The following is a 115,343-nucleotide window of genomic DNA, read 5'->3' on the forward strand; positions in this document are numbered from 1 at the left end:
AAAGTTAGAGAGCAAGCTCTCTAACTTTCGCTCGACTTGCATGTATTAGGCATGCCGCCAGCGTTCGTCCTGAGCCAGGATCAAACTCTCCATAATAGAAGAAAATGAATAGCTCATTTCTTGCTGACTTAAGGAGGAATTAATTCCTCCTCTGAATCCGAAGATTCTTGTGTGTGTTTCTTTTCGTTCGACCGAAATCGACTTACTTCGAAACGTTTTGCTCAAGTGCGTTCACACTCTCGCGATATCTCATTGATGTTTTGCTGTTCAGTTTTCAAGGTTCATTTGGTTCGGAATCATTTACGATTCTCTTTTTTTAAGTTCGCTACTGTTCTTACAGCAACTTTCTTAGTATAGCATTCGCTATTTAGGAAGTCAACAACTATTTCATTTTAACTTTCAAGCGATATTCACAAATTTGTTTCTAATAAGTAATATGGAGCGGGTGAAGGGAATCGAACCCTCATCATCAGCTTGGAAGGCTGAGGTTTTACCACTAAACTACACCCGCGTATATAATATTGGCGCATCCGACATAAGTTGGATGATAACCATTTTCCTTTTGATAAAACGAACTGTTCATGAGGTAGAGAACTTTTTAACTACGAAAGTGATTTGGTGCGGTAAAGAGGACTTGAACCTCCACGGGGTTAACCCCCACTAGGCCCTCAACCTAGCGCGTCTGCCATTCCGCCACTACCGCGTTGTTTTAGCGACAAACCTTATTATATAGCATACAATTCATTTGTCAACATTTTTTTAAATGGTGAGCCATGCAGGATTCGAACCTGCGACCCTCTGATTAAAAGTCAGATGCTCTACCAACTGAGCTAATGGCTCTTTATTATATAGAAGAGATATTCTTCTTGCGCTTCACGCAGGTAAAACATTGGCTGGGGTAGCTGGATTCGAACCAACGAGTAACGGAGTCAAAGTCCGTTGCCTTACCGCTTGGCTATACCCCAATGATACCTAATTCAGCAATATAGTTTCACACTGTACAAAACTTATTCATTTCGTTACTTCGTATTCAACCTTATGGATGATTCTTTTCGATACTTCAAATCGAAGTTCTTATGGATAACTCTTTTCAATACTTCGTATTGAAAAAGTTTTGGTGACCCCTACGGGATTCGAACCCGTGATACCGCCGTGAAAGGGCGGTGTCTTAACCGCTTGACCAAGGGGCCATGTTGAATGCTTATATCTTCATGGAGGAAGAATCGTTCTCCATAATGTCTCGGTGTCTTTCCCAACCGACTTTTCCTATTATAAAGAGAGTCATCCATTTCGTCAACACTTATTTATAGATTTGTTTTATGAAATATCAAAAACACGATCAGACCGCAGTTTGCGATGACTGATCGTGTTCTTTTTATACTAAACAGGTTGTATTTCTTCAATTCGCCCTGCACATTTTCCGCATCTGTATTTGGTAACGTCCATTCTCCTTTTACGGTTGTAGAGTAACTTACAAGATACACACTTATAGACACGGAGCGAAACTACCTTACGATTCCGTTCAGTAAGTGGTCGGCAAAACCTCGGGGATGATGTGCTTTTCAGCAAATTCCTGAAGTCCACATCACGGTGCCGATAACCTCTTCCTTCTATATGAAGGTGGTAGTGACAAAGCTCATGTTTAATTACACCCACCAGTTCATCTATTCCGTGCTTAACTAGAACTAATGGGTTAATTTCTATGGAATGGTCTGAAAGCATATAACGACCACCTGTTGTTCTTAGCCTTTTGTTAAACCGGGCACTATGAATAAACGGCTTGCCGAACGCTTCATCCGAGACTTTCTCTATATATCTCTGCAGTTCTTCATCCGTCATAGTTACCACCTCCAGTTCCACTATCATTTAGTTGACGGTGGCAACATCGTCAATGAAATACGTCCTTTCCCTTTATCGACGCCTTCTACCCAGACAGTGACGATGTCACCAGAGGCCACAACGTCAAGAGGATGTTTTACAAAGCCTTTTTTTAATTTGGATATATGAACAAGACCGTCTTCCTTAACGCCTATATCAACAAAAGCACCAAAATCAACTACATTACGGACTGTTCCTTGCATTTCAAGACCTTCGTAAAGATCCTTCATATCGAGGACATCTGCTTTTAAAAGCGGTTGCGGATAATCATCACGTGGATCCCGATTCGGTCTTTGAAGTGTTTCAATAATGTCTTTGAGCGTCACTTCTCCAACATTCAACTTAATCGCTAGGGCTTTACTATCGAGAGCCGACAGCGCATCAGAGGTTTCTTGCTTTCCTAGCAACTTCTTACTTGCTCCTGATTCTTCTAATATTTGTTCGGCTAACTGGTAGCTCTCAGGGTGAATACCAGTCGAATCAAACGGATCCTTTGCATCAGGCACTCGCAGGAAACCAATCGCCTGTTCATAAGTCTTCGCGCCAAGGCGTGGTACTTTCTTTAATTGATTGCGTTTCGTAAAGAGACCATTTTCTTCACGTGACTTCACAATATTTTCTGCAACCGTTTTGGATAATCCCGCGACATATTGAAGCAGCGACGAGGAAGCAGTGTTGACATCAACCCCTACCCGGTTCACTGCCGTTTCGACGACAAATGATAATGATTCGGATAGGCGTTTTTTTGCAACGTCATGCTGGTATTGCCCGACACCAACAGAACCCGGATCAATTTTCACTAGTTCCGATAATGGATCCTGTAAGCGTCTCGCTATAGATACCGCACTCCGTTGTTCAACTTGAAGTTCAGGGAATTCGTCCCGTGCTTGAGGTGAAGCTGAATAAACACTTGCGCCTGCTTCATTTACAATTACATACGAAACACCCGCTTGTGCCTCTTTTATACAATCTACTATGAACAGTTCAGACTCACGTGAGGCTGTCCCATTTCCGATTGCAATAATAGTAATCGGATACTTTTTCAATAAATCCAAAATCGTCCGTTTCGATTTTTCTTTTTCCATTTGTGGCTGATGCGGATAAATTACTGATATTTCAAGCAATTTACCTGATTCATCGACAACCGCAAGTTTGCATCCTGTACGGAAAGCCGGGTCAAGGCCCAGTACAACTTTCCCTTTCAACGGGGGTTGCAGAAGTAGACTTTTTAGGTTTTCTGAAAATACATGAATTGCCTGTTCTTCAGCCTTTTCTGTCAGTGCCGCCCTGATTTCCCGTTCAATTGAAGGCGCTATCAAACGCTTAAACGCATCCTCTGTCGCTTCTTTTACGTATGGTGCAGATGGCGAATGCGGTTTGCGAATTAGCTCACGTTCAAGTCCTCCAGAAATTCTATCGACTGGGAAAGAAATCCCAACGCGTAGCACATCCTCTTTTTCACCGCGGTTTAAAGCCAAAACGCGATGAGGTACAATTTTCTTCAAAGGTTCTTCATATTCATAGTAATTTTCAAAAACATTTCGCTTGTCCTCTGCACCTTTACGTATCGCTGAGACAATCATCCCATCTGACCATGCTAATTTCCGTATGTTTTCGCGTATTCCAGCGTCGTCAGCAAATTGTTCAGCCATAATATCTCGAGCACCAGCAAGCGCATCTTCAACGCTATTGATACCGCTTTCTTCATTGACAAAAGGATTGGCTAGCTGTTCTGGTGATTCTCCTGAAAACTCCATTAGACTTTTCGCTAATGGCTCAAGGCCGCTTTCAATTGCAATCATCGCACGAGTACGTCTTTTTATTTTGTAAGGTCTGTAAAGATCTTCAATTCGCTGTAAGACAGTTGCACCTTCAATCGATTTTCTTAATTCCTCGTCCAACTTACCTTGTTCATCGATCAGGCGAATAACTTCTTCTTTTCGTTGTTCAAGCCCTTTAACATAATTGTAAGCATCCTCAACCGCTTTAATCTGTACTTCATCCAGCGAACCGGTTTCTTCTTTCCGGTACCTTGCAATGAAGGGGACAGTGTTTCCTTGGTCAAGTAATGCGATAACCTTTTCAGTTTGATGTATACTGACGGCCGCTTTACCAGCTGTAGCCTCAACAATATGCCTCATCAATAAATTCACCCTTTCTTTACTTTCTTAATTTTACCAGAACTGCATCATGAGTGCCTAATTAAAGAAAAGCACGCACAAAAAAACCTACTTCCGTTTTATAGAAGTAGGCTGCCCGCTATAAATGTGGCGTCGTCGCCGTGTTCAATCGATTGGAGCACGTTTTGGTATAATTCATAAGGTCCAGAACTTTCCTTTAATGTTGCTTTCGGACTTCTCAGTATGACACCGTCCGAATGGAGAAAGAATAAATCACCTTTGGAATAGTCATATTGTTGTGTCTTTAACTTTTGTGGTCTACCCGATAAATAACCCATTACAGGCAAAGGATAAATCATCTTATCACAATCATGCAGCATATAAAAACGTACATTTCCTACACAGCTATACTGAATCGTTTTTTGTTTATAATCCACTTTGACAATAGCTACAGCTGCTCCACGTTTTTGCACCATATGCTCATTGCAACGGCTAAGTAATTCATCAATTGACTCGTGATGATACTCTTTCAATACTTTAGGTATGATTTGAGATGATTGACGCGCAATTGGTCCATTACCAAGTCCATCAGCAATTGCACAGATGAAATAACCTTCCTCTTCATGGATGAAATACGTGTCCCCACATTCTCGATTCCCAAACTTCGCCTCTTGGTAAACATATGCTTCGACATGATTCGTTAAGATTGAATCCACTACGATACACCGCCAGCCGCCAATATTGCTTCCTGCAACTTTTTAATCGCTTTTCGTTGTAATCTTGAAACGTGCATTTGAGAGATTCCGAGTAGCTCTCCCGCTTCTTTTTGGCTTAGTTGGTCAATATATGTATACTGAATAATTTGCTTTTCACGTTCCGACAACACATTTAGAGCATTAGCAACAACCATGCGTTGATCTGTTTTCTCAAAACCGTCATCATTTTCCCCGATAATATCAAATAGAGTAACCGTGCCACCTTCAGAATCTGCTTCTAGGGTATGGTCCATAGAGAGAGCTTGATAACTTCTTCCCATTTCCATTGCTTCAAGAACCAGTTCTTCATCCACATCTAGGTAATCCGCAATTTCACTGACCAGGGGCGAACGTTGCATTTCTATTGTTAACGTCTCAACTGCTGCTTTAATTTTCGGTCCGAGTTCTTTTATACGTCTTGGGACATGTATTGCCCATGTTTTATCACGTAAGAAACGTTTAATTTCACCGATAATTGTCGGCACTGCGAATGCTTCGAAACTTCTTCCAAATTCAGGATTATAGCGGCGTATCGCTCCAAGAAGACCTAGCATACCTACTTGTGCTATATCTTCATGAAAAGGCTTTCCATTCGAATACTTTCGTGCTAATGATTGGACAAGCCGTTCATAGTGTACTACTAGTTTCGTCTGTGCTTCATCGTCATTCGTCTCCTGGTATTGCTTTATCCATTGAAGGACTTCCGCCTTTGTTCCAGTTTCACGAGGAGAAGGGTCTTCTATAATAGGTTCGACGGTGGGTTTTTCATTCCCTTCAGACTCATGAGGTGATTGTTCGTTCGACATCCTCATCGCCCCGCTCTCCACCTAGGTATTTGGTCATAAAGACCGTTACACCCTCTTCATGATGTACTTTTACATCATCCATAAGTGTTTCCATAAGGTAAAGGCCCAATCCTCCTTCCCGAAGAAACTGTACCTCCTCCTTTTCATTATACGGTCCTACACTCTTTTTCGTATCCTCGAAATTAAAGCTTTTTCCGTGATCCGCTACCATAATTTCTAATTTATCCGCGAAAAGGGCACAACCAACCACCACTTCGCCTTCATCGTCTTCTTTATATGCATGTTGGACAGCATTTGTAATCGCTTCACTCGACGCTATTTTTAAGTCTTCGATTTCATCATATGTAAAACCAAGTCGACTAGCGAGACCTGAAATCGCGAGACGTGCTACACCAACATATTGAGCTTTTGCGGGAACTCGAATTTCAATGTAATCATACGGTTGCATCTACGTCCCCACTTTCTTCCATTTCAATATCCATAACTTCTCCCAAGCCAGTTATATCAAAAAGTTTTTTCAAACGTGTGTTAACGCCAACAATTTTCACATGTCCTCCATTGGCCTTGACAGCTTTATAAAAACCAACAAAAACTCCCAATCCTGTACTATCCATATAATTAACTTCAGACAAATCCAATTCTGCTTGCATATCAGTTATTTTTTCAACAGTTGCAAGACGTTCTCTTAACATTGGTGCTGTGAAGGCGTCAATCTCCCCAACAATTTTGAAACGCTGAACACTATTCTCTTCTAACAACTCAACTTGCAAATCCATATTTCCACCCCGAATTTCTCTGTTTTTATGATAACGCATACTATAAATTAGGATACCCTTTATTGCAAAACTTAAACCTTTTCAATCTCTTTCTTAAAAATGACGAGAGTAAAATCATCACGTAAATGAAAGTCTTGAAGATAGGCCAGTTTTTGGTATACCGTATCGGCTATTTTTTGCGCGGATTCATCTTTCACTTCCAGCATAATATTTTTAATCACTTCATCATCAATGAAACCTGTTTCCGTTCGGACCTCAGTCACACCATCCGTCATCATCGCGATAAAGTCGCCCTCTTCCAAGATAACGGAATGCTCTTCATAAACAACATTCGGATGAACACCAAGCAGTAGTCCTTTTGCGTTTAGCTCCGTAAATGTACCAGTGGATGCTCTATACATAATGGCGGGTTCGTGTCCCGCAGAACCGTATGAGAAACTTGAATCTCTCGCATCGTACTTTCCGTAAAACATGGAAATAAACATCGAATCATCGACACTTTTTTCAACGATTCTATTTACGATATCAAGGACATGGCGCGGACTTGTGTTTTCGTTTTGCAAACTGTCCATTCCAAATTTAATCATCGACATACAAAGTGCTGCCGGAATCCCTTTACCTATAACATCAGCCACAGCTACGCTTGCTTCAAAACTAGTGTCATTGAGAAAATAAATATAATCGCCACTCATTTGTTTTGCGGATTCTGTTACAAGCCCGATATCAAGTTCTTTGAAGTCTGGTTTTCTGGTTTTCAGCAACGTATCTTGCACTCTAACCGCTAGGTTCATTTCCATTTGGAGTTCTTCCTGCTTTCGAATAAGGCTCTGATGTTCTTGTAAAGCAAGCCCATAGTGAATCATCATTTCTATCAGAAAGTCAAACGAATAATTCAGCTCATCCGACATAGTAGGAAGGACTTCTGTCAGTGCCGTTTTATGAATACTAATCACTTCTTCAGGCGAAATTTCTTTCTCGATGAATTGCCTACTAAACTGCTGTCCTATATAAAGTTCCTCTTCGTTTTGTCCATCTAAGTATTTCCGCAATATTTGTTTGTACTGCTTTGAAACTTCCTTAGGCATCCATCATCATCTCCTTAGCGAAGCCATTTTGTGGCGGTGATTATTGTACCCACACCCAGTTCCGTTTCGACTTTGAATTCATCCATGAGCCTTCTCACACCTGGCATTCCGGCACCAAGTCCTCCGGATGTTGAAAAACCATCTTCCATCACTTTACGCATATCCGGAATCCCCGGACCGTCATCAGATGCAATAATTGTAATCCCGTAGATGTCATTCTCAGAAAGTCTTTTAATTTCAATTTTACCTTTTCCAGCATATAAATAGATATTACGCGCCAATTCGCTAATAGCCGTAGTAATTCTCGCCTGATCGACCGTTCCAAAACCAGACTTCTTCGCTTCATTCCGGCCCAGCTGTCGGGCGGCAACAATGTCCCACTCCGTGTATATGTCTACAGAAGACCAGTACTCCATGGTTAGGCCTCCAATTCTTTATGAAGTTTATCCAATCCGTTTTCGAGATCGAGTGCCGTCATAACGTTTTCCAGACGGATGCCTAATTCTATAAGCGTAATCGCTACTGCTGGTTGGATTCCTGTGATCACAACTTTAGCCCCCATCAACCCTGACATGCTGATGACGTCACCCAATACTTTTGCAATAAATGAATCTATGAAGTCTATTGGTGTCAAATCGATAACAACACCTCTAGCTGTCGTTTCATGCATTTTTTTCAAAAGGTCTTCTTGGAACTGAAGTGCGGTATGATCGTCAAGCTCCCATTGAACAGAAACAATTAAAGTGTCACCCAGTTTTAAAATCGGGATTCGCATATTCATGAATTATCAACCTCCACGATCGTTCGGTTTGTAAGTCCAAGAGCCTTCTGCATCCCACGTTGCAATGTGCTAGTCGTCGTAAAGTCGTTGAGATTTATGCCAAGTGTAACGATAGTTTGAGCGATTTCCGGACGAATTCCTACCAGCATACATTTCGCTCCGACAAGTCGTACTGCATCTGCTGCTTGAATGATGTGATGGGCTACCATCGTATCTACAACGGGGACGCCAGTAATATCCAGAAGAACGACTTCAGCTCGTTGTTTCACTACACCTTCAAGTAGATTTTCCATGATTAGTTTGGCACGCTCTGTATCGATTGTTCCGACAAGCGGCATGACAGAAATTTTGTCGAAAACCGGTATCAAGGATGCAGATAGTTCCTGCAATGCGATTTTTTGCAAACTGACTGTCCGTTCCCATTCTGCCGAATAGGCTTCAATGATACTTTCACGGAGAGGCATAATCCAGTTATCAAAGATTGTCATAAAAGCTCTGAGATTACCAGCATCAATAACCCCTTTTTCTTCCAATAGTTTAAATACAACCTGCGAGAAATTATCAATCGCTTTATTAACGAATTTGATAGACCATCCGAAACGAACGACCTTTTCTGTAAATTCGTTCAACTTTTCTGAATGAATAACATTCGCTTCATAAATATTCGATGTCATTAATGCAGCAAATTCACTACTCGTCTTCTCTACAAGCTTCGTAGGCATGAAATGGAAGAACTTCTCTCCCTTTTCGTCCTTCATAAGTTCTTTCCATCTTTCAATTATCTCTATGATATTCTGATCAATGCTTTCTACCATCTTAATATTCATAAGTGTTTCGATAAGCCTCCTTTTGAATTGAAAACCATTGTCTCTTCATTGTATCGAAAAAGAGGACGCAATACACTTTTTTTGTCGACAGACATGCTGTTAATATGAATTAATCGAAAAAGACATCATGGAAATATCTCCATGATGTCCCTTATATGTATGCTCAGAATTTGATTAGACCGAAACTAACTTCTAGCGCTTCATCGACCTGTTCCATCAAAAATTCATCTAGATGTGTAATCTTATCGGTAAGCCTCGACTTGTCGATTGTGCGGACTTGTTCGAGCAGAATAACCGAATCCCGCTCGAAACCATATCGTACCGCATCGATTTCAACATGTGTAGGCAATTTCGCTTTTTGAATTTGCGCAGTGATAGCCGCAATAATGACTGTCGGGCTAAACCGGTTACCTATGTCATTCTGAATGACAAGAACCGGTCTCGTTCCTCCCTGTTCAGAACCGACGACAGGCGACAGATCTGCAAAAAAGACGTCTCCACGTTTTATTGCCAACTTTTCATCCTCCGCTTACGAGACGTTCCACCGTATGCTGGGCTTCGTATTCCACATGCAAGCATTCCGTGGCGATTTTAAGGTTGATTTGCGACATTTCGAGATAACCGTTCATCATCTCTTCTCTGATCGTATCCGATTCATAGTCGGTTACATATCGCTTTGTCGAAATATAAACTGAATCTCCACGGTCCAGCTCTTGATGGACGACCGTATGTTCATTTTCGTTCAGCATCCGTTTCGGAATTTTAACAATAACTTCTTTTATGTTTTTATTTGCACCCAACTTCAGCACCTCCGACAAAACCGTTCCTAATCTCAATACTAGTCCATCTTACCATTGAATACCGACAATGAGAAGACATAGAAGGAACTTTATTGACAGGATTCTGCAAAAGTGCTAGTTTATTTTGTCGAAAGTACGGATATTATACATACTGCCCATCTTTTCCTGTATATATTCTCGGTACTCGTTTGGCGATGGTTACTGCAATTTCGTACGGAATCGTTCCAAGTCGTTCCGCCCACTCTTCCATCGTAATTTCTTCTTCCCCTTGACGACCAATCAGCACTACTTTTTCCCCAATTGGTAATTCTCGTGAAAGTTTTACCATGCATTGGTCCATACAGATCGTTCCAACAATCGGCATTCGCTCACCACCAATAAGAACTTCCTGTCCACGTAGCCCACGCTTTAAACCGTCTGCATAACCGATAGGAATTGTGCCAATCCATTCATCTCCAGAAGTTTCATATGTCCCGCCGTAACTGATTCGATTGCCAGCCTCCAACAACTTTACATAGGCAAGTTCACTTTCAAGTTGGAATGCTTTTTTGAGTTGAAACGGCAATTTCCCTCCTACGTATTCTGAAGGTGCAATTCCGTATAGTCCGATTCCGAAACGGACTGCGTCAAGAGCATATTCAGGATAGAGAAGGGTTGCCGCGCTGTTTGATGCGTGAATGAGCCGAGGTTTTTTCGGCAATGTATTAACAAGCTGCATGAATGTCGCAAACTGCTCTTGTGTGTGGTCTGGATCTTGTTCATCTGCACAAGCAAAATGAGTAAAGATGCCATCCATAAGCACAAATTCAGATTTATCGACGATATTAACAAGGGATTGGAGCTCACCTGCATCTCTCAATCCTATTCTTCCCATTCCGCTATCAATTTTTACATGAATTTTCAACGGTTGCACAAATGTTGCACTACCCCCTATTGCCGCTTGTAACCATTCAGCACTATATACTGTAATTACAATTCCTAGCTTAGCTGCTTTTTCAGCAAACGCAAGCGGAGACGGCCCCATGACGAGGATGTCCCCGCTAATTCCCGCCAATCGGAGTCGTACCGCCTCGTCCGGTGTTGCAACCGAAACCATTTGTGCACCTGCTTCAAAAGCCGCTTTTGCAACTTCCACTTCCCCGTGGCCGTATCCGTCCGCTTTCACAACCGCAATTATTGCAGTCTTATTCCCCAAGAAGTTCTTTAAATTTCTGACGTTATCCCGAATAGCTTCAAGATTGACGAGCGCTTGCGTCGGACGATAGTGAACAGAGTTTTCCAAGCCAATCCCTCTTTTATATTGTAATACTCTCTATTATCAATCCTCTGCACATTCTACGTCAACTAAAGTTATTTTTCACCATCCGCCATCATCGATCCGGCCACTTCAATCATTTCTTCTGGCGTTAATGTTTCGGATGCGATAAAGAATGAAACTCCTTCACTTTCCCAGCGAATTGATTTGTCTGCTAGAGCTGCAACTGTGAATCCAAGATCTACAGGATCACCTTCAATAGATACTGGCATTTTCGTGTCTGGTCGAACTGCCGGCTCTTGAATAATGATGAATTCTTTATCTCCACCATAGGTCATGAATGAACGTGTGCCACTTTCTGTTTCCACACTTTTTTCATCGACAAGATTGCCTTCCGCCCAAGTGACTGATGGATAGTACGTGGCGAGTCCAGTTTTTTCATCTTCTGTAGGCTCAGTCTCTTTACCAGTATTCGTGTCATCCATATCTACTGCATAATCTGCAGCTTTCCGTTCTACACCAAGAGTAATCTTTTTAAATGAAATGCGAATTTTCTCAACCTTATTTTCATCCAGTACGGAAACATACGTTGGTAGCAATGTCTTTTTGTCAATATGAATCTGTTGAGTCGGCAAAACCTTCTTATGATTGTTTCTTGTGGCAGTTTCAAAGACATATGTTTTGTCTTTTTCCGTCATCGTTGCATTTTTATCCGCTTTAATATCATCTGACAGAGCGCCAATCAAGTATGCCTGGCTATTTTGCGCTGGCCAATCACTTTGAAACTTATACGTCTTACCAAGCGATGGCGTAACAACATAAACGCCTTCTTTATTGCGCACAATCATCTGAGAGTCCTTGCTTCCAGCCTGTGTTACGTTAACACGATAAAAGGCAGGTTTTGTATGCCAGACAGCAACATCGTATAAACGCGGTTCTGCTCCAGTCTTAATCTCCATTGTTGCTTGCAAATCATACCCTTTCGTATCATTCCACTTCCCACTGAGCTTCTTCATGACATCCTCTTTTGACGGCGCCCCACATGCCGCGAGGATTACCATGACCGCAACTAACAAAAAAACAAATATCCGGCTACGCATACAGTTCATCCTTTCTCATTTCAATCGGGTAGGTCATCTTATGAGGAAGGACGAACAATTATGCAAGAAGGATTACTTGAGCTGCAGCAACAGTTCTTGTGTGAGTGATGGATATTAAGCCATTTACTGCGATTCCTTTAAAAAATAAATTCGGTTTCCCACTTTGTTCAGGCAATATACTAATGTCCGTGAAATTGCACTGCGTACCAATTCCTGTCCCCTTCGCTTTAGCAAATGCTTCTTTTCCTGCAAATCGTCCCGCTAAGAATTCCGTCCTGCGGTGGCTTGTGTGTTTTTCGTAAATGACTAACTCTTCCTTCGTTAAGATGCGCATACGGAACTTCGATGATTTATTATCTAATACGGAAATTCTTTCTAACTCAACAATATCAAGCCCAATTCCTTCAATCAATCGAACTCCTCCTTTCCAACCTGACAAGAAAATATGTATAATGAAATTATAGACTGAGGTGAATAGATGTTTAGCCGTACAGAAAGCTTTTCGCAATATATCCGCCTATATCCGGTGGTGACGTTTTTCCTTGCTGTCAATATCCTAATTTACGTAGTGACAATGCTACCATTCATCGGGGATCCTGTTTTTGAAGCGGGCGTGGGCGTCAACTATCTTATCTCCGACGGGGAATGGTGGAGACTTGTTACTCCGATGTTCCTTCACGGTGGTATTATGCACGTGCTGTTCAATATGTTCTCTCTCTTCATCTTCGGACCCGAACTTGAGAAGATTGCAGGCAAGGCACGTTTCTTAACAATTTATCTGCTCTCGGGCATGTTCGCAAACATAGCAACATTTTTCCTGCAGCCCCCCGAATATGCAAGCGTAGGAGCCAGTGGAGCGATTTTCGGGATTCTAGGAGCGTTTGGTGCACTTGTTTATTACACAAAGCGCATCCTTCCACAATTAAGACAGATCATCCTGCCGATTATCGTAGTCAGTATAGTAATGACTTTCATCCAATCCAACATTAACACAACCGCACATATAGCAGGCTTAGCAGTCGGTTTTTTAATTGGTCTTAGTTACTTCCACCCAAAACGTATTGGTAGTTGGAATAAGAGAAAGAGAACAAGATAAGAGAGCAGATTACTTCTGCTCTCTTTTCTCATACCATAACAGGATTTCCTCCGCTTCAGACTCATCCATATGATGCACTTGTGCACTAAAGATACTCATACCAGATTTTACGTTTGCAACTAAAGTTGCCACACCCTTGCGCTTATGAAAGTAGTTTTGTTTCATTTCCATTGATTGAATTCTTTTTCTCACCAAGTAAGCGGTTTGTAAACTGAAGTTCCTAAATCGCATTGTTAGCTGATTATCCGTTATTTCAAAAGCAGCTGAACGGTGCTGCCATAATCCAAAGAGAATAATAACTGGAACGATGAGAAGTGATAGTAGGCCATACGGATAGAAAAAGTATATAACTGTCCCAATCGTAGGGATCATCCAAATGAAATCAATCCGATAGAAAAACCGTTTTCCACGCGCTGGCAATTTCTTCTTCGGCTCTTCTAGTACAAGGTCCGGGAAGATTTCTTTTAACGGCCCATAGATATCCGTTTTTTTCACAAGTGGAAACAAATTGATTTTCGCCCCTTCTGCCCCTCCTCCACCCGCACTATCTATAGCAACCGATGCATAACCGAATATTTGGCGAAACGGATTTTCAATGATACGTACACTTTGAACTCTTTTCAGTGGCACAGTCATACGTTTCTTCTCAAGAAGGCCCCTCGTAATTACTATGTCCTCCGATTCAAGCGTTACGGCAAAACCGTAATACGCCAGGAATGTCATAGCGACAGATAATCCCCAAACTAAAACAAAACCTAGTAGCACCGCTATCCCAACGATGAGCAGACCGAATTTGATGAAGCCTGAAATCTCTTCAAACATCCAGTCATAAGGAATCATTTCTCCAAACTGCGATAAAAATACGCCTACACCTGAAAAAATGATACCTATCCCGCCAGATGTTGTCGCGAGAATAAGCAGATCTTTTGGTTTCATCACAAAAACTGATTTTGACTGTGATTGTCCCACCGCTTCTACATCCACCAAATCCCCTTCACCTAGGGATGAGATCGTTTTCCTACCTGCTTTCGCTTTTGCCATTTCAGCTTCAATGCGATTTGCCGCTTCCTTTGAAACAGCAGTAAGTTCAACTTCCGCCGTTTTAGGAGAAGAGCTGCCCGCCGTTTCCACTTTCACTTTAACTAGTTTGAAAGGTCGATGCAGAATGCCTTCGTTGTAATCAAGGCTTTGAATACGATCGAAAGGTATGTATCGTTTCTTTTTTACAAATAGACCATATTCAATACGAAGCTCATTGTCTTCAAACCAATATTCGAAACGCTTCCACTTAATAATGCCCGCGACGAAAAATGAGATCATAAGTACACCAAAGATAATGAAAGATAAATAATCTAGATACCACTTTCCCGAACCAACATCATTCAATCCATTCGCGAAAACAATGATAATAATAGGTAGAATTGCTTCTTTCGCTGTTTTTAACACTTCTATAATAGCTGTTATCCAATGCAATTTATAACGCGTTTCAGACATCGTCTTCCGCCACCCTCGCAAGCACGGATATTCTGCTACGTAGCTCATCCGCTTCTTCCATGACAAGAGCTGGAATGGTGTGATTTGTAGCAGCTGTTGAAATCGTAATCTCCGCTAAGTTATATTTCCGAAGGATTGGACCTTGCGCTGTGTCTACATGTTGCACGCGGACCATTGGAATCAATGTCCGTTTAACGATGAAGATACCACGTTGCAACTCGATTTCCGATTCCCGCACTTCATAACGCCAACGCATCCATCGCACTTTCGGAAATAAGTAGATAAATAAATAAGCAAATAGAACAATCACAATGGCTGCAATTGCATAAATCCACCATGGCCCTTCAAATATGTAAGCCAATACCCCTGCGCCAATACCCAACAGTAATAGAATTCCCGTTTGCATAATGCCATATAATCTCCATACCTTCAATCCTTTTTCCGAAATTCGGTTCACTGGTTGTGCCCTCACATCAAACACCTCTTTCCCTCTACTTATTCTATACGATTGGAAACCTTAAATGTTTCATTTCATTGAGTAATTCAATAATTGAGCAATAAAAAACCGGGTATGCGCTAATTGCGCTACCCGGATTTTGTAACAGTTACGTATTAACGTTCTGATTTCGTGTTGCGTGAACGACTGCTGTCTCTTCTAGCTCCGTCACGACTTCCACTAGGTGCGTTTCCGCCACTTCCACCGCTACGACGAGCTCCGCCGCCACCGTATCCACGACCGCCACCACTAGTTGAACGACCACCGCTACGATTTCCTTTGTAGCCGCCGCCACCGCCACGAGAATTTCCACGTGAAGGTAATGGACGCTCTTCAGAGATTGATACAGGTGTATCATTCGGTTCGCGTGTTAATGAACGAAGTGCTGCTGCAACTAGATCTTTAGCTTCGAATTTCTCAAGCAAGTCTGCTGCAAGATGCGTATAATCGCTCAATTCGTTTTTAGTAACAATTTCAGTAAGTTGTTCCACAGCCACACGTTGCTGACCAAGAATTGCTTCGTCAGAAGATGGTGGATTCAATGGAGTCATTTGTTTTTTAGTTGTTTCTTCTACAATTCGAAGGTAACCCATTTCACGTGGTGTTACAAATGTAATTGCCACTCCACTTTTACCTGCGCGTCCTGTACGACCGATACGGTGAACATAGCTTTCAGGATCTTGTGGAATATCGAAGTTATAAACGTGTGTTACGCCTGAAATATCAAGTCCACGCGCCGCAACGTCAGTTGCAACTAGAATATCAACTTTACCTTCTTTGAATTGCTTAAGGACTGACATCCGTTTTGCTTGAGTCAAGTCGCCATGAATTCCTTCAGCAATGTATCCACGGATACTAAGTGCTTGTGATAGTTCGTCAACGCGACGTTTTGTACGACCAAAGATGATTGCAAGTTCAGGTTGTTGAACGTTAAGCAAACGAGATAGAATATCGAATTTTTCACGTTCCTGTGATTTCACGAAGAACTGTTCGATATTTTCAACTGTCATTTCTTTAGACTTGATTTTAACCATTTCCGGGTTTTTCATGAACGTTTCTGCAATTTTGCGGATTGGTCCAGGCATAGTAGCCGAGAATAAAAGTGTTTGACGCTCAGATGGCACGCTAGCAAGAATCGTGTTGATATCTTCGATGAAGCCCATGTTCAACATTTCGTCCGCTTCGTCAAGTACAAGTGTTTGTACACCGTCAAGTTTCAAAGTTTTACGTTTAATATGGTCAAGAATACGTCCTGGCGTACCAACAATGATTTGTGGATTATTACGCAATGCGCGGATTTGACGTCCGATTTCTTGTCCACCGTAAACGGAAAGAATTCGTACACGTTTGTCAGCACCAATTCTTGCGATCTCTTCAGAAACCTGAATAGCTAATTCGCGAGTTGGAGCAATTACAAGTGCTTGTACTGCTGAGTTTTTAGTATCTACTTTTTCAATGATCGGAATACCGAATGCAGCTGTTTTACCAGTACCAGTTTGTGCTTGACCGATAACGTCGCGGCCTTCCATACCAAAACGGACAGTACCTTCTTGGATTGGAGTCGCTTCTTCAAACCCCATTTTAGATAGTGCGCGTTGTGTTGATTCACTGATGTTTAATTCTGAAAAATTAGTCAAACTTATCAATCTCCTTTGTTTTTTCATTTGACAATTGGTTACATTTGCAAATGAAGGCACGGCAAATTCGAGCCTGTTAAAAGGGAACGTTTCCGATATTTTGCATTCTCTAATGTATAAGTAGAGGTTATGGTTGAAAAGGAAAGCCCGGTCTTTGCCGAGCGGTTCGATCAACGGACAAATCATCCGATTTATATGAGCAAACCGTTAAATTCAAAAAAAAGTACTCTTCACTTACTGAAGAGTGCTACGTAAATGTATCCAATGTTCATCACATTGTACCACGGGTAAGCGTCATTCGCAATCAAAGTGCTTAATATAGTAATAATCAGTTTACTACCTGAAAAGCGGAGGCGCCTGAATAAAGGAACGCAGCCTAAGTTCGCCGCGTCCTGCGGCAATAAGGAAGGATGCAGTTCAATCCTTCCCCGCTGCATGACCTGCATCTTGCAGGCCCGCGACAGGCATAAGGCGGATTGGCGACGCATTGCTTTCCCGCACAGCCCATTTCTCCTAAGGAACGCAACCTAAGTGCGCCGCGTCCTGCGGCAACAAGGAAGGATGCAGTTCAATCCTTCCCCGTTGCGTAACTCACATCCTGTGAGCCTCCGAGCCCCTAGGCGCTGAAGCCAGACACGAAAAGCGTAAGCGGCCGTTTTAAGGAACGCAGCCTAAGTTCGCCACTTCCTGTGGCAATAAAGAGGGATGAAATTCAATACCTCCCCGCTGGAAGACTTGAAGTGAACGCCACTTCTTGCCATTCATTCCCAAACCGAAGCGCACCAAGTATCTGGCCGCCAAAACTAGCCATCATCACGCATAAACCGAAGCACTTCATTGAACCAATTGTCACAGTCATCGCTGTAACAGATATGATGCTTCCCGAGAGGTGATTTTATGTATTCCTTTTTTTTGGAGCCCAGTTTTTTTAGCAAATGCTCGGCAGTTCCAGCGGGAACAATCCCGTCTCTGCCACCTTGAACGATACAAACAGGTATTTTTATCAAATGGTAATAGGGCTTAACAATTTTCACCACTCGCAAAAATTCGAATGTCGCCCGCAGTGGCGTATGTGCCAATTTGTATTCATAAATATGATAAAACGTATTCGGCGGAAATCTTTTTATTAACGGTTTCGCTAACATGATTCCCAAATCTTTTATTAAGATACGCGGACTTATATACTTTGCAGCCGCACTTAACAAGACAAGTTTGTCAATTTTATAGCGAAGTGCCAAATACATGGCGATAAGTCCACCCATAGAAAAGCCGACCACAATCACACGGTCGACTTCTTTTTGCAGCTTTTTAAATGCTATTTCTGCTTCCATCAACCAGGAATCAGCAGATGAATTTCTGAGATTCAGCATAATTCCGTGGCCTGGAAGTGTCGGCACAGACATTTCCCAGTCCGTTTTCCTTTTTAGAAAACGTACAAACGGCCGAACTTCAAAAGGACCGCCTGTGAATCCATGAATGAATAACACACCTGTCTTTAATTTCTGATTCATTTGCTATTCAGCCCTTTAAGAATATGCTCTAGAGCCATTCCTCTTGAACCTTTTAATAACACGATTGAATTTTCACCTGTCTGTTTCTCGAGTATATCTACGAGTGGAACATAATCCTTTTCTGACCATACTAGAAGTGTTTCGCTATCTCGTTTTTTCAAGACGTCGTACAACCACTCCATCCGTGGACCATAGAGCAGGATACCCTCTAAATCCATAGCCATCATTTCATCGGCAAGATTCTCATGATATTCCCTTTCATTGTCACCAAGTTCCAACATGTCGGCTAGTACAACCCACTTTTCTTTCCGTAATCCTGTTTCTTTCATGAATGCCAAGGCCGCGCGCATAGAAGTCGGCGCTGCATTATAAGCATCATTGATGAACAGTGCACCACTTTCCATCAGCACTGGTTGCATACGCATATCTGTCAAAGTCGCTTGAATTAAAGCAGCACGGATATCATTGACACTGATAGCCATTGCATCGGCGATTAGAATTGCTGCAAGTGCATTTTTCACTTGATGGGCGCCATAAACAGGAATAGTGAATTCCCCTTCGAGTAAGCCCGTTACTGTGAAACGGCTTCCCGTATCTCCTGATTCAATGTTTTCAAGCGCCAACGCTGCGTTCTTGCCATAACCAAATGATACGCTCTCTACAACAGTCTGTAGTTCAACTAGTTCTCTCAGAAGCGGTTCATCTCCATCGTAAAAGAACTTTCCACCTTCTTGTAAGCCGTCAATAATTTCAAATTTCGCTTTGGCGATTCCTGCACGCGAACCAAGATCCTGCATATGCGCTTCCCCGATATTCGTAATTACAGCAAAGTGTGGTTTTGCAAGTTTCGATAAAAAGGATATTTCCCCAAACCCGCTCATGCCCATTTCAAGAACCGCGATTTCCGTATCTACTTCAAGCGATAATATCGTCAGTGGTAATCCAAGTTCATTATTATAGTTACCTTCTGTTTTTCGAACGTTGAAATAAGGCGCTAGAACACTTGCAATTAAGTCCTTTGTTGACGTTTTCCCGTTTGAGCCTGTAATACCAATAACTTTACATTGAAGCATCCCACGGTAGATACGTGCCATTTCCTGGAGTGCTCTCTCTGGATCATCGACAAAAATTAGTGCTATGTCTTCTGGTGGATTCGGCTCGTCTTTCATCCATAACGCCGCTACTGCACCTTGTTTAATTGCCTGTTGTACATAGTTGTGGCCATTCACATGTTCTCCGCGGAAAGGGATAAATAGATCTCCCTTGCTAGCAGTCCGTGAATCGATGGACACACCACTCACTACCTTGTCGCCCATATTTTGTCCTGACTCTTGTATCCATTCAGCGATTTCGGTTAACATCCGTTTCACTTCTAATCACACTCAATCCATCGTATATTGTAATTTTTGTTTTTCAGTGTGCCTTTCAAGCGCAAGTTCAATAAGCTTATCGATTAATTCCGGATATGTGACACCTGTTTTCTGCCACAAAAGCGGGAACATACTCGTCGGCGTGAAACCTGGCATCGTATTGACTTCATTGATCAATACTTCGTTGTCTGCCGTGACAAAGAAGTCAGCGCGTACAAGCCCCGAACAGTCGAGCACTTTAAATGCACGAATCGCCATGTCTTCCATTGTCTTTATTACGTCCTCGGTTACTTCTGCAGGTATGGCAAGTGTTGTATTACCATCTGTATATTTCGCTTCATAATCGTAAAATGCAGCGACAGGTTTGATTTCTCCGGATACCGAACATTGCGGTTCATCGTTACCCATGACACTCATTTCAATTTCACGTGCTGTTGCAGCTTGTTCAACGATAACTTTACGATCAAATTTCAAAGCAAGGTCCACCGCTGTTATTAAACTCTCCCGATCCGTTGCCATGCTGATACCGACACTAGAACCCAGATTTGCAGGTTTTACAAACATTGGCCAGCCGAGCTCCGCTTCCATTCTATCTACTAGTTGTTGTTGTTCTTTCACCCATCCAGTACGGATAAAATGCACATAAGCCACTTGCTTCAATCCCGCTTGTGCGAATAATTGTTTCATAACAACTTTATCCATTCCTGCGGACGATGCAAGGACACCGTTACCTACGTAAGGAACGTTCATCACTTCAAAAAGCCCTTGAACCGTTCCATCTTCACCGTTCGTTCCATGAAGAAGTGGGAAGATGACATCTGGCGCACCCGTTCCACCGTTAAGGAAGTCATGGATACTATCCGGTTTACTGCCGTCATCCCCTTTTAGCCGTAGCTCTTCAATCGACCCTACAGGACTTTCCAGTGATTCACCTTTTCTCCATTCGCCGTCGTACGTAATATAAATCGGTACCACTTCGTACTTTCCAAAATCAACTGCCTGCGTCACTGCACGGGCAGTTGACAAAGACACCTCGTGTTCAGCCGACTTCCCTCCATAAACCAAACCTAACTTCTTCTTCATGGTTTCCCCTCGCATTCTAGTAGTTTTCGTTATTTTAGTTTACCACGAACGGCTCCCTGTCATAATTAATATATGTAAGTTATTCAGCTAAACGACTTAAGTCCTGCAACACCTATGATGATAAAGGACAAAAATAGGAACTTTAATGCGCTTCGCTTTTCCCGAAAGAAAACCATGCCCATCAATACACTCCCCGCCGCACCAATACCTGCCCAAACTGCGTACCCTGTTCCAACCGGCAATTCTTTCAAGGCAACTGATAATAAAAAGAAACTGACGGCAGCTGATAAAACTGTAAGGATACTATACTTCTTATTGCGAAATCCTTCCGATAATTTCATCGTAATCACGAACGCAACTTCGAAGAGTCCCGCTATAATGAGGATGAACCAAGACATTATTGCGTCTCCTCCTGACCATCTGCCAATTTGAGACCAACGATACCAACAAGCAGAAGCACTAGAAAAAATAATTTTCCGACGCCTGCTCCTTCATTAAATACAATAATCCCTACGATTGCTGTTCCGATTGCCCCTATTCCTGTGAATATAGCATATGCAGTTCCAATCGGAATTGTTTCCATCGCTTTTGCAAAGAGAAAAAAGCTAACTACTATGAAGATTAGTGTAACTACCGAAGGCAAAAGGACGGTGAACCCACGTGCCTCTTTTAAACCAATCGCCCAAACAACTTCGGTCATACCCGCAATCAGTAAATAAATCCACGCCATATTTATGATCCCTTTCTATGCGAAGGGCAGAATAACCCTTAAATTTCCCACAAGTCTAACATGCATGCCTTAACTGGGGCAACTTCGCGGACACAAATGCGTCCAATATGAGGATATGCATCTGTACTCATATTACGTTATACTAAAGGTGCTATTATTTTATAGAAGTTTAGGTGAATAGATTTAACATTATTAAACAGTCCAATAAACTCTTTTTAATGAGGATTGAATGACTATCATACTAACCTGCCTCTATTTTCGTTTTATTTTTCTTCAAGAATGCAACTCCATTTTAGTGAAACCAAGGTGACTATAGATGAAAATGAACAACAAACCCGCAGATCGTTTTGACTGGACTCTCGCATTTATCCTTTTGCTATTTTTCCTCGTCAGCCTATTCGCGATAGCTTCAGCACAAACAACAGGCCAATATAAGGACATGAACTCTATGCCCATTAGCTTCGTAGCTTCACAAATTCAATGGTACGTTATCGGTTGTATCATTATTGCAATCACAATGTTTTTGGAACCAGACCAATATAAAAAAGCTGCCTGGATTATTTATGGGGGCGGTGTATTTTTATTAGCTATGCTCTTTATCCTTCCTGATGGCATGAAATTGGTCGAACCAAGGAATGGAGCCAAAAGTTGGTTCCACATTCCTGGAGTCGGGAGTATTCAGCCCGCTGAGTTCATGAAAACATTCTTCATCATTGGGATGGCACACATGATTACAAAACATCATGAAAAATTTATGAACAAGACTTTAAAAACCGATTTTTATTTACTAGGTAAAATAATTGCCGTATTAATCTTACCTTTGCTTTTCATCATGATGCAGACTGATCTTGGAACAGGACTTGTCTTTATCGCAATAACAGCAGTGTTCGTCATCGTTTCCGGCATTTCATGGCGAATTATTTTACCTGTTTTTGCAGGGACTGCAACAATAGGTGCAACATTGCTTTGGATGGCTCTTTACGCTCAGGACTTCCTTCAAAACAAACTAGGTTTTTCCTCTTACCAGTTTGAACGAATTTATTCTTGGATCGATCCCTATTCGTATTCATCTAATGAAGGACGGCATTTAATTACGTCACTCAATGCAATTGGCTCAGGTGAAATTTTTGGGAAAGGCTATAAAGGTCGTGAAGTATATGTCGCGGAAAGCCATACCGATTTCATCTTTACAACGATTAGTGAAGATTGGGGATTTGTTGGTGCGAGTCTCGTCATTTGTCTGTATTTCTTCTTGATTTATCATTTGACTAAAATTACGCTTGAATTAAAAGATCCCTTCAGTACCTATATATGTGCAGGTATCATTGCGATGATTACTTTCCACGTCTTTGAAAATATTGGAATGACGATACAACTTCTTCCGATTACAGGCATTCCACTTCCCTTTATCAGTTACGGTGGTAGTTCACTTATGGGTAATATGCTCGCAATTGGATTGGTATTCAGTATGAAGTTCCACCACAGGACGTATATGTTTAGTTCAGACGACGATGAATAAGAAAAACTCCACTGAAATTCCGGTGGAGTTTTTCTTATAAAACGGATACTATCATTTCCATTATTGCGACTGAACTTGCGGGCCTTGTGCAGGTGGCGCGAGGGCCTTCAGCATTTCCAGACGAGATTTCGTCATCGTTGCCGAAACACCCAACTTCGCCAAGTTGGAGATAATTGATTTCAAATCAACTTCTTTAGCCATCTTTTCCACCCCGACCTTTCTATTAGTAATAGACGAAAACGCATGAAGAAAGTTTCTTTTCATCGTTACAAGTTGTTCTATTTCGCTCATACTACAATCATACCACCATTGTCCACTTTTTAATCTTTCATTTCTGTTACAGTGTGGATTTATTGTAAATAATTCATACAGAAAATAAAAAGGGGTTTTTATTGACATACCCCCTAAGGGTACATTATGCTTAAATAAACAATAAGGGGGCGATAAAATGACAATAGACGTAATTCTGGATGAATTCTCAGAAGAGTCCGCGATACAATCTTGCAGGAAAAGCCACCATCCTGAAAGCGTGAAAACAAATATGGTTCATCGACTGAATCGGATCGAGGGACAAATTAGAGGCATTAAAGGCATGATTGAAAAAGATGTGTACTGCGATGACATCATTACACAACTATCCGCAACCCAGTCCGCTCTTAATAGCGTGGCTAAAGTACTGCTCGATGGTCATCTAAAAGGCTGTGTTAAAGACCGGCTCACTGAAGGCGACGATGAAGTTCTTGATGAATTGTTAGTTACAATGATGAAATTAATAAAAAAATGAGGAGGCATTAATTATGACGACAACAACATTAAACGTTACAGGAATGACTTGCGGCCATTGCGTAAAAGCGGTAGAAGATAGCGTTAGCAAACTTTCCGGTGTAGAAAAAGTGAAAGTGAATCTCGAATCAGGCAGTGTCGAAATTGCTTTCCAAGACGACATGGTCAATGTAAAAGAAATTACCAACACGATAGAGGACCAAGGTTACGACGTCGAGCAATAAGAAAACAAACTGCGGCCTACCGCAGTTCTTTTATAACTGAATTATACCCCCCCGAGGGTAAGTGAGGAGGTTTTATTCTAATGACTGAAAAGAAAACCGACATCGCAATTACAGGGATGACCTGTGTCGCCTGCTCCAACCGGGTAGAAAAAGGATTGCAACGGCTGGATGGTGTAACCTATGCCACCGTTAACTTCGCGACAGAAAAAGCAGCCGTGTCTTTCGATGACGATATAGTCGACATGCATTCCATTCAAGAAAAAATTCGTTCACTCGGTTATGACGTCGTTAAAGAAGAGGTCGATTTCCAAATTTCCGGAATGACGTGTGCCGCTTGTTCCACTCGAATTGAAAAAGGATTGGCGCGCATGGATGGTGTTTTCTCAGCAAACGTCAATCTCGCACTTGAAACTGGGAAAGTAAAATACGACCCATCCTATTTAAATTCTGAAGACATTATTAACAAAATAAAGAACATGGGTTACAGTGCAGAACGAAAAGGCGACATTCCGGAAGGTCAAGAAGATCACCGTCATGTGGAAATTCGTGAGAAGACACGATTATTTTACATCGCGGCTGCACTCTCCTTCCCCCTTCTATGGACAATGTTCTCTCACTTTACCTTTACGTCTTGGATGTATGTACCCGCATTTTTAATGAACCCTTATGTACAATGGGCGCTTGCTACACCAGTACAGTTTTGGATTGGCTGGACCTTTTACAGGGGTGCATACTTCTCACTGCGCAATAAAAGTGCCAATATGGATGTGCTTGTTGCACTTGGAACGTCCGCAGCATACTTCTATTCAGTCTATCTGGTTCTGAGCGGTTTCCCACATGGCCTTTATTTTGAAACAAGTGCTGTGTTAATAACATTAATTCTTCTCGGAAAAGTATTCGAAGCTCGCGCGAAGGGGCATTCGTCTGATGCGATTAAGAAATTAATGGGCTTACAACCGACGATGGCAATTGTGGAACGTGAAGGTGTAACTGAAGAAATACCCATTTCCGCAGTCAATGTAGGTGATATTCTTGTCATCCGTCCAGGTGCTTCAATCCCGGTCGATGCAGTAGTCATTTCCGGTTTGTCAGCCGTGGATGAATCAATGCTTACGGGTGAAAGTTTACCTGTCGATAAAATAGAGGGCGACACAACCTATGCTGCCACCGTAAATGCGAATGGCGTTTTGCGTGTTCGCGCGAAAAGTATTGGCAAAGATACGGTCCTTTCAAACATCATTCGTGTTGTAGAGGAAGCACAAGGTTCTAAAGCGCCTATTCAGCGGCTAGCCGATCAGATTTCAGGTGTGTTCGTACCTGTTGTCGTCGGAATTGCCGTCTTAACGTTTCTCGTCTGGTATTTCGCAGTCGCTCCAGGTAACTTTGCACAAGCTCTTGTCAGCATGATTGCTGTTCTCGTTATTGCTTGTCCATGTGCACTTGGACTCGCAACACCGACGTCGATTATGGCTGGCTCGGGTCGCGCCGCGGAACAAGGGGTTTTATTCAAAACGGCAGAAGCAATGGAAAACACGAAAACGATTGACACCATCGTTTTGGATAAAACCGGTACAATTACAAAAGGCGCACCTGAAGTGACTGATTTCATTGTTGCAGATGAAATGAATCGAAATCGTCTCATTGCAATAGCGGCAGCAGCAGAAAGTGATTCCGAACACCCAGTTGCGAAAGCTATTACAGTTTTCGGATTGAATTTAGGTAGTTCGTTGCCAGCAGTAGAACACTTCGAGGCAATTCCGGGACACGGGATTAAGAGCGTTATAGGCGGTTCTACAGTTTTCATGGGAACACGAAAATTGCTCGCTGACAATGAAATCTCTCTGGACACTACTATTTCAGATGCAGAAAAACTTGAAAACGACGGCAAAACCGTCATGTATATGGCAGTCTCCGGTGCGCACGTGGCGACACTTGCGGTTGCAGACACGTTGAAAGAAACCTCGAAGGAAGCAGTCGCAGAACTTCATGCGCTCGGACTTGAAGTCATTATGCTGACAGGAGACCAAGAACGTACTGCACAAGCCATCGCGAAGATAGCAGGTATCAATCACGTCGTTGCTGGTGTTCTTCCTGAACGCAAGGCGCAGGTCATCGCCGAATTACAGGCAAAAGGAAAGCGAGTCGCAATGGTCGGAGATGGCATTAACGATGCACCTGCACTGGCTGTCGCAGATATTGGAATGGCAATGGGAACAGGAACGGCAGTTGCGATGGAAGCCGCGGACGTTACGCTGATGCACGGCGATTTATTGCGCGTCGCTGATACAATCAAAATGAGCCGGTTAACCGTACGCAACATTAAACAGAACTTATTTTGGGCCCTCGCCTATAACTCAGTCGGGATTCCCATTGCAGCGGCTGGGCTTCTGGCTCCATGGGTTGCAGGCGCTGCAATGGCATTTAGCTCGGTTTCAGTTGTGCTGAATGCACTCCGTTTACAGCGAGTTAAATTAAGGGATTAAATTATTTGTTGGACGCCGTGGATTTTTCTCAACGGTGTCCTTTTTGTATTTGCATCGTTGGACAGTTCTGGATGTTCATTGGACACCTTGATACTATTGTTGGAAACTCACCATTTGAAATCATCTTCAATCAACATGTTTTGCATTACAACAACTGAAATAGACTTATCCATTGTACGTTTAGGGCTTGATGGGTAAAATGAAAGTAGTGATTTGAGAGAAAGTAGGTTTAATCATGAAAAAAGCGATCCTTCTTCTTATGTCCGTACAATTCTTTGTTTATCTCGGGTTTGGAATCATTATCCCGATTCTCCCCGAAGTCATCTTGCAGCAAGGTTATTCCGAAGTGCATGTTGGCGGACTTCTGACCATTTACGCACTCGCCTCATTTTTCACTGCACCGCTTTGGGGTGTTTTCTCAGATCGTACAGGTAGAAAAAAACTAATTTTGATTGGCCTTATGGGCTTTAGTCTTAGCTTCTTCTTGTTCGCACTATTCCTAGAGAACTTGCCGTTGCTATATGCTTCGCGTGTTGTCGGTGGAATATTCTCTGGGGCACTTTACACTGCCGTAACAGGGTTCGTAGCAGATATGACAGATGAAGAAAACCGCAACAAATACATGGGTCTACTTGGCATGTCAATTGGTCTCGGTTTTATATTCGGTCCTGCAATTGGCGGTGTACTTGGTAATGTCAGCCTTCAATTACCGTTTCTAGCGTCCGGTTTATTAACCGTACTTCTTATGGTTTATGCGGGAGTCATTTTAAAAGAGCCTGAACGGTGTGGTGTAGCCAATAAACGCGCAATCCTCCCAAAAGGAGCGGCAACACTTTGGCAATACCGAATCCGCTATTTGTTTCTGTTCTCCTTCATGATAACGTTCCTACTAGCGGGACTCGAGTCAACGTTCCAATTGTTCCAAATCTCGAAAATTGAAATCACACCGCTACAGCTTGGTTACTTGTTTATGGCTAGTGGATTTGTCGATGCGGCAATTCAAGGCGGGGTCGTTCGAAGGGTAAAAAACGGTACAGAAACGAAATGGATTATCGGGGCGCAGATTGTTACTGCACTCGGACTTTTCCTAATCCCATTCTCATCCAGTCTCTTCTGGGCAGGTTTTGCACTCAGTGTCTTTACTGCTGGGAACGCACTTGCACGGACAGTACTCGTTTCATTAACAACAAAAGAATCAGGCGGAAAATATGGAACCGCCGCCGGAATGACGTATTCCATGGATAATATGGGGCGCATTATCGGTCCGCTCTTATTCACATGGATTTTCACACAAGAAGCCGGCAATATGTATTACATCTCTGCAGTTCTTGCTCTCCTTTCTATTGCGTTAATCTTTGCTTATAGAAAGTCTGCTAAATCGTTGCGGAACTTGGATACGGCGACTGAATAATTAGCAAAAATAATAAAGGCAACCTCTCTAAATTAATGAGAGGTTGCCTTTATGATTCCCGTAGAAGACTGTAACATCTTCTGCGGTATTTTTTATTTTATGGTACAACAATTTACACTTCAACAGTTTGCTTTTTAAGTGGCGCATTGTACAAATCTTTATCCAGTTCACCTGTAACCCGCGCAGTTGTAACCCCAGCCATCATGGAACCGTTGACGTTCAATGCTGTACGGCCCATATCGATTAGCGGCTCTACCGAAATCAAGAGTCCTGCTAGTACGACTGGCAAGTTAAGTGCCGATAAAACTAGAATGGCTGCAAATGTCGCTCCCCCACCCACACCGGCAACTCCAAATGAACTGATTGCCACGATCGCGATCAATGTAATAAGGAATGTCGGCTCAAGTGGATTTTGTCCAACAGACGGTGCAATCATAACCGCAAGCATCGCCGGATAGATTCCTGCACATCCATTTTGGCCGATTGACAAACCAAACGACCCTGCAAAGTTAGCAATTCCATCAGGCACACCAAGACGTTTGGTCTGCGTATCGATATTAAGTGGGAGTGCTCCTGCACTCGACCGTGAGGAGAATGCAAAAATCAATGCTTCCGCTACTTTTTTCAAGTATGTGATTGGATTCAAACCACATAACGCAATAATAATTAAGTGAATACCAAACATGACAATAATTGCAACATATGACGCGAGTACAAATTTACCTAGACTAAAGATGGCAGCAAAGTCAGACATTGCGACAGTGCGCGCAATAATCGCTAAAATCCCATAAGGCGTCAACCGCAATACTATTTTTACTACGCCCATGATTAAAGAATAAATAGCATCGATTCCTTTTTTAACGGTAGCCGCATTTTTCTCGTCTCTTCTCGTTAGCGTCAAGTATGCAAAACCGAGAAATGCAGCAAAAATGACAACCCCAATTGTTGATGTTGGTCGTGCACCCGTCATATCAAGGAACGGATTCGCCGGAAATAAGTCGATTATCTGATCTGGCAATGCGCGATCTGCTACATCAACGGAACGTTCTTCGATCTCAACGCCGCGAGCAACTTCAGCATCCCCTTGCACAATTTCACTTGCATCAAGTCCAAATAGAACTGTCGCAGCAATCCCAATGACTGCGGCAATCGCCGTTGTACCAACGAGAAGCCCTAATATTAATCCGGCCATTTTCCCGAAGTTTTTACCAATTGTTATCTTCGTGAATGCCCCAAGTATTGATATGAAAACAAGTGGCATAACAATCATCTGGAGTAACTTGACGTAACCTGTTCCTATCAAGTTGAACCACGGCATTGACTCTTGCAGTATGGACGATTCTGTCCCGTAAGCAAAATTTAAAATGAGTCCGTATACAATTCCGAGCCCAAGTGCAGTAAAAACACGTTTTGAAAACGAAACCTTTTTGCGATGCATACTATATAGTATACCGACTAGCAATAGCAAGCCGACGATATTCAAAATCAGCAATAATATATCCACGTCTATTCCTCCTATTATTAATAATGGCACAAAGTACAAATTACACTCTATACTTTTAATACCAACCAGTCAAGTAGGTTTTATTGTTGCAATTGTCACTATTATCTTCATTTTCCTTAGTTATCCGTTATACTAATAAAATAGGCATCATTTCTGAAGGAGGTAGCTAATGAGTCAACTTATCAGCATTTCAGTGATAGCAGTTTTTATCTTGAATATATTTCTTGCGATTGCTCTTATTTTTCTAGAAAGAAGAGATCCTACCTCAACTTGGGCATGGCTCCTTGTCATATTTTTCATACCATTCTTTGGTTTCTTCATCTACCTTTTACTCGGCAGGCGGCTCAGGGAAAAACATCTTTTCCGCTGGGAAGGTCGGAGTAAGATCGGAATCGATCAATTAATTGATTATCAAATTGAAGCAATCGAAGAAAACACCCTCGAATTTAGACTTGACGACACTGCACATTACCAAGATATGATTTACCTTCACCTAAGAAATAACCACGCTGTGTTGACCCAAGACAATGACGTTCAAGTCTTTAACGATGGGGCAGCTAAATTTGACGCACTTATTCATGACCTTGAACAAGCCAAAGATCACATCCATTTTCAATACTACATTTTTAAACTCGATACCCTTGGAACTAGGATATTAAACGTTTTGATTCGGAAGGCAAAACAAGGAGTTAGAGTGCGGGTGTTATTTGATGATATCGGTTCAAGGGGACTTCGCAAAAGGCATTTGCAAGAACTGATAGATAGCGGTGGGGATGTTGAAGCATTCTTCCCAGCTACGATGCCACTCATCAACCCTCGGATGAATTTCCGGAATCATCGCAAAATAGTTGTTATTGACGGACGCATCGGATATGTCGGTGGATTCAATGTCGGTGACGAATACTTGGGTCACAACAAGAAGTTCGGCTATTGGCGTGATACACATCTTAGAATTGAGGGTAGCGCAGTCCATCCTCTTCAGACAAGATTTATATTGGACTGGAACCAAGCATCCGAAAAAAATGATATTGAATATGCGGAACACTTTTTCCCGGCAATCCCAAGAAAAGGTTCAGTCGGTATGCAAATCGTTTCTAGCGGGCCTGATTCCGAGTGGGAACAAATTAAGGACGGTTATCTAAAAATGATATTCATTGCGAAAAAGTATATCTATATCCAAACACCTTATTTCATTCCCGATATCAGCTTTTTGGATGCTCTACGCATCGCTTGTCTTTCAGGAATCGATGTACGAATAATGATTCCAAATAAACCTGATCACATGTTTGTTTACTGGGCCACCTACTCGAATGTTGGAAAGCTATTAAAAGCAGGTGCTCGTGTTTATATTTACGAGAACGGTTTCCTGCATGCAAAACAGATTGTCGTAGACGATGAACTTTCGACTGTCGGAACTGCCAATATCGATGTACGCAGCTTTAAATTGAACTTTGAAGTCAATGCATTCATTTATGATCGACAAAAGTCACATGAATTAGCCGAGCTGTTTGAACAGGATATGCAATTATCAACTGAATTGACATATGACATGTATTTGGAACGTTCACGTATGATTAAGGTAAAAGAATCTGTCTCTCGTTTATTATCGCCAATACTATAAATTAGAATGAAAGGGACGTACCGATAATTCGGTACGTCCCTTTTTGAAGAATGCAGAGTAAGTTTACTTTACTGTATACCAAGATATTCTTCCAATGTGATTTTCCTATTGTAGATGTCAGTTGCAATTTCTGTTCCAACATAGCGGTAGTGCCACGATTCATGCATATAACCCGTGACAAGTTCTTTTCCTTCAGGGTATCGCATAATGAAACCGAATCGATGCGCATTTTTCGCCACCCATTTACCCGCACCTGTTTCTCCAAATGATGATGATGCAAAATGCTGTTCAAAATTCACTTCACCAATGTCGAATGCGAGTCCTGTTTGGTGTTCGGAATAACCTGGGCGCGCACTGTATGTATCGGCTGCACTCTTACCGTCACGCGCAACATATCGCTCGTAAAGGACAGTCTGATAATCATACGAACGATACGTGCTGAAAGCCGTCAAAATGTACTGTGATAGTTTTGCTTCTGCCGCCATCTTTTCAAAGGCTGTGCGCGCTTCTTTACTCTCACCCTCCGCATAATCTTTCGGCAACGGATACTTTTTGTTGGCTATCAAAATGTTTTTAACGTATTTCGGTTCTTTTGGAAGTACTTGCCCTGCAATATATCCACCCTTGTCAATCAAGAGTGCCGGTTTTTCTGTAGTGCCAGCATCTGTATTGTCGTTTCCAGAGGATATGGATGGTGGAGTAGTTGGCTTCACTGGTTTTTGATTCGTTTTTCCCTCTGCATCCGGATCAGCTACGTCAGGCACTTCTGACTTATCGTCGCCATTCTCCACGGGATCGTTCAGTTCATTCGGTTCCGTTTCAGGAGCTACAGTTTCATTCAACGTCGAATTCGGAAGGCCAATGACTTCCTTGACTTTTTGTACACTTTTCTCTACATCCCAGTTATTCAACCCAACCCAAGTCACCATGCCAGTCACAAGGATTCCAGAAATAAGTAGCGTGAACGTCAAAGCTTTACCACGTTTCCTATTTTTTTTATTATATTTATTGTTTTTCCGTCCCATTGTCGAGCCTACCTTCTCAATATATATCTATATTCTATCATCATTTTTCTTTGCAGTCAGCGTAAACTATCATTTCATTCTACTAAGTTAACAACTCGTGGCAGCACATGAAATGGTCGTCTATTCAGCATCCTCCATTTTCATCGTACTGATGACTAAGAAGAAATATGCCTTTTGGATGTAGCCCTAATAAAAAGACGCACACCGGAAATTTCAGTTCCCAGTGTACGTCTTTTTCAAGCAACAATAATAACAACGAGTCCCACAATAAATGCTGTTCCAAAAAAGAGTGACATCCATAACATCCATTTCGACTCACGCGTCATACCCTGGTCACGAAATGATAATGAACGAGCTCCATTCGTCAATGAAAATAGTGCGAGCATCGATAGGACAGCAAAGTATAAATTCAGTTTGATAATGTAATAGATAGAGGCTATTGCAGCCGCCCCAATTCCGATTCCAAACAACCATTTTGCTTGCATGTATATACCTCCAAAAAAAAGACCGAAGATTTCTCTTCAGCCTACTCTCATTTATCTTCTTTTTTATCTAGCTCTATTTCTTTTACTTCTTCTTTTACTTCTTCTTTTTCTTCAATAATAACCTCTTCAGCACCTTCTACTACGACCTCAGGATGCTTATAGTAGAACTTGCGTCCCAAATACGTTTGGAAGATAAGGAGAAGTCCGCCAACAGCCCAGTAAAGGGGTAATGCCGCCATCGCTTGAAACGAAATGAACATAATCATGATTGGTGACAAGTAAATGAAAGCCTTCATCTGTTTCTGCTGCGTTTCAGGCATGGTCCAAAGTGAGACACGTGCTTGAACGAAGTAAACTGCACCTGCAAGTACCATCATAATCATATCGGGTTCCCCAAGGTTAAACCAAAGGAACGTGTGTGATTGTACTTCAGGGGAATTCAAGATAGCAAAGTAGAGGCCCATGATGACAGGCATCTGAATAATCAACGGAAGACAACCCATGTTAAGCGGGTTGACGCCATGCTTCGAATATAGCCCCATCATTTCTTGCTGAAGCTTCATTTGCTCATCTTTTAGTTCTTTTTCTTTCGCTTCTTTCAAACGTTTCTGAATGTCTTCCATCTCAGGACGAAGTGCATCCATTTTTATCTTCATGTTCTGTTGCGCCTTATAGTTTTTCAACATGAGTGGCATAAGGATGACTCGTATTAATACTGTAATCAGGATAATCGCTAGACCGTAACTCCCATTGAAGAAGTCACTGAAGAAACTAAGTGACCAATCCATTGGCTTAACAAAAAGATTATAAAATGTACCTTCTTTGTTCTCGATGGCCGCACATCCGCTTAGAAATATGGCAGTAGTCAGTAACATCGTTAGTAACCCAATCTTCTTCTTCAATAAACTCACCTTCACTATTTCAAACTACTGAAATTATACCCTAATAGCACAATCAATTACAATGTTTGACCTTTAAAGAATCAGTTTCTTGTATAGGTAGACTGTAATGAAAATACTCCCCCGCTAAACTACTTCGGAACCGTCTGGGCGTTTGGCCCGTATATTTTTTAAACATACGAGTAAAATAACTTTGATTACAAAAGTGAAATTTGTCGGATATACAAGAAATTTTCTCTTCAGAAAAACGAAGATAGTATTGAGATTCTTCGACCTTACAAATAGCTATGTACTCCACTAGCGTAATACCGGTATGTTCTCTAAATATGCGAGATAAATGACTCGTACTAATGCTGTACTTTTTCGCAAATTCCTCAACAGTCATAGCCGTTTCCACGTTTTCATTTATATACTTGATGACATTATTCACTGTACTATGCATCAGTACTGGCTGTCTTCTCTTCGAAAATACATGTATATAATACTCAATCAATTCATATGCCAGTTCAACAGTATTATTTTCATTTAATTTACCAGCTATCAACATGAAACACTCTAAATTGAAATCTATCGCCTTACTAGCAGAGTGAGATGTACACTCTAACTTTCTTGCCACCATCGAGGATAGTGTGATTAGGTAATATTTTACAGCATCATATTTGTTGGTCTTAGTACGGGCTGTAACACAATTCAGAACTACTTTCACTACTTGCTGTGCTTCTTTTTTTTCAGAACGGAATAGATGGTTTAATAAATTTTCTTCTAAGCGGAAAAAGTTTTCTACTTCTCTGTTTGTATTCCTTTTTCCCTTTTTATCAAGTTGCATTTCATACTTTGTTTGTAGTTGATTTTCCGTTGCCGCATTCATTTTTATATCACCTCGTTGTTCAATTGTTAGTTGTATCTGATATATTCAGAAAAAAAAGCACTCCCTTATTGGGAAGCGCCTTTGGTACCATCCGTCAATACTATTTATTGGATTGTTCCGTTATAGGTTCATCTGATTCTTTTTTGTGATATAGTCCGTCTGTTTCAGCCGTCATCTTCACGTCGTCTTCAACTTCTTGGTTATAATAATGGACACTTGTTTGAGCACCTTCACTGACCATTTTATTATCTTGAAGATCGTACGGATCCGAATGACCAACTTTTGTGTCGGAAGAGCGGTTTAACTTTTGTGATTCAATAAAGGAATCAACTTTTGTCTTCATATTTCCGAAAGCAACTTGTGCCTTATCTCTGTTTTCCTTTTTACTGAAGTAAGCATATGCACCAGCTGCAATCGTCGCAAGTAGTAAATTGTTATTTTTTTTACGAGCCATTCAAATCATTCCTCCCAAATATAATAAAGATGCGTTATGTAGTGAGTATACCCTCATCTTCCCATTTAGAAACTATCATTCATCACCAATATATAAAATCATATCTATATGTGGTATTCCTCCATCGTCATAAGGCTTGGAAACGGCTTCAAATCCATGTTTTCCGTAAAATCTTGCAAGATGGGACTGTGCTTGTAGACGGATTTCTTCTGGACTCCATTCGTCTGTAATGTAATTAAGGCACTTTTCAATGAGCTCATGCGCAAGCCCTGACCCTCTTTTGTCTTGTCTGACTATTACGCGTCCAACTGAGGGATCCGGATACTTCACATTCGACGGAAGAAGCCGCGCATATGCAGCGATTCCTCCTTCATCTAAGCAAAATACATGAATTGCTTTGTAATCGTGACCATCTACTTCATGATACGCACAATCCTGTTCAACAATGAATACATCAACTCTCAACTTCAACATTTCGTATACTTCACGACCGCTTAATTTCTCAAACTCTCTGTAAATCCATTCCATATAAATCTCACTCCCATATATTTCAATTTGATTACATCGGTAGTTATTGACTCTGTTATTTGGTATAATGACAAAAAGAATTGCAGAGGTGACAGTGCGATGATCCGACTGATGACAGCTAAGGATAGTATGCACGTTCAACAAATTGTACTCCACACTTGGAGCGAAATGTACAATGGGACCATTCCCGAAGATGTTCAAAAATCATTTATCCATCGCTCTTATTCGGATGCGATGATAATGAAGCGTATGGAGAAAACATATGTAGTGGTAGCAGAACACAAAGGTGTTCCAATCGGCTTCGCAAACTTCACGAAAAAAGATGAAGATGGTGATTCCGAATTGACCGCTATGTACATTTTACCTTCTCATCAACACAATGGATATGGAAAACGGCTATTCGATTACATGTTATCGTTACTTTCTGACGCGCAGCAGCTGTTCGTCTATATAGATGGGCGCAACGCTATCGGACGCGCCTTTTGTGAAAAACAAGGCTTCCAACTTATTGATGTCTTCGAAGAGCATTTTGAAGGGTATCCTGTTGAAACTGCGCAGTATGTCTATTGTATTCGCCAGCCTGTACTTGTTTAGTAAAAAAAACGCTTTCCTCCAAACGGAGGAAAGCGTTTTTTTCATTATAAAGGTCTTATCTTTCCGTTATACTGATCATCTACAAAATGGGGTTCTTGAGTTAATGGTGGTTTCTTTGTGAAACATAGAATTCCGGCAATATAGAGAAGTATTGAAGTAATGTTTAAAAATCCTCCCAACACCCCGGCAATGATAAATAGTATTCCAGCCAGTTTTGGATTTTTGTTATTCCAAATATTTACAAGCCCAATAATTATCAAAACGAGACTTATGATCAAGGCAATAATGATTAACCACATAATACCACCCAAGAAATTAAAGGCTGTAAAGAAAATCTCAATGTCTGCAGGATTAAGCGTAGGATCAAATAATAATATCTCCGTTCGGAATTCATCCTGGAACTTAGGATCTGACTTGATAAAATTCAAGAATGCCAGTATCGCAAAGCTTAGAATAACTCCTATCACTGTTAGTCCGGCACTAATAATCGATAATACTTTTTCTACTGTGCGTTTCACGAAATACCCCCTCCTTTATTGCTATGTATATGTCTATACGTTTTACATGGGAATAAGTTTCATCTCCCACGCATTATTTGTTTAATACGTTTGACTCTTGTCTTAAAGGGTAATAAATAGGTATTCACCATTTATACTTTTTGACGAGAGGGGACGTTACAAATGGAGAAAAAACTAATTTTCAGTCAAGCCGACATGATGTATACGATCGCCGGCGCTTCAGTTTTAACGAGTATTTTGTACTTCATTACATTACTGTGAGGGATACGAATGAACCAAACTTCATTAGGTAAAATATAAAAGGCAATCCGTAGTTACTATAACTAAATGGATTGCCTTTTATATGTTCACATCATACTTTGAGGTCGTCGTAGTCTTTATAACGTTCAAACGCAGTTACAACGTATGAACAAACAGGCTCCATTTTCAGTTCTTGTTCACGGGCGTAATCAGCTGCGCGATCGAGTATTTTTTTTGCAACCCCTTGGCCACGTAAATCTGGGGAAACGAAAGTGTGGTCCATTACCATGACGTCACCAAGAATAGTCCACGTAATTTCGGCTAGTATCTTTCCATCTTCTTCATGACGGAACGCGAATGCGTCCCCACCTAATTCCACAAATTCGAATTCCATTTAAATTGCTCCTTTTCCATAAATTTAAATCACTGAAATTTCACCACAATTCGGAACATGTTTACTTAAACCACGATTGAACAGATTCGATCAGATTCGCGAAAAACTCTTTCACTTTATCCCAGAATCCTGGATCGATGTCACCTATTGTATCTTTAATCTTAGTTGACATATCGGAAAGTTGCTCAGAAATCTTATTAAAGTCGATATCTAGACTTCTTATCCTATCCATTAAGTCAATTAGCAATTGACGGTCAGCTTCGCTTAACTCGATATTGTATTTCTCCAGCTGTTCAGCCACAATCCTTTCGACTTCTTCCTTAGTCGCAGGATTTTTCTCTGCAATTTGTTTCTTAATATCCGTTAGAAGTTCGGCAACTTTATCACTCTCGACTCCAGTTTCTTTTGCAAATTTCGTCGCAAGATTCAATTCATCGTTAGCAACATCCGTCCGCTCCGTATCGAGCTTCTCGCCAGTTACTTCATAAGCTTTGTATATACCAACAAGCGCTGAGTGACCCGTCACTTTTTTGGGTGATGCCACTTCAACAATTGCATCTTCAATACCCGCTGTTAGCATTGCTGTAGCGTATATTTCTGATGTTACTTGTGTAATGTTATCTTCAGTAACAATACTGATGACGAGTCCTTTGCCTTCTTCTTGCCTCGTAATTTTAGCTGAAGAATACATTCTTGCCTGACTATTTCCATCTTTAATATATTTCACAAGGTCACTGCCGTCAACGGTGATTTCTTCAACTTCCGCTTCTTTTGCAACGCCTAAACTTTCTTTAACACTTTCTTTTTCTGCATCGGATAAGTTCGCACCATATACGACAATTGGTACACCCAGTTTCTCATTAATAATCGGTTCTTCCGCACTTACAGTTGCCGGTCCCAGAATTCCGATAACTAATACGGCTGCAATCATTGTTGTTAGTAGACGTTTCAATGAACATTCCCCCTTCTTTACATGAATAAATACGATTCGGGGTCAAAAAAGTTCCCTTGCTTCGGTGTTATTTCAATAATGTCTTCCCTTCACTTTGTTCAATTCTGCCCTCTTTCATGAGTTTACCGAGCGCACGCTTGAATGATGCTTTGCTCATATTGAACACTTCTTTAATCTCATCTGGTGTTGACTTATCAGTAAACGACATGCGCCCATTGGCTTTGTCTAAGTAACGTAGAATTGTTTCAGCGTCGTCTCCTAAACGCTCCTCTTTACGCGGGAGCATTGACCCATTCAATGTTCCATCTTCACGGACACCGATTATACGTACTTTCATTTCCTGGCCGAGACGGGGTTCTCGTTCCTGTTCCGTATTGTGAATGAAGATACGGTAATTTTCCGGAACACTAAGCATGAATGACCCTACTGGCAACAGACGGTACGCTCTAGCTTTTATATCCATATTGAACAGGGATGAAGGTGCTTCGACAATTTGTTCCAATACGCGTTCTTCCGTTGCAAGTCGTCCAAAAATCGTACCGCCCAAATCCATACGAAGTGTCATATACAGTGCATCATCCGTTTTCGGCCAAAGCGCCCGCACTTTTGGCATGTCATTTTTATTAACTAGCACTTCGATAGAGGAGCCGATATCCACGTAGACCCCTTCATGTTCATCTACTCTGATTACACGTGCCCACCCAAAAGTGTCAGCTGTCATGTGTGGAATTTGCATGGTCGCTGAAAGTTCTCCACGTCTGTTTGTATAAAGAAAGACGTTAACTTTATCACCCGCTTGAATGTCCTCATCCGCATCGGATGTGTTCATCATAATATGATCGCCATCTCCATCCAATACCCACCTCGAACCATCCTGCTCCAATACTACCAATTCTGCTTTATAACCCGATTTAAGTTCTTCCATTACTTATCAACCTCTTTCTCAAAATCCATTACTCGTAACTTTCTAACAAACTCATCATCTTGTCCCATCGCTTCAACAAGATTTGTTATTCGATCCATCGCATTCCAGCTAAGATGATGTTCAATTCCTTCTACGTCCCCATAAATGTTTACCTCGTCAACCCCGATAATGCGGAGAAACTGTTCCAAAAGATCATGACGCCGTACAAGTCTTTTTCCGAATTCAGATCCTTTGTCCGTCAACTCAAGACCTTTGTAACGTTCATAGACAATATACCCTTCTTTATCTAGACGCTGTGCCATTTTTGTTACGGAAGAAGGAAGAACTGCCAATGATTCTGCAACGTCAGATACACGCGCAACGCCTTTCGCTTCAATATGCAAATAAATCTGTTCTAGATAGTCTTCCATACCCGGTGTTGCCAACTGTAACGCCTCCGTTATGTATGCCCGTACTCAATCCGAATTACTCCTGTCTCCTAAACTCTGTGTTTAACAAATCTGCAGAGGGGGTAAATTTAGAATACATACAGTAAAGGGGTGAGGCACTTGGGTCGAATTTTATGGTTAATCATTGTAGCACTATTCGTATTTTGGTTATTAGGTCTAGTTTTTAAAATTGGTGGAGGACTAATTCATATTCTTCTTGTAATTGCGGTTGTTGTATTTATCTTCAACCTCATTACTGGAAAACGGAGCGTGTAACGAAAGGGATGTCGACTCAAGTCGGCATCCCTTTCTAATGCACTCTTTCAAACTTTGGTAGCGAGACGGCTACTTTCGCTTTTCTTGTCTAGCTGCAGTAGCCAGCCCCTCGAGTCACTTCAGTCTTACTGTTAAAGGCAAAGAACGCCTTTATCAGTAAGACCTCCAGCGCTTTTCGGGGCTAAACGGCTACTTACGCTTTTCATTAGTCTATTTTCGCATAGATGCATGTATTTCGTAAAACATTACCATCCGGTGATAAGGAATCTTGGTTTAATATCCCTTCAAGCGTAAACCCAGCACGTTCAGCGACGCTCCGACTTTTCATGTTTTCTTCGTCACAGCGTATTTCTATTCTGCGGGCCCCCAGTTGTTCGAATGCAAATTGCTCAATAGATTTCACAGCTTCGGTCATATACCCTCTACCCTCAAATTCCGTAGCCAACCAGTAACCGATTTCAAATTTTGGAATCGACCAATCAATTCGATGAAGCCCTGACGAACCAACGAATTTGCCAGTCTCTTTTTCGTATATATGAAAGCGCAGGTCAACACGCGTGATGAAATTTGCAATTGCTTTTCGTAAGCTCTCCTCTGTCATATGCAGCTCAGGTTCCGGTTGCGCCCACGGCATCCACTTGCGAAGCGCCGGTAAGGAATCTCGAATTGCGTTCCAGGCATCCATTGCATCATCAAGTTTTGGAGCACGAATAACTAACCGGTCCGATTCGAATGAATCAGAAAAGCTTGGTATAAACGGAGTCCTTGCAGGCTTCCTTGACTTCTCACCATCTTCCCAAATGACAGGAGTCGTCGTCCCCGCCATAAAGTCTTCACGTGTTATACCGTAGGTCACTGCATCGTAATAGGAATTCTCTTTTGGTGAAAACCAAGCTTTCCGAAGATGCGCTTCTTTAACAAAACCTGCCCGTTCAAACGTTTTTCGCATCGCTAAGTTATCCTGCCTTGTGTGACCTTCGAGACGTATTTTATTGCCAAATAAATTAAATACATATTCTGCTACAAGCCTTAGTGCTTTGGGTCCGTAGCCGTGCCCTCTCGACATATCCGCTATTCGTAAATCGAATAACGGAATGGCATCTTGTAAATCGTATATCTTCACAATGCCCACTTTTTCCTCGTTTTCATTTTCTACCCAGAATGTTTTCACTTCATCCGACCCATATCCGCCTTCTTCAATTGTTTTTTCAATCAGATGGCGACCGGGATCGGAGTTGCCGTGGAAAGGCCACGTATTTGTAGTGATAAAATGAATTAACTGTTCCTGCTCTTCCATGGTCCATTCTTTTAAATGCATTCAATTTCGCCTCCGTTTAGAACCTGCTTACTTATTAACACGCAACAAACGAAGCGAGTTCAGTACAACGAGTAATGTCGCACCCATATCCGCGAAGATGGCAATCCATAATGTTAGCCAACCGGGAATGATAAGGAGCAGCGCAATAATTTTTAAGCCTAATGCAAACATAATGTTTTCTTTGATGATTCGCAATGTTTTTCGGCTAAGTTTTATTGTATAGGGCAGTTTTTCTAAATCGTCTGCCATCAGTGCAATATCAGCTGTTTCAAGAGCGGCGTCCGTTCCTGCCCCGCCCATTGCAATCCCGACAGATGCTGCCGCTAATGCAGGGGCGTCATTGATTCCGTCACCAACCATAGCGACACGGCCATATTGTTTGCTCAATTGTTTAATTGCTGTCAGTTTGTCTTCAGGCATCAGACCGGCACGCACATCCGTAACGCCCAATTCAACAGCAATTGCTTCTGCCGTCACCTGATGATCTCCTGTCAACATAACTGAATGACGGATTCCAATACTCTTTAATTGTTGAAGAACCTCTCGGCTTTCCGCGCGAATCGGATCCGTTACTGCCAGCAATCCACCGAACACCGATCCTGATACAATAGCCATCACTGACTTCCCTTGCTGTTGAAGGGATGCTGCTTGGTGTAAGACTGATTCCGGCAACGATGACAGCTCCTGCGCCCAACTGATACTTCCGATATAAGTCCTCACGCCATCAACCTCAGCATAAGCTCCTTTTCCAGTTACTGATTGGAAATTTGAAACCCGAACTTTCTGAGCACCGAATGCATGCGCATAATCAACGACAGCTTTCGCAAGCGGATGCTGTGACAACGATTCGACGGCTGCAATTGCATTTAGTAATTGTACTCGACTTCCTTCATCACTAGGAATGAAATCTGTTACTTCCGGATAGCCTTTTGTTAATGTGCCTGTTTTATCGAAAGCGACAACATTAAGCCTTCCCGTCTCTTCAAGGTGGATACCGCCTTTAATAAGTACGCCTTGACGCGCAGCGTTTCCAATCGCGGTCACGATCGCTACCGGCGTGGAAACTACAAGCGCACACGGACAACCGACGACAAGTACTGCGAGTCCTTGATAAATCCAAGCGCTCCAATCCCCACCAAGTAAAGGAGGAATGATAGCCACTAAAATGGCTATCAAGATAATAACAGGTGTGTAATAGTTGGCAAATTTATCGACAAATTTTTGCGATGGCGCTTTTTCCGCCTGTGCTTCTTCTACTAGGTGGATAATTTTCGCAATTGTTGTATCCCCAACAAGCTTCGTGACCGTTACTTCGAGCGCTCCTTCTTCATTGAGTGTTCCCGCAAACACATTATCACCTGGCTTTTTAAGAACAGGAATGGATTCACCCGTAATCGCCGATTGATTCACTGTAGATGCTCCCGTCAGGATCGCACCGTCCATGGCAATCTTCTGTCCAGGTTTCACGATGAGGATATCCCCGACGCGGATGTCTTCTGTCAAAAGCTCCACGAATTCTACTCCGCGTTTTACCAAAGCAGAGGGCGGTGCAATATCCATTAACTTTCGGATTGACTGCCGAGCTTTGTTCATTGAATAGGCTTCCAATGCTTCACTGACTGCGAACAAAAAGACAACAACCGCGCCTTCACGCCATTCACCAATGATTGCAGCGCCGATAATCGCAATGGTCATTAGTGTTTTCATATCAAATTCAAAACGAACAAGGTTTAGCAATCCTGTTTTGAATATACCCGCTCCGCCAACTACGATTGCAATGGCAAAAAATAGTATCGCCGCCGGATGTGTTTCTGAGTAGAGGAATGAGATAACCATCCCTACTACTAAAAAGATAAGCGAAAAAATTGTAACAAGATTTTCCTTGCGTTTAAAGAAAGGTATCTTCGCTTCAATTACCTTACGCTGTAGCGAAACCACTTTAATGCCATCAAAAGCACCCGCTGCTTCAAGGTCTTCTATACTTGCGGTACCGCTGAATGCTAATTTAGAAGCACCAAAATTCACTTGCGCATCTTGTACAGATGGTAATTTTTTGACGTTATTTTCGAACTTCATGGCACAACTGGCACAAGTCAGATTCTCAAGCCGATATTCTTGTTTTTCAACCATTGTCAAATTCAACACCTTCAATCGCATGCTCATGTGCAATCTTCACAAGTTTGTAGATGTGATCATCTGCAAGTGAATAGTAGACCATTTTCCCTTTTTTCCTAGACTTAGCAAGTGCTTGAACGCGCAAATACCGTAAATGATGGGATGCAGTAGCGACTGAAGAACCAATGACTGCCGCAACATCGCAGACACACATTTCTTCTTCTATCGTCAGGGAATAAGCGATTTTCAATCTTGTTTCATCTGCCAACGCTTTGAATATCCCTACTGCAGCTCCTAAATCCGGGAGCGCTTTCTGTACACCTTCAACGACTTCTTCATGAACTGATACCACTTCACACACTTCTTTTATCATCCTATATACACCTCATTCAAATGTTTGTTTGATTGTAATTAGTATATGCAAAATTCCGAGAAGTTGCAAGGTTAATCAAACGATGGTTTGAATGTTTATTCGTTCATCGGCGTTTCAATATACCTGCATGGACGAAATCCAGAATTTCTGCTAGAACGTGGCACGACTAAACTGCAATGACGGCTCGGAAAACTCATAACTCGTCGCTTACAATGCCGGAATCGATGATTTGCATTATCGTCCGCAAGAAACATCCAACGCCGATTGAGGAGCCTATTGAGCAGTTACACACCCCACATCAACTTGTCATTAAACATGGGGTCGGCGGACCAACAATCGTGAATTACCCGAATAGTAATGCCGTCGATCTCGTTGTTCCCGGCAGCCGCAGTCTTAAAGTGGAAAAACAGAGCGCATTTGCGTCCCGCTTTTCCACTTTTACGTATATTCTCGTACTATTCAACGATGGCATCCCTAGCTCAATCAAGCCGATTCTGACCAATTCGCAACATGCCTTCTAGTCCTTCATATAATCAAAGAAAAGGATAGACCCGACTTTAGTCGCCGGTCCCATCCTCTTCTTTATCCTTATGTAATACATCATACAATTCATCCTCAGTAGAAATCGCTGCAAGTTTTACATTCGAACGGTAAGCTGCACGGACAATCACATGCCCGGCAACCGGTGCAGTCAGAAAGACAAAAACAATTCCAAGAAGTAGACGAACACTTACGAAGTGTTGACTAAACAAAAAGTAAATGAAAGCACCTGACAATGTCAGCAAAACTGAGAGCGTCGAGCTTTTCGTAGCTGCGTGGGATCTCGTATAAACGTCAGGTAACCGAAGCAGTCCGAACACGCTGATTACGCTCGCAATTCCGCCTAGCAAGATTAGAAATGCACCTAGAAATTCACCGATCGCGTTTACGTTCAACAATAACACCCCTCTCAATGAATTTCGAGAAGGCGATTGTTCCGATGAACGATAGAATTCCCATTATGAGGATGACTTCTAAAAACGACTTTGTGTTCATCATTACTGAAATGACAGCTATCGTGGCAATTAAATTGACACCTATGACATCAAGACCTATAACCCGGTCCGGCATAGATGGTCCGAGAATAATCCGTATGACAGCAATGGCTATTGTTATCGAAAATAATATGAGCGAAGTTGTTAGCATTACTTGAATCATTAGCGGGTCACCTCCATGATCGCTCTTTCAAAGTTATGCAACTGCATTAAGAGTCCATCACGTGATTGTTCGACGTCCATCGCGTGGATGTAAAGTACATTTCCCTCAGGGGATACTTCCATGACGACAGAACCCGGGGTCAATGTCAAAAGCAATGATAGCAACGTTACTTCCGAATCACTATTCAATACAGTTTCATATTTGAAAATACCTGGTTTAATTTTCAGGGTTGGGCTAAGAATTTGTTTCAATACGACGACACTGGATTTGGTCAACTCCGAAATGAAGATGAAGAGCAACTTAATGGTTGCGTATAAGCGGCGCAAGTAAAATCGGGTACCGAAAAATCGGTGCATGAAAAATATGATTCCAATCCCTACTAGGAAGCCAGCAAAGAAAGTCGTAAACTTCAACTCGTCTTCATCCATTAGGAGCATCCAGAGCAAAGCTATAAATAAATTCAACAATAATTGGGCTGGCATAAACGGTCACCTCTTCTTTACGGTTAATGGATAGGAGTGTTCTCGATTATCCGTTGCCTTTCAAAACTGCATCGATATAAATTTCAGGATTCATCAGCGTGCGTGCCGCATCAGAAACGTATGGTGCAAGTCCCTCTGCTCCAACTCCCAATGCAATAGTCAAAATACCGAACAGCACGAGTGGAATAAGCATCCCTTTTTTTAGCGGGACATCGTCATCTTCATTAATGATTGTTTCACCCCAGAAACAGTTCATGAAAATGCGCAACAATGAATAAAGCACAAAAATACTAGATGCGAAGGCAATTGCCAGCAAAACGAATGAACCCGTTTCAATCGCGCCCTGTCCGATGTACACTTTGCCGATGAATCCGCTAAGTGGTGGAATTCCGGCAAGCGACAGCATCGTGATGAAAAATAGCCAGCCCAGCAACGGATAATTTCGGATCAAGCCGCTCATTTTTTCAATCCTACCTGTTCCTGTCAAGTAAACCATCGTTCCGGCAATCAGGAATAACAGCGCCTTGATAATCATGTCGTGAATCAGATAATAGATAGACCCTTGGATTGCCACTTCTGTCGAAACAGCTAGTCCAACAAGTATAAATCCGACTGCAATAACGACATTGTAGGAAACAATCTGTCGAATATCATTGTAGGCAATTGCACCGAAACATCCGCCAATCATCGTTACCGCAGCCATGATGCCAATCATCGAATGTGTTACACCCGGCTCGTGATAAAAGATGAGTGTAAACACGCGGAACATAGCATAGATACCCACTTTCGTAAGTAACGCACCGAACAAGGCCGCAACCGCTGTCGGCGGTGCACTGTATGATCCTGGTAGCCAAAAATAAAGAAGTAGTCCAGATTTCAAACTGAAGACTATTAAAAATATAATACTAATCACTGTCAATAGTGGCCCTTGTCCGACTTCCGCAATACGAACGGATAGATGCGCCATATTGAGCGTTCCTACTGTGCCGTATAAATACGCGATGCCGACTAGGAAAAACCAAGAGGACAGCACATTTATGGAGACATACTTTATCGATTCGACAAGTTGTACCTTCCTACCCCCAAGTGTAATAAGAACGTAGGAAGCTAATAACATCACTTCGAAACAGACGAATAAGTTAAATAAATCACCCGTCAAGAACGAGCCGTTTACACCAGCAATGAGAAAAAACACGAATGGATAAAAGAACATATTTTCATGTGCTCGTCCGATTGAAGAAAACGCATAAATTAGAATGATTCCTGTAACAATCGCGGTCGTTAATACGAGTAGCATGGAAAATGAATCCGCAACGAACGAAATCCCGTAAGGCGGCAACCAGCCACCGAAATCAATCCGTAAAATCCCATCCGCCTGAATCAGATTCAATATGTATATACTCACGGCGATGGTCACTGTAATGGAAATTAGACTGAATCCCCGTTGAATTTTTATATTGCGTCTAAGAAATATTAGTAAAATCCCCGTCAATAAAGGGATAATCATCGGCATTACAACAATATTATTCATCTTCGAACCCTCTCAATGCAGTCAGACTGTCCGATCCGGTCTCATTGTATGTTCGGTAAGCTAGTACCAGTAAAAACGAAGTCACCGCAAAGCTGATTACTATTGCTGTGAGAATTAGCGCCTGCGGGAGAGCATCCGTATAACTTTCTGCATTTTCACCCAATAGTGGGACAGCCCCTTTTTTCAGTCCACCCATCGTCATTAGGAGTAAATGTACAGCATGTGACAAGATAGCAGTACCTAGAATAACCCGAACCAGACTTTTGGATAGCAACAAATAGACAGCAACCGTTACCAGCACTCCAACGAGTATCGTTATTAACGTTTCCATCAGCTACACATCCTCACTAATACTTAATATAATTGTTACTACAACGCCGACAACAGTCAGCGCCACCCCAGCCTCGAAAAGAACCATAGTCGACAGCTCTGTTTCCCCGAATACTGGTAAATTGACATGGCTGGCCGCAATTGTTAGGAACTCAGCACCGAAGATAACCGGTCCGAGTCCCGTCCCCACGGCGAGCAAGACACCGAATGCTGCAATTTTCTTAAAATCGAATGGGATACCCTTATGAACTGTTTCGATATCGAATACCAAATAAAGCAGGACGAAAGCAGAAGAAAGAACAAGACCGCCTATGAAACCCCCTCCGGGATTATTGTGGCCAGATAGGAACAATTCAACGCCAAACGTCAAAATGATGAAGACAACGATTTTCGTCACAGTTTGTAAAATGACATCATTGGTTTTCAACGTCCTTGTCCCCCTTCCCTGCCTTTAGTTTAATTAATGTAAACACTCCGATTCCCGCGATGAATAGAACGACAACTTCCAACATCGTATCGAATGCCCGGAAGTCACCCAAGATTGTATTTACAATATTCTTTCCACCCGTGAGCTCATAAGCATTTTCAAAATAGCTGGAAATTGAATCGAACATTTTATTTCCCTGGACGATTAATGCCAGAACCGTTACAACCGTTCCAACTGATACCGCTATAATGCCTCTTGCAATCTTTGATGAACGGGTTGCTTTCTCTTTGCTCCATTCAGGTAAGAAATAATAACATAATAGAAATAACGCCGTGGTCACTGTTTCTACAATAGTTTGTGTTAAAGCTAAATCTGGCGCTCGGAATACAACGAAGAGAATCGCAATTGAATAACCGAGAACACCATTTAAAAGAATTGCAGTTATACGCGATTTTGCAAAGATAATCGCTATACTCGCACCCATCATTACGAAAACGATGATGAATTCATTAATTGTAATAGGCGCGTCATTAGAGAAATCAATGGAAAACCCACCTGTCCATAATAATCCTCCACCAACCGTCACAATGAAGAATATAAATATATAGGCAAGATAATCCCTAAGGTAGCCTGTCATATAAGTCCGTGTCAGGAATGCCGAGCCATTTTCCAACTGCGATAAAAGACCGTTATATGCAGAATCAAGATTCCAACGCATCGGGGCAATCGTATAAATCCCTCTCCAAAACCGAAGGAATATATAGAGTATCGTGCCCAGTATGACGACACCGAATGTCATCAGTAATGGCATATAATTAAATCCGTGCCAAGCGGATATATGTGGAACAAGACCTTTCGCTCCTTCAAACGGAGGATAGATCGCTGCCATCGCAGGACTCAATAAATATCTTCCCACCACATTCGGGAAGAAGAAGATTCCGACGACAAGTAATGCAAGAATTGAAGGTGCAACAAGCATCCCCACTGGCGCTTCTTGTGCCTTCCGGTCAAGACGATCCGGCTGATGTTTTCCAAGAAACGTCTGGAAAACGATAATCATGCTATAAACAAACGTCAACACACTCGCAAGCCAAGCGACGACCGGTATGAGCGTTCCCCATAATGGCCCCATTGCAAAAATATCGAGGTTGCGAATAATTAATACAGATTCAAAAAACATTTCTTTGCTGAGGAAACCATTAAACGGTGGTAACCCAGCCATCGAAAAACTTCCGATAACCCCAATTGTAAATGTCACAGGCATAAGTGACATTAGTCCGCCAAGTCTTCGGATATCCCGCGTACCGACCTGGTGATCAATAATACCAACGACCATGAATAATGCGCCTTTGAACGTAGAATGGTTAATTAGATGAAACAAAGCAGCAAATCCAGCTTGCGTGTAAATTACCGAGTCCGCACTGTAGCCTTCGTTCAGTGCCGCAGAACCAAGTCCGAAGAGGCTCATAATCAGACCGAGCTGACTGATAGTAGAATAAGCCAGCAGGGCTTTAAGATCTGTCTGCCGCACAGCGTTAACTGAACCCCAGAACAAAGTAAATATCCCTACACCAGTTACTGTATAAAACCACACCGATTCTCCACCAAATACAGGCGTAAAGCGTGCCACAAGGTAAATACCCGCCTTTACCATTGTTGCAGAGTGTAAATAGGCACTAACAGGTGTCGGCGCTTCCATAGCATCTGGTAACCAGATGTGGAAAGGGAATTGTGCTGATTTTGTAAAGGCACCGAGTAAAACGAGCAACATTGCCGGTATGAAAAGAGTTTCATCTGTATACTGGCCAATGGTCCCAATTATTTCACGCACACTAAATGATCCCGTCATTGCATGAAGCATAATAAAACCGGCAAGCATCCCCACTCCGCCTGAAACTGTAATCAGCAACGATTTTTGCGCGCCTGATCTGGACTTTTTCCTGTGATACCAAAACGCGATTAACAAGAATGACGAAATACTTGTCAATTCCCAGAAAACATACAACACCATCAGATTATCTGACAGGACCACTCCGAGCATTGCACCCATGAACATTAAAAGATAAACATAAAATCGCCCTAACGTTTCACGTTCAGATAAATAATATATGGAATAGAGAATAACTAAACTTCCTACCCCAGTTATAAGTAGAGCAAAAATCATACTTAATCCGTCAAGATAAGTCGTGAAATTGATTCCTGCAGAATCAATCCATTTTATTGTATGTATATACGTTTTCCCTCCCGCAACAGAAGGAATATAGCTAGCAAGAACGATAAATAATGTTAGTGGAACAACCATGACAAACCATCCGATATTTCGGCTCGGGACCCGCTTATAAATGTACGGGATAAAGAGAGCGGCCAAAAACGGAGTGAAAATGGCTAACGTAATTGTTAACAAATGCAAACCTCCAGTTCTAAACAGATTAACCCCGTTGATTTTATTCACCTAGAAAGTATACGGAAACCGATAGCTCTGAGTGTGTAGGGATTGTAAATTTTCATAATAGTTAAGTGTACACTTGACCTGCGTCGTGTCTGACGGGATAATAGGGAGCTATAGCTAACAAGCAGAAGGGGAAACTCTATAAGTTTATACAAGAAATTATACACTATAACGACATGGTTAGCACTTTGAAGGCATTCGATTTACTTATTTCTTGTCAAGTGAAGCAGTTTCATATATAATTGCTTGGTTTTCAATTAATGTTAAACTTCATATACAGATATATAATTAGACAAATAATAATTAAGAGGTGACTACCGTCATGGGCAAAGTAAAAGGTCGTATGGACGAGAGTATTCTCGTTTGTGTCTACTACGGTCCAAATGGTGAACGTCTCATTAGACGTGGACATAAAATCGCGACAATCATGGATTGTCCTATGTATATTTTAACTGTAGACCCATTGCCTTACGATGAATTTGATGCGGAAAAATCTGAGTATGTCGATCGTTGGAAAGAGCTTGCCGAGGAATTGGATGTAGAAGAATTCATCGTCAAGGATAATGAAAAACGACCTTCTGCAAAAGTGATAAAAGAAGTAGCTCATAAAAACAACATTACACAAATAATTATCGGGCAAACGGCTCAAAGCAGATGGGAAGAGATTACAAAAGGGTCGTTCATGAACGTACTCCTGCGTGAAATCACGTTTGTTGACTTCCATGTCGTCTCTGTCGATCGTGCCATTCGTGACGAAATCGATGGAATGTTTGAAAAAGGAATTCGTGCCTATTTAGTAGAAGATGGGGACGGTTTCCGTATCAATTTCAAATTATCAAAAGAAGTCCGTTTTGAAGGTATTTTCTTTAAAGAAATCGGAACTGATTTCAACAACGGGATTTTTAAATTTATGAGTAACAATAAAATGTGTCAAGTACACATTACAGATGACCAAGTGACTGATCCCTCTTTGTTCTCTTGTAAAACTACTTAAATAAGTAACAAAAAGCGGATGCCCATTTATGGGCATCCGCTTTTTGTTACTCCTCTATTTCTTCGCCTACGATTTTCACTTCAAGCTCAAGGTCTATGTCAAACTTCTTTTTAACCTCCGCTTTAACCATATCAATTGTCTGAATGTAATCAGAAGCTGTCGCATTGTTTTTATTAATGATAAAACCGGCGTGCTTCAATGATACTTCTGCACCTCCATGCCCTTTCCCCTGCATACCGCAGTCTTGTATGAGTTTTCCTGCAAAATAGCCCGGAGGTCGTTTAAACACACTTCCGGCTGAAGGATACTCAAGCGGTTGCTTGGACTCGCGTTGGAAAGTCAAGTCAGCTACTTTCGCATCAATGACATCCTGACTTCCTTGTACAAGCTGGAATTCAGCAGACAGAACAAAGTAACCATTTTTCGAAATAATACTTTGACGATAACCGAGTTCGAGATCATCTTTTGTGAGAATTAGCCGTTCGCCCTTTGGCGTCAGCACCGTCGCCTGAACAATGATATCTTTTATTTCCCCTCCGTATGCACCGGCATTCATCGCCATTGCACCTCCGATAGAGCCTGGAATTCCGCATGCAAATTCGATGCCCGACAGTCTAGCTGCTGCTGCACGTTTTGAAACATCAATAATCAGTGCACCCGCTTCTGCATGTATGAGCGAACCTTCAATTCTTATTTCACTAAGCTCTGACAAATGAAGGACAATCCCCCTTACACCGCCATCCCTGACGACCATATTTGACCCATTTCCCAGTAATAACAACGAAATCTTATTTTCATATGCGTAGCGTACTGTGGCTTCTGTTTCATCTATAGTTCCAGGGATGACGAGAAGGTCTGCAGCTCCTCCAAGTTTTGTCATCGTGTATTTGCCAAGTGGTTCGTCAATTAGTAATGTGCCTTGTGTAATTTTTTTCTGAAGTTCTTTAAACCATTGATGTTTTGACATCAACATTCAATCCTTTCAATATCAATTACGCCTCGGCGTAATTGCGTCCAGATTTTGAATCGAGCTTGAGGCCTACAGAGGGGAAGGATTGAACTCCATCCTTCCTTGTTGCCGCAGGACGCGGCGATCTTAGGTTGCCTTCATTGACTCCTATCAAAATCTGTGACTTCCGCCAAAGGCTTTATCAGGGAGGAATTAACTTCATTCCTCCTTGTTCAGCGGGCGTTTGGACACCCGCTGAACAGGAATACAAAACCCCATTCATCACCCACCTATGGAGGTGAGAATCTTCTGTAGCTGACAATTCGCTTTCAGTACAAAAACATTTGTTGAATAAAGATAAAGCTTTTCATCTTTAATAGTATGCTTGGAAACTTTTCTTTTGACAAGGAATTCTAATTGATTTGAAATCGACCTCCTCAATTCCCTCCAAATTCATCCAAATAAATACCTTGACTTCAAGATACTTATGGAATATAGTAGAAACATATTCAAATATGAAAGGGAGTTTTTCACAATGACAAAATGGACTGTAGACGCTTCACATACAAGCGTAGGTTTTTCAGTAAAGCACATGATGGTTTCTAAAGTAAAAGGACGTTTCACAGGGGTAGAAGGTACATTTGAAGGTAGCCCTGAGGACTTGACAGGCGCAAACCTCAATTTTACAATTGACGCTAATACAATTCATACAAACAGCGAAGACCGTGATAATCACCTTCGTTCTGCCGATTTCTTTGATACAGAGCAATTTCCAAGCATCACATTCGTTTCAACAGCTATCACTAAAAAAGGCGGCAACGAATACGACGTTACCGGCGATATGACAATAAAAGACGTGACGAAAGAAATTACGTTCGAAGCTGAATACGAAGGTACTGCTAAAAACCCTTGGGGTGTAGATGTCGCTGCTTTTGAAGTTGAAGGCAAAGTCTCAAGAAAAGAATTCGGTCTTACATGGAACCAAGCACTTGAAGCAGGTGGCGTTCTGGTTGGCGATGATATTAAGATTACAATCGACTTACAACTTAACCCTGCTCAATAATAATAGCAATTGGCACCCAGTGCCTATCGTTTAAACAAATAAATGGACCAAGTGATCATTATGATCTCTTGGTCCATTTTAATTTGGTTTTGGTTAAACTTATTCTTCGTCAGCTTGGCGGAGAGCTTCAGCAAATGCATCAACAGGTTGAGCACCTGAAATTGCGTACTTACGATTAATCACGAAAAACGGAACACCCTTCACGCCAAGTTGTCCAGCTTCCTCTATATCCATTTTTACGTCTTCTGCAAATTCATCAGAATCGAGTACTTCTTTCACACGGTCGTGGGAAAGTCCTGCCTCTTCGGCAATACGGAGCAACACGTCATCTGTTCCAATCTTTTCCCCATCGATGAAGTAAGCCTTCAGTAAGTTTTCCGTTACTACCTTGCTGTGGCCCTCCTGTTCCGCAAGTTTCGCGAGACGGTGTGCATTAAATGTATTTGCAGGCGTCATTTTATCAAAGTCGTAATCTAGTCCTACAGTTTTTGCCTGTAGCTCCACATTATCGGTCATGTTTTTTGCCTCTTGAGCACTCATACCATACTTTTTAGCTAGATCCACCCGTACAGAATCATTGGACTCAGCAGCCGAATTCGGATCAAGTTCATAGGCTTTGAAAACAATTTCAGCTTTTTCCAAAAGACCGGTTTGTTCCAGTGCCTCTTCTAATCTGCGTTTACCAATGTAACAAAACGGGCAAACGTAGTCTGACCAAATCTCGATTTTCAAATTATATTTACCACCTTTCATATCCCTATTTTAAATTCAATCCAAGAAGGGAACAATGAATATGCTTACTACTATTTCGAACATTCTTGACGGAGGTTATAATTTTGATCAATTCATTATGGCTAAGTACTGCACACCCCCGAGAAGCCTCCCCTGAAATCGATGGTGATATCACTTGTGACGTCTGCATCATTGGCGGTGGTCTAAGCGGAATTACCAACGCTTACTTTCTAGCAAAGGAAGGGAAAGATGTAATTCTGCTTGAAAAAGATACGATTCTGGCAGGCGCTACAGGTAACTCTACAGGGAAACTCACTGTCCAACATGGCCTCGTCTATGCAAAGCTACTGAAACAATTCGGGCGCGAAAATGCAAAATTGTATTTTGAAGCGAATCAAGAAGCTGTTCAATTCGGGAAAGACTTTGCCAATAAAAGTGAACTTAAGATAGCTGACTCTATTCTTTACTCCCAATCCAAACTTGGCACTGATATGCTTCGTTATGAAATGAAAGCCTATGAGGAACTAGGTATCCCGAGCGAATTCGGAAAAAACTCAGAATTGCCTATACAGATGGATGCAACACTCACTTTAAAAAATGAATGCCAGATTCATCCTGTTCGTTTCGGGCAGCATCTAGCAAAACTCGCAGTTGAAGCGGGCGCACGTATTTACGAAAATTCGGATGTTGTATTGATGGACTTAAAAAAACGGCTACTTTCCACGAAATCTGGACACGAAGTTAAATTCACCGAACTCATTATATGTACGCACTACCCAATAGAAGCACTGCGTGGATTTCAAATCATGAAGTTATCCGTCGACCGTTCTTATATCGTCTCAGCAGAAGGTAATATGGCTCTACGTGGCCAATATATTTCAGTCGACGAACCGAAACGGTCAATCCGAACTGCGCAAATTGATGGAAAAACATTTTTCCTATTATCAGGCGAAAGCCATCAGGCAGGCATGGAAAGCGATACGCAAGTATATTACAATCGACTTTATACCGAAGTAAGAGATTTATATAGGCTGTACACAATCACTCATGGTTGGTCCGCACAAGATCCACAGACACCGGATTTGATACCGTACGCGGGAATAATTTCTGCAAGCATGCCTTATGTCTATTTGAGTACGGGTTATCGAAAATGGGGATTATCGAATTCAATGGCGAGTTCTCGGATAATTAGTGACCTTATTGTCGGAAGAACTAATCCCGCATCCGAACTATATTCGCCAGATCGAACGGGGTTCGGGACATTTTTACTACAAGCCTTAAAAAATACCGGCATCGTTTTAAAGGAATTTGCGGGTGGCCACCTGACTCGTACCGACTCCCCTATTTGCACGCATATGGGTTGTAGGACGAGGTGGAATGCCGGAGATGAAACATATGATTGTCCATGTCACGGTTCACGCTTCCGAAAGGACGGCTCAGTTCTAGAAGGCCCAGCGACAAAACCGCTGAATTTGTAATAAAGCGTTACCTCTTTTTAAGGTATACTGTCTAAAAAGGGGTGTTTCTATGACTTTGCGTGAAATTCGACGGATTCGAAGGTCTGATGAAGACCGTTATCCGTTCAATCCAGACATCATTCAAAATTTTGAATCCCTGACATTGAAAGCCCCTATTACGATTATCGCCGGAGATAATGGAAGCGGTAAAACGACGTTATTGGAAGGTATTGCAGCAGCTGCCGGTAGTACACTCATTAGCGGAGAGCATATGGAGATGGATCATTCACTATCCCCCGCATTCGAATTGGCAGATGAATTCAAATTAATTTGGTCAGTGAAAACAGGCAACGGCTTCTTTTTCAGGGCTTCTGATTTCGTTACGTATATTCGCAGCATCGCCAACATCCGAGAAGAAGCGCGTCAAAAAATAAAAGAGATTAAAAGACGTAATCCGAATAGCCTGGAAGTACTTCCCTACGCTAGAACGTATAACGAACTACGGAATTTATACGGCGAAGGATTGGAAAAACGTTCGCACGGGGAAAGCTTTCTCGACTTGTTTCAAGCACAGTTTCAACCAAACGGCTTTTATATCCTCGATGAGCCTGAGGCACCTTTATCACCGAATCGACAACTCACATTGCTGGCAATTCTCCACGACATGGTTGCCGAAGGTGCACGATTCCTCATTTCCACCCATTCACCCATGCTTATGGCATATCCTGGTGCGGATTTGTATGAGATTCAAGACGGCGAACTGGTGAATGTTTCGTTCGATGAAATCAGGCATGTTAGTATGACGAAAGACTTTTTGAATGATCCGGAGAGGTATTTGCGGCATTTGTTCAAGTAATCAATAAATTGTTACAAAACAAAAAAAGGTTGCAATCCACTTTGTTCGCGGATCACAACCTTTTACTATTTATTTCATTTTAACGCTTCTGTCAATACTGGGACAATTTGCATCTTGCGGGAAACGACGCCCTTTAAAGTTGCTGTATTGTTTACAAGTGTCACATTGAAAGCTGCACTTGCACGAACTGCTTCTTTACCAAGCACCAGGACGATCGAGTCATTATTCAATATGTCGGTAACGACAAACAAAAATAGATCAAGTCCTTTTTCAGCAATGACACGATACAGAAGGTCTTCTAGATCCGCTTGGCGGTTCATGACATCATTTACGTCGATTGCATTTACTTGTGCAATTTCAACTTTCACATCATTGATTGCGAATTCTTTAGCATCCAATTTCACAAGATCTTCAAGCGTTTTATTGCTCAAGTCAGCACCAGCTTTCAACATAGCCAGTCCATACTCTTGTGCATCCACGCCCGTGATGGCTATCATTTCTTCGACAGCTGCACGATCTTCATCAGTATACGTCGGTGACTTGAACAATAGTGAGTCTGAGATAAGTGCGGAAAGCATAAGCCCTGCAATGTTCTTCGGAATTTCAATACCGTTTTCTTTAAATAGTTTGTTTAGAATCGTCGCTGTGCAACCAACTGGCTCTGCACGATAATATAGAGGTTCATTGGTCTCGAAATTGGCGATACGGTGATGATCCACCACTTCAATGATTTGTACTTCATCGATATCATCCACGCTTTGTTGTTTCTCATTATGGTCGACAAGAATGACTTTCGCTACTTCAGGCGCTGCTTTTTCAATCAAGCGCGGCGCTTCAAAACCAAAATATTCAAGTGCATAAGCTGTCTCGTTCGTAATATCACCAAGTCTCACTGCTTCAGCATTCATCCCTAATTGCTGTTTTAGATATGTATAACTGATAGCAGCAGAGATTGAATCGGTATCCGGATTTTTATGTCCAAAAACAAAAACTTTTTCCATGTAAAATAGCCTCCTGCTCATTTTATATTCTATTTCATATTATCATAAAGGACGGTCAAATAAAATCGCTGCTAATTCATCTTTATTAACGATGAAATCAGCGACCGTATAATTATCCAAAACCGTCAAATAGGCATTCAATGCTTCATGTAATGCACCTTTCAGCCGACAGACCGGTGATAGCATACAACTATTCGATTGGAGATTGAAACACTCTACGAGGTGGAAATCATCTTCAGTCTTTCGAACAAGTTCTCCGACATTGATATTTTCAGGCTCTACCTTCATTCTTATCCCGCCACCTCGACCACGAATCGTCTCGATCAACCCCATTTTTCCAAGCTCGTGTACAACTTTCGTCAAATGATTTTTCGAAATGCCGTAAGCATCTGAAATGTCCTGAACCTTCGATAGTTCTCCGTGTTCTTTTGCACCCAAGTAAATTAATACACGTAAAGAAAAATCTGTATACATCGTAAGACGCATAACTTCACCACTCTTTCCGATACTATTATAACGTTTGTGGCAAGAAGGTGATAGAAATGTGACTAAATTATAAACTCTTCTTAAAGATGTATTTTATATATATCTTTAATACCTATCATCGTTTATGCTTGTATTAACAACATTAGAAAGGTCGTGTTTCACATGCTATCACAAGAAACCATTACAATTATCAAATCAACAGTACCTGTCTTAGAAGAACACGGGAAAACAATCACAACAGTATTTTACAAAAATATGTTTGAGGCTCACCCTGAACTTCTCAACGTTTTTAATCATGCCAACCAATCACAAGGGCGCCAACAAAGTGCTCTTGCAGGTCTTGTTTACGCAGCAGCTGCTAACATCGATAACCTCGAGGCTGTATTGCCAGCTGTCGTTCAAGTTGCTCACAAGCACAAATCACTTAATATTACGCCAGAACAATACCCCATTGTTGGATATTATCTATTAGGCGCCATTAAAGAAGTATTGGGCGATGCAGCTACTCCCGAAATTATCGGCGCATGGGGAGAAGCTTACGAAGTGATTGCAGGTGTATTCATCGGAATCGAGAAGAAGATGTATGCAGATGCAGAAGAAATGGACGGCGGATGGAAAACGTTCAAAGACTTCGTCATTGCAGACAAAGTAGTTGAGAGTGATGTCATTACATCCTTCTATTTAAAACCCGTCGACGGAAAAGAACTTCCTTCTTACAAACCTGGGCAATACATTACTTTACGCGTTACAATCCCTGGTGAAGAGTATATTCTGAACCGCCAGTATAGTTTGTCACAAGCTCCAACTGGTGATTTTTACCGTATTTCTGTTAAACGTGAAGATGAAAACAAGCCAAACGGCAAGATGTCTGTTAATCTTCATCAGGAAATGAACGTCGGAGATACAGTTGAAGTTAGTGTTCCTGCAGGTGTCTTCCACCTTGACATAGATAGTTCGACTCCTGTCACGCTGATTAGCGGCGGTGTGGGTATCACTCCAATGATGAGTATGTTTGACGCAATCGCAAAAAACACACCTGACCGTCCCGCTGCATTCTTGCATTCTGCAAGAACGCGTCAACACCAGGCGTTTGATGCAAAACTTCGAACGTTGAATGAATCGATGCCCGCGTCAACTTATGCTGTACTGTATTCTGATGAAGGCGATGGCTTTATCAACCGTGACTTCCTTGCAGCCCATGTCATAGAAGGAAGCGATATCTATGTCTGCGGACCGACAGTGTTCATGCAGTCTGTCATTAAAGATTTATATGCACTGGGAATTTCAGAAGAAAAAGTCAACTTTGAATTCTTTGGACCAGCCCAAGAGCTTGACCTGGTAAGCGTATAATTTCTTAAAAATGATAAAAATAATGAGCTAAGCACAAAATCTCCACCTAAGAAGTTAGCTTGGAAATATATTCTATGAATTACTAAACAAACAACAAAAGCCGCCATCCAACTTGGGTAGCGGCTTTTGTTATGGAAGAATTTAGTTAAAATCCAGGAACCCCCTTCACTGGATACATACTCTAGTGAAAGGGGTTCCCTGAATCTATTTTTCTTGATGAATCACCTTTGAACTTTAGGCGGAAGCTTGAACGAACTGTAAATTAAGGCCGCTACAAGGAATAGACCAAGATAACCGATTAGTGGATAGAAATAAGCCACAAGCTTCGTAAAGCCAACGAAACTCAACACAAATCCGATTACAAGCGTTACTAAAACAAAGTAATTGAATTTCTTCGTATTGATTTGTATGAAACGTGCTCCGAATGAATAGAACATACTAACAGCTGTATTGAAAATCATTCCGTACAGGACGAATGCCATTAAGATACCTAGTATAGGTGATACCTCGTTGATAATTGCTAACATTGGCAACTCAGCATCTCCAGCCAGTTCAATTTTCGCGAAAATAGCTAAGTGGCTTAATAGGATAAGGATCCCTAGACCCAGTCCGCCGACCAATCCGCCCCACGCAGCTACTTTCTCATTCTTCTCTGCTCCACCCATGACGAGGGCCATAGAGGCACCAACAGCAATGTTAAACGATACATAGTTTATGGAGGAGATGAACCAGTTAGGTAAAGTTGTTTTCACTGCAAGTGCAGTTGAATTAAGATCTGCGAATGAACTATCCATTGTCACCAAACTATAAACGGATACAAGAATAACTGCCAGAACCAAGAATGGGGTAATACTTCCAATAATGCCTACAACTTTATTGACATTAAGCATAACCGTCAACATGACAAGAACGATCATTAGTAGACTACCGACAAATGGTGGTAAGCCGAATTGCTGATTCAAGTTCGATCCTGCTCCAGCTATCATAACGACACCAACACCAAACAATGTGAAAATAATTATATAGTCAACAAGAACCCCTAAGTATCGACCACTAATTTTGTAAATTACTTCTTTATGTGAAGTAGTCTGCATACGGCTTCCAAGGCGAGTTAGGATCATTCCGAGATATGCAAATAATGCTGTCGAAACAACTGCCCCCGCGGCGCCAAGAAGTCCGAAACTTGTAAAATATTGTAGAATTTCCTGGCCAGAAGCAAATCCTGCACCAACGATAATTCCGATGAAAGCGCTTCCCATTTTAATTACGTTTTTCATGATGTTCCCCCCATTATTTCATCACACATAAAGTTAAAAATTACACTAAATAGTCTGAATTCAAACCCTGTGTGTTGTAGTACTGTTCTAACTTATCACTCTTGTGAAACATTTTCAACAAAAAAAAAAAGGCCATTAGATGGCCTTGAAGAAAATCTTGTTTTTTATATGGATTATTACTTCTCTAGAAGTTTGAGAGATTCTCGATTAAACGCAGGAATGTCGTCAGGCGTTCGGCTTGTAACGAGCTGATTTTGACAAACAACAACTTCTTTATCAGCATATTTCGCACCAGCATTTTCCATGTCGATTTTTATCGATTTATAGCCGGTTGCATCTCTTCCCTCCAATGCCTTAGCAGTAATCAATAACTGAGGCCCATGACAAATTGCAAATACAGGTTTTTTATCATCCATAAATGTTTTTGCAAACTTTACAAATCGATCATCTGCACGAAGCTGATCCGGTGAAAAACCTCCAGGAATGAATAATGCATCAAAGTCTGCTGGCTTCACGTTTCCTATACCGTGATCCGTCGTCACTTTTACATTCCCTTTCTTACCTGTCACTACCTTACCTGCCTCTTCTTCAATTGTAACTACTTCATGACCGGCATCTTTAAATGCTTTTGCCGGTTCCGTGTACTCTGAGTCTTCAAACAGATCCGTGATTAAAGTTGCTATTTTAGCCAATTTAAATGCACTCCCTTTTTGGTGTCTACTCTAATACAATACCTCTCCTTACGAATAGTAAACTTAGGATCGGAACTTTGAAACGTAGGGATTATCTTTTTCGAAAAAACGCCATGGATAGTGGACCGCTTCCCCGGAGTTTCCAATACCGACTCGCGGACCAGCCATAATTTCTCCCGGCACAACGCCTTCAGCAATGAATAACGGCTTATCTGTCCAATGATGACCATAGTATTGCATGGTCACACCAAGTGCTTTCGATAACTTACCAGGTCCATTCGTCCAATCAGTCATTTTCAGAATCCCCCCTCGGTTTTCCTGTATCATTCCTAATCCAGTCACAGGTTCCGCCCCCCGGATTAAAATAGCATGAGGTGTTCCGATCGGCCCCCCCACAACATTCATCAATGTATGTGTATGCATTTGATACGTATAGACTAACCCAGCAGTTCCAAACATCACTTCAGTCCTTTTCGTCCGCCTATTTTCAAAACTATGTGCCGCCCGATCCTCAGATCCGTGATATGCCTCCGTTTCCACAATACGGACAACAATTGTTCCCTCGGGTTGCTCGTGAACGATATATTGCCCTAGCAAATTTCGTGCAAGTTCAAGTACGGGTGCCTCAAAAAAAGATTTGTCTATAGGTTTATACATAGTAATCGTCCTCCACATCAGTATTACTATTCCCTGGAATCACAATATTAAAATGGTTGAGATGAATTTGGAAAAACTGCAAACTTAAATATGTGGGTTTTCAATAGCACACAGAGAAATATTGTGTATAAATAAGAGTAAACCGTTCCCAGTCCAGCGGGAACGGTTTACTCTTATTTGTTAATTAATCCTTTTTCGATTAGGAAATCCTTTGCAACGTCCTCCGGTTTTTCCTTATCCAAATCAACACGGGCATTCATTTTCAACATATCTTCTTCTGTAATCTTACCTGCGAGGCTATTCAATACCTTTTCAAGATCAGGGAATTTCTTCAATGTTTCTTGACGTACAACTGGTGCTGCATCGTATTTCGGGAAAAATCCGAGATCATCTTCTGTCGTTGCAAGTTCGAACATTTGAATTCGACTATCCGTTGTGAAAGCCGGTATAACATCAACATCTCCATTTTTCACCGCTTCATACATTACATTGGGATCTAGGCTTTTTGTATCTTTGAATGTGAATGGATATGAATTTACCATGTCATCGTAGCCGTCACCTTTTCGTTCGTAAAAAGCATGCGGTGCACCGAAAATCATTTCTTCTTCCGCCGAAATTGCAGCAAGATCTGAATATGTTTTCGCTTGGTATTCTTTATCTTTTGTGAATGCAAGTGTATAACCGTTCTCGAAACCGAGCGGCTCAAGCCACGTTACTTTGAATTCATCTTCATAGCCCTTCTTAACTCGTTCAAATACACTTTCAGAACTCTCCCCTGCTTCAGACTCCTCTTTTAAAACGTCTTTCAAACCAGTACCCGTATATTCAACGTATAAATCAATATCGCCTTTTTCAAGAGCGGGCGTCATAATTGCAACTTCACCCAATCCATCTTTGTACGTAACTTTATAATCTGTTTCAGATTCAATATATTGACCTAATATATGCGGCAATATAAATTGCTCCGTCCACGGTTTTCCGCTAATTACGATTTCATCTTTACCACCACATGCGCCTAACAGCACCGTTAATGTCAATAAAATAATTCCAATACCTTTTTTCATCTTTCTTCCCCCTTTAATGTTGTACCCCTTTTGGTGTTACCTTCTTCTCTACCCACTTCAGGATGAAATCAAAAGCAATGGCCAGTAATGCGACCGGCAGTGCTCCAGCAAGGACGAGTGCGTTGTTATAGGACTGTAATCCTCGGTAAATGACATCTCCCAGCCCTCCAGCCCCTACGAACGTTGCGAGCGTCGCAATACCGACAGTCAGCACAGTTGCTGTCCGTATACCTGCCATGATGATTGGCAACGCAATCGGAAACTCAATTTTCTTCAAGATTTGATTTGGAGTCATCCCCATTCCACGCCCCGCCTCTATAATTGCTTCATCAACACTCGTGAGACCTGTATATGTATTTCGAACAATCGGCAATAATGCATAAATAATAAGTGCAATAAGAGCAGTTTTTGAACCAATTCCAATTAATGGGACGAGGAAACCGAACAACGCAAGACTGGGTATGGTCTGTAAAATAGCCGCGACACCGATAATCGGTTCTGCGAAACGGCGGTGACGGGCAATAAGCATTCCAGCTGGCAAAGCAATGAGTATTCCAACAGCTAGCGCAACAAGAGAGAGGTAAATATGTTGGAGGAAAGCTTCTGTAATCATATCTGAACGACTCGTCACCGTTTCAATAAAATTCTTCATTCTTTCACCCACCTTCCATTCTCCATCGACGCCTGCAGCAAAGAATGGTGACCGATATATCCAATCACTGCATCATCCTCCGTAACTGCTAACCGGTTCGACGGATGCGCATCCAATACTGCAATGGCCTCATTGACCGTCAACGCAGAAGGTACTTTCCTAACTTCACCTGCCCATGTTTCATCGTAGAACTTAATGAACTCTTTAATAGGTCGTTGACCAAAATTGCGTTGCCTGTCAATACGTCCCTGTCCAATGAATTCACGAACAAACTTAGTTGCTTGGTTTTCTATTAAATCGGCAGGCGAAGACATTTGCTCAATTTCCCCTTCCCGCATGACAATAATTTGATCTGCGATATCGAGCGCTTCATCCATATCATGTGTTACAAATACAATTGTCTTCTTAATTTTCAGCTGTAGCTTTTTCAATTCCTTTTGCAGCTGTTCACGACTAATTGGATCGAGTGCAGAGAACGGCTCGTCCATCAATATAATATTGGGATTGCTCGCAAGTGCTCGACTTACGCCGACTCGCTGTTGTTGTCCCCCCGATAATTCAAAAGGATAGCGTTTTTTGAATACCGCCGGATCGAGATCCACCATGTCAAGTAGTTCATTTACACGAACAGCAATTTTCTTTTTATCCCATTTGAGTAATTCAGGAACAAGAGCAATATTTTCTTCAATCGTCATATGAGGAATGAGGCCGATTCGTTGGATGACATAGCCAATTGAACGTCGTAGCTCCACCTCATCCCGTTCGATAATTGGCAGCTCATCAATATAGACGGCTCCTTCAGTTGGCACTTCCAACCGATTGATCATCCGCATAAGCGTCGTTTTTCCGCAACCGGAAGGCCCTATAATAGCCGTCAACTTATTTGTTGGGATTGTCACAGATACATTCTTCAACGCTTTTGTTCCATCTTCAAAACGTTTTGTTACATTATCAAAGCGAATCATTGAACTCCTCCTTTTGTAGTTCGTTGCGGCGAGGTCTTCAACAGTACGACACCCGCTTTCACTTTCTGATGAATCGTTCCACTAGTTCATTCCCTTCAAAATATGACCAATCTTCAACCAATCTGCATCTAGTGAAGGTCTATGTGAAGGCCTGTAAAAGATTGATGCGGGATGAAATGTCGGTACAATCTTGTACAACTTTTTTGTCTTGTTGAAGGTCGTGTCATCCAGTTCGTTTAAATACTGAATGGGTCGCTCCAACAGCTGTCCGTGGAGTTCGGTCACCTTCATGCCTTTTCCAAGTAACCTCTGCAACCCGACGTTACCAAGCGTGACAATGAGCTTCGGTTCAATGTTTGCCAGTTCATAATCCAGAATGGGAGCATGTGCCAGAATTTCTTTTATCGTCGGAGGTCGATTATATTTCCGTTCTGTCGTTGTTCCATCACGGTTATTTTTTGTTCCCCATCTATATGGCCTGCTTCGGACCGCACTTGTAATATAAACGTCTTCACGCGTTAATCCAATTGTCGCAAGTGACTTCATCAATTCCTTCCCTGCACGGCCTATAAAGGGAATACCATCGACCAATTCAAATTCTCCAGGCGCTTCACCGATTAGCATCAGTTCGGGATTTCTGGGACCTTCTCCGTAAATAAACCCCTCTACAGGAAAACCTTCTATCCGTTTTCTACCGAGACTCGCAATTGATTCAGGAATACGAAACATCTAGGCACCTCCAACTTGTGTTTTCATTCTACCAAAATAAGCCTTTCCATCAAAAGGAAAGACTCCGTACGTTATCGCTATTGGCGTGTCGTGTTGTTTAGTATTCAAATTAGCCCTGATGCTTTAATGACAGTAGAATTGATCTATTCATACGCCCCCGTCAAAATACCATTCACCTTACATTGTTCACGAACCGACATTGCCCATCCACTTTGTTCTTACCCTTCTTACTTACAGATATAGAAGGAAGTTTTAATAGTATGAACTAAAAAAGACCTACCTAACATAAGGCAGATCCAACTTCATTCCAATTCCATTTGTTTCGTCTCTGTCCCTAAAAACACAACAGCTATTACACCAATAATTATCGCACCGCAGAAGATACCAAATACCGTTTCGAAACCATAGCCTGCCGCAAGTAGTGAACCTACGAGCAACGGTCCAAAAATACCGCCGATACGTCCTACCGCAGCCGCCATTCCGGAACCCGTTGCACGGATTGCAGTGGGATATTGTTCTGGAGAATATGCATACAATGCTCCCCATGCCCCTAAATTAAAGAAAGATAGCAATGCGCCCGAAATAAGTAACAGCGGAAGCGTCTCTGCATTGCCGAAAAGCAACGCACTTGCCGCAGTTCCAATAAGATATGTGGCGAGAACAAATTTCCGGCCTGCTCTTTCAATTAACCAAGCTGCTGTGAAGTAGCCCGGCAACTGTGCAAGTGTCATAATGAGAACGTATTTGAAGCTATGAATCAAATCAAAGCCTTTCATTACCATGACACTCGGTAACCAAAGAAACATACCATAATACGAGAATACGACCGTGAACCAGACAATCCACAACATAAGCGTCCTTCGTGCATACTTCTTCGACCAAATTATCCTAATTTTTTCGCCAGCTGTCTGTTTCGGTTTTCCATCTGCCACGAACTTTGGAGAATCTGGCAATTTCCTTCTAAGGTAAATGGCATAAAAAGCTGGAAGTGCTGTAATTATCAAAGCGACTCTCCAACCATAGTCTGGAATGATAAAATAGGCGATTAATGCTGCTATCAACCATCCTGCCGCCCAGAAGCTTTCTAGGAGCACGACAACTCGCCCTCGCTCGTGCGCCGCAACACTCTCAGATACTAGCGTTGATGCGACAGGTAATTCGCCGCCAAGACCTGCTCCAACAAAAAAGCGCAGAATGAGAAATGCTGTAAGCGTCATTGTCAGTGCTGATAAACCGCTTGCAACTGAGAATAGAACTAACGTCATCATAAAGACGTTTTTTCGCCCAATCCGATCTGCAAGCAGGCCAAAACCAAATGCACCGAAAGCCATTCCAATGGAGTTGACACTTCCTATCCAACCCATTTCAGTTGGTGTCAGATGCCATTCCAATGCAAGTGCTGCTATTACAAAGGAGAGAATTCCGACGTCCATCGCGTCGAACATCCAGCCCGTTCCAGCAAGTACTAATAATTTATTTCTTGAAATCCCCTGTTTGTTCTTTTTCACAATCCCCTGCACCTCGTTGTCCGGTTTATTTAAGTGTCTTTACACCTGTCATTATACCCCGTACAACAAAGTGACACAATGTTTTTTAAATCACTAGAACAAGACTTACTGCCATTACTGCCATTCCTGCCATAAAGCCATAAACCGATAAATGCGCTTCGCCATATTCTCTCGCTGCCGGTAGCAGTTCATCGATAGAGATGAATACCATAATCCCTGCAACCGCGGCAAAAATGACGCCAAACATTACACCGTTTAAATAAGGCATTAAAATTAGAAATGCTACTATAGCACCAAGAGGTTCAGCTAATCCCGACAAAAAGGATAATTTGAATGCTTGTTTCCGATTACCCGTCGCGAAATAAATGGGGATAGCAACCGCAATACCTTCGGGAATGTTGTGAATTGCAACCGCGATGGCAATCGCAATACCGAGCGTTGGATCCTGCAATGCAGATGTGAACGTCGCAATACCTTCAGGAAAGTTATGAATTGCAATGGCTAGTGCCGTGAACATACCCATTTTCTTCAGTTTGGCATATTCATCATTCGTTGGACCCACATTAACATCCTCAACACTCTTCACTTCATGCGGATTCCCAATTGCAGGAATGAGACGATCAATTAAGGCGATAAGTAGCATTCCCCCGAAAAAACCGGCGATAGTTGCCCAATAGCCATTGGTTAGTCCAAGATCTAATACAAGTGCGTCTTTTGCTTTTACAAATATCTCAACAAGTGAAACGTAAATCATAACACCTGCAGAAAAACCGAGTGCTATTGAGAGAAACTTCGTATTTGTTCTTTTCGTAAAAAATGCAAGTAAACTTCCAATCCCAGTTGCTAGCCCTGCAAATAGTGTTAGGGCGAATGCAAATACTACAGTTCCGTCCATTTGCACATCTTCTTTCTATTTCTAAGTTAAAACTAGTGTATGCTATAAGTTTCCCTTACGCAACATTATAATGAGTCTTATTAAATATATATGCTGAAATAAAGAGTTCCATTGAATTACTGCTGCGTTAGTGGACGCTTCTTGACGTAGGAGAGGTCACTGAAAAAGTCCGATCGTTGATTTCCGTTCCGAGCGGACGCTTTCCGCGGGCACGGCCTCAGCCTCCTCGTCACTGCGTTCCTGCGGGGTCTTCAGCCGGGGAAGAGTGAACTTCTTTCTCTTCCTAGCTGTTCCCGCTGGAGTCGCCGCTCTTCACTACAATCAACTAGTTCTTATTTATAATACAGAACTCTTTCAGTGGCCCGCGATAAGCCAGATAGGAGACTAGGGAGGGATTGGGGATGAGATCTGCTACCTCTATTGCTTCCTACTTTGAATTAAATTAGTATCAAATAGTAATCACATTATAATTTCAGCGTTTACATCTCAAAACTACATTTCTCTTGATAATGTACACTCCAGCGAAGGCGCGGCAAAGGGGTAGCCGAAGCCCTAAGACTGGATGCGAAGCGCTTATCCAGGCTTAGGGCCAGAGGCATCCCCAAAGCGCCAAGCGATCTACAATACACACTCCGAATCACAACTCTCTTAATAATGAAAACCTCGGCGTAGTAAAAGAATACCTTTATTCCAACCTAAATTCTATAGAAAGGGTAGTGTTTTTTATTTACACTTATAATTGAACACTTCTAGACAAAAAAGAGCCAGCACACTTTTTAGTGTGCTGGCTCTTTTGCTATTATTACAATACTTCTTCGACTTCTTTAACCATTTCTTTCACAGACTGAAGTCCGCCTCCAGATAGGTACCAATAGTTCGGATCTAAGTAGATGATTTTACCGTCTTGATAAGCATTTGTTTTCTTAACAAGGTCGTTTTCAATCGAATCTTTTGCACTTGAATCTCCGCCAACCGCAGCGTCACGGTCTATAACAAAGAGAATGTCCGGGTTTGTTTCAAGGATATATTCGAATGTGATACTTTGACCATGTGTCGAAACTTCAAGTTTTTCATCAGCTGCTTTAAAGCCAAATACGTCATGAATAATACCAAAACGTGAACTCAGTCCATAAGCACTTACTTTTCCTTCATTTCCAAGAATGATCAATGATTTTGCATCACTCTTGCTTGCTTCTCCATTAATTGCTGCAATTCTTTCATCAATGTCCGCAAGTTCTGCTTTCATTTCATCTTCCTTACCAAAGAGCTCTGCAACCATTTCCATGTTGGTTTTGAATGACTCCATATAGTTTGCTGTATCTACACCTACAAAGACTGTTGGAGCAATTTCACTCAATTCCTCATACATAGCAGATTGACGCCCTGAGATGAAAATCACATCTGGCTGCATCGCATGGATTGCTTCAAAATCAGGCTCTTTAAGACCTCCAACGTTCGTATACTTTGAATCCTCGTATTGAGACAAGTATGAAGGAACGTTCATTTGTGGGACACCTGCAACTTCAACGCCAAGCTCGTCAAGCGTGTCTAGCATACCAAAATCGAATACGACAACTTTTTTAGGGTTTTTTTCGATTGTAGTTTCACCAAGATCGTGCGTAATTACCATTGATTCTGCTGTTTCGGCTTCTTCAACATTTGGTTCTGCTTTGTCTCCAGTTGCTTTATCGTCCGCTGCATCATCATCATTCGTTCCGCAAGCTACAAGTAAAGCCATTACTGCGAAAATCATCATTGTCATTAGTAGTTTCTTCATCAAAAACCATCCTTTTAGTTTTATTGTAAGTTTAATCTTCTTCAGTCAGATTGACGCCTAAATTCCGAATGCATTTCGCTCTTCCAATTAAGAATCGAAGTACACACATATTCGGCAATTAGCCATTTGTTTAATTGGAATATCCATATCGTAAATATCTTTTAACGAATCGGAAGTGATAATTTCATCGGTCGGACCATCTTTGACAACGCGTCCCTCTTTTAACGCAACGATGCGATCAGAGTAAACGGATGCAAAGTTAATGTCGTGCAGCACGATGACGACTGTTTTACCAAGATCGTCTACTAGTCTTCTCAATATCTTCATAATCTGAACGGAATGCTTCATATCTAGACTATTGAGCGGTTCGTCCAGCAAGATATAATCCGTATCCTGGGCGATAACCATCGCAATAAATGCGCGCTGACGTTGTCCACCTGATAATTCGTCCAGATAATCGTGTTGCATGCTCATTAAATCCATATAATCCATTGCTTGCTCGACAAGCCGTAAGTCTTCTGCAGTTAGTTTGCCCCTGGAATGTGGGAAACGGCCGAACGATACTAGTTCACGGATTGTCAAACGAACGTTCATGAAATTAGATTGCTTTAATATGGAAACTCTTTTTGAAAACTCATTTGAATTCATCTGTTTAACATTATCTTTATCAACGAGTACTTCACCCGTATCTGCATCAAGCAGACGGCTAACCATTGAAAGGAGCGTTGATTTACCCGCACCATTTGGACCGATGAAAGATGTGATCTTTCCGCGATGAATATTCACATTCACCTTTTCAACGACCGCTTTTTTACCATAAAACTTTGACAGTTCACGGACCTGGATCATGTAGATCGACTCTCCTTTAATAGTAAGTAGATGAAGTAAACGCCACCGATGAAGTTAATAATCACACTGAGTGTCGTAGAGAAAGTGAAGACTCTTTCGACAACCCATTGTCCACCTACAAGGGCGATGATACTCATAATAGAAGCACCAGCGATTAAAACCGTGTGCTTATATGATTTAAAAAACTGATAAGACAAATTCGCGACAATCAGACCGAAGAATGTAATCGGTCCGACAAGTGCAGTAGAAACCGCGATTAGTACAGCGGACAATACAAGCATCGTTTTGACGACTTTGTCATAAGATACGCCTAAGTTAATGGCGGTATCCCTTCCAAGCGAGAGCACGTCGAGTTCGTTAATATACCTCCAGCCAATTAGTAAGCTGATAGCAACAATCCCAAGTGCCCACCAAACGAGGTCTCCGCTGACGTTATTGAAACTTGCAAACATCATATCCTGTACGAGCATGAATTCATTCGGATCAATGAGCACTTGCAGAAACGTCGAAATGCTTCCAAAAAATGTTCCGACAATGATTCCGACAAGCAACAGAAAGTAAATTGGCTGTTTGCCTCCTCGGAATAAAAAGCGGTAGAGGAGAAGCGCGAATACAACCATTGCAGAAACAGATAATATGAAATTCACATGTGTATTGACAATGGCCATATGCCCTGAACCAAGGAAGAAAATAATGGCGGTCTGTAACAATAAGTATAGTGAGTCCAGCCCCATAATGCTCGGTGTCAAAATGCGGTTATGTGTGATTGTCTGAAAAATGACAGTTGAATACGCTATGGCGACGCCCGTAATGGCCATCGCCATTACTTTGATGCCACGGCGTGGTAATGCATAGTCAAAACTTCCGTTTAATCCTTGAAAAAGATACAAAGCACAGGAGATAACAGCCAGTACGCCAAGAATGATGAGTTTCGTCGAGTTACGCATAGGCCTTCCTCCTAAACAATAAGTATAGGAAGATTCCGCTGCCGATAACGCCGACCATCAAACTAATTGAAATCTCATAAGGATAGATAAGCACTCTGCCTAAAATATCACAGAGGAGCAAGAATATTGCACCGAGCAGTGCCGTGTGTGGCAATGTCTTCTGTAAATGGTCACCTTTATAGATTGATACAATATTCGGAATGATTAATCCTAGAAATGGAATCATTCCGACTGTTAAAACGACCGTAGTCGTAATCAGTGCAACTAAAATGAGGCCGATATTGACAATCTTCCTATAAGCAAGCCCGAGGTTTTTCGAGAAATCCTCACCCATTCCTGCAACCGTAAATCGGTTTGCATACAGATAAGTAATGATTAGCACGGGTATGCTTATGTATAGAAGTTCATAACGTCCTTTCATAATCATCGAAAAATCACCTTGTAACCATGCCGACATATTCTGAATAACGTTCGCTTTATAAGCAAAAAACGTCGTAATCGATGACAAAATATTACCGAACATAAGCCCGACGAGTGGTATGAAAATCGCATCCTTGAATTTAATTCGGTCAAGGATTTGCATAAACAGTAGCGTGCCGGCAAGCGCGAATACAAATGCGACAATCATCTTTTCAATCGTGGATGCGTTTGTGAATAACAGCATAGAGACAAGAATCCCAAGCCGTGTTGCATCCAAAGTTCCCGCTGTCGTCGGAGAAACAAATTTATTCCGGCTCAACTGTTGCATAATGAGGCCCGCGATACTCATACCTGCTCCTGCTAGGAGAATGGCAACTAGTCGCGGCAAACGGCTGATCAAGAAAATTTCTGTTGCTTCCGAATCAAAATCTAGCAGAGCCATTGGCGTGATACGACTCACTCCTACGAATAACGATAGGAATGAAAGAATGATAAGTGCGATGAATAAGTAACGTATCTTCATGGGAAGCCTCGATATCAATTATTTGCAGCCAATTGAGAATTCATTAATGAAAACCATTATCAATTGGCTACAAATTCAATTATAACATGTCAGAAATAAGTGTCAACGATTAACTGAAAATCATTATCAATTAGATTTGAAGTACTAAATCATAGAACGGTTTGAGCCCTAGATTTCAATCCACATTCTACATTTCTAGTAATAAAAAGAGGGCGCCAGATTGAATATCTGGCGCCCTCTATCTATCTCACTGACCCATTGTTTCATTGATGTCGACTGCGTTATCAATTACCTCTTTTGGAACTTTAATGTTATCAATTTCATTTATTTTACTAATGTCTGCCTTTACTTTTTGGTCAATCTGCATTTCTTCGCCTTCAATTTTCATTATCATATCCATATTCATATTGAACGCGTTTGTGTAGAAGGTTTTTTTATCGATGAATATTTCATATTCTAGTACTTTCACATCCATATTTTCCAATACTTCCGCCTGTTGTTCATCCACTTCCAAACCAGCAGGTAAATTTTCAGTTGCTACTTTCTTAAACAACTCACTGAATTTATCACCTGATGCAGAAAGTTTAAGGATATACTCATCGTCCGTCTGCTCAAATTTAAATTCATCTACAAAATCTTTAAATATATTCATATCAAGTGTCGGGTCTGCCCCACCAGCCATTTGACCAACCATTTCCTCGTACATATCATCCGGGAACTTGATCCACCCCTCTGCTTCAGGGTTACTCATGAAGAAACCATCTTCTGCCATGTACATTTTCATGTCCATCTTACCTTGCTCTCCCATATCCACGTTCATATTCAGATACATAGTCAGAGGCTCAATGACCATATCCATGTCCATTTTAATTTTGCTGTCCATTTCCAACTCTTGACTTGGCATCTTTACGAGCTGACCAATTTCCATTTTTGCATGCATACTCTTTTGTTCATCCGAAACTTCCATTGCTTTTTCATATACTTCTTGTGCTGTCATTTCACTTTTGTTTTGAAGTTCTCCTTTCTTTCCTGTCTCTGGATCGGTTTTCGGTTCTGCTGTTGTACTACATGCTCCAAGACCGAGGATTAGAACACCAGTCGCTATACCCTTTATCCACTTTTTCATATCCTTCGCTTCCTTCCATTTCCAGATTTCTTTTACATATACTCATACGACCCGATTCGCAAAGAGTTTCATGATTCGGTGAAATTGAATCATAGTACTCATGCTTCACCATAAATAAATAGAACTACATGCCTTTTATTTCGGTTTCTGAAATTAAAAATCGTTTTTTGTCTTCATCTCCGCTATACTTGCAATTATCAGACAAAAGGGGATTGCATAAAATGATTAAACAATTCTTTTCATACTATAAACCGCACAGGCGGCTTTTCGTTATCGACTTTTCAAGCGCTATTTTTGTAGCGCTGCTTGACCTTGCCTTCCCGGTAGCGGTCAAATGGTTCATTGATGATTTGCTGCCTAAAGGTAATTGGGGGCAGATCATAACAATCAGCATTATTCTACTGCTCATTTATTTACTAAGTACATTCCTACAATATATCGTTAGTTATCTAGGTCACAAACTTGGCATTAATATTGAAACGGATATGCGCCAACAATTGTTCAACCATGTACAGAAACAATCATTCCGTTTCTTCGATAATACCAAAACGGGTCACATTATGAGCCGCATCACCAATGACCTGTTTGACATTGGTGAACTCGCCCACCATGGCCCTGAAGATATTTTCATCGCCATCATGACGCTTATTGGTGCTTTCGCAATTATGTATAGCATTAATCCGGAACTTGCCATAATCGCAATAATTATGGTGCCTTTCCTAATCATTGTCGTGACATTCTGTAATATTAAAATGAATGCTGCATGGCAAAATATGTATGGTAAAATCGCAGATGTCAATGCACGTGTTGAAGATTCCGTATCAGGTTCACGCGTTGTCAAATCATTCACGAACGAGGATTTTGAGATTGCTCGTTTCAGAATAGACAATGGCAATTTTAGAACAGCTAAGTTAGTCGCTTATAAAGTGATGGCATGGACCCATTCCAGTATGTTCATGATGACCCGACTCATTACACTCATCGTACTAGTTGTCGGAGCATGGTTCACATTCAATGACAAATTGTCATACGGCGAGCTCGTAAGTTTTGTCCTTTTCGTTAATGTTCTTATCAAACCTGTCGACAAAATCAGTGCTCTCCTGGAACTGTATCCGAAAGGAATGGCGGGATTCCGTAGGTTCCGTGAATTAATCGACCAGGAACCTGAAATTAGAGATCGCCCAGGAGCGGTAGCTGTCACGCATTTAAATGGTGATATCCTCTTTGATGATGTACATTTCAATTATGACGACAATAAAGCGGTACTCCATGGGATTGACTTGAATATCCGCACAGGTCAAACAGTCGCTTTCGTCGGTCCGTCCGGTGCTGGAAAAACAACGATTTGTTCACTTATTCCACGTTTCTACGATGTCACAGAAGGCTCAATTGCTATCGACGGCATTGATATCCGCAATATGACGCAGCATTCCTTGCGCTCGCAGATTGGCATCGTACAGCAGGACGTCTTTTTGTTCACCGGTACCATTAAAGAGAATATCAGCTACGGTAAATTGGATGCGACAGTTGAAGAAGTAATTGAAGCAGCAAAAAAAGCGCATTTAGAAGACTTCATTGCTGCGCTTCCCCATGGTTACGAAACACAGATTGGGGAACGAGGTTTGAAACTGTCAGGTGGGCAGAAACAGCGTCTTGCCATCGCTCGCATGTTCTTAAAAAACCCGCCAATTCTTATTTTGGATGAAGCAACATCAGCTCTCGATACAGAGACAGAACGAATTATCCAACAGTCGCTCGCTGAACTTGCTGAAAACCGTACAACCCTTGTCATCGCTCATAGACTGGCCACAATTCGTGATGCCGACCGCGTTATCGTTGTTACTGAAAACGGAATCGAGGAGGACGGGAAGTACCATGAACTTGTGAAGAAAGGTGGGATTTTCGCCCGCCTGCATAATAATCAATTTCAAGAGGTTTAATGATTGTAAAAGCGGGCATACTACAATTATCCCACCCCCTTTCTCTTAGATAGAAGGAACAGCACCGCCTGACTTCCCCAAGTCAGGCGGTGCTGTTTTTTAATGGCTAACTATAAATTGCTCAACTTTTGAACGCTCTGATATATCCATTTCCACTGTCATAAGCGTTCCTTCCTCTTCGTACTCCGTATTTTTCACATTTGCATTGTCATTCAAGTAGGAAACGATATCACCACGGTCAAATGGAATGAGCAACTTACACGTGATGTATTGCTCAAAAATCTTCTTCGTAATCAGTTTAATGAGTTCATCCAACCCTTTTCCTTCTTTAGCAGAAATCCAGGCACTATTGTCACTTACTGCTGGATATGGAATTCCAGCCAGATCCGATTTATTGTAAATATTAAGTGTTGGTACATTTTCTACTCCTACCGCTTGCAAGGTATCATTTGTTACTTCCATCATATAATCGTGTTCCGAATTCGATACATCCACAACATGTAAGAGTAAGTCTGCATCACGTGCTTCTTCTAACGTTGAGCGGAAAGCCTTTACAAGGTGATGAGGCAGTTTTGAAACAAAACCAACCGTATCCGTTAAGATGAATTCTTTATTATCCTCTAGTTTCACTTTGCGGATAGATGTATCAAGTGTTGCAAAAAGCATATCCTTTTCAAATACTTGTTTCGCATTGTCAACGTCCATTTTCAGCAGTAATTGATTCATAATTGTTGACTTGCCCGCATTCGTATAACCAACAATCGAAACTACAGGGATACCACTCTTTTTACGCTGTTTCCGCTGTGTTTCCCGCTGATCCTTCACATGATCTAGGTCGCGGCCAAGTTTAGCAATCTGGTCTTCAATTTTCCGGCGATCGAGTTCAAGTTTTGTTTCTCCGGCACCTTTGTTCTGGACACCACCGCCGGTCCCTCCACCTTGTCTACCTAAGGATGCACGTAGTCCAACAAGTCGGGGAAGCATGTATTGTAGCTGAGCAAGTTCTACTTGCATCCGTGACTCACTCGTTCTTGCACGTCTTACGAAAATATCAAGAATGAGCATAGTTCGGTCAATTACTTTACAATCAAGTTCCCGTTCCAGATTACGAATTTGGGAAGGAGACAGTTCATCGTTAAAGATAACAAGATTGGCATCCAACTCTTCGTAAAAACTTTTAATCTCTTCTATTTTGCCTTTCCCGACATACGTAGACGGGTTTCTTTTTTCCATATTTTGCGTGACTTCCCCGACAACCTCGACTTCAATTGCACTGGCAAGATTCCTCAGTTCTTCCATACCATATTCAAAGTGATCGTCCTTTTGTTCATGGACCCCTACAATTACTGCGCGTTCTATTAATTCTTCCATGGAATTACCCCTTCCGAACAACTTTTAAGTATATTCAGTTTAACATATTCGGTGAAACACTGGTCTCCGAACAAAATGCAGTATCAATCCGTCAATATAAGTTAGTTTGCCCAAAGGCTACATCTGTCAACCTTTCCTCACCGAAAACTTGAACTACAAATTTCAGCTCAACATTCTCTAAGACGATATAATTCGCATTGCCAACTTTTTGTGTCAATAAAATCATAGCAATACACCTCTATCCATATCTAAAAAAATGCAATTGAAAAGTCTGCAGTAATAACTGCAGACTTTCAAATTACTTGCCTTCATTTAGTATTTTAACTGTTTCTGCAAACTCCTTGTCAATCTCTGCATTCGGTTTGTATGTGATATTACTAACCACAACCGCGACTATTAGACAGAGGAAGAAACCAGGAATGATTTCATAAAGCGTGTCCGATAAAGAATCAATGTTCCCCCAGACCATAACTGTTACGGCACCGACAATCATTCCCCATAGCGCTCCTTTAGTTGTAAGTTTGCGCCAGAATAGTGATAGAAGAATAACTGGTCCGAATGAAGCTCCAAATCCAGCCCACGCAAATGACACGATACTTAAAATGGATTCATTGTTCGGCCATGCAAGTACCATCGCAATTACGGAAACGATAAGAACAGCCATTCTACCTAAAAACACATAATGCTTATCCGTTGCATCTTTCTTCATAAACGTTTTGTATAAGTCTTCGACAAGTGCTGAAGAAGAAACAATTAGTTGTGAAGAAATTGTACTCATTACAGCTGCGAGGACAGCCGCGAGCATTATTCCTGCGATGAACGGATGGAAGATAATTTGCCCTAGGACAATAAATACAGTTTCGTTATCTACCAATGTAGCATCCGTATTTTGTTGAAAATATGCAATCCCTATTAGTGCTGTTGCTACTGCACCAAACAGGCTCAAGAACATCCATCCAATTCCGATTCGACGTGCTTTTTTCGCTTCTTTGTGCGAATTTAGAGCCATAAAACGGACGATAATATGTGGTTGACCGAAATAACCGAGCCCCCACGCAACCGCTGACACTATACCGAGGAATGATGCACCCGATACGAAGTTCAGCAATTGAGGATCAACAGTACGGATACTTGCAGCAGTTTCTGTAAGTCCTCCTGTTATGAATATGCCAACAATCGGTACAAGAAGGAGGGCAAGGAACATAATGATACCTTGAACAACATCCGTGTAACTGACCGCCAAAAATCCTCCGAATAATGTATAGAAGATAACGACACCAGAAACAATTAACAAACCTACATGATAATCTAACCCGAATGAGCTTAAGAAGAACTTTCCACCTGCAACCATTCCTGAAGAGACATAGAATGTGAAGAAAACTAGAATGATTACACCGGAAGCTATGCGCAAGAGTCTTGATTTATCTTTCAGGCGACTTTCCAAGAAACTCGGAATGGTAATAGAGTCACTTGATACTTGTGTATACACACGAAGACGTGGTGCAACGAACACCCAGTTTAAGTATGCTCCAATTGTCAATCCTATGGCAATCCAAGCTTCAACCAATCCATTAAGATAGATTGCTCCAGGTAGCCCCATCAGCAACCAACCCGACATGTCAGCCGCTCCAGCGCTCAGCGCAGTAACAGCTGGACCAAGTGCTCGTCCACCAAGCATGTAGTCTGTCAGATTTGAAGTGCGTTTGAATGCATACCATCCGATGAAAACCATGGCTGCCATGTATATAATAATTGCAATTAACTGAAAACCATTATCTGACATAGCGAATTCCTCCATTTCATAATAGATAATCTTCATTATATCATCTAAATATTGAATGGAAATCAGTATTATTGATACTTTCCAATAACTCTTGAAGTAAATATTGGCAAGGAACGATATGATTAGTTTATTCCTGCTACATTTCCCGGGAAATATTGTTAGTTCGACAAGATAGATTGCAATTGACATACGAACATTTGCTGATGGCGACAAAAGATACGGCGTTCGAACACAAAAAATGGGTGGCTAACTCATTGTGGCAAGCGTTGTGAAAAACGATAATATTGTCGAAACAGATGCAAATGTTGTTCCTTTCACACTATCCCCTCTGCTCAAGCTGAACTTTTGGCTATTTAGAATGGTTTGTAATACGCGTATCCCACAATATCGTATGGAATACGCTTACGATATTGTGGACGATTTCTCAAAAGACATTTCACGCAGTTTGAACTTCTGTATTTTTCCGGATGCAGTCATCGGATACTCTTCCGTAAACTCAATATACTTCGGAATTTTGTGATGAGAAATGTTTCCTTTGCAGAAAGTGCGTACTGCCTCTTCATCGATTTTCACTCCTGGCTTCAGAATAATCCACGCCATCAGTTCCTCGCCATACTTTGCATCCGGTACGCCTACGACTTGTACGTCAGCGATGTCAGGATGTGTATATAGGAACTCCTCTACTTCTTTTGGATAGATATTTTCACCACCACGAATAACCATGTCTTTGATGCGCCCTGTAATATCAATATATCCTTCCGTGTCCATTACAGCGATGTCTCCAGTATGGAGCCATCCTTCTGCATCAATGACTTCTTTTGTCGCCTCTGGGTTATTATAATACCCTTTCATGACATTATATCCGCGCGTGCAAAGTTCCCCGGGTTCCCCAACAGGCATCTCATCACCCGTGATGGAATCAATGATTTTGACTTCTACACTTGGATGCGGCATACCGACTGTCGAAACCCTTTTACTGATTGGATCATCTGTCTTTGTCTGAGTTATGACAGGAGATGCTTCCGTCAGGCCGTAACAAATCGTAATCTCACTCGCACCCATATCTTCAATAACTCGTTTCATAACTTCAATTGGACATACGGAGCCTGCCATTATTCCGGTACGAAGCGTAGATGTATCATACTTTTTAAAATCAGGATGATTTAGCTCAGCAATGAACATCGTAGGTACCCCATGAAGTGCTGTACATCTTTCTTCCTGCACCGCCTGAAGTACGCGTAGAGGATCAAATTGTTCAAGCAAAATCATCGCGGAACCGTGCGTGACAGCTGCAAGCGTACCCAGTACACAACCGAAGCAATGAAAAAATGGTACTGGAATACAGACCCGGTCCTGCTCAGTCAGTTTCATATTATCACCGATTAATTTACCGTTATTGACGACATTTCTATGCGTCAGCATAACTCCCTTCGGTTGGCCGGTCGTGCCGGATGTATATTGAATATTGATGACATCATCAGGATTTAGCGAATGGAACTGCTTATCCAGCTGTTCATCAGATACACCTTCCGCATACGATAAAAATTCAGACCATTTATACATACCCGCTTCTTCTCGCTCCGTCATCAAAATGATTCGTTTAAAATGAGGAAGTTTTTCGCTTGCTATAGAACCTTTTTCACCTATTAACAGCTCCGGACAAACTCTCTTGAGGATGTCTATGTAACTCGTCCCCTTAAAGCTTTCATCCAGAATAAGTGTAGTTGCATCAGATTGTTTTAATAAATACTCCAACTCTGAAGCTTGGTAATTCGTATTCACCGTGACAAGAACTGCCCCCATTTTACCTGTTGCAAACTGGCTGAGCAGCCACTCCCGTTTATTATCCGACCAGATGGCAACGTTTTCCCCTTTTCCGATGCCCATGCCCATGAACGCTTTCGCAAGTATATCTGTTTCCTCGTCAAATTCTGTATATGTTTTACGAATCCCATATTCCGGATAGACATACGCTTCCTGCGCAGGATAAAGCCGTGCCTGCTCTCTTACCATTTCCCCCACTGTTTTGTGCAACAACGTCATATCCATTCCCCTTTTCTCATTGATTCATATACTTATATATTATCACAATATTCTAAAGGTTGGAAAATTAACGTGAAACTGTTTTCGGATTAATCATCCAAAAGTGAAGAATACCGTTCTACCCTTTGTAGGCAGAACGGTATTCTTCATTTCATTCAACCGGATAAACACGTCCTCGGTCATCCTTGTAAACTATATGATGCCTTGTGAGTTTCGTCGGAGAATCCAGTCCCGCAGCTGCGGAGATTCGGAAAAGTCCCTCTCGCATTGTCAAAATATAATTTGTAACACGGAACTTCTTCTCCTCAACGACGAGACCTTGTTGTAGCTTCTTATCCGTTGTCGCTACACCCGTTGGACAATCATTCGTATGGCAACGGTGCGCCATAATGCAACCGACGGAAATCATAAAACCTCGTGCAATTTGAACTAAGTCTGCCCCCATTGCCAACACAATTGCTGCCCGGTCCGGTGTCGTTATTTTACCCGAGGCAATGATTTTTACTTGGTCACGCACTTCAAATTTCCTAAGCGCATCGTCTAGAAGAATAATCGAAGAACGTAACGGCAACCCAACGCTATCTGCAAGATCTTGGTAGGTAGCTCCAGAGCCACCTTCTCCACCATCCAGCGATATAAAATCAGGACCCTTACCAGTTTCATGCATGAACGCTGCTAATTCTTCCGCGTCTTCTTTACCACCAATGACGATTTTAATACCAACCGGTTTACCGGAATGCTGGCGAATTTGATCAATGAATTCAAATAGTGTTGGATAATCATCAAACTGGTGAAAACGATTCGGACTGTTAATGGAAACATAAGGAACAACATTGCGGATTGCCGCAATTTCTTCCGTTACCTTGGATCCTTCTACATGCCCTCCACGCATCTTTGCACCTTGTGCAAGCTTAATCTCAAATGCTTTCACTTGAGGAATATCCGCTTTTTCACGGACCCTTTCAAAACTGAATTCTCCTTCTTCCGTCCTGAAACCGAAAAGACCAGAACCGATTTGAGCAATGATATCAGCACCTCCCGCCAGATGATGCGAGGAAAGACCTCCCTCACCGGTATTCATCCATGCGCCTTTAGCCAGGCCAATCCCTTTTGACAAAGCAGTGATGGCATTTTCTCCGAGTGCTCCGTAACTCATTCCTGATTGACCAAGCATACTGCGTACATGGAACGGCTGCTCACAGTTCGGTCCGATTACGATCGCGTCCTCTTCCGGCAACAGCCATGGCAATGTCGGGATTTCTTCACGATGCTCTTTCCGGGAAAACAAATGATCTTCATCCATAACGTAACGCATCGTATCTACAAGGTCCTCATTATCCACGCGCATCTCCTCATTCTGCATTGTAAACATTGCGTTTCGTATATAATAACCAGATTCCTCAAAATCCCGCTTCGATCCAAAGCCGATAACACTGTTCAAATATTTCCCCGGCAGCACCATGCGCAAATATTCCTCACGGTTAAATGGTTCGCCATCGTTATCGTCGTCAAAAAGATATTGTCTAAGTTCAGGCCCAGTTTTTTCGAGCACATAACGCATCCGCCCTAAAATCGGGAAATTCCGAAGAATAGCATGTTGTTTTTGCCTTTTGTCATAAAAGAAAAGAAAGATGGCAATCGTGATTGGTATGATAACTAGAAATAGGACTAATAAAGTCGTCGTCAACGAAATACTCTCCATCCAATTCATTTCTACACCCCTTTTCAAGCTTTAAAGGTAGTTTACCACTATCTAAGTCTGTTAATCTTAATTCATTAAACACATTTTGGAGGGATTCAATGGTTATCAAATTATTAACAGCACACTCATCCGTAAGAAAGTATAAAGACATCCCCTTAACAAAAGAAGAAGTGCATGAGCTCATTCATGCAGGTCAACACGCGGCCACCTCACACTTTGTACAAGCTTATTCCGTTATTTATGTCACGGACGTTGAAAAACGGCAGAAACTTGCTGAACTCGCAAAAAATCCGCAGCAGATTTTATCCGCGGGAGCTGTCCTTGTTTTTTGTGCAGACTATTGTAGATTGAAAAAGGCGGCACAATTAGTCGGGAAGGATATTGACTTTTCCTCAGCTGAAAATGTACTTGTCAGTTCAATCGATGTAGCTTTGTTCGCACAAAATGTTGCAATTGCGGCTGAATCGAAAGGATATGGCATCTGCTATATCGGTGGCGTGCGTAATGCACCCGAAGAAATCAGCAACTTGCTGGCACTTCCAGTAGGCGTTGCACCAATGTTCGCTATGACAATCGGAGTTCCCGATGAAGCAAATGAAGTAAAACCCCGCTTGCCCGTAGATGCAATCATTCATGAAAACGGATATGATGCTGAAAAATACAACGAAATCATCCCGGAATACGATGAAATAATGAACGAGTATTATTTAAATCGCGGCTCAAATCGCAAAGACGCAGCCTGGTCCGACTCTATGGCTGACTTCCTTGGAGCGCCTCGCCGAACTTATATGAAAGACTTTTTAAAGAAACAGGGATTCGAGTTTAACTAGGAGTGATGAATTTGCAATTCGAGGAATTACTGGACGAACTGGCACGCCGCATGACAGATGGCGCTTTCATTGGTGCTACAATCAGCCAGCCACGCACGAAAACGGATGATTTGAAGCGAGTGAAAGTGAAGCCTGTTGAAATAAAAGGCCAACTGCATATTCAATTCGAGTATCAGTATGAACGTGTGTTAAATCATGAAAACATTACACCTGATGGATTACTTCCTTATTTACAACAGCTACTTGAGCGTTTTAGACAAGTGCATGCTGAGTTTTCCAACGAAAAAATCCATGTCCAGTTGACGAAGAAATTTAAAGTTATGTGGAAATCAGAGAAAACGACATCCGAAAAAGTGATTGACTTAACACATAACCGTAAGAAAAATTATTTGCTCGATGAAAATACTGCCTATCCATTTCTAGTCCGACTGGGAGTCCAGACACCCGATGGTAAAGTGAAAAAGCAGAAGCACGACAAATTCAGGCAGATTAACCGATTCGTTGAGTTCATTGATGATTCCCTTGCTCACTTGCCAAAAGACCGTACTATCCGCATCCTCGATTTTGGTTCAGGTAAATCCTATTTGACGTTTGCTCTCTATCATTATTTGCGCATTGAAAAGGGACTGGATATTAAAGTAACTGGTCTTGACTTAAAAAAAGAAGTGATTGAGGAATGCAGTTTGATAGCCAAAGATCTTGGTTACGAGAATCTTGAATTTCTTGTAGGTGATATCAATGACTACAATGAAGAAACGTCCGTCGACATGGTGGTTACACTTCATGCATGCGACGTTGCAACAGATATGGCGCTCGCACGCGCGGTGAAATGGGGCGCGAAAGTCATCTTGAGCGTCCCTTGCTGCCAGCATGAACTATTCTCGCAGGTCAATTCCCCCGCGCTCGACGTCATGCTTCAGCACGGACTTATCAAAGAACGGTTCTCTGCGCTTGCTACCGATTCGATTCGTGCGGAGCTCTTATCACTCGTTGGTTACGAAGCACAGCTTCTTGAGTTTATCGACATGGAGCATACACCAAAGAATATCTTAATACGTGCATACCAGACCGGACGTAAGGCTACTGCTGATGAAGTAACTCGGTACACTGCGTTCAAGACTCTGTTGAATGCAGATCCATTTTTAGAGAAGGAACTAGGAGATTTATTGAATATATGACTAAAAACCGTCCACGTTCGCTCCAAGCGAGTGTGGATGGTTTTTTCAATTCGGAGGATTACGTGGTATCATTTAGAATAATTAGTTATGTGATTGAAAAGGAGATGATACATATGCCGATATACAACAAGCTCGTGCGCGATAGGATTCCTGAAATTATCGAAATGTCTGGTAAAACGTGCACTACACGCCTATTGACTGAAGACGAGTACATAATCGAAATCAATAAAAAAATGTATGAGGAAATTGATGAATACGATGCTACTGAAACGACAGATGACGCCATTGAAGAACTCGCTGATTTATTGGAACTTATCCATGCAGCATTAGGACATTACGGTGCATCATTTGAAGATTTAGAAAGGGTCAGAGTCGAAAAAGCTGAGAAACGCGGTGGTTTTGACGAGCAAATTTTTCTGGTAGATGTTGAAGATGGCGGAATGTGAGGTTTCCAAAAAGATATCGCTCTATTCCGTTGCCACTCACTTCTTTTCTTCCAACGCTACATCTAAAAATACATACCCATCCCGTTCGTGCTTTCCAGAAAATACAACAGGTACTCTTTCACTGAATATCGGACCATTTACGGTAACAGTATGAAATTCGCCCGATTCTCCACACGAATCGATGTCTATCGCTTCCAGTTCGTCCATCAGTTCCATAGTAAATTTACGGCCAATGAAATGTGCCGGCATCATTTTTGTATTGACAACAACAATATATGCTTCGAATCCTGCCTCTATGAACTCTTCCAGAATGTTGCGTCGCGGCTCCATCCAAAGGGGATGTACCGCTTCCATGCCGACTTTCTCACATGTCTGTCGTACCCATGTCAAATGATCTTCGAGATCGATATCACCGAATACGCCGTGATTAATACCCGCTTCAACACACTCCTTCATCGCATCCAAGAATTGCCCTTCATAACTTGTCCAATTTGCACCACGAATCATTAATGGCACGCCAAGTCTTTCCGCCTGGGCTTCCACAACTTCAAAAGACAACGCATGTGATTTTGACCGTTCTTCATCCTCTTCAAACATCGTCCACAACCGGTTCGGAATGCCGCCCGCTTTCATTGCGCGGTAATAAGCCATGGCAGAATCTTTCCCGCCGCTCCATGATGCTACAAATGATACATCTTTCATCTTGTCCACTCCCCTGTCTGTAAAATCAGTACTATAGCAGCTTCAAAACTGCCCTTTTTGATTTCTAAATCTTCATTTCAAAAATTTATAGAATGATTAATAAATAATTGTTAGAGGCACAAACCTTGCTTTCATCACCATAACCATTTTCCCGTTTTCATCAAAAAAGGGTCCGCCAGTCAAGATGCCGACTGATGGAACCTCCTTTTGTGTTTTCATTTTATCTGCCAATCATTTTCGACGGAACGACATACTCGTCAAACTGTTCTTCTGTCAGCAAGCCTGATTTAAGTGCCGCCTCTTTCAGCGTTGTTCCTTCGGCATGTGCAGTTTTCGCGATTTTTGCTGCATTTTCGTAACCGATATAAGGATTAAGTGCCGTTACGAGCATGAGTGAGTTTTGAACTTTACGATCAATCTCTTCACGATTCGGTTCAATACCAATTGCACAATTATCGTTGAAACTGATCATCGCATCACTCAACAACGTCACCGATTGAAGGAAGTTGAAGATGATAACCGGTTTGAAGACGTTCAGTTCAAAGTTCCCTTGGCTCGCCGCAAAGCCAATTGTTGTATCATTCCCCATGACTTGTGCAACAACCATCGTCAATGCTTCACTTTGCGTCGGATTCACTTTTCCTGGCATGATAGAACTGCCGGGTTCATTTTCGGGAATTGTTATTTCTCCGATGCCTGAACGCGGTCCACTCGCCAACCAACGTACGTCATTGGCAATTTTCATCAAGTCCGCCGCAAGCGCTTTGATGGCACCATGAACGTAAACAATTTCGTCATAGCTCGTGAGTGAATGAAATTTGTTTATCGCAGACGTAAACTCAATGCCCACCGCTGTGCTAATTTCAGCAGCAACACGGTCGCCGAATCCAGCAGGTGCGTTGAGTCCTGTTCCAACAGCTGTTCCGCCAATCGCAAGTTCTTTCATCGACTCGACGCTGCCAGTAATCATTTGTTCCGTTTTCTCGAGCATACGGTGCCAGCCGCTAATCTCTTGGCCTAGCGTTAAAGGCGTCGCGTCTTGTAAATGCGTACGACCAATTTTAATGATATCCATGAATTCTTCTGATTTCTTGCCAAGTGTTTCTTTTAATACCTTAATTGCCGGAACAAGTTGCTGTTGTACAGCTATGACGCCTGCAACATGCAACGCTGTCGGGAATGTGTCATTCGAACTTTGTGACTTGTTCACATCGTCGTTCGGATGAAGGCGTTCTTCCTCGCCCCACTCCTCAAGAAGTTGATTGCCGCGATGTGCCAGTACTTCGTTCATGTTCATGTTTGATTGCGTACCGCTACCTGTTTGCCAAACGACAAGTGGAAAATGGTCGTCCAACTTTCCGGATATCACTTCATCCGCCGCTGCAGAAATCGCCTTCATTTTCGCTTCTGATAGAGCACCATGTGCATGGCTCGCGATGGCTGCTGACTTTTTCAAGTGAGCAAATGCATGTATAACACCAATCGGCATTTTTTCTCCGCCAATTTTAAAGTTTTGTTTACTACGTTGTGTTTGTGCACCCCATAACTTGTCCGATGGTACTTCAATTTCACCGAACGTGTCATGCTCAATACGATAATCCATTATCCATCCCTCTTTCAATTGTAAGTATTCCCATTATCGCATGATTGGCACTATTATTTCATGTACCTCGTCTTGGAAGAACGCTTTTTAAATGAAATACCTGTTTTCCAGCAACGCATTCTAGCAATTACAGTTCCTGTCTCAACGCATTAATAACATCAATTTTTGTTGCTTTACGTGCCGGACGCCATCCTGAAATCATGGCAACAGCAATACTGATCGTGGAAGCAATGACTACAAGCTGCCATGGAATAATGGAGAACGTGACGGTCATTCCACCAAAGTCCTCTTCGCCAAGTGCTGCTGTGACGATAATTGGTAAGATATAATTCGATACAATACTCACTCCATACGAAATGACGACAGCAAGCACCGTTCCCAATATGCCAATCCATGCGCTTTCCATCAAGAACAATCGTTGGATTAATTTCGGATCTGCCCCGATTGCCTTCATAACACCAATTTCCCGCGTCCGCTCTGTCACGGCCATTGTCATCGTGTTGAAAATACCGATGGATGCAATCAAAATCGCGATTGTCCCGACGAATACGAGCCCCGCTTTCAACGCCAGGAAAAAGACGTCAAGCTGATCGAGTTCCTCCGATATGGAATAGACGCTGTATCCATCCTCTTTCAATGCAGTAGAAAGTGCTTTGACGTTTTCTATTTTATCCGCATAGATGTTTACTTCACCATAAAATAAGGAATCTACCTCGGCATCCTCATCCACAGGTGTCTCTACATGCGAATAATAGATTTTTTCTAACTCTGGAATGATCGTAGCATCCACATATATTTTTTGATCCTGAACCCAATCTTTTGCAGGATTTTTTCCGATACCTACTATTGTAAGTGGTATTTGCTCTTCAATTATTCCCCCTTCATTATCGCCAATTTGATAAATGAACTGTTCACCAATCAATTTACCGTCGTAGGTTTTATTTTCGCCCTCTCCATTTTCAACTGGTTGTTTCAATAAGGCTTCTGCAAAATCGCTTCCCACGACGACTTCGTTCGATTTTTCCGGTAAACGTCCATTCTGAAGTTCAAAATTTGCTTTCTTCTCTTCTATAAAGTCCGTTATAGTAAGCGAATTATTCCCTGTGAATTCACCTATTGACGTCTGCTGTTCTGCACCTAAACTTTGGCGGAATACAACTGCATTTACATGCTCCCTTTTCTTTAACTCAGCAACTTTCTCTTCATTCATCTCACTTGAGTACACCTCAATTTGCGTCACAATTCGGTTCGACAGAATTTCTTCGCGTATTGTATCGTGTAATCCGAACCCAACTGACGCAAGCACAATCAGAAATGCTGTACCCATTGTTGCTGCAAGCACGGTCATAAAGACACGCATTCTATTTTTCTTTATATGTCGCCTCACGAAACTAATTTGGTCTTTAAATTGCATGCTGTTCACTACCTTCCGTTAATACCCCGTCGTGCATTCTGTACACACGGTTCGCCGTTTGAGCCACTTCATCATCGTGTGTGATGATGACAAATGTGATGCCCCGTGTTTTATTGAGCGACTGGATTAGCAAAAGGACATCCTGCTCTGTTTCCGAATCAAGACTACCTGTTGGTTCATCGGCAAAAATAATTGGCGGATCGGTGATAAGCGCACGTGCGATACCGACGCGTTGCTGCTGCCCCCCGGATAATTCATTCGGATAATGATCTTGCACCTCAGCCAAACCAACGATTTGCATAAGGTCTTGCACTTTCTGCTGCCGCTCGCTTTTACTGATGCCTTTCAATGTCAGCGGTAGTTCAATGTTTTCAAACGCTGTTAAGCCAGGCATGAGCTGGAAGTTTTGAAAAACGAATCCGAAATGATCCAGTCTGAATTTTGCACTTTCCGCTTCGCTAAATGAAGACGTCTGTACGCCCTGCACGTGAATTTCTCCACTTTCAGGCGTCAGGAATCCTGCCATTATGTGAAGAAGCGTTGATTTGCCCGAACCACTTTTTCCGACAATCGATACGATTTCACCATCTGCTATGTCAAATTTCAGTCCTCTAAGCACAGGCACCTGCCTCTCCTTACCTTTCTTGCCAATTTTGAATGAATGGTTTAAATTTATTACACTAATCATGCAATCGCCTCCAAGTTTCTTTACTCCCTTCATTATAAGGAGAGATTCTTAAGGCTTTGTAAGGATGGATATGAAGAATTTCTTAAGATGTTCGTAGGATTTGGTTGGTTGGGGCACTTATATGAATGGTAAGTAGCCTTATATGGTCGATCGACCTCATCTACATGCGGAGATGGCCCCCGCTCCATAAAAAAAGAGTCCAAATCGCATAATTGCGCTTGGACCCTCTCCTATGAAATTATTCAGTTTTGTCGGCTGCTACTTGTTTTTCTGCAATCTGTTGTTGTATCGGCGGCTTCGTAATTGCTACTTTCACTTCATTTGTCAATTGGTCAATACTTGGGCGAATAGTGCCTTTGCCCGAATAATTCTCGAGCATTTCCTTAACGTCGATGCCTGATGAAGCTTTCAATGACTCCTGCAATGTCGCCATGAGGTTCGTGGCGTAAGACGTAACCTTGTTTGCTCCGCCGCCTTCACCACTACCCGTGTCAACGACTGTGATTTTATCGATATTCGCAAGCGGGCTTGCAATTTGTTTCGCGTATTCCGGGAGCATGTTAACAATCATATCAAGCATGGCAGCTTGACCGTATTGTTCAAATGCTTCAGCAATTTTACGTTTCGCTTCTGCTTCCGCAAGACCTTTCAAACGGATAATATCTGCTTCTGATTCACCTTGTGCACGTTGGGAATCCGCTTTTGCTTGCCCATCGAGGCGGACTTTTTCTGCATCGGCAGACGCTCGCGCTTCAATGCGATACTTCTCGGCATCGGCTTCAGTAATTTGTTTAGACTTTTCAGCTTCTGCATTTTGCTCGATTGCGTAGCGGTCAGCGTCAGCTTTTTTCTTTACTTCGGAATCGTATTGCTTTTCACGACGCAGAATCTCTTTCTCTTCAAGTTCAATTTGCTTTTGACGTTCAATGATTTGAACTTGCATTTCTTGTTCCATAACTTCCTGTTTAGAAACGGCCGTTTGAAGTTCGTATGCTTGGTCGGCACGTGCTTTTGCAACGTCCTGTTCGCGTCGGTATTCAGCAACTTTCAATTGATTCTCTTTTTCGGCTTCCGCAATTTCAGTCGCACGCTCGATTTCCGCTTTTTGTGCTTCTTTGGATGCTTCTGCATTTTTAATACGCGTTTCTTTTTCTGCTTCAACCATTGCAATATCTGCATCACGTTTTACTTGTGCGATACGCGGTTTTCCGAGAGAATCGAGGTAGCCGTTCTTATCACGTACATCTTTTATTGTGAATGAAACGATGATGAGTCCCATTTTCGCAAGGTCCTGTGACGCAACACGCTGTACTTCTTGTGAGAACTTATCACGATTTTTGTAAATTTCCTCTACTGTCATGGAACCTAGAATCGAACGCAGATGACCTTCGAGCACTTCTTTCGCTTCGTTTTCACGGTCTGCTTTCGATTTTCCTAAAAATTGCTCCGCGGCTGTTGCAATTTCTGCTATTGAGCCGCCGATTTTAATAATGGCTGTTCCGTCCGCCATAACTGGAACACCTTGTTCTGTGTATACTTCCGGCGTTGTCACTTCAAGTTTACTAGATAAAAGACTAAGCGGTGCTGCTTGCTGGAATACCGGTAACAGGAACGTTCCGCCTCCGCGTATAATTTTAATACGATTGCCTGAATCGTCTGTATGTACATTTTTAGTTCCCAGGTAACTTCCTGTCACGATAAGTGCTTCGTCCGGCCCCACTGTACGGTACTTTGTAACGTAAACGAGAATAACTGCCAATAATACAAATGCGACTACTCCAAGTGCTATCCAAATCTCCATCTGTTTTTCCCCCTTTTTTTATTTGAAGCGGAAGGGTTCATACTCCTTGACGATGAATGTCCCATCTCTCACTTCGATGATTAAAACTTCTTTCTCGTATTCAATTGCTGTGTTCTCGTACCCTGCCGCTCTCTTTGAAATTACGCCATTTACCGATTCGATGACAATCTCGCCGAATCCGTCAACCGGAATAGGGACAATTACTTTCCCAACCCGTCCCATCAACGACTCATCTGTGTAAGAAAGGGATACTTCCGCTGACCTTAATGGAAGAAGAATGAATAAGTACAATAAAAAATCGAGTACAAAAGCAGTAACAAGTGCAATTACTAAAATGACTCCACTGCCCCAAGATGTAACAAGCTCCAAAATATAACCACTAGCCGCTACAAACGTAATGAATGCAAGTATGACTGCTGGATCTAGTAGTGGACTTACTTCACCAATCCCTTCAGCCATATCACTAAATAGGATGTATAACAATGTCGCAAGACCGGCGATAATTAGTGTAATTAAATATACTTGCACAATTGGCATTCCAAACAGTTCCATTTCAGCACCTCCGCCTTCACCTTTTTTGCCTCACCTATGTATACGTCCAACAACCCCATAAGTTTCAATTCACTGAAAATTTTTCAATTCATTCCGAATCTATTAACTTACATTTTCATACAATGTGAATTGCCTCTGTTCCACTTTTTATTTAAACGCCGCAACAAGATTGTTAATTTCATCACATACATCTTACGTTAGCTTTAATATAAATAGGGTACTTAATTGAGTATATTAAGTCACCTCCCACTTATGAGGAATTCAACCATTTCTAGTACCACTTTTCCTTTTCTAATGGTTTTGAAAATTTTATAGGTGTCTCAATTTGTTTTTGCTATGATATGCTTTATTAAGACTTTGTAAAGAGCATACAAAAAATTTAATTCCGGAAACGGACGGAGGCATACAATGTTTAGTCAACGTAAACCTGATCCATTTTTCACAGCACTACTAATGATTGCTGAAAATGTACAAGAAGCAGCTCATTACGCCAACGACTTTAAGGTAGGTACAGCCGTTGACTTGAAAGAAGTAAGCATTAAGCTTAAAAATTATGAAACTGCGGGTGACTCGCTTATCCATAATCTCATTGCAAAGCTTAATAAATCATTCATTACACCAATTGAAAGGGAAGACATTATGCAGTTGTCTATTAAAATGGACGATGTTCTTGATGGCATCGAACATTTCGTAGCCCATCTAGAAATGTTTTCACTTACTGAAATTGATGAGTATATGCAGAAATTCATGGAGTACATCGTGAAAAGTACAGATGAAATAGTGAAAGCAATGAAGCTACTCGCAAAGAAAAAGCTTGAGGCCATGCACGATCACGCTATCCTCATTAAAGAATACGAGCGGGTTTGTGATGAAATTTTCCGTACATCCATCAAACAACTTTTCATTAACGAAAAAGATCCCATTCGAATTATTCAATTCAAAGATATTTATGAACAACTTGAAGATATCGCGGATTATTGCCAGGATGTCGCCAACACAATCGATACAATCATTATGCGCAACGCATAAGGGGGAGCCGCTAAATGAATACTATTCTTCTCCTCACCATTTTAGTTGTCATTTTCGCACTCGTTTTTGATTTCATCAACGGCTTTCACGATACGGCAAACTCAATCGCGACATCCGTTTCGACACGTGCCCTAAAGCCACGAACTGCTATTATGATGGCAGCTATCATGAACTTCATTGGAGCGCTCGCATTCACAGGCGTTGCGAAAACAATTTCCAAAGACATCGTCGATCCTTTCGCTCTCGAAAATGGACCACTCGTTATCTTGGCAGCACTGACGTCAGCAATTATTTGGAATCTCGTTACATGGTATTTCGGAATCCCGTCCAGTTCATCCCATGCCTTAATCGGGTCAATTGCTGGTGCAGCTATTTCAGCGGAAGGTTTCGGTATTTTAAACTACGGTGGTTTCTTAAAAATATTACAAGCGCTTCTTGTTTCACCATTCATCGCACTTGCGGTCGGCTTCCTTATAATGTCACTATTCAAACTAACAATGAAAAACAGGAATTTATTTGGAACGAATAAACGAATCCGTTATATACAAATTGCTACAGCAGCACTTCAATCCTTTACACACGGAACGAATGATGCACAAAAAGCCATGGGGATTATTACAATGGCGCTTATCGCTGCAGAAATGCAATCGTCGGAAGACATTCAGCTATGGGTTCGAATTGCTGCCGCAACTGCGATGGGTCTAGGAACATCAATTGGCGGTTATAAAATCATAAAAACAGTCGGCGGAAAAATAATGAAAATTCGTCCAGTGAACGGAATAGCGGCAGATTTATCATCTGCTGCAATTATTTTCGGCGCTACACTAATCCACTTACCCGTCAGTACAACACACGTAATTTCATCTGCAATCATGGGTGTAGGCTCGGCCCAGCGTGTGAAAGGTGTCAATTGGGGTATGGCTCAAAAGATCATTGTCACATGGGTTATTACATTGCCGATTTCAGCTTTAATCGCAGCAATTATCTATCGAATTTTCAAGTTGTTTTTTTAACTCAAACATTTCCCTTGCATTATCCAGATGGGCCTGTTATGATAAAGAAGAATTATTTTTGTTCGGCATGATGGTCTCGAAATAAATCTTGACCGCTTCAAGACTTGAGCAAGGATAGTAACACAATGTATGCACAAAGCATACGAGGAGGATACACACATGGAACAAGGTAAAGTGAAATGGTTTAACGCAGAAAAAGGATTTGGCTTCATCGAACGCGAAGATGGCGACGACGTATTCGTACATTTCTCGGCTATTCAAGGAGAAGGCTTCAAGTCTCTTGAAGAAGGTCAAGATGTTACGTTTGAAATCGAGCAAGGCCAACGCGGTCTTCAAGCTACAAACGTAAACAAAAACTAATTTGAATTAACCATTCAAAAGCCAAGCCCCTCGGGGTTTGGCTTTTTTCTTTGTCTAAAATTAATTTATTGGCCCTGACATCCATATCACTCCATTTAAAGACATTACCAACATTATCCGATATTATAGAAGAATAGATTTAGTCTATAGATGGAAAGGATTGGTTTGATGCGTACACTAGCGCGCTTTGTAACAAGTGCACATAAATATATTATCTATGCGTGGATTGCGATTTTCCTCGTCATGGCATTTTTCGCAATTAAGTTGCCAGGACTCCTTGAAGGAGATGGCTTCCGTATGGACGGCGAGCATGCTGATGTTATGGATATTGTGTCGGAGGATTTTGGGTTGCCCGCCGAAACGATGTTTCTCGTTTTCAACGACGTCCAAAATGACAAAATAAAGTCAACTCTCGATAAAATAGATAAACTTAACGTCACGTCAGAAATCGCTTCCCCTTTGGAAAATTACAATCAATACAAAGATGGCGTTTCGTACGCACTTCTACATTTTGATAATGAAGCAGAAGATATGTCTGCCATCGTTACGGACATCCGCGACGCAGTAGGTAATGAAAAAGGGATTACACTAACTGGTGCTTCAGCAATTTCCAAAGACATCAACACAGCAAGCCAACGTGACCTCATGACAGCAGAAGCAATTGGGTTACCGATTGCAATCATTATCCTCCTATTCGCATTCGGGACTGTCGTGGCTTCATTCGTACCGTTACTAATTGGTATCGTGACGGTCATCTCCTCATTTGGAGTATTAACAATTCTCGGTAGTAAAATGGATTTATCCATTTTTGTTCTGAATATCATACCAATGCTTGGTCTTGCACTCAGTATTGATTTCGCTTTGCTGTTCATCAGTAGATATCGTGAAGAGCGCAAGAAGAGCGACATACATGAAGCAATTGTCACAACGATCCAAACGGCCGGCAGATCGGTTATCTTCTCCGCATTTTGTGTATTCATCGGGCTTGGTGCAATGTTGCTTATTCGTGTCGATCTTTTCCAAAACATCGCAATAGGCGGAATGATTGTCGTCGCAATGGCTGTTTTCGCCTCCGTAACATTGCTACCTTCCGTACTCATCGTTCTCGGTGACCGGATTAACAAATGGCAGCTGTTGAAAGAAAAGCCTGCTGAAGCGAACGGCTGGCGCAAATTTGCCAATGCAGTTATTAAACGTCCCGTTACAATCACAATTATTGCATTTGTTTTACTCGGAATTGCAATACTTCCAGTAAAGAATATGGATTTAACTATTCCGCAAATCGAATCATTACCGGAGTCGTATGATACACGCCAAGCCTTTGAGCTGATGGACGAAACGTTCGGTCTTGGTGACCAGTCTTCTGTTTATGTAATTGCAGAGCGTACTGGCGGCTGGGAAGATACAGAAGGACTTAAGTCAATGAAGGCACTTGAAACCGAACTTTCAAATGACTCTTTGGTGGATGAAGTAAATACACTTTTCACCGCCAGTGACATCGATTCCGTAGAACAATGGGAGCAAGCGATGACAGTACCGGATCTGGCTGCGGGGCTTTCCCCTTTAGTTGACACATTCGTTAAAGATACGCAACTCATGATTCCAGTAACCCTTCTTGCCAATGGCAGTTCCAAAGCAGCTCAGGAATGGGCGCGTGATTGGTCAAACAAGGAAACCGATTGGAATTTATCAATCGGAGGAAACCCTAAGTTCAATCAGGAAATCTTCGATGAAATCGCGGATAAAATTTTGTATGTTTTATTAGTGATCATTGTCTCAACTTTCTTCATCCTGATGATTGCCTTCAAATCCATTTTAATACCCATTAAAGCGATTCTTATGAACATCGTCGGATTGTCCGCAACGTTCGGTATTCTCGTTTATATATTCCAGTATGGACATTTTGGACTGGAAGCAGGCACGATTGCGCTTATTATTCCTGTCATCGTCTTCAGCCTCGTCTTCGGACTGAGCATGGACTATGAAGTGTTCCTAATTTCACGGATGCAAGAAGAATATGCGAAGACGTTGGATAACGACCATGCAACGGTTGAAGGACTTGCGACAACTAGTAAAATTATTACCTCAGCCGCACTGATAATGATTGTTTTGACGGGGGCATTCGCCTTTACGGATGTTTTACCTGTGAAACAAATTGGCGTCGGTATCGCTATTGCAGTCGCTATTGACGCTACAATTATCCGTCTACTTCTTGTTCCTAGCCTGATGAAACTGTTTGGCAAATGGAACTGGTGGCTCCCTTTCAGAAAAGGTCCTCATAAACCTGAAAACTAGACAGCAAAAAGCGCATCAGGATCATAATTCCTGATGCGCTTTTCCAATTATACTTTTCCAGATTCAGTTAATAACTCAACGATATTCACAATCGGCGCCATCCCATTTTCAATATTGTTCATAGTTATTGTCATTGTGATATAAATTAACGCAATGCCAATTATGATGAATAGCACAAGGCCGATGACGAGGGTTTTGCCTTTCATCGAGCATCATCCTCGTCTTCGACTCTTGTGAATTCCTCTTCAATCAAATAAACGTCTGCTTCGTTATAATCACCGAAACTTTCTTCCAGATTCAAGCCGTGATATAAATTCCAGAAACCTTGCTCTTCCATAAGGATTAGCTCTTCGCCCTCATCGTTGACAAACTTTTGTACAATAGCTTGCGGTTCAGGCGCACCTTCGGATAATGCTTTAATCGAATCTGCAATTATTTTACGCAGTTCCGCTTCTGATGCTTCACGTATATTGACGAGACCGCGTTCATCCGCATCATAACCTGGAATTCCAGCTACGTAGACAAAACCGTTGCCGTTCGGATGAAGATGTTGAACAACGACTGTTTTTTCGTACAAGCTTTCCTCATAATGATAGTTGACCCGTTTCATTGACACGTCTTTGCGTGTTAGTTCGGGAATTGTTTCGATAATCTGTTGTTTCTCTTCAAATGTCAGCATATTTGTTCACTCTTTTCCACTCTGATTTCGTTTAGTATACCATTATTCTTCTTTCACGGATAACCCAAGCACACGTGCAAAACCGATTGCCTGATCTTTTGAGACAATACAGCCGGCAATTTTCGGCAATGTAACTTCAATACGGTCATATGTACTGTCTGACAAATCAACACCATTCAAATCTGTTTCAGTGAAATTGATATTATCCAACTTGCATACCTTAAATTGTACATTGTTAAATGAACTTTCATAAATATCGCCATCCGTTAAATTACATTCCACAAACTCGACTTCCTTCATGCCAGAGAAACTGAAGTTAATGTAGCGGCCATCGCATTCCTTAAATAACGTATGACCCACTTTGGCATTCGCAAAATCTGCACCCGTCAATTTCGAATTGACCACTTCACATCTGTGAAACACGGCACTTTGAAAATTGATATTGGAAAAATCACATGTGTCAAATACAACGTCAACGAATTCCGCACCTGATAGGTCGCTTCCTGCAAACGATACATCTTTGAAGACAACGTCATCGAAAGTCAATCGCTCCCCTTCCGCACCAGTCATGAAGCCGCCATCAATTCGAACTTTTTCAACATATCCTTCATTGTCCAGAATCTCTTCCACCCGCATCGCCTTGTGGGTTACTGACATTTTCGGTTTCTGTCGTTTACTTGCTTTCTTTTTAGTCAACATAGATCCCCCTTTAGCGAGTCTTCCATTCTGTAAATAAAATAATTAAAATGATGACCGCGATCGCAAGTATATAAAACCAGCTTGGAACACTGCTAATTCCACCAAACATGTTTTTCGTCCCTTTCTTTACTTAGCCCTTTTCACGCCTGTAATGACTGTGAAATCGATTGTAATACTCTTTATATCCATTTTAAGTGCTTCCTCAACTTTAGCAACACTTGCACCCCATGTAAGTGGTGTCATGCGAATGAGTGGCGCCAATAAGCCAGACTCTAGCGGAAATAAATAGGTAATCCGCTCGGTAGTGACCGATTCGAAATGTTCCGCGAAGCGAGCGACTGCATCTGTTTCTTCTTTGCGTTCTTCATTCTCATAAAAAACAGATCGCAGCTCTTGTAAATAACCACTTTCGGGTACCGCCTTTATAAATAGTCCATCAGGCTTCAACAGACGCGTAAACTCCGCGTAATTCGCTGGCGATAAAATATTCAATATAACGTCGAATCGCTCGTCGTTAAAAGGACAATTTGCAAGATCCGCAACACTCCAGACAGCTCCCGGATACTCTTTGGCTGCAGCCGCGATTCCCTCTTTTGCAAGATCAATGCCCACGCCAGTTGTATGGTTTGGCAATTGCGATAGTATCGTCGATAAGTGCGTACCTTCACCGCATCCTGCATCGAGAATGTTAGGTCGATTCCGTCCCTCGATATGTGTAATTACTGTATTTATCATAAAATCAAGAACTGGTTTAAAAAATCCGCTGCTCATTACCGTTTTTCTTGCTTCAAATAGCGATTTGTCATACTTTGTCAAATGGGCTTGTGGAGCCAGATTGACATAGCCGTTTTTTGACAGGTCAAATGAATGGCTATCTGTGCAGACAAGCCGCGCATTGTCCGCCATACTCATACCAGATGAGCAGATGGGGCATCTGAACAACTGAGAATTGGCTTCCATTACTTGTGCATTTATCATTTTTCTCGATATAGTCATACGTTTAAAACTCCGATCATCAGTTGTACTAACACTAACAGTATACCGCTATTTTGCGGGGACTGGAAATGGAGTGAATTTTACCTATCGCTACCAAATCGTTCATTATTCAAATAGGTTATCGCTGTATTCAACCCACTGTTGGGGGTTACAATAGCAGATAGGAGGCGATTCCATGAAACGATTATTCCTTTTCATTCTTTTCTTGAGTGCACTATACTTCACAAAACCTTACTGGGAAGAACCAGTCTCACAACATGTTGATATCTCTTTTCTGGATCCTGTTGACGAAAAGATTGGAACCCTTTTAACGAAAGAATCACTGGATACTGCAGTTCAGCATATTAGCGAAACGATAAATAAAGCTGTCAGTCTTGTAACTTCTAAAACTGCCCAAGTAGAAGAAACTGCTGTTGCAGTTAAAAAACCTATCCTGGCTAAACCGGAGAAAACACGCCTATCCATCCATAATATTGAACTCGGGAGCACAGAGAAGATCGTTGCGGATGAACTCGGTCAGCCAAAAAGTCAATCCACGAATGAATACGGCACCGAATGGTTTACTTATCACGACAACTATCAAAATTTCGTTATGGTTTCATTTGATGAAAAGCGTAAAGTGAATGCCATTTATACGAATGATGATTTAATTTCATCAGTCGCCGGCATTAAATACGGTTCCCTTAAATCCACTGTTCGCGAAACACTTGGTGAACCTATCAAAGAAATTCGTAAAGGCTTATCTATTTACGTTCTTCAGGAAAGCGATGGGTTTGATGTCTTTAAATCAGGTGATATCTACACATATGTTTTTTATGACCTGCATCAGAATTCAAAAGTAACAGCCATCCAGCTAATCGCTGATTCATTGGAGGATAAAAAAAGCGCAATCTATGCCAGAGGTGATTCAGATTTGCGTGATGGTTTTGAGCAACAGCTATTTGATTTGACAAATGCAGCGCGCGTCCGTCATGGCCTGAGCATTCTAGAATGGGAGCCAAGCGTAGCTATAACAGCACGCAAACATAGTGCCGATATGGCAGTTAATAATTATTTCAGTCACGATAACAAACAAGGCAAGTCCCCGTTTGACAGGATGGAAGACGACGGCGTCAAATTCCGTGGAGCAGGTGAAAATCTTGCTTACGGTCAATCCAGCAGCATCTTTGCACATGAAGGTCTCATGAATTCTGCCGGTCATCGTGAAAACATTCTGCTCGACACCTACAGCCATCTTGGTACGGGTGTTTCGTTCAATGATAAACTGCAACCTTATTACACAGAAAACTTCTTGCTTAAATAATGCCATTACTGATTAAAGGGATTGACTAACATGTACACGGAGGGGAAGTTGAATGAGAGCTGTTACATTTCAAGGGGCTAGAGACATTAAAGTAATAAATGTGGACAATCCAAAAATTGAAAAACATGATGATATTCTTGTCATAGTGACTTCCATGGCAATTTGAGTTTCTTTTTAAAACATGTTTCCCCTCGGAATTTTTTTGAGCGGAACATTACACTTAAAACGGGACAAGCAACCGCTTATCAACGTTTTCACAACCATGAAGCTGAGTGCATAATAGTCATATTAAACTTTAATTTTAAAAACCGGCTGATGCATCAGCCGGTTTTTTTCTTAGGAGTTACATGACTATCTAGGGGATCGCCTTGAATTCAACGCTCCACACTTCTCACCTTATTTCTTCCCAATCGCAGCACAAGCAATTCGGTCACCTGAATTACCCGCTGGATCCGTTTTATAGTCATCTGCTTTTTCATGGATGACAAGCGCACTGCCATCGCTATCTAGAAGGGTATTATCTAAATCAGGCTTTAATGTTACAAAGGCTGATGTCACTTCGGCGACCGCTTTACCTTGCGCATCAACTTCAAGGTTTGGTAAATCACCTAGATGAAACCCTTTTGGATTATCAAATCCGTGTTCTTTTTCCTCTGGATTAAAGTGAGCTCCAGCCGATTTAAAATCAGGCGTAGTACATACCGCTGTTTCATGTATATGGATGCCGTGCATGCCGGGAGACAGCCCCTCTGCCTGAATATTGATCGTCACACCGCCATCTCCTTCAACAAAGGTGGCTTCACCAATTTCTTTACCTTGTGTATCCAGAATTGGTGCTTTCAACGATTGGACGACCTCTCCACTGACTTGTAATTTCGAACCACCTCCACCGCAGCCACCTACAACTACTAAAGCACACAGCATTAAGGATATTCCTAATTTTCGTTTCAATACGATTCCTCCCTATTATCTCTTCTTAAGGAGGATGGCTTCCAGTTGAAATTCTATACATATCAAAACGCTGCTAACTCCAATCAATGGAATTAACAGCGCTCATCAAACTTAAATTAGTTCTTTCGCCAATAAACGATACACATTTAAACGCTTCTCTTGCGAGTGGGGAATGCTACAAATCATCGCTTCATCAAATCCGTAAGTTTCTTGCTCTTCCTGCAATCGCAGTGCTACTTCTTTTGCGGTTCCCACTAAATGAATACTGCGATTCTCTTTAATCGTCATGCGGTCCATTTCTGTTAACGGATAATTTTGAGCTGCTTCAGGCGTTAATGCTTGCCCCAAGTGCCCCCTCCTCAGCAATAAGCGTGAAATGTCCTGAGGGACTGCTTCGAACTCCGCTTCTTCTTTCGTTTCAGCTACCGTTACCATATAGGATACATTGATTTCTGGTTTCTCCAGGAATACCGATGGCTCAAAGTTATTTTTATAAGCATCCAAAATTTCTTTCGTCATGCCGCCATTGAAAAATTGTGCAAATGAATACCCTACACCCATTCGTCCTGCCTGAACGGCACTATTGCCACTCGAACCAAGTAGCCAAGCTTCCGGTAAAACAACGTGAGAGGGTGTTGCAATTGTTTTATTGTATAAGTTATTTTCAGGCACTTCATCGTTGATCAATTGCAGTGCTGTCTCAAACTTTTCATACATATCGTTGACCATCGGCTGGCGCCCTTCGGATAACGCATAGATAGAATGGTTATCGCCTCCAGCCGCACGACCGACACCAAAGTCAATCCTTCCTGGTGAAAGAGCACTTAGTGTTTTATATACTTCAGCGAGTTTCAACGGTGAGTAATGCATCATCATCACACCGCCTGTACCGATACGAATTTTTTTCGTTTTAGCGGCCAAATGAGCTGCCGTTACTTCAGGTGCTGAGCTTGCAAATGCTTTTGTACCGTGGTGTTCTGCCATCCACATACGGTGATAGCCTAATTCATCTCCCAAGATTGCCAGCTCTTCTGCATTTTTCAAAGCACCAGGCGCAGTATTACCGCTCGTTATAGGAGCTTGATCGAGTATGCTTAATCTCATATCTTTATCGTCCCTTCTCCATCTCTTTTTCTTTGTTGACGAATCTTTTCAGGTGTAACGTCCTCTCCAAGTGGATCGATTACAGTAATGCCCGAAACGGTGTTGAGAACTTGACCACGAATTTCTCGCAAATAGTCTTGTTGCAATACTATTTGTTCGACCATTTCAGCGTTTGTCAAACCTTCTTCGCGTTGTTTTTTAGCTAGCTCATTAATGCGATTTAAACCTTTAATCATTTTTTCTCCCTCTTTTCCTTGCTCTTACAAGACCATTTTTTCGCGAATCAATTCTTGTAGTGAATCCACGTTCTGTTGAAAGCGCTCTGTCTGAATTCCCTCTGACAGGGATGCGATTGTTTCACGCTTCAGTACAGATTTCCAAACCGATTCAGCCTCTTCCATTAAATCCGTTAACAAACAGCATCTATCTTCTTTTTCCAAATCAAGCATGTCGTCAAGGATACCGCTCGCAGAATACAAGGATTGCTGCCCTTCAATAGCTAAATAAATATCATATACTCGAATCTCTTCAGGCTTTTTCTTTAATTTGAAACCGCCTTTTACACCCGGCACGGAGGTAATCAAGTCTGCACTGACCAGTTTTCTCAACATTTTCTGAAAATACGTTGGTGAGGTTCCCAGTTGCTGACTAATCGCTTCTCCTGGTAGGACTGCCCTATCCGGCAGCATATTTAACATCAGAATCGCATAAACAGATTGCTCAACGCCAGTTTTCATTTGCATAAAGTTCGCCTCTTTTATTATCTAATGTAGATATATATTGTCCTCTTTATCAAACTTTATCTTACAGTACTCATAAAGTACACTTATTTGATTTCACAAAAAAACCGCTGACAGCCCATTTCCATGGAGTTGTCAGCGATTTTCATTTACGCGAGTATGAGTTTTTCTAGATCCATCGGTGTGATATAAATACCATCCTTGTAGACACGCATATTGCCGCCTGAAATTTCGTCGATCAGCATGATGTTGCCTGTTTCACTGTCGCGTCCGAATTCAAGTTTAATGTCGTACAGATCCAGATCTTTCACTGCAAGTTCAGCTTTGACTACGTCTGAAATTTCTTTCGTCAATGCCTCAAGTGTAATATATTCCTCCGCTGTCAATAATCCAAGTTGCGCGAGTGCATCTTTGTTAATCGGCGGATCGTTACGATCATCATCTTTGAGCGTTACTTCAACGAATGCGTCCAAAGGCTGTCCTTCTTCGCAATACGCGCCGTATCTGCGTAAGAAACTTCCGACTGCACGGTATCTACAAATGACTTCAAGACCTTGTCCGAAAACTTTGGCGGATCTAACCGTCAGAGTCACTTCATCGATATCGGCATCGACGTAATGTGTCGGAATGTCTTTCTCAGCCATTTTCTCAAAAAAGAATTTGGTCATGCGCAGCCCGGATTGACCCGCACCTTCAATCGTCAACCCAACTGTGTTAGCGCCCGGATCAAAAACTCCGTCTTCTCCAGTAACATCATCTTTAAATTTCAGCAGGACATTGCTGCCATCCAATTCGTATACATCTTTGGTTTTCCCTTTATAAATAAGTTTCATGTCCACGTTTCCTTCCATAAGAAAATGTAGTTCCATCATTAGTATAAGTCACTTTTACAATAAGAAACAATAATTTTTTTATTATCGTGAGATAGGTCATGGTTTCATCCCACCAAACGCCTCGTGCTATAGACTTGGATGCACTTTTGCTAGCCTAATCGTGGATACTGTTCGACGGTTTATGGTAACTGATCGACTGCCTGCAAAGTTTCTTCCCCATACAGCCCACTTTTTAAAATTCCCACTCGTCTATATATCCCTATTTGTTGTATACTTATTCTAGTAATTCAATGCACATTCGAAAGTGAGTGGAACTTTATGGGTCGTAAATGGAATAATATCAAAGAGAAGAAAGCGTCAAGAGATGCAGATACAAGCCGTATTTACGCGAAGTTCGGGCGTGAAATCTATGTAGTGGCTAAGCAAGGCGAGCCTGACCCAGAATTGAATCAAGCGCTTAAATTTGTAGTAGAACGCGCGAAAACATATAGTGTCCCAAAGGCGATTATTGACCGCGCGATTGAAAAAGCTAAAGGCGGTTCAGAAGAAAACTTTGACGAACTTCGTTATGAAGGGTTCGGACCGAATGGTTCAATGGTTATTGTTGACACACTGACAAACAACGTCAATCGCACCGCATCGGAAGTGCGTGCTGCTTTCGGTAAAAATGGCGGAAACATGGGCGTTAGCGGGTCAGTTGCCTATATGTTCGAAGCGACAGCCGTTATCGGACTTGAAGGTAAATCGGCGGATGACATTCTCGAACTGTTAATGGATGCCGATGTCGAAGTGCGTGATATCTTGGATGAGGATGAATCCGTCATTATATATGCAGCTCCCGACCAATTCCATGCTGTTCAGGAAGCTCTTAAAAGTGCCGGTATTACAGAGTTTACCGTTGCGGAAATAACAATGCTTGCACAAAATGATTTGACACTTTCACCAGAAGCACTAGTACAATTCGAAAAAATGATTGATACATTGGATGATTTAGAAGATGTTCAACAAGTACATCACAACGTCCACTTAGACGACTAATTTTAATTATTCGCTCTTTCATTCCTTCAAGTGTCATGCTATGCTACTCTTAGATTGACAATTTCATAACATATTCGACCATTAGGGGAATCCTTTTAAAGGACTGAGAAACGAGTTCCACTCCGCTACCCTTATCACCTGAACGGGTTTGTACCTGCGTAGGGAAGTGGCGTGTCTTCTTTTCAGTGCATTCAAATGCCAATGACAGACCACTTTCCATACCAGGAAAGTGGTTTTTTTGTATTCAGAAAAGCGCAAGGCGCCGTTTAGTCCCGACAGGCATAAGTCAATCCAGCGACGTGGCGCTCTTTGTGGATGCGAATCGCTAATCCAGGCTCAGGGCCAGAGGCATCCCCAGAGCGCCAAGCGTTATAAAATGTACACTCTGAATTAAATCTCTCTCAATAATGGACACTCCAGTGAAGGCGCGGCAAAGGGGTAGCCGAAGCCGTGAGCCTGGATGCGAAGCGCTTATCCAGGCTCACGGCCAGAGGCATCCCCAGAGCGCCAAGCGATATATAATCCGTACTCCAAAGCGAATTAAATGGGATTCTTTATTGCACTCGTATATATCTTTCGAAAAGGAGGAATTTGATGAAAGTGATCGCCGTAACAAATGACCGGATGGATAATACGCAATTGGTCAATACACTATTAAAAATCGAATCGGCTATCGACGCTGTCATCTTACGTGAAAAGTCAAAATCGGATTCGGAAGTGATTGATTTGATTCAACAATTAACATTCAATGGATTCGACGGCACTAAAATCATCGTCCACAGTTCGATGGAAATCGCTTCGAATATGGGGCTGAAAAAAGTGCAGCTCCCCGGACATATACCACTATCAGCCGCCAAAACTGACTTCCCTGACCTTTCATTCGGCAAATCCGTCCATTCACTGGCGGAAGCAAAAGCCGCATATGAAGCCGGTGCTGATTGGCTATTATATGGTCATTTGTTCAAAACGGGTTCAAAAGAAGGTTTGATTCCGCGCGGAACGATCGAACTTTTTCAAATGACTGCTTCACTTCCGATTCCGGTCTATGCAATCGGCGGTATACAACCGCACCATCTCTCACAATTGAACCAAGGCGGCGTTTCAGGCGTTGCGGTAATGTCGTCGATTTTCGGAAGCGATAATCCCGAAGTTGCAGCAATTGCTTACCTGGAGGCAAGCTATGTCGCAAAGCGTTGATGTAGCGATCATTGGCGGCGGTATTATTGGTTGTAGCATCGCTTATTACTTAGCGAAAGAAGGCTTGTCCGTACACCTTCTCGAACAGAATGAAATTGCACAGGGTACTACCCGAGCGGCGGGAGGTATGCTCGGTGCACACTCTGAATACCTGAATGATATGTTTTATTCATTCGCGCGTGATAGCCAAGCACTGTATAAGAAATTCCTTAGTAATTTTGGCGGTGACATCGGTTATACGACCGGAGGCATTATCCAACTTGCCCGTTCGGATGAAGAACGGATTGCCTTATCCCGCTGGAATGATGCCGCCTATCTCTCAGCCGTGCAAGTTTGCGAACGGATTCCATATGTCGCATCTCCTGCTTTCGGTGCTTACCTATTTGAAGATGATGTCCATGTTCATCCTGAAAAAACTTGTCTCGCATTTTGTGAAGCAGCTAAAAAATTGGGCGTTGTTGTTTCAGAGCATTTCTATGCAGATAGCATCAAAGATTTGCATAACGGCTATCAGATAACTAATGGTTCATCCATGATTACTGCAAAACACGTAGTCATTGCAGGCGGAGCAGCGAGTGCAAGGCTCATTCCCGCACTTCAAATAACTACAGTGAAAGGACAATGCATGCAACTCGATGCGATGGGTATGCAATTGCCTTATACACTTTTCCATAAAGGCTGTTACATTGTGCCCCGCCCGGATGGGACACTTGTCGTCGGGGCGACGATGGAACAAGATGAATTTGATTTACAGACGACGTATGCCGGAAACCTGGCACTAAAAGACATTGCCGAAGGTTTTATACACGGCCTTTCCCGGCTTCCTGTCCTGTCTAGATGGGCAGGCATGCGTCCGAAAACAGTTGATGATTTGCCATATATCGGACAGGTTCCCGGGAAAGAAAATATGTATATTGCGGCAGGTCATTTCAGAAATGGTATTTTATTGGCACCCGCTACGGCCAATATGATTTACGATATGATCGCCGGAAATGAAATAAACACGGAGCGAATGGATGCATTCAATCCGAAAAGGGGGATTTTTCATGGAACGAACAATCGAACTCAACGGCAACCGGTATGAGATTCCGGCAGAGGTTAGAAATATAGAGGAACTGCTACGTCACCTAGAACTTGCGGAACGTATTGTCATCGTCGAACTGAACAGGGACATTCTCGCGAAAGATGCCTATGACTTGCCTATCAACGACCGGGACCAAATTGAAATCATTCACTTTGTAGGAGGAGGATAATTATGCTGACAATCGGTAATAAAACGTTTAACTCAAGACTACTTTTAGGGACAGGAAAATATCCGTCATTTGATGTACAAAAAGAAGCAGTGCGTGTGTCGGAATCGGAAATTCTGACGTTTGCAGTGAGGCGCATGAATATATTTGAACCGTCACAGCCGAATTTCTTGGAGCAACTCGACTTGTCGAAATATACATTGTTGCCAAACACGGCCGGGGCTAAAACAGCAGAAGAAGCTGTACGCATCGCGAAATTAGCGAAAGCGTCGGGACTTTGCGATATGGTGAAAGTTGAAATTATCGGCTGTGACCGGTCTTTGCTACCCGATCCTGTTGAAACGCTACGCGCGACGGAAATGCTGTTGGATGAAGGTTTCATCGTCCTGCCATACACGTCTGATGATGTTGTGCTTGCCCGCAGGTTATGTGAAATGGGCGTCCATGCAATTATGCCAGGCGCTTCGCCGATTGGATCAGGTCGCGGGATTTTAAACCCACTCAACTTATCCTTCATCATTGAACAATCCAACGTACCCGTTATTATCGATGCGGGAATCGGTTCGCCAAAAGATGCGGCATATGCAATGGAGCTTGGCGCGGATGGGGTTTTATTGAACACCGCGGTTTCTGAAGCTGGGGACCCTGTCAAAATGGCCCTTGCGATGAAACTGGCGATAGAAGCGGGAAGGCTTGGCTATGAAGCTGGACGTATGCCAGAGCGGGATTACGCGGTTGCAAGCAGTCCCACGGAAGGACTTGTAACCAATTGAGTGAAAGATATTCGCGCCAGGAGTTGTTCGCTCCGATTGGTATAGATGGGCAAAAACGGATCCGAGCTGCAAGTATCTTCATATTAGGGGCGGGTGCACTTGGTTCGTCCGGAGCCGAGATGCTCGTCCGTGCTGGCGTCGGGCGAATAACAATCGTCGACCGGGATATCATCGAATGGACGAATCTTCACCGTCAACAACTGTATACCGAGCAGGACGTCGTTGAACAATTGCCGAAAGCCATTGCAGCGGAGAAGCGATTGAAGGCGATTAATAGCGATGTCTTCGTGACGGGAATCGTTGCCGATGTGACCCCTAAAAACGTCCTTGACTTGATGGACGGACATGATGTCATTTTGGACGCGACAGACAATATTGAGACTAGATTGCTGGCAAACGATGCAGCGCTGAAACTCGGGATTCCTTTTTTCATGGGCGCTTGTGTCGGCAGTTATGGACTGACGTTCCCAATTGGGGTAAAAGAACATCAGCCTTGTTTGCATTGTCTACTGGAAACATTGCCTTCCCAGACATTGACGTGCGATACGGTCGGCGTAATCAGCCCGATTGTCGTAACAACCGCGGCCCGGCAAGTTGCAGACTTATTGAAGTATATAACGGGAACACCGTTTGAGCCGAAGCTCGAATCTGCTGACTTATGGACCGGTGATCGCGCTTCAATGGGGGTTGCGAGTATGAAGAAAGCAGGCTGTCCAAGCTGTTCAGAAAATGCCGTGTATCCCTTCCTTTCCGCCCGTGAATCAATGAAAACCGCGGTACTCTGCGGACGTGATACTGTCCAGTTAACTTGGCCAGAAAGCAGAATGTTTGAGCTTGTATCTTTTGCCGGCTCTATCCAAGGAACCGTAACGAAATTAATCCACAATCCGCATCTCGTTGCCTGTGAATACAACGGGCACCGCATCGTTCTGTTCCGTGATGGCCGTATGCTCGTCCACGGAACAAAAGACGTTGTGGTAGCGAAGAAGATTGCTGCAGGATTGCTCGGTTAATTGTTCTACTATACAAAAAAGGGGAGAATCCATAGTATGTGGATTCTCCTTTGTTCACTTACCAAAATTTTTCATGCTATCCTGCAATTGAGCTATCCGTTTCATGCCGTCTTCCCTTGTACGTTTGTTTTCATCTTCAATGGCTCTCGTTTCCTCAAGCCCTTTTACGATTGTGCTCCAGCTTTCTTCAATCGTTTCGATTTTAATACTAGGTCCCCCTGCAGTACGGGCGATATCCACACTTTGTCTAGCAATATTCTGCGAGTTTTTCAGTAACATTTCATTTGTCCTTTTATCGAGTTCAGCCATGGAATCTGCTACTAGCTTTTGTCGTTTTGCAGAAACTGCCTGAATGATACCATTTTTGAATATTGGAATCGTTGTAATGAATGCCGAATTGATCTTCCCGATAAGTTTCGTATTACCGCGTTGTAGGACTCGGAGTTGAGGAGCTGTCTGCAGTGCGACCATTCTCGCCATTTCAAGATCATACACCCGCTCTTCAAGTGCCTGAATCGCATTATTCATAGTATCCAATTCCATCTGTGCTAACTGATCACCGCCAGCTGATCTTTGTTCAAGGGCCGGAACGAGTGCCCGCAACTCTTCGGATTTAATCTGCCCAGCTACAACATACTTTTCAAGTGCCATGTAGTAGTTATAGTTTTGGTCATACATCTCATCCATATTTGTCGTTGAACGAATCATCTCGTCCTTATACTTTGAAATTTCGATGTTTATTCCTTCAATTTCCTTACCGAGCGATTGGTATTTGCCAAACACCTTTTCAATTAACTTATCCCCACGCTTGAAAAATTTCCCCATAAAACCTTTTGGCTTGTCAAAGTCATTTTTATCGAACTTATCCATCGTTTTTCCAAGTTTTCTCAACATTTCGCCTGAATCAGTTACACTTGATGAACGCATAGAAGCCAATATACGGTCAGCAAAGGTAGAGATTTCAACTGCCGGTTCTTTTCCGAATTCTAATAATGCATTCTGATTTCTCGTATCGATTGACCGAACTAAATTCTGCACTTCTGGATCCTGCCTTAACTCCATGCGCATCATTTCTGCTTTGTTTTCCGTCAATAATTCTACTTCATAATTTTTCGTTTCTTCGATGACAATCAATCCCTTCATTTAAAAAATCGATTTAAAAAACCGCTTACAATTGAAAAATCCTTTTTACTCTCCTGATAGTGTAAATCGAATACCATATCTTCCAGCAAATGATGGTCAAAATACTCTTTCTCGATAAAGTGCTCTAGATCATTGTGACCAGGAGGATTGTATAATATAATATCAAGTCCAAATTCATTTACTAGTATTAATAATGCTGCATCCGCTCTTGATAATACGCCGTTAATTTCATTATTATATAAAACTATTTTCGGAATTTCCTGCGCATAATCAAACGTCTGTAATAGATTGGGCAGTTCTTCCGAAAGGTTTATGGCCTGGGTGAATAAGTAGAGAGAAACTTGTTCCTGACTTTCCCCTGCGAGTGCCTTCAATTTAGGATTGGCACACATACGCGCAATTGCTGCCGCGAGTCCTAGTTGAACGCCATCATGAAGATAACCATATTGCCACCAGTTGCTCTTCATCATTAGTTCCGGACTTAAACGACCGTCTTTGCCAAGTGCATGCTGGTAATGGTATTGGTTGTTCGCTTTTTTGTCCTGCATAAAAGGGAACTTTTTTACGATTATGCAATTGGGTTGACTTGTGAGGTTATGCATTTTATCCCAATACTCTTTGCGATTTGTCGAAACGCCCGAAACCTTCGCGAATAGCGATGGAATCTTTACTTCGTTCCCGCTGGCCGAGAAGTTAGGTCTTATAAAAGCCTTTTCCTTCGCCAATAAAAAAATCTCATCGTATGTTGTTTTCAATGTGACTGACATGGGGAGATAATTGCGGAACTGCCACGGCTTATAATAGGCGGACCCTTCGTGGTGAAGCACATGATCAATTTCTTTTGAAGCACGATATGCGACAGTCCCTTGCCGTTTCGGCTCTTCTTGTGGGAAAGGCTGGATCGTCATCGTTGTCGGGTATGCTGTAAAAACAGACCATTTGTTTTCCGGATCAATCTCTTTAAAATCGTCTTTTCCTTCAGGATGAAGTATGACAACATCCATCCCCAATAAAATTATATAAAACAGAAAATACATCTGACTTTTGTTCATATCCCCGTACCAGATAATATGTGGGACATCCTTTTCAATCGGCGTTCCCTTCACCCATGGATCGATGTGGTTCCACGTCCATTTGATAATATCGAGGAAAACGCGTCGAAATTCAGGATGCTGAAATGCACCTGAATGATTTTCTTTAAATCGTTCGAAAACGCCAATAAGCGCTGAGCGGATTAACCTGTTGAAATCATGATTTTTCCCGTATTTCGGGAGCAGTTGCGCACCATCCAAAAAGGCGACAAACCGGTTGATCGATAGATTCGGTTTTTCCTGGATCAGATCGTAAATGCGTTGGATTGCTTGAAAGCGTTCCGACGGCATTGTTTTATCGAGTGTTTCAGATAATACAAACACGCCATTTGCTTGACTCGCTGTGTATAATTCAATCATATACTCTGTTTCATCGAACCCTGATCCGACAATACGCGCAGCTATTTGACTGTATTGTACACTGTCTTCTTCAACTTTATAATTAGGGCGGTCGGGTATCGACTTACTCAGTTCGGTCGCCCAATTCGAATACTCCACCTTCTCAAGTACCAGTTTCCTAATCATCTCCACTCCCCCCAATCACCTATTTTTATGCGTCGGAAGGGGCTAAGTTAGATGTCGTCAACGGATGTCAGGGATAGATTGGAAACGCTTCGAAAGAATTGTTTCAATGATTTCCTCCGATGCCAAAACTCCTGATTTTTGTGTCAGTCCAAGATGACCAAAATTAACTGCCGCTTCCCCGTGCCGTGGTATCAGACCGAATTTAGCCTGTTCAATCAAGCAGACGTCAAGATTGGAATCGCCCGCTGTAAAGACCGTCTTCTTTCCTTCTATCTCCGCAACATAGTTTACTGCATCCCATTTATTGATAAATGATGGAATGAAGTAAACCTTTCTGCCTTGAACAGAAAAGATCCAACCATACTCAGCTGCCCACTGTGATAAATTCTTGATGCGTTCAGGAGAGAGCGGCGGTTTGATAATCATGTATACAAAAAAACGATCTACCACGTGAATCATTTCCGTCTGTGAAGCACCCGGAGTCTCTTCTATCTTCCGCTTTACATCTTCTACAGAAGCCATACTTCCATCTATTTTAGCACGGACATAGTCCTGCCATTGCAAATCTATATTTCCATCCTTTAGCACTACTGCGCCATTACTTGTAATCGCATATGTAGGACGGATTTCTTCACGAAATAGCGAGATTCGATTATACTGCTCAGCAGTTCTTGTCGTTACAGGAACAAACATCATTTCCTCAGACAGTTCGCGTAGGAGTGTAATCGCTTTTTCCGTCATAAACGAAACTTCTTTTCCATTATATACTTCGACACATCGAACAGGTACACTCACAGGATGCCTGTCGAGGCGCCGGTTCGAATAAATAAGCGTCCCGTCTAAATCACTTGCAAACATCATAATTTTTTCTCCAAGGGTTTGATAAGTCCACAACAAGTATAAGTCATCTGTTCATAAACCTCCACGGGAACATCCCTTTCTTTTGCTAATTGGAAAATATGTTTGAGCCGAGAGTCGTTCAAATCCTTCACTAATATCTTCCACGGCAAGCGCCGTAAAAGGACACGCGTCGTCTCTCCAACGCCAGGTTTGATAAGATTCATATCTTCAATTCCAAAGTGCTTTTGAATCGATGTAACTGTTTCTAGCCCTAGCCACGTCGGGGTCATGTCTGTGTTCTGCAAAGCTGCTTTCGTCGCTTCGATTAACTTCCCTACTGTTGCAAATTCCGCTGTGATCTCATCAATATAATAATTCGATACATCTTTATCACGAAGTTCCGAATAGACTTTCGCTCCATGAAAATCCGTCTCACCAATCCAATGACTGTTCAGTACCGTTCTACTAATTAGACCAGACACCGTAGAATTCAAACAAGCACTTGGGATTAGATAATCTTCCCGCGTTCCATATAGGGAGGAACAGTTACCGGGATCCGCCAAGACGACAAGTTCATCATCAAGCGTGACGCCATGTTTTTCTCTGAACGCTTCCACAGACCGTGTCAACTCTTTGGAAATTGCTCCTTTACCGGTCCATCCGTCGACAAAGATAATTTGTTTATCTGGATGGCGATTCGTAATAGAGAGCAACGCATTTTCATCGATGCCGCGCCCACGGATGATTGACACGCAATAATGAGGTAAATCCACTTTGTATTTCATCTGTATATAACGCTTCATCAGAATGCCGATTGGCGTCCCGGCCCTCGCAAGGGAAACGAGAACAAGTTCCTTACCCTTTTTCTCAACAAGTAGTTCCGAAATTGTACCTACCTCTGAAGCCACTTGCCGTTTTGAAGCTTGAAGTGACTCGTAAAACAGATCTAAATAAGCTGCTGTCGGTTCATATTCAACCGGTAACATTTCTGAATAATGAACTCCACCTTGAATAGCTTTTTCTCGTTCATCCAGACTTTTTTCTAAATTCACATCTGAAAGGTCTTTCAATAGAAAAACGACATCTTCAGATGAATAACTCCCCGTCAGTATCTGCATCTTCTACTCACACCTTTCAAGTGAAGTCTACGACATGGATTGCAGGTATTCCTTCGAACTGGCTCAACATCGGTTCAAGTCTATTGTCATCCATCGGACGTTCAAAAAACAAGAACACTTCATCGTATTCCATGTCGGATACATTATACGCATAGTTCATAACTGCTGGATCTTCGGGACTTTCGAAAGCCATCCGGTTTTTTATCGGATAGCCTTCCCTGTCTATCGGGTAAATCGGGCTCCTCGTCGTTGAATGATAAGTTACACCCTCACCCATGTAAACAGCGGTTTTCATAGGAATATGCATGAATTCACCTGTACCAAGACATAGCGTCCTCTTACCTGTTCTGTGTTTTCTCAAATACTTTCCTGCACTTTGACAATAGTCCTCAATTTCCTGTTTGTTGCTTGATGAAATACCGAACCTCCCAGTCAGAGCTGAATAATAGGGTCCGATTTTAAATCCAGAGGAATCCATTGATGAATGCATAATGTGAGGAAGTGGAACGGACAATGGCTGCAGACTGATTCGCTCAAAATTGGGTGTTCCACTAAGCGATTCACCAACAACATCGGTACTCTCATTTAAATCGGGTGTTCCTTCGACTTGAATTGTTCCCGTCATTAACGCATACGTCGTGATGCGAATGCCATGCAACTTCTCAAAATCCTTCAAACGCTGCTGATCTTCTTCACTCCGCCAGTCCAGAAGGGATAATATCGTATATTCCTTACGTGGAAAACGCTTTTGAATGGATGCAATGATATTCAAAGCTGTATTACCTGTTGTAATCTCATCGTCCACGAGACAAATTGGTTGATCATTTTTCAAAGACTGCTCTGGGGCATAGCAACGCTGGTCTGTAGCGTGTGAATGTTCTTCTTCAAAGTAGAGGGTCACGTCTTGATCGACAAGCATTTCCCTTGTCGAATGAATGTAGACAGAGTCTGAAAAACAGTCAAAAACGCCATGACCGAGGGCCGTCGCCGTTTCCGCAAAACCGATAAAAATAACTGGCTCATCTAGTTTGCAGCGCAATTTTCGAACAACCTCATAGGCAGTTTGTAAAATTTCAGGAGAGCCATCCTTCATCGCTTCGATTAACTGTTCTTTTCCAGGCATTTGCTTAGCTGTCTTACCTTCATAATAAATGGATGCCAGCAATGCCGATGCAATCAATGGCACTTGAGGAGGGATAGGGATGTGCTTTCCAAGTACTTTGCTGACGAACAAAAAAGATCGCTTTTTATTAATTCGCGCGGCCATCTCATATAACGTTTCCGCCGGAAGTCCGAATGGATTTTGTTCAATTTGTACATGTACCTTCATGGAATCGCACACTTCATGCGTGTATTTATTCGGATAATAAATCGATGAATGTGATGTTTTCATTATACACCCCGTATATATCAGACTTAATCAATACTTTTTGTGCCCAGTATAAATGGGGCTTAATCTCATTCATTTTGTTCATAAATTCACTTTTAAAAACACCTTTTTCGCCAGTCGCCTGCTGAAAGATACCAAGCGCATCTGTATACTCTTCCTTTGTCACGACATACAATGCTTGGACAGGCAAGAGATGCGTAGGATGAATGATGGTTTTTCCAACTAAACCATTTGCTTTATCCAATAGGGTTTCTTGAATTAATCCGTCAAAGTCCTTTCGAATCAGTTCTTTTCTGAGCAAAAGCCCTTCCGAACCAAAGTTGGCTTGAAACGGTGTCGCACGTAACTGCGGTTTCAAGATGCGGCCATTTGAAGAAAAGTGTTCCCAGACAGGGCCTGATACGACGAATCCATCATGTTGTCTGGAAAACAAGTTAACAATATCTGTAATCAGTTCATTGACAATGGAAATCTCATAGACAGTCGTCTCACTATCCCTCCTCAACCCGTAAAGCCCACATAAATCGGTTGCCCCGATACGGATATTCAGAATGAAATCAGCATATCGATCGACTATCTCTTTTAACTTTAACAACTCGTCCAGTCGACGCTCCTTGTAAAGGACACTCGGTGATTCAAGAATTGGCATACCATATAGAACCGTATTTGCTTGCTCATTCAGCAAACGAAGTGCTGATAAGAAGTCTTCCGCATTTTCTGATGAAAACTTAGGAAACACGAAGCCTACAAGGTTTTCAAGTGAATCACCGAGCCGTTCCGCTATGTCTACCATCTGTTTTGCACTTCTCACCCGGACAAAAATAAGCGGAGTTGTTTCTTCCGTAAGTCGACCGTCCTGAATTGCAGCACTAATCGATTGCATATGAAGGATCAGCTTATTCTCAGCCTCTTCGACTTCATGATCCCCTATCGCATCTTCAAGACAGATGGCTATTGTGACAAGTTCTTTAAATTTGTTCGTAATAAT

At 42.0% G+C, this 115,343-nt stretch carries 118 protein-coding genes, 5 tRNA genes, 1 rRNA gene and 1 riboswitch (1 of these 125 running past the window's edge); of the genes, 29 read left to right on the forward strand and 95 right to left on the reverse strand.

All coding sequences use genetic code 11. From position 1 onward, the window contains the following. From AC1TO6_RS09690 to acpS, 21 genes are all read right to left on the reverse strand, one after another. Nucleotides 1–96, reverse strand: a 16S ribosomal RNA gene (locus tag AC1TO6_RS09690); the annotation flags it as partial. Between the two features lie 341 nt (nucleotides 97–437). Then, nucleotides 438–511 (reverse strand) — tRNA-Gly (locus AC1TO6_RS09695). Between the two features lie 105 nt (nucleotides 512–616). Then, nucleotides 617–703, reverse strand: a tRNA-Leu gene (locus tag AC1TO6_RS09700). A gap of 61 nt (nucleotides 704–764) precedes the next feature. Then, nucleotides 765–840, reverse strand: a tRNA-Lys gene (locus AC1TO6_RS09705). Nucleotides 841–890: 50 nt separating this feature from the next. After that, a tRNA-Gln gene (locus AC1TO6_RS09710) sits at nucleotides 891–965 on the reverse strand. Nucleotides 966–1,115: 150 nt separating this feature from the next. After that, nucleotides 1,116–1,190: transfer RNA gene (locus AC1TO6_RS09715), tRNA-Glu, on the reverse strand. A 190-nt stretch (nucleotides 1,191–1,380) separates the two neighbouring features. Next, on the reverse strand, nucleotides 1,381–1,839 hold the full coding sequence (locus tag AC1TO6_RS09720) for a SprT family protein (protein WP_482101416.1): 459 nt from the start codon (nucleotides 1,837–1,839) through the stop codon (nucleotides 1,381–1,383). A 23-nt stretch (nucleotides 1,840–1,862) separates the two neighbouring features. Beyond that, nucleotides 1,863–4,019 (reverse strand): Tex family protein, encoded by a 2,157-nt coding sequence (locus AC1TO6_RS09725; protein WP_482101417.1) that lies wholly within the window; start codon nucleotides 4,017–4,019, stop codon nucleotides 1,863–1,865. 98 nt (nucleotides 4,020–4,117) lie between these two features. After that, nucleotides 4,118–4,714, reverse strand: coding sequence for a PP2C family serine/threonine-protein phosphatase (locus tag AC1TO6_RS09730; protein WP_482101418.1), 597 nt, complete (start codon nucleotides 4,712–4,714; stop codon nucleotides 4,118–4,120). After that, on the reverse strand, nucleotides 4,714–5,559 hold the full coding sequence (sigB, locus tag AC1TO6_RS09735; RefSeq protein WP_482101419.1) for an RNA polymerase sigma factor SigB: 846 nt from the start codon (nucleotides 5,557–5,559) through the stop codon (nucleotides 4,714–4,716). The genes AC1TO6_RS09730 and sigB overlap by 1 nt, the downstream gene beginning before the upstream one ends. After that, the gene (gene rsbW / locus AC1TO6_RS09740; protein ID WP_482101420.1) at nucleotides 5,534–6,007 is read right to left on the reverse strand and encodes an anti-sigma B factor RsbW; all 474 of its coding nucleotides are present in this window, start codon (nucleotides 6,005–6,007) and stop codon (nucleotides 5,534–5,536) included. Before rsbW ends, sigB begins: the two co-directional genes overlap by 26 nt. Further along, nucleotides 5,994–6,335: an anti-sigma factor antagonist gene (locus AC1TO6_RS09745; RefSeq protein WP_482101421.1), complete on the reverse strand. Its 342-nt coding sequence runs from the start codon at nucleotides 6,333–6,335 to the stop codon at nucleotides 5,994–5,996. The genes rsbW and AC1TO6_RS09745 overlap by 14 nt, the downstream gene beginning before the upstream one ends. 71 nt (nucleotides 6,336–6,406) lie before the next feature. Next, nucleotides 6,407–7,420: a SpoIIE family protein phosphatase gene (locus AC1TO6_RS09750; protein ID WP_482101422.1), complete on the reverse strand. Its 1,014-nt coding sequence runs from the start codon at nucleotides 7,418–7,420 to the stop codon at nucleotides 6,407–6,409. A gap of 14 nt (nucleotides 7,421–7,434) precedes the next feature. Next, entirely contained in the window at nucleotides 7,435–7,836 is a 402-nt protein-coding gene (locus tag AC1TO6_RS09755) for an anti-sigma regulatory factor (protein ID WP_482101423.1), read from the reverse strand. Nucleotides 7,837–7,838: 2 nt separating this feature from the next. Then, nucleotides 7,839–8,201, reverse strand: coding sequence for an STAS domain-containing protein (locus AC1TO6_RS09760; protein WP_482101424.1), 363 nt, complete (start codon nucleotides 8,199–8,201; stop codon nucleotides 7,839–7,841). Further along, on the reverse strand, nucleotides 8,198–9,028 hold the full coding sequence (locus AC1TO6_RS09765) for an STAS domain-containing protein (protein ID WP_482101425.1): 831 nt from the start codon (nucleotides 9,026–9,028) through the stop codon (nucleotides 8,198–8,200). The genes AC1TO6_RS09760 and AC1TO6_RS09765 overlap by 4 nt, the downstream gene beginning before the upstream one ends. 163 nt (nucleotides 9,029–9,191) lie before the next feature. After that, nucleotides 9,192–9,542: a type II toxin-antitoxin system PemK/MazF family toxin gene (locus AC1TO6_RS09770; protein ID WP_067205315.1), complete on the reverse strand. Its 351-nt coding sequence runs from the start codon at nucleotides 9,540–9,542 to the stop codon at nucleotides 9,192–9,194. Nucleotides 9,543–9,546: 4 nt separating this feature from the next. Beyond that, nucleotides 9,547–9,837, reverse strand: coding sequence for a transcriptional regulator (locus AC1TO6_RS09775; protein WP_482101761.1), 291 nt, complete (start codon nucleotides 9,835–9,837; stop codon nucleotides 9,547–9,549). A gap of 133 nt (nucleotides 9,838–9,970) precedes the next feature. Continuing rightward, on the reverse strand, nucleotides 9,971–11,110 hold the full coding sequence (gene alr / locus AC1TO6_RS09780) for an alanine racemase (RefSeq protein ID WP_482101426.1): 1,140 nt from the start codon (nucleotides 11,108–11,110) through the stop codon (nucleotides 9,971–9,973). A 68-nt stretch (nucleotides 11,111–11,178) separates the two neighbouring features. Next, a complete protein-coding gene (locus AC1TO6_RS09785) occupies nucleotides 11,179–12,183 on the reverse strand; it encodes a LolA family protein (protein ID WP_482101427.1) in 1,005 nt (334 codons plus the stop codon). A 58-nt stretch (nucleotides 12,184–12,241) separates the two neighbouring features. Then, nucleotides 12,242–12,595: a holo-ACP synthase gene (acpS, locus tag AC1TO6_RS09790; RefSeq protein WP_482101428.1), complete on the reverse strand. Its 354-nt coding sequence runs from the start codon at nucleotides 12,593–12,595 to the stop codon at nucleotides 12,242–12,244. Nucleotides 12,596–12,661: 66 nt separating this feature from the next. On the opposite strand from acpS, the gene AC1TO6_RS09795 reads away from it, so the two are divergent. Next, nucleotides 12,662–13,279 carry a rhomboid family intramembrane serine protease gene (locus tag AC1TO6_RS09795; RefSeq protein WP_482101429.1) on the forward strand — a complete coding sequence of 206 codons (618 nt, stop codon included), beginning with the start codon at nucleotides 12,662–12,664 and terminating at the stop codon, nucleotides 13,277–13,279. A gap of 9 nt (nucleotides 13,280–13,288) precedes the next feature. Here the strand turns inward: AC1TO6_RS09795 and AC1TO6_RS09800 are convergent, their stop codons facing one another. The 8 genes from AC1TO6_RS09800 to AC1TO6_RS09835 form a co-directional block, all read right to left on the reverse strand. After that, nucleotides 13,289–14,773 (reverse strand): PH domain-containing protein, encoded by a 1,485-nt coding sequence (locus tag AC1TO6_RS09800; RefSeq protein WP_482101430.1) that lies wholly within the window; start codon nucleotides 14,771–14,773, stop codon nucleotides 13,289–13,291. Next, nucleotides 14,766–15,245, reverse strand: a complete 480-nt coding sequence (locus tag AC1TO6_RS09805; protein WP_482101431.1) for a PH domain-containing protein — start codon at nucleotides 15,243–15,245, stop codon at nucleotides 14,766–14,768. Before AC1TO6_RS09805 ends, AC1TO6_RS09800 begins: the two co-directional genes overlap by 8 nt. Before the next feature lie 140 nt (nucleotides 15,246–15,385). Further along, nucleotides 15,386–16,906: a degradosome RNA helicase CshA gene (gene cshA / locus AC1TO6_RS09810; RefSeq protein WP_482101432.1), complete on the reverse strand. Its 1,521-nt coding sequence runs from the start codon at nucleotides 16,904–16,906 to the stop codon at nucleotides 15,386–15,388. 803 nt (nucleotides 16,907–17,709) lie between these two features. Then, a complete protein-coding gene (locus AC1TO6_RS09815; protein WP_482101433.1) occupies nucleotides 17,710–18,417 on the reverse strand; it encodes an alpha/beta hydrolase in 708 nt (235 codons plus the stop codon). Continuing rightward, nucleotides 18,414–19,787 carry a UDP-N-acetylmuramoyl-tripeptide--D-alanyl-D-alanine ligase gene (locus tag AC1TO6_RS09820; protein ID WP_482101434.1) on the reverse strand — a complete coding sequence of 458 codons (1,374 nt, stop codon included), beginning with the start codon at nucleotides 19,785–19,787 and terminating at the stop codon, nucleotides 18,414–18,416. The genes AC1TO6_RS09815 and AC1TO6_RS09820 overlap by 4 nt, the downstream gene beginning before the upstream one ends. Nucleotides 19,788–19,799: 12 nt before the next feature. Beyond that, nucleotides 19,800–20,870, reverse strand: coding sequence for a D-alanine--D-alanine ligase (locus tag AC1TO6_RS09825; RefSeq protein WP_482101435.1), 1,071 nt, complete (start codon nucleotides 20,868–20,870; stop codon nucleotides 19,800–19,802). An 83-nt stretch (nucleotides 20,871–20,953) separates the two neighbouring features. Beyond that, nucleotides 20,954–21,268 carry a DMT family transporter gene (locus tag AC1TO6_RS09830; protein WP_482101436.1) on the reverse strand — a complete coding sequence of 105 codons (315 nt, stop codon included), beginning with the start codon at nucleotides 21,266–21,268 and terminating at the stop codon, nucleotides 20,954–20,956. Beyond that, nucleotides 21,268–21,600, reverse strand: a complete 333-nt coding sequence (locus AC1TO6_RS09835; protein WP_482101437.1) for a DMT family transporter — start codon at nucleotides 21,598–21,600, stop codon at nucleotides 21,268–21,270. The genes AC1TO6_RS09830 and AC1TO6_RS09835 overlap by 1 nt, the downstream gene beginning before the upstream one ends. Nucleotides 21,601–21,922: 322 nt before the next feature. Between AC1TO6_RS09835 and AC1TO6_RS09840 the strand changes: the two genes are divergently transcribed. Beyond that, on the forward strand, nucleotides 21,923–23,119 hold the full coding sequence (locus AC1TO6_RS09840; protein WP_482101762.1) for an FtsW/RodA/SpoVE family cell cycle protein: 1,197 nt from the start codon (nucleotides 21,923–21,925) through the stop codon (nucleotides 23,117–23,119). 60 nt (nucleotides 23,120–23,179) lie between these two features. On the opposite strand, the gene AC1TO6_RS09845 is transcribed toward AC1TO6_RS09840, so the two are convergent. Next, nucleotides 23,180–23,320, reverse strand: a complete 141-nt coding sequence (locus tag AC1TO6_RS09845) for an Lmo0850 family protein (protein WP_482101763.1) — start codon at nucleotides 23,318–23,320, stop codon at nucleotides 23,180–23,182. A 247-nt stretch (nucleotides 23,321–23,567) separates the two neighbouring features. Here AC1TO6_RS09845 and AC1TO6_RS09850 point away from each other — a divergent pair, with 247 nt between their 5' ends. From AC1TO6_RS09850 to AC1TO6_RS09865, 4 genes are all read left to right on the forward strand, one after another. Further along, on the forward strand, nucleotides 23,568–23,903 hold the full coding sequence (locus tag AC1TO6_RS09850; RefSeq protein WP_482101438.1) for a metal-sensitive transcriptional regulator: 336 nt from the start codon (nucleotides 23,568–23,570) through the stop codon (nucleotides 23,901–23,903). Between the two features lie 13 nt (nucleotides 23,904–23,916). Continuing rightward, nucleotides 23,917–24,126 carry a copper chaperone CopZ gene (gene copZ / locus AC1TO6_RS09855; RefSeq protein ID WP_482101439.1) on the forward strand — a complete coding sequence of 70 codons (210 nt, stop codon included), beginning with the start codon at nucleotides 23,917–23,919 and terminating at the stop codon, nucleotides 24,124–24,126. Between the two features lie 80 nt (nucleotides 24,127–24,206). After that, nucleotides 24,207–26,609, forward strand: a complete 2,403-nt coding sequence (locus tag AC1TO6_RS09860; protein WP_482101440.1) for a heavy metal translocating P-type ATPase — start codon at nucleotides 24,207–24,209, stop codon at nucleotides 26,607–26,609. A gap of 235 nt (nucleotides 26,610–26,844) precedes the next feature. Continuing rightward, nucleotides 26,845–28,020: an MFS transporter gene (locus AC1TO6_RS09865; RefSeq protein WP_482101441.1), complete on the forward strand. Its 1,176-nt coding sequence runs from the start codon at nucleotides 26,845–26,847 to the stop codon at nucleotides 28,018–28,020. Nucleotides 28,021–28,132: 112 nt separating this feature from the next. Here the strand turns inward: AC1TO6_RS09865 and AC1TO6_RS09870 are convergent, their stop codons facing one another. Then, nucleotides 28,133–29,458 carry an L-cystine transporter gene (locus AC1TO6_RS09870; protein ID WP_482101764.1) on the reverse strand — a complete coding sequence of 442 codons (1,326 nt, stop codon included), beginning with the start codon at nucleotides 29,456–29,458 and terminating at the stop codon, nucleotides 28,133–28,135. Between the two features lie 235 nt (nucleotides 29,459–29,693). Here AC1TO6_RS09870 and cls point away from each other — a divergent pair, with 235 nt between their 5' ends. Then, nucleotides 29,694–31,145, forward strand: a complete 1,452-nt coding sequence (gene cls, locus AC1TO6_RS09875) for a cardiolipin synthase (RefSeq protein ID WP_482101442.1) — start codon at nucleotides 29,694–29,696, stop codon at nucleotides 31,143–31,145. 68 nt (nucleotides 31,146–31,213) lie between these two features. Here cls and AC1TO6_RS09880 read toward each other — a convergent pair whose 3' ends face one another. From AC1TO6_RS09880 to AC1TO6_RS09905, 6 genes are all read right to left on the reverse strand, one after another. After that, nucleotides 31,214–32,170, reverse strand: coding sequence for a M15 family metallopeptidase (locus AC1TO6_RS09880; RefSeq protein ID WP_482101443.1), 957 nt, complete (start codon nucleotides 32,168–32,170; stop codon nucleotides 31,214–31,216). 236 nt (nucleotides 32,171–32,406) lie between these two features. Further along, nucleotides 32,407–32,655: a hypothetical protein gene (locus AC1TO6_RS09885; RefSeq protein ID WP_482101444.1), complete on the reverse strand. Its 249-nt coding sequence runs from the start codon at nucleotides 32,653–32,655 to the stop codon at nucleotides 32,407–32,409. A gap of 47 nt (nucleotides 32,656–32,702) precedes the next feature. Next, complete coding sequence (gene yidC / locus AC1TO6_RS09890) at nucleotides 32,703–33,557, reverse strand: membrane protein insertase YidC (protein ID WP_482101445.1); 855 nt, start codon at nucleotides 33,555–33,557, stop codon at nucleotides 32,703–32,705. Nucleotides 33,558–33,609: 52 nt separating this feature from the next. After that, nucleotides 33,610–34,422 (reverse strand): helix-turn-helix domain-containing protein, encoded by an 813-nt coding sequence (locus AC1TO6_RS09895; protein ID WP_482101446.1) that lies wholly within the window; start codon nucleotides 34,420–34,422, stop codon nucleotides 33,610–33,612. A gap of 100 nt (nucleotides 34,423–34,522) precedes the next feature. Next, nucleotides 34,523–34,876, reverse strand: coding sequence for a hypothetical protein (locus AC1TO6_RS09900; RefSeq protein WP_482101447.1), 354 nt, complete (start codon nucleotides 34,874–34,876; stop codon nucleotides 34,523–34,525). A gap of 75 nt (nucleotides 34,877–34,951) precedes the next feature. Beyond that, a complete protein-coding gene (locus tag AC1TO6_RS09905; RefSeq protein WP_482101448.1) occupies nucleotides 34,952–35,404 on the reverse strand; it encodes a GNAT family N-acetyltransferase in 453 nt (150 codons plus the stop codon). 99 nt (nucleotides 35,405–35,503) lie between these two features. On the opposite strand from AC1TO6_RS09905, the gene AC1TO6_RS09910 reads away from it, so the two are divergent. Further along, nucleotides 35,504–35,998: an N-acetyltransferase family protein gene (locus tag AC1TO6_RS09910; RefSeq protein ID WP_482101449.1), complete on the forward strand. Its 495-nt coding sequence runs from the start codon at nucleotides 35,504–35,506 to the stop codon at nucleotides 35,996–35,998. Nucleotides 35,999–36,042: 44 nt separating this feature from the next. On the opposite strand, the gene AC1TO6_RS09915 is transcribed toward AC1TO6_RS09910, so the two are convergent. From AC1TO6_RS09915 to mntR, 5 genes are all read right to left on the reverse strand, one after another. Continuing rightward, nucleotides 36,043–36,516, reverse strand: a complete 474-nt coding sequence (locus AC1TO6_RS09915) for a DUF4064 domain-containing protein (RefSeq protein ID WP_482101450.1) — start codon at nucleotides 36,514–36,516, stop codon at nucleotides 36,043–36,045. A 352-nt stretch (nucleotides 36,517–36,868) separates the two neighbouring features. Then, the gene (locus tag AC1TO6_RS09920) at nucleotides 36,869–37,150 is read right to left on the reverse strand and encodes a GNAT family N-acetyltransferase (RefSeq protein WP_482101451.1); all 282 of its coding nucleotides are present in this window, start codon (nucleotides 37,148–37,150) and stop codon (nucleotides 36,869–36,871) included. A gap of 61 nt (nucleotides 37,151–37,211) precedes the next feature. Further along, entirely contained in the window at nucleotides 37,212–38,102 is an 891-nt protein-coding gene (locus AC1TO6_RS09925) for a DUF1002 domain-containing protein (RefSeq protein WP_482101452.1), read from the reverse strand. 67 nt (nucleotides 38,103–38,169) lie between these two features. Continuing rightward, a complete protein-coding gene (locus AC1TO6_RS09930; RefSeq protein ID WP_482101453.1) occupies nucleotides 38,170–39,027 on the reverse strand; it encodes a CvfB family protein in 858 nt (285 codons plus the stop codon). After that, nucleotides 39,027–39,452: a transcriptional regulator MntR gene (gene mntR / locus AC1TO6_RS09935; RefSeq protein ID WP_482101454.1), complete on the reverse strand. Its 426-nt coding sequence runs from the start codon at nucleotides 39,450–39,452 to the stop codon at nucleotides 39,027–39,029. The genes AC1TO6_RS09930 and mntR overlap by 1 nt, the downstream gene beginning before the upstream one ends. 132 nt (nucleotides 39,453–39,584) lie before the next feature. Here mntR and AC1TO6_RS09940 point away from each other — a divergent pair, with 132 nt between their 5' ends. Then, nucleotides 39,585–39,731 carry a lmo0937 family membrane protein gene (locus AC1TO6_RS09940; RefSeq protein ID WP_482101765.1) on the forward strand — a complete coding sequence of 49 codons (147 nt, stop codon included), beginning with the start codon at nucleotides 39,585–39,587 and terminating at the stop codon, nucleotides 39,729–39,731. Between the two features lie 205 nt (nucleotides 39,732–39,936). Here the strand turns inward: AC1TO6_RS09940 and AC1TO6_RS09945 are convergent, their stop codons facing one another. From AC1TO6_RS09945 to AC1TO6_RS09990, 10 genes are all read right to left on the reverse strand, one after another. Then, nucleotides 39,937–41,049, reverse strand: coding sequence for a GNAT family N-acetyltransferase (locus AC1TO6_RS09945; RefSeq protein WP_482101455.1), 1,113 nt, complete (start codon nucleotides 41,047–41,049; stop codon nucleotides 39,937–39,939). A gap of 27 nt (nucleotides 41,050–41,076) precedes the next feature. Then, on the reverse strand, nucleotides 41,077–43,179 hold the full coding sequence (locus tag AC1TO6_RS09950) for a heavy metal translocating P-type ATPase (RefSeq protein ID WP_482101456.1): 2,103 nt from the start codon (nucleotides 43,177–43,179) through the stop codon (nucleotides 41,077–41,079). Beyond that, nucleotides 43,172–43,537: an ArsR/SmtB family transcription factor gene (locus AC1TO6_RS09955; RefSeq protein WP_482101457.1), complete on the reverse strand. Its 366-nt coding sequence runs from the start codon at nucleotides 43,535–43,537 to the stop codon at nucleotides 43,172–43,174. The genes AC1TO6_RS09950 and AC1TO6_RS09955 overlap by 8 nt, the downstream gene beginning before the upstream one ends. 557 nt (nucleotides 43,538–44,094) lie before the next feature. Beyond that, on the reverse strand, nucleotides 44,095–44,472 hold the full coding sequence (locus AC1TO6_RS09960; protein WP_482101458.1) for a Na+/H+ antiporter subunit G: 378 nt from the start codon (nucleotides 44,470–44,472) through the stop codon (nucleotides 44,095–44,097). Beyond that, a complete protein-coding gene (locus AC1TO6_RS09965; RefSeq protein WP_482101459.1) occupies nucleotides 44,450–44,734 on the reverse strand; it encodes a Na(+)/H(+) antiporter subunit F1 in 285 nt (94 codons plus the stop codon). The genes AC1TO6_RS09960 and AC1TO6_RS09965 overlap by 23 nt, the downstream gene beginning before the upstream one ends. Next, nucleotides 44,734–45,216: a Na+/H+ antiporter subunit E gene (locus tag AC1TO6_RS09970; protein WP_482101460.1), complete on the reverse strand. Its 483-nt coding sequence runs from the start codon at nucleotides 45,214–45,216 to the stop codon at nucleotides 44,734–44,736. Before AC1TO6_RS09970 ends, AC1TO6_RS09965 begins: the two co-directional genes overlap by 1 nt. A 46-nt stretch (nucleotides 45,217–45,262) precedes the next feature. Beyond that, on the reverse strand, nucleotides 45,263–46,747 hold the full coding sequence (locus tag AC1TO6_RS09975) for a Na+/H+ antiporter subunit D (protein WP_482101461.1): 1,485 nt from the start codon (nucleotides 46,745–46,747) through the stop codon (nucleotides 45,263–45,265). Beyond that, a complete protein-coding gene (locus AC1TO6_RS09980; protein WP_482101462.1) occupies nucleotides 46,740–47,078 on the reverse strand; it encodes a Na(+)/H(+) antiporter subunit C in 339 nt (112 codons plus the stop codon). Before AC1TO6_RS09980 ends, AC1TO6_RS09975 begins: the two co-directional genes overlap by 8 nt. 3 nt (nucleotides 47,079–47,081) lie before the next feature. Further along, nucleotides 47,082–47,504, reverse strand: a complete 423-nt coding sequence (locus AC1TO6_RS09985; RefSeq protein ID WP_482101463.1) for a Na(+)/H(+) antiporter subunit B — start codon at nucleotides 47,502–47,504, stop codon at nucleotides 47,082–47,084. Beyond that, a complete protein-coding gene (locus AC1TO6_RS09990; protein ID WP_482101464.1) occupies nucleotides 47,491–49,908 on the reverse strand; it encodes a Na+/H+ antiporter subunit A in 2,418 nt (805 codons plus the stop codon). Before AC1TO6_RS09990 ends, AC1TO6_RS09985 begins: the two co-directional genes overlap by 14 nt. A gap of 367 nt (nucleotides 49,909–50,275) precedes the next feature. Between AC1TO6_RS09990 and AC1TO6_RS09995 the strand changes: the two genes are divergently transcribed. After that, on the forward strand, nucleotides 50,276–50,947 hold the full coding sequence (locus AC1TO6_RS09995; RefSeq protein ID WP_482101465.1) for a histidine kinase: 672 nt from the start codon (nucleotides 50,276–50,278) through the stop codon (nucleotides 50,945–50,947). Nucleotides 50,948–50,993: 46 nt separating this feature from the next. Here the strand turns inward: AC1TO6_RS09995 and murB are convergent, their stop codons facing one another. Next, nucleotides 50,994–51,914 carry a UDP-N-acetylmuramate dehydrogenase gene (gene murB, locus AC1TO6_RS10000; protein WP_482101466.1) on the reverse strand — a complete coding sequence of 307 codons (921 nt, stop codon included), beginning with the start codon at nucleotides 51,912–51,914 and terminating at the stop codon, nucleotides 50,994–50,996. Between the two features lie 517 nt (nucleotides 51,915–52,431). Here murB and AC1TO6_RS10005 point away from each other — a divergent pair. Beyond that, entirely contained in the window at nucleotides 52,432–52,959 is a 528-nt protein-coding gene (locus tag AC1TO6_RS10005) for a YceI family protein (protein ID WP_482101467.1), read from the forward strand. A 99-nt stretch (nucleotides 52,960–53,058) separates the two neighbouring features. Here the strand turns inward: AC1TO6_RS10005 and AC1TO6_RS10010 are convergent, their stop codons facing one another. Then, a complete protein-coding gene (locus tag AC1TO6_RS10010) occupies nucleotides 53,059–53,691 on the reverse strand; it encodes a DsbA family oxidoreductase (protein ID WP_482101468.1) in 633 nt (210 codons plus the stop codon). Between the two features lie 104 nt (nucleotides 53,692–53,795). Between AC1TO6_RS10010 and AC1TO6_RS10015 the strand changes: the two genes are divergently transcribed. Together AC1TO6_RS10015 and AC1TO6_RS10020 are read left to right on the forward strand one after the other, a co-directional pair. After that, entirely contained in the window at nucleotides 53,796–55,169 is a 1,374-nt protein-coding gene (locus AC1TO6_RS10015; RefSeq protein ID WP_482101469.1) for an FAD-dependent oxidoreductase, read from the forward strand. A 49-nt stretch (nucleotides 55,170–55,218) separates the two neighbouring features. Then, nucleotides 55,219–56,004 (forward strand): AAA family ATPase, encoded by a 786-nt coding sequence (locus tag AC1TO6_RS10020; RefSeq protein WP_482101470.1) that lies wholly within the window; start codon nucleotides 55,219–55,221, stop codon nucleotides 56,002–56,004. Nucleotides 56,005–56,078: 74 nt separating this feature from the next. Here AC1TO6_RS10020 and AC1TO6_RS10025 read toward each other — a convergent pair whose 3' ends face one another. Together AC1TO6_RS10025 and AC1TO6_RS10030 are read right to left on the reverse strand one after the other, a co-directional pair. Further along, nucleotides 56,079–57,005, reverse strand: coding sequence for a manganese-dependent inorganic pyrophosphatase (locus AC1TO6_RS10025; protein ID WP_482101471.1), 927 nt, complete (start codon nucleotides 57,003–57,005; stop codon nucleotides 56,079–56,081). A 42-nt stretch (nucleotides 57,006–57,047) separates the two neighbouring features. Then, the gene (locus tag AC1TO6_RS10030; protein ID WP_482101472.1) at nucleotides 57,048–57,491 is read right to left on the reverse strand and encodes an Rrf2 family transcriptional regulator; all 444 of its coding nucleotides are present in this window, start codon (nucleotides 57,489–57,491) and stop codon (nucleotides 57,048–57,050) included. 162 nt (nucleotides 57,492–57,653) lie between these two features. Here AC1TO6_RS10030 and hmpA point away from each other — a divergent pair, with 162 nt between their 5' ends. Continuing rightward, entirely contained in the window at nucleotides 57,654–58,841 is a 1,188-nt protein-coding gene (gene hmpA / locus AC1TO6_RS10035; RefSeq protein ID WP_482101473.1) for an NO-inducible flavohemoprotein, read from the forward strand. A 221-nt stretch (nucleotides 58,842–59,062) separates the two neighbouring features. Here the strand turns inward: hmpA and AC1TO6_RS10040 are convergent, their stop codons facing one another. The 14 genes from AC1TO6_RS10040 to AC1TO6_RS10105 form a co-directional block, all read right to left on the reverse strand. Continuing rightward, a complete protein-coding gene (locus AC1TO6_RS10040) occupies nucleotides 59,063–60,118 on the reverse strand; it encodes a YkvI family membrane protein (protein WP_482101474.1) in 1,056 nt (351 codons plus the stop codon). Between the two features lie 176 nt (nucleotides 60,119–60,294). After that, a complete protein-coding gene (locus tag AC1TO6_RS10045) occupies nucleotides 60,295–60,810 on the reverse strand; it encodes a type 1 glutamine amidotransferase domain-containing protein (RefSeq protein ID WP_482101475.1) in 516 nt (171 codons plus the stop codon). Nucleotides 60,811–60,873: 63 nt separating this feature from the next. Then, complete coding sequence (locus tag AC1TO6_RS10050) at nucleotides 60,874–61,467, reverse strand: DNA-3-methyladenine glycosylase (RefSeq protein WP_482101476.1); 594 nt, start codon at nucleotides 61,465–61,467, stop codon at nucleotides 60,874–60,876. Between the two features lie 173 nt (nucleotides 61,468–61,640). Then, nucleotides 61,641–62,531, reverse strand: coding sequence for a glycine betaine ABC transporter substrate-binding protein (locus tag AC1TO6_RS10055; protein ID WP_482101477.1), 891 nt, complete (start codon nucleotides 62,529–62,531; stop codon nucleotides 61,641–61,643). 13 nt (nucleotides 62,532–62,544) lie between these two features. Beyond that, complete coding sequence (locus AC1TO6_RS10060) at nucleotides 62,545–63,183, reverse strand: ABC transporter permease (protein ID WP_482101478.1); 639 nt, start codon at nucleotides 63,181–63,183, stop codon at nucleotides 62,545–62,547. After that, nucleotides 63,180–64,148, reverse strand: a complete 969-nt coding sequence (locus AC1TO6_RS10065) for an ABC transporter ATP-binding protein (protein WP_482101479.1) — start codon at nucleotides 64,146–64,148, stop codon at nucleotides 63,180–63,182. The genes AC1TO6_RS10060 and AC1TO6_RS10065 overlap by 4 nt, the downstream gene beginning before the upstream one ends. 81 nt (nucleotides 64,149–64,229) lie before the next feature. Further along, a complete protein-coding gene (locus AC1TO6_RS10070) occupies nucleotides 64,230–64,877 on the reverse strand; it encodes a uracil-DNA glycosylase (protein WP_482101480.1) in 648 nt (215 codons plus the stop codon). 302 nt (nucleotides 64,878–65,179) lie between these two features. Continuing rightward, the gene (locus AC1TO6_RS10075; protein ID WP_482101766.1) at nucleotides 65,180–66,322 is read right to left on the reverse strand and encodes an MFS transporter; all 1,143 of its coding nucleotides are present in this window, start codon (nucleotides 66,320–66,322) and stop codon (nucleotides 65,180–65,182) included. A gap of 148 nt (nucleotides 66,323–66,470) precedes the next feature. Beyond that, nucleotides 66,471–67,280: a zinc transporter ZupT gene (gene zupT / locus AC1TO6_RS10080; protein WP_482101481.1), complete on the reverse strand. Its 810-nt coding sequence runs from the start codon at nucleotides 67,278–67,280 to the stop codon at nucleotides 66,471–66,473. Between the two features lie 802 nt (nucleotides 67,281–68,082). Beyond that, nucleotides 68,083–69,057 (reverse strand): siderophore ABC transporter substrate-binding protein, encoded by a 975-nt coding sequence (locus AC1TO6_RS10085; protein WP_482101482.1) that lies wholly within the window; start codon nucleotides 69,055–69,057, stop codon nucleotides 68,083–68,085. Between the two features lie 87 nt (nucleotides 69,058–69,144). Next, entirely contained in the window at nucleotides 69,145–69,906 is a 762-nt protein-coding gene (locus tag AC1TO6_RS10090) for an iron ABC transporter ATP-binding protein (protein ID WP_482101483.1), read from the reverse strand. Then, a complete protein-coding gene (locus AC1TO6_RS10095; RefSeq protein WP_482101484.1) occupies nucleotides 69,903–70,853 on the reverse strand; it encodes an iron chelate uptake ABC transporter family permease subunit in 951 nt (316 codons plus the stop codon). The genes AC1TO6_RS10090 and AC1TO6_RS10095 overlap by 4 nt, the downstream gene beginning before the upstream one ends. Beyond that, nucleotides 70,846–71,796 carry an ABC transporter permease gene (locus tag AC1TO6_RS10100; protein WP_482101485.1) on the reverse strand — a complete coding sequence of 317 codons (951 nt, stop codon included), beginning with the start codon at nucleotides 71,794–71,796 and terminating at the stop codon, nucleotides 70,846–70,848. The genes AC1TO6_RS10095 and AC1TO6_RS10100 overlap by 8 nt, the downstream gene beginning before the upstream one ends. A gap of 247 nt (nucleotides 71,797–72,043) precedes the next feature. After that, the gene (locus tag AC1TO6_RS10105) at nucleotides 72,044–72,922 is read right to left on the reverse strand and encodes a DUF6612 family protein (protein ID WP_482101486.1); all 879 of its coding nucleotides are present in this window, start codon (nucleotides 72,920–72,922) and stop codon (nucleotides 72,044–72,046) included. 221 nt (nucleotides 72,923–73,143) lie between these two features. Here AC1TO6_RS10105 and AC1TO6_RS10110 point away from each other — a divergent pair, with 221 nt between their 5' ends. Continuing rightward, on the forward strand, nucleotides 73,144–74,862 hold the full coding sequence (locus AC1TO6_RS10110; protein ID WP_482101487.1) for an ABC transporter ATP-binding protein: 1,719 nt from the start codon (nucleotides 73,144–73,146) through the stop codon (nucleotides 74,860–74,862). Nucleotides 74,863–74,961: 99 nt separating this feature from the next. Here AC1TO6_RS10110 and hflX read toward each other — a convergent pair whose 3' ends face one another. The 4 genes from hflX to AC1TO6_RS10130 all read right to left on the reverse strand — a co-directional run bounded on the left by hflX (nucleotide 74,962) and on the right by AC1TO6_RS10130 (nucleotide 81,770). Further along, a complete protein-coding gene (gene hflX, locus AC1TO6_RS10115) occupies nucleotides 74,962–76,233 on the reverse strand; it encodes a GTPase HflX (protein ID WP_482101488.1) in 1,272 nt (423 codons plus the stop codon). Between the two features lie 298 nt (nucleotides 76,234–76,531). Beyond that, nucleotides 76,532–78,016 (reverse strand): sodium/proline symporter PutP, encoded by a 1,485-nt coding sequence (gene putP / locus AC1TO6_RS10120; RefSeq protein ID WP_482101489.1) that lies wholly within the window; start codon nucleotides 78,014–78,016, stop codon nucleotides 76,532–76,534. Between the two features lie 402 nt (nucleotides 78,017–78,418). Further along, nucleotides 78,419–80,059, reverse strand: coding sequence for an AMP-binding protein (locus tag AC1TO6_RS10125; RefSeq protein WP_482101490.1), 1,641 nt, complete (start codon nucleotides 80,057–80,059; stop codon nucleotides 78,419–78,421). A gap of 151 nt (nucleotides 80,060–80,210) precedes the next feature. Next, nucleotides 80,211–81,770, reverse strand: coding sequence for an FMN-binding glutamate synthase family protein (locus tag AC1TO6_RS10130; RefSeq protein ID WP_482101491.1), 1,560 nt, complete (start codon nucleotides 81,768–81,770; stop codon nucleotides 80,211–80,213). Nucleotides 81,771–81,859: 89 nt separating this feature from the next. On the opposite strand from AC1TO6_RS10130, the gene nfsA reads away from it, so the two are divergent. The 3 genes from nfsA to AC1TO6_RS10145 all read left to right on the forward strand — a co-directional run bounded on the left by nfsA (nucleotide 81,860) and on the right by AC1TO6_RS10145 (nucleotide 84,215). Next, complete coding sequence (gene nfsA / locus AC1TO6_RS10135) at nucleotides 81,860–82,591, forward strand: oxygen-insensitive NADPH nitroreductase (protein ID WP_482101492.1); 732 nt, start codon at nucleotides 81,860–81,862, stop codon at nucleotides 82,589–82,591. 11 nt (nucleotides 82,592–82,602) lie between these two features. Then, nucleotides 82,603–83,769 (forward strand): class I SAM-dependent methyltransferase, encoded by a 1,167-nt coding sequence (locus AC1TO6_RS10140; RefSeq protein WP_482101493.1) that lies wholly within the window; start codon nucleotides 82,603–82,605, stop codon nucleotides 83,767–83,769. A gap of 113 nt (nucleotides 83,770–83,882) precedes the next feature. After that, on the forward strand, nucleotides 83,883–84,215 hold the full coding sequence (locus tag AC1TO6_RS10145) for a nucleoside triphosphate pyrophosphohydrolase (protein ID WP_482101767.1): 333 nt from the start codon (nucleotides 83,883–83,885) through the stop codon (nucleotides 84,213–84,215). Between the two features lie 36 nt (nucleotides 84,216–84,251). Here AC1TO6_RS10145 and AC1TO6_RS10150 read toward each other — a convergent pair whose 3' ends face one another. From AC1TO6_RS10150 to AC1TO6_RS10175, 6 genes are all read right to left on the reverse strand, one after another. Next, a complete protein-coding gene (locus AC1TO6_RS10150; protein ID WP_482101494.1) occupies nucleotides 84,252–84,917 on the reverse strand; it encodes a Dph6-related ATP pyrophosphatase in 666 nt (221 codons plus the stop codon). A gap of 220 nt (nucleotides 84,918–85,137) precedes the next feature. Further along, a complete protein-coding gene (fumC, locus tag AC1TO6_RS10155; protein WP_482101495.1) occupies nucleotides 85,138–86,520 on the reverse strand; it encodes a class II fumarate hydratase in 1,383 nt (460 codons plus the stop codon). A gap of 127 nt (nucleotides 86,521–86,647) precedes the next feature. After that, entirely contained in the window at nucleotides 86,648–87,934 is a 1,287-nt protein-coding gene (locus tag AC1TO6_RS10160) for an ABC transporter permease (protein ID WP_482101496.1), read from the reverse strand. Beyond that, nucleotides 87,924–88,622, reverse strand: a complete 699-nt coding sequence (locus AC1TO6_RS10165; protein WP_482101497.1) for an ABC transporter ATP-binding protein — start codon at nucleotides 88,620–88,622, stop codon at nucleotides 87,924–87,926. Before AC1TO6_RS10165 ends, AC1TO6_RS10160 begins: the two co-directional genes overlap by 11 nt. Before the next feature lie 238 nt (nucleotides 88,623–88,860). Then, a complete protein-coding gene (locus AC1TO6_RS10170; RefSeq protein ID WP_482101498.1) occupies nucleotides 88,861–90,423 on the reverse strand; it encodes a flotillin family protein in 1,563 nt (520 codons plus the stop codon). A gap of 18 nt (nucleotides 90,424–90,441) precedes the next feature. Beyond that, nucleotides 90,442–90,975, reverse strand: a complete 534-nt coding sequence (locus AC1TO6_RS10175) for an NfeD family membrane protein (RefSeq protein ID WP_482101499.1) — start codon at nucleotides 90,973–90,975, stop codon at nucleotides 90,442–90,444. A 408-nt stretch (nucleotides 90,976–91,383) separates the two neighbouring features. Here AC1TO6_RS10175 and AC1TO6_RS10180 point away from each other — a divergent pair, with 408 nt between their 5' ends. The 4 genes from AC1TO6_RS10180 (at nucleotide 91,384) to AC1TO6_RS10195 (ending at nucleotide 95,672) form a co-directional block, all read left to right on the forward strand. Beyond that, nucleotides 91,384–92,004 carry a DUF47 domain-containing protein gene (locus AC1TO6_RS10180; RefSeq protein ID WP_482101500.1) on the forward strand — a complete coding sequence of 207 codons (621 nt, stop codon included), beginning with the start codon at nucleotides 91,384–91,386 and terminating at the stop codon, nucleotides 92,002–92,004. 14 nt (nucleotides 92,005–92,018) lie between these two features. Beyond that, a complete protein-coding gene (locus AC1TO6_RS10185) occupies nucleotides 92,019–93,017 on the forward strand; it encodes an inorganic phosphate transporter (RefSeq protein ID WP_482101501.1) in 999 nt (332 codons plus the stop codon). Nucleotides 93,018–93,176: 159 nt separating this feature from the next. Then, the gene (locus AC1TO6_RS10190; RefSeq protein WP_067205063.1) at nucleotides 93,177–93,377 is read left to right on the forward strand and encodes a cold-shock protein; all 201 of its coding nucleotides are present in this window, start codon (nucleotides 93,177–93,179) and stop codon (nucleotides 93,375–93,377) included. A 168-nt stretch (nucleotides 93,378–93,545) separates the two neighbouring features. Next, complete coding sequence (locus AC1TO6_RS10195; protein ID WP_482101502.1) at nucleotides 93,546–95,672, forward strand: MMPL family transporter; 2,127 nt, start codon at nucleotides 93,546–93,548, stop codon at nucleotides 95,670–95,672. Between the two features lie 47 nt (nucleotides 95,673–95,719). Here AC1TO6_RS10195 and AC1TO6_RS10200 read toward each other — a convergent pair whose 3' ends face one another. From AC1TO6_RS10200 to AC1TO6_RS10215, 4 genes are all read right to left on the reverse strand, one after another. Then, the gene (locus AC1TO6_RS10200) at nucleotides 95,720–95,878 is read right to left on the reverse strand and encodes a hypothetical protein (RefSeq protein ID WP_482101503.1); all 159 of its coding nucleotides are present in this window, start codon (nucleotides 95,876–95,878) and stop codon (nucleotides 95,720–95,722) included. Beyond that, nucleotides 95,875–96,351, reverse strand: coding sequence for a hypothetical protein (locus AC1TO6_RS10205; protein WP_482101504.1), 477 nt, complete (start codon nucleotides 96,349–96,351; stop codon nucleotides 95,875–95,877). Before AC1TO6_RS10205 ends, AC1TO6_RS10200 begins: the two co-directional genes overlap by 4 nt. A 42-nt stretch (nucleotides 96,352–96,393) precedes the next feature. Continuing rightward, nucleotides 96,394–97,047, reverse strand: a complete 654-nt coding sequence (locus AC1TO6_RS10210; RefSeq protein ID WP_482101505.1) for a pentapeptide repeat-containing protein — start codon at nucleotides 97,045–97,047, stop codon at nucleotides 96,394–96,396. 129 nt (nucleotides 97,048–97,176) lie between these two features. Next, nucleotides 97,177–98,046, reverse strand: coding sequence for a methyltransferase domain-containing protein (locus AC1TO6_RS10215; protein ID WP_482101506.1), 870 nt, complete (start codon nucleotides 98,044–98,046; stop codon nucleotides 97,177–97,179). A 175-nt stretch (nucleotides 98,047–98,221) separates the two neighbouring features. Here AC1TO6_RS10215 and AC1TO6_RS10220 point away from each other — a divergent pair, with 175 nt between their 5' ends. After that, entirely contained in the window at nucleotides 98,222–99,349 is a 1,128-nt protein-coding gene (locus AC1TO6_RS10220) for a CAP domain-containing protein (protein WP_482101507.1), read from the forward strand. Between the two features lie 396 nt (nucleotides 99,350–99,745). Here AC1TO6_RS10220 and AC1TO6_RS10225 read toward each other — a convergent pair whose 3' ends face one another. The 5 genes from AC1TO6_RS10225 to AC1TO6_RS10245 form a co-directional block, all read right to left on the reverse strand. Then, nucleotides 99,746–100,300 carry a superoxide dismutase family protein gene (locus tag AC1TO6_RS10225; RefSeq protein WP_482101508.1) on the reverse strand — a complete coding sequence of 185 codons (555 nt, stop codon included), beginning with the start codon at nucleotides 100,298–100,300 and terminating at the stop codon, nucleotides 99,746–99,748. A gap of 111 nt (nucleotides 100,301–100,411) precedes the next feature. Next, nucleotides 100,412–101,404, reverse strand: a complete 993-nt coding sequence (locus AC1TO6_RS10230; protein WP_482101509.1) for an LLM class flavin-dependent oxidoreductase — start codon at nucleotides 101,402–101,404, stop codon at nucleotides 100,412–100,414. Continuing rightward, nucleotides 101,401–101,640 carry a DUF896 domain-containing protein gene (locus tag AC1TO6_RS10235; protein WP_482101510.1) on the reverse strand — a complete coding sequence of 80 codons (240 nt, stop codon included), beginning with the start codon at nucleotides 101,638–101,640 and terminating at the stop codon, nucleotides 101,401–101,403. The genes AC1TO6_RS10230 and AC1TO6_RS10235 overlap by 4 nt, the downstream gene beginning before the upstream one ends. 24 nt (nucleotides 101,641–101,664) lie before the next feature. Beyond that, complete coding sequence (locus AC1TO6_RS10240) at nucleotides 101,665–102,147, reverse strand: RrF2 family transcriptional regulator (RefSeq protein WP_482101511.1); 483 nt, start codon at nucleotides 102,145–102,147, stop codon at nucleotides 101,665–101,667. Nucleotides 102,148–102,293: 146 nt separating this feature from the next. Continuing rightward, nucleotides 102,294–102,977: a phosphoribosylaminoimidazolesuccinocarboxamide synthase gene (locus AC1TO6_RS10245; RefSeq protein ID WP_482101512.1), complete on the reverse strand. Its 684-nt coding sequence runs from the start codon at nucleotides 102,975–102,977 to the stop codon at nucleotides 102,294–102,296. Nucleotides 102,978–103,295: 318 nt separating this feature from the next. Between AC1TO6_RS10245 and AC1TO6_RS10250 the strand changes: the two genes are divergently transcribed. From AC1TO6_RS10250 to AC1TO6_RS10275, 6 genes are all read left to right on the forward strand, one after another. Beyond that, complete coding sequence (locus tag AC1TO6_RS10250; protein ID WP_482101513.1) at nucleotides 103,296–104,015, forward strand: YebC/PmpR family DNA-binding transcriptional regulator; 720 nt, start codon at nucleotides 103,296–103,298, stop codon at nucleotides 104,013–104,015. Between the two features lie 73 nt (nucleotides 104,016–104,088). Then, nucleotides 104,089–104,197: riboswitch (TPP riboswitch) on the forward strand. Between the two features lie 412 nt (nucleotides 104,198–104,609). Continuing rightward, a complete protein-coding gene (locus AC1TO6_RS10255; protein WP_482101514.1) occupies nucleotides 104,610–105,212 on the forward strand; it encodes a thiamine phosphate synthase in 603 nt (200 codons plus the stop codon). After that, on the forward strand, nucleotides 105,196–106,296 hold the full coding sequence (gene thiO, locus AC1TO6_RS10260; RefSeq protein ID WP_482101515.1) for a glycine oxidase ThiO: 1,101 nt from the start codon (nucleotides 105,196–105,198) through the stop codon (nucleotides 106,294–106,296). The genes AC1TO6_RS10255 and thiO overlap by 17 nt, the downstream gene beginning before the upstream one ends. Beyond that, the gene (thiS, locus tag AC1TO6_RS10265; protein WP_482101516.1) at nucleotides 106,259–106,465 is read left to right on the forward strand and encodes a sulfur carrier protein ThiS; all 207 of its coding nucleotides are present in this window, start codon (nucleotides 106,259–106,261) and stop codon (nucleotides 106,463–106,465) included. Before thiO ends, thiS begins: the two co-directional genes overlap by 38 nt. After that, a complete protein-coding gene (locus AC1TO6_RS10270) occupies nucleotides 106,462–107,235 on the forward strand; it encodes a thiazole synthase (protein WP_482101768.1) in 774 nt (257 codons plus the stop codon). The genes thiS and AC1TO6_RS10270 overlap by 4 nt, the downstream gene beginning before the upstream one ends. After that, nucleotides 107,232–108,248: a ThiF family adenylyltransferase gene (locus tag AC1TO6_RS10275; protein ID WP_482101517.1), complete on the forward strand. Its 1,017-nt coding sequence runs from the start codon at nucleotides 107,232–107,234 to the stop codon at nucleotides 108,246–108,248. Before AC1TO6_RS10270 ends, AC1TO6_RS10275 begins: the two co-directional genes overlap by 4 nt. A 54-nt stretch (nucleotides 108,249–108,302) precedes the next feature. Here AC1TO6_RS10275 and AC1TO6_RS10280 read toward each other — a convergent pair whose 3' ends face one another. The 6 genes from AC1TO6_RS10280 to AC1TO6_RS10305 form a co-directional block, all read right to left on the reverse strand. Next, entirely contained in the window at nucleotides 108,303–109,319 is a 1,017-nt protein-coding gene (locus tag AC1TO6_RS10280; RefSeq protein WP_482101769.1) for a toxic anion resistance protein, read from the reverse strand. 68 nt (nucleotides 109,320–109,387) lie between these two features. Further along, nucleotides 109,388–111,007 carry a YceG family protein gene (locus AC1TO6_RS10285; protein ID WP_482101518.1) on the reverse strand — a complete coding sequence of 540 codons (1,620 nt, stop codon included), beginning with the start codon at nucleotides 111,005–111,007 and terminating at the stop codon, nucleotides 109,388–109,390. A 57-nt stretch (nucleotides 111,008–111,064) separates the two neighbouring features. Beyond that, the gene (locus tag AC1TO6_RS10290) at nucleotides 111,065–111,868 is read right to left on the reverse strand and encodes an HAD family hydrolase (RefSeq protein ID WP_482101519.1); all 804 of its coding nucleotides are present in this window, start codon (nucleotides 111,866–111,868) and stop codon (nucleotides 111,065–111,067) included. Then, a complete protein-coding gene (locus AC1TO6_RS10295; protein ID WP_482101520.1) occupies nucleotides 111,865–112,965 on the reverse strand; it encodes a cysteine protease StiP family protein in 1,101 nt (366 codons plus the stop codon). The genes AC1TO6_RS10290 and AC1TO6_RS10295 overlap by 4 nt, the downstream gene beginning before the upstream one ends. A 16-nt stretch (nucleotides 112,966–112,981) precedes the next feature. After that, nucleotides 112,982–114,358 (reverse strand): phosphoribosyltransferase family protein, encoded by a 1,377-nt coding sequence (locus AC1TO6_RS10300; protein ID WP_482101521.1) that lies wholly within the window; start codon nucleotides 114,356–114,358, stop codon nucleotides 112,982–112,984. Next, nucleotides 114,321–115,343, reverse strand: partial view of an HpcH/HpaI aldolase/citrate lyase family protein gene (locus tag AC1TO6_RS10305; protein ID WP_482101522.1) — the 3' portion only. It continues 156 nt past the right edge of the window; only the last 1,023 of its 1,179 coding nucleotides appear in the window; its start codon lies beyond the right edge, outside the window; its stop codon occupies nucleotides 114,321–114,323. The genes AC1TO6_RS10300 and AC1TO6_RS10305 overlap by 38 nt, the downstream gene beginning before the upstream one ends.

This window comes from Sporosarcina sp. Y352 (genome assembly GCF_056786535.1).

What these genes read in the sequence shown, in the direction of transcription:
- AC1TO6_RS10050 (WP_482101476.1), bottom strand. Translation starts at nt 61,467, where the DNA reads ATGTATAAACCTATAGACAAATCTTTTTTTGAGGCACCCGTACTTGAA.
- AC1TO6_RS09840 (WP_482101762.1), top strand. Translation starts at nt 21,923, where the DNA reads ATGAACAACAAACCCGCAGATCGTTTTGACTGGACTCTCGCATTTATC.
- AC1TO6_RS10285 (WP_482101518.1), bottom strand. Translation starts at nt 111,007, where the DNA reads ATGATTAGGAAACTGGTACTTGAGAAGGTGGAGTATTCGAATTGGGCG.
- AC1TO6_RS10130 (WP_482101491.1), bottom strand. Translation starts at nt 81,770, where the DNA reads ATGAATTGGATGGAGAGTATTTCGTTGACGACGACTTTATTAGTCCTA.
- AC1TO6_RS09865 (WP_482101441.1), top strand. Translation starts at nt 26,845, where the DNA reads ATGAAAAAAGCGATCCTTCTTCTTATGTCCGTACAATTCTTTGTTTAT.
- AC1TO6_RS09930 (WP_482101453.1), bottom strand. Translation starts at nt 39,027, where the DNA reads ATGGAAGAACTTAAATCGGGTTATAAAGCAGAATTGGTAGTATTGGAG.
- AC1TO6_RS10070 (WP_482101480.1), bottom strand. Translation starts at nt 64,877, where the DNA reads ATGTTTCGTATTCCTGAATCAATTGCGAGTCTCGGTAGAAAACGGATA.
- AC1TO6_RS10170 (WP_482101498.1), bottom strand. Translation starts at nt 90,423, where the DNA reads ATGGAGATTTGGATAGCACTTGGAGTAGTCGCATTTGTATTATTGGCA.
- AC1TO6_RS09995 (WP_482101465.1), top strand. Translation starts at nt 50,276, where the DNA reads ATGGGCAAAGTAAAAGGTCGTATGGACGAGAGTATTCTCGTTTGTGTC.
- AC1TO6_RS10065 (WP_482101479.1), bottom strand. Translation starts at nt 64,148, where the DNA reads ATGATTCGCTTTGATAATGTAACAAAACGTTTTGAAGATGGAACAAAA.
- hmpA (WP_482101473.1), top strand. Translation starts at nt 57,654, where the DNA reads ATGCTATCACAAGAAACCATTACAATTATCAAATCAACAGTACCTGTC.
- AC1TO6_RS09880 (WP_482101443.1), bottom strand. Translation starts at nt 32,170, where the DNA reads ATGGGACGGAAAAACAATAAATATAATAAAAAAAATAGGAAACGTGGT.
- AC1TO6_RS09745 (WP_482101421.1), bottom strand. Translation starts at nt 6,335, where the DNA reads ATGGATTTGCAAGTTGAGTTGTTAGAAGAGAATAGTGTTCAGCGTTTC.
- AC1TO6_RS09905 (WP_482101448.1), bottom strand. Translation starts at nt 35,404, where the DNA reads ATGGAATGGATTTACAGAGAGTTTGAGAAATTAAGCGGTCGTGAAGTA.
- putP (WP_482101489.1), bottom strand. Translation starts at nt 78,016, where the DNA reads ATGTCAGATAATGGTTTTCAGTTAATTGCAATTATTATATACATGGCA.
- AC1TO6_RS09830 (WP_482101436.1), bottom strand. Translation starts at nt 21,268, where the DNA reads ATGTCTTGGTTCATCCTCATTATAGCGGGACTCTTCGAAGTTGCGTTC.
- AC1TO6_RS10165 (WP_482101497.1), bottom strand. Translation starts at nt 88,622, where the DNA reads ATGATTAGTGTAATAAATTTAAACCATTCATTCAAAATTGGCAAGAAA.
- AC1TO6_RS10195 (WP_482101502.1), top strand. Translation starts at nt 93,546, where the DNA reads ATGCGTACACTAGCGCGCTTTGTAACAAGTGCACATAAATATATTATC.
- thiO (WP_482101515.1), top strand. Translation starts at nt 105,196, where the DNA reads ATGTCGCAAAGCGTTGATGTAGCGATCATTGGCGGCGGTATTATTGGT.
- AC1TO6_RS10175 (WP_482101499.1), bottom strand. Translation starts at nt 90,975, where the DNA reads ATGGAACTGTTTGGAATGCCAATTGTGCAAGTATATTTAATTACACTA.
- AC1TO6_RS10145 (WP_482101767.1), top strand. Translation starts at nt 83,883, where the DNA reads ATGCCGATATACAACAAGCTCGTGCGCGATAGGATTCCTGAAATTATC.
- AC1TO6_RS09815 (WP_482101433.1), bottom strand. Translation starts at nt 18,417, where the DNA reads ATGAATCAGAAATTAAAGACAGGTGTGTTATTCATTCATGGATTCACA.
- AC1TO6_RS10110 (WP_482101487.1), top strand. Translation starts at nt 73,144, where the DNA reads ATGATTAAACAATTCTTTTCATACTATAAACCGCACAGGCGGCTTTTC.
- AC1TO6_RS10030 (WP_482101472.1), bottom strand. Translation starts at nt 57,491, where the DNA reads ATGCGTCTTACGATGTATACAGATTTTTCTTTACGTGTATTAATTTAC.
- AC1TO6_RS09910 (WP_482101449.1), top strand. Translation starts at nt 35,504, where the DNA reads ATGATCCGACTGATGACAGCTAAGGATAGTATGCACGTTCAACAAATT.
- AC1TO6_RS10300 (WP_482101521.1), bottom strand. Translation starts at nt 114,358, where the DNA reads ATGAAAACATCACATTCATCGATTTATTATCCGAATAAATACACGCAT.
- zupT (WP_482101481.1), bottom strand. Translation starts at nt 67,280, where the DNA reads ATGGACGGAACTGTAGTATTTGCATTCGCCCTAACACTATTTGCAGGG.
- AC1TO6_RS09895 (WP_482101446.1), bottom strand. Translation starts at nt 34,422, where the DNA reads ATGAATGCGGCAACGGAAAATCAACTACAAACAAAGTATGAAATGCAA.
- AC1TO6_RS09750 (WP_482101422.1), bottom strand. Translation starts at nt 7,420, where the DNA reads ATGCCTAAGGAAGTTTCAAAGCAGTACAAACAAATATTGCGGAAATAC.
- AC1TO6_RS10295 (WP_482101520.1), bottom strand. Translation starts at nt 112,965, where the DNA reads ATGCAGATACTGACGGGGAGTTATTCATCTGAAGATGTCGTTTTTCTA.
- AC1TO6_RS09760 (WP_482101424.1), bottom strand. Translation starts at nt 8,201, where the DNA reads ATGAATATGCGAATCCCGATTTTAAAACTGGGTGACACTTTAATTGTT.
- nfsA (WP_482101492.1), top strand. Translation starts at nt 81,860, where the DNA reads ATGGTTATCAAATTATTAACAGCACACTCATCCGTAAGAAAGTATAAA.
- AC1TO6_RS10280 (WP_482101769.1), bottom strand. Translation starts at nt 109,319, where the DNA reads ATGATGCGCATGGAGTTAAGGCAGGATCCAGAAGTGCAGAATTTAGTT.
- rsbW (WP_482101420.1), bottom strand. Translation starts at nt 6,007, where the DNA reads ATGCAACCGTATGATTACATTGAAATTCGAGTTCCCGCAAAAGCTCAA.
- AC1TO6_RS10095 (WP_482101484.1), bottom strand. Translation starts at nt 70,853, where the DNA reads ATGCGTAACTCGACGAAACTCATCATTCTTGGCGTACTGGCTGTTATC.
- AC1TO6_RS10040 (WP_482101474.1), bottom strand. Translation starts at nt 60,118, where the DNA reads ATGAAAAACGTAATTAAAATGGGAAGCGCTTTCATCGGAATTATCGTT.
- sigB (WP_482101419.1), bottom strand. Translation starts at nt 5,559, where the DNA reads ATGTCGAACGAACAATCACCTCATGAGTCTGAAGGGAATGAAAAACCC.
- AC1TO6_RS09955 (WP_482101457.1), bottom strand. Translation starts at nt 43,537, where the DNA reads ATGATAAAAGAAGTGTGTGAAGTGGTATCAGTTCATGAAGAAGTCGTT.
- AC1TO6_RS10055 (WP_482101477.1), bottom strand. Translation starts at nt 62,531, where the DNA reads ATGAAAAAAGGTATTGGAATTATTTTATTGACATTAACGGTGCTGTTA.
- AC1TO6_RS10190 (WP_067205063.1), top strand. Translation starts at nt 93,177, where the DNA reads ATGGAACAAGGTAAAGTGAAATGGTTTAACGCAGAAAAAGGATTTGGC.
- AC1TO6_RS10150 (WP_482101494.1), bottom strand. Translation starts at nt 84,917, where the DNA reads ATGAAAGATGTATCATTTGTAGCATCATGGAGCGGCGGGAAAGATTCT.
- AC1TO6_RS10205 (WP_482101504.1), bottom strand. Translation starts at nt 96,351, where the DNA reads ATGCTGACATTTGAAGAGAAACAACAGATTATCGAAACAATTCCCGAA.
- AC1TO6_RS09860 (WP_482101440.1), top strand. Translation starts at nt 24,207, where the DNA reads ATGACTGAAAAGAAAACCGACATCGCAATTACAGGGATGACCTGTGTC.
- fumC (WP_482101495.1), bottom strand. Translation starts at nt 86,520, where the DNA reads ATGGATTATCGTATTGAGCATGACACGTTCGGTGAAATTGAAGTACCA.
- AC1TO6_RS09945 (WP_482101455.1), bottom strand. Translation starts at nt 41,049, where the DNA reads ATGCATTTAAAAGAATGGACCATGGAAGAGCAGGAACAGTTAATTCAT.
- AC1TO6_RS10125 (WP_482101490.1), bottom strand. Translation starts at nt 80,059, where the DNA reads ATGACGTTGTTGCACAAAACAGTGGGGGAAATGGTAAGAGAGCAGGCA.
- cls (WP_482101442.1), top strand. Translation starts at nt 29,694, where the DNA reads ATGAGTCAACTTATCAGCATTTCAGTGATAGCAGTTTTTATCTTGAAT.
- AC1TO6_RS10025 (WP_482101471.1), bottom strand. Translation starts at nt 57,005, where the DNA reads ATGGAAAAAGTTTTTGTTTTTGGACATAAAAATCCGGATACCGATTCA.
- AC1TO6_RS09755 (WP_482101423.1), bottom strand. Translation starts at nt 7,836, where the DNA reads ATGGAGTACTGGTCTTCTGTAGACATATACACGGAGTGGGACATTGTT.
- AC1TO6_RS10105 (WP_482101486.1), bottom strand. Translation starts at nt 72,922, where the DNA reads ATGAAAAAGTGGATAAAGGGTATAGCGACTGGTGTTCTAATCCTCGGT.
- thiS (WP_482101516.1), top strand. Translation starts at nt 106,259, where the DNA reads ATGGAACGAACAATCGAACTCAACGGCAACCGGTATGAGATTCCGGCA.
- AC1TO6_RS09725 (WP_482101417.1), bottom strand. Translation starts at nt 4,019, where the DNA reads ATGAGGCATATTGTTGAGGCTACAGCTGGTAAAGCGGCCGTCAGTATA.
- AC1TO6_RS09785 (WP_482101427.1), bottom strand. Translation starts at nt 12,183, where the DNA reads ATGCGTAGCCGGATATTTGTTTTTTTGTTAGTTGCGGTCATGGTAATC.
- AC1TO6_RS09970 (WP_482101460.1), bottom strand. Translation starts at nt 45,216, where the DNA reads ATGCCAGCCCAATTATTGTTGAATTTATTTATAGCTTTGCTCTGGATG.
- AC1TO6_RS10085 (WP_482101482.1), bottom strand. Translation starts at nt 69,057, where the DNA reads ATGAAGAAACTACTAATGACAATGATGATTTTCGCAGTAATGGCTTTA.
- murB (WP_482101466.1), bottom strand. Translation starts at nt 51,914, where the DNA reads ATGTCAAAACATCAATGGTTTAAAGAACTTCAGAAAAAAATTACACAA.
- AC1TO6_RS10075 (WP_482101766.1), bottom strand. Translation starts at nt 66,322, where the DNA reads ATGTTCGACGCGATGGACGTCGGAATTCTCTCCTTTGTAATAGCAGCA.
- AC1TO6_RS09800 (WP_482101430.1), bottom strand. Translation starts at nt 14,773, where the DNA reads ATGTCTGAAACGCGTTATAAATTGCATTGGATAACAGCTATTATAGAA.
- AC1TO6_RS09950 (WP_482101456.1), bottom strand. Translation starts at nt 43,179, where the DNA reads ATGGTTGAAAAACAAGAATATCGGCTTGAGAATCTGACTTGTGCCAGT.
- AC1TO6_RS09920 (WP_482101451.1), bottom strand. Translation starts at nt 37,150, where the DNA reads ATGGAATTCGAATTTGTGGAATTAGGTGGGGACGCATTCGCGTTCCGT.
- AC1TO6_RS10255 (WP_482101514.1), top strand. Translation starts at nt 104,610, where the DNA reads ATGAAAGTGATCGCCGTAACAAATGACCGGATGGATAATACGCAATTG.
- AC1TO6_RS09825 (WP_482101435.1), bottom strand. Translation starts at nt 20,870, where the DNA reads ATGAAGAAGAAGTTAGGTTTGGTTTATGGAGGGAAGTCGGCTGAACAC.
- AC1TO6_RS09965 (WP_482101459.1), bottom strand. Translation starts at nt 44,734, where the DNA reads ATGATTCAAGTAATGCTAACAACTTCGCTCATATTATTTTCGATAACA.
- AC1TO6_RS09975 (WP_482101461.1), bottom strand. Translation starts at nt 46,747, where the DNA reads ATGAATAATATTGTTGTAATGCCGATGATTATCCCTTTATTGACGGGG.
- AC1TO6_RS10090 (WP_482101483.1), bottom strand. Translation starts at nt 69,906, where the DNA reads ATGATCCAGGTCCGTGAACTGTCAAAGTTTTATGGTAAAAAAGCGGTC.
- copZ (WP_482101439.1), top strand. Translation starts at nt 23,917, where the DNA reads ATGACGACAACAACATTAAACGTTACAGGAATGACTTGCGGCCATTGC.
- AC1TO6_RS10020 (WP_482101470.1), top strand. Translation starts at nt 55,219, where the DNA reads ATGACTTTGCGTGAAATTCGACGGATTCGAAGGTCTGATGAAGACCGT.
- AC1TO6_RS10185 (WP_482101501.1), top strand. Translation starts at nt 92,019, where the DNA reads ATGAATACTATTCTTCTCCTCACCATTTTAGTTGTCATTTTCGCACTC.
- AC1TO6_RS09795 (WP_482101429.1), top strand. Translation starts at nt 12,662, where the DNA reads ATGTTTAGCCGTACAGAAAGCTTTTCGCAATATATCCGCCTATATCCG.
- AC1TO6_RS09900 (WP_482101447.1), bottom strand. Translation starts at nt 34,876, where the DNA reads ATGGCTCGTAAAAAAAATAACAATTTACTACTTGCGACGATTGCAGCT.
- AC1TO6_RS09765 (WP_482101425.1), bottom strand. Translation starts at nt 9,028, where the DNA reads ATGAATATTAAGATGGTAGAAAGCATTGATCAGAATATCATAGAGATA.
- AC1TO6_RS10200 (WP_482101503.1), bottom strand. Translation starts at nt 95,878, where the DNA reads ATGAAAGGCAAAACCCTCGTCATCGGCCTTGTGCTATTCATCATAATT.
- AC1TO6_RS10060 (WP_482101478.1), bottom strand. Translation starts at nt 63,183, where the DNA reads ATGAAGAATTTTATTGAAACGGTGACGAGTCGTTCAGATATGATTACA.
- AC1TO6_RS10160 (WP_482101496.1), bottom strand. Translation starts at nt 87,934, where the DNA reads ATGCAATTTAAAGACCAAATTAGTTTCGTGAGGCGACATATAAAGAAA.
- AC1TO6_RS10245 (WP_482101512.1), bottom strand. Translation starts at nt 102,977, where the DNA reads ATGAAACTTATTTATAAAGGGAAAACCAAAGATGTATACGAATTGGAT.
- AC1TO6_RS09850 (WP_482101438.1), top strand. Translation starts at nt 23,568, where the DNA reads ATGACAATAGACGTAATTCTGGATGAATTCTCAGAAGAGTCCGCGATA.
- AC1TO6_RS10250 (WP_482101513.1), top strand. Translation starts at nt 103,296, where the DNA reads ATGGGTCGTAAATGGAATAATATCAAAGAGAAGAAAGCGTCAAGAGAT.
- AC1TO6_RS10220 (WP_482101507.1), top strand. Translation starts at nt 98,222, where the DNA reads ATGAAACGATTATTCCTTTTCATTCTTTTCTTGAGTGCACTATACTTC.
- AC1TO6_RS10100 (WP_482101485.1), bottom strand. Translation starts at nt 71,796, where the DNA reads ATGAAGATACGTTACTTATTCATCGCACTTATCATTCTTTCATTCCTA.
- AC1TO6_RS09980 (WP_482101462.1), bottom strand. Translation starts at nt 47,078, where the DNA reads ATGGAAACGTTAATAACGATACTCGTTGGAGTGCTGGTAACGGTTGCT.
- AC1TO6_RS10180 (WP_482101500.1), top strand. Translation starts at nt 91,384, where the DNA reads ATGTTTAGTCAACGTAAACCTGATCCATTTTTCACAGCACTACTAATG.
- AC1TO6_RS09720 (WP_482101416.1), bottom strand. Translation starts at nt 1,839, where the DNA reads ATGACGGATGAAGAACTGCAGAGATATATAGAGAAAGTCTCGGATGAA.
- AC1TO6_RS10240 (WP_482101511.1), bottom strand. Translation starts at nt 102,147, where the DNA reads ATGCAAATGAAAACTGGCGTTGAGCAATCTGTTTATGCGATTCTGATG.
- AC1TO6_RS10235 (WP_482101510.1), bottom strand. Translation starts at nt 101,640, where the DNA reads ATGATTAAAGGTTTAAATCGCATTAATGAGCTAGCTAAAAAACAACGC.
- AC1TO6_RS09885 (WP_482101444.1), bottom strand. Translation starts at nt 32,655, where the DNA reads ATGCAAGCAAAATGGTTGTTTGGAATCGGAATTGGGGCGGCTGCAATA.
- AC1TO6_RS09835 (WP_482101437.1), bottom strand. Translation starts at nt 21,600, where the DNA reads ATGGCGTGGATTTATTTACTGATTGCGGGTATGACCGAAGTTGTTTGG.
- AC1TO6_RS10230 (WP_482101509.1), bottom strand. Translation starts at nt 101,404, where the DNA reads ATGAGATTAAGCATACTCGATCAAGCTCCTATAACGAGCGGTAATACT.
- AC1TO6_RS10215 (WP_482101506.1), bottom strand. Translation starts at nt 98,046, where the DNA reads ATGACTATATCGAGAAAAATGATAAATGCACAAGTAATGGAAGCCAAT.
- hflX (WP_482101488.1), bottom strand. Translation starts at nt 76,233, where the DNA reads ATGGAAGAATTAATAGAACGCGCAGTAATTGTAGGGGTCCATGAACAA.
- AC1TO6_RS10290 (WP_482101519.1), bottom strand. Translation starts at nt 111,868, where the DNA reads ATGATGTTTGCAAGTGATTTAGACGGGACGCTTATTTATTCGAACCGG.
- AC1TO6_RS09870 (WP_482101764.1), bottom strand. Translation starts at nt 29,458, where the DNA reads ATGCATCGCAAAAAGGTTTCGTTTTCAAAACGTGTTTTTACTGCACTT.
- AC1TO6_RS10005 (WP_482101467.1), top strand. Translation starts at nt 52,432, where the DNA reads ATGACAAAATGGACTGTAGACGCTTCACATACAAGCGTAGGTTTTTCA.
- AC1TO6_RS09845 (WP_482101763.1), bottom strand. Translation starts at nt 23,320, where the DNA reads ATGGCTAAAGAAGTTGATTTGAAATCAATTATCTCCAACTTGGCGAAG.